The following is a 115,343-nucleotide window of genomic DNA, read 5'->3' as shown; positions in this document are numbered from 1 at the left end:
AATAATGCAGTAAAGGCCATTACATATAAATATGGTTCAAGTGGAAATGGAGTAGTTCGAATTCAAACAAAACTTAGAAATTGGGGATATTACAAAGGCAGTGTTGATGGAAAGTATGGATATTCAACTTATACTGCAGTTAAAAGTTTTCAGAGAAAAGTTGGAATTTCACCAGATGGTGTAGCTGGAAGTGCGACTCTTGCAGCACTAGGGCTTCCAAGTGGAACAGTAACTACTACAGGAACTAAATATTCAAATTATAGTCATGATTTAAATTTATTAGCAAGGCTCATAAATGGAGAGGCTAGAGGTGAGCCATATGCAGGTCAAGTTGCTGTTGGTGCTACAGTTATAAATAGAACAAGAAATCCTAAATTTCCATCAACCATAGCGGGAGTAATATACCAACCGGGAGCTTTTACTGCAATTGTAGATGGTCAAATTCATGCAAATATGGAGCAAAGTTCTATTAATGCAGCGAGAGATGCTTTAAATGGATGGGACCCTTCAGGAGGAGCTATTTACTACTTTAATCCAGCTACTGCCACAAGTGCTTGGATATGGTCAAGACCGCTTATAAAGATTATAGGTAAACATAGATTTTGTCGGTAAAAGTGTGTTGACAAAAGTTTAATAATGTATATAATATAAGTAGAATTAATTCTTAGTAAAATAGTAAAGAATACTTTGATAAAGTAAAGTAATACGATGGAAATTTTAAGAGAGGGAATGCAAGCTGCGAAATTCCTAAATGGAAGTTGTATGAAGTGCACTTTGGAGTACATCATTTGAAATTTAGTAGGATGATGCGGGAATACCCGTTACAGTATTAGAGCATTATATGTGCTTTAATTTAGAGTGGAATAGCGAGTAAGACTTCGTCTCTAGTGAGATGGAGTCTTTTATTTTTTTGTCAAATGCGGTTTTGATAAGGAGTGCTAGTATGTTTAAATCAATAAGATATGATATAAGAAGAGTTTTAGAAAATGATCCTGCAGCCAGAAATGGACTTGAAGTTTTTTTACTGTACCCTTGTGTACATGCTCTTATATGGTATAGAATGGGACATTTTTTTTATAAGCATAATATGTTTTTTATTGCTAGGTTATTTTCTCAAATTGGCAGAGGACTTACAGGAATAGAGATTCATCCAGGTGCAAAAATAGGCAAAGGGCTTTTCATTGATCATGGTATGGGTGTTGTAATAGGTGAGACTGCTGAAGTTGGTGACAATGTTATTATGTATCATGGTTCTACTCTTGGTGGAACAGGAAAAGAAAAAGGTAAAAGGCATCCAACTGTTGGAAACAATGTATTCATAGGTTCAGGAGCCAAAGTTTTAGGACCTATAAAACTTGGTGATGGATGCAAGGTAGGTGCAAATGCTGTTGTTCTTAAGGATGTACCACCTAACAGTACAGCTGTTGGAATTCCTGCTAGAATTATTCCTCCCAGTAGTAAGAAAGAAAAAATAATTGATTTCAATAATTATTGTAATGAAAAGGATCGCTAAAATTTTAGAAATTTAAAAAAATCGAAATGGTTTATGCCCTTTCGATTTTTAATATTTATACTGGAAATAATATTAACATTAGACTTTTTAGGAAAATTAAATTATAATAAATTTTGTTATATATAAAATTATTATATAGATTAATATTTTAAAGTGCTTTTGAAAGGTGGAAGTTGAATATGATTTCTCCTGTAGTAGCTAAAATTATTGAATTACTACCGGATACCGTAACAGGTTTTTTGAGCAGAAATATTTTAAAAATGTATTTAAAAAAATATGCTGACATACAAGTTAGGGGTATGGAAAATTTAAAGGGAATTAATACTCCCATTATGTTTATTGGCAATCATTTAAGCAATTCTGATGGATTAGTTCTTAATAAGGTATTGGAAGATTATGATGTCACATTTGTAGCAGGAGTTAAGTTAAATAAAGATGCAATTACAAAATTAGGTACTTATTGCGTAAAAACAACTCCAATAAAACCTAATACTGCAGATAAAGAAGGTATTTCTAGAATTATAAAGTTATTAAGAAATAAGAATAATATATTTGTATTTCCGGAAGGAACAAGAAGTAGAACTGGTGGGATGATAGAGGCTAAAAAGGGCCCATTACTTATAGCAAAAATGGGCAAAGCAGTTATAGTGCCAGTTGGAATTTGTGGAAGTGAAAAACTTATGCCTATTGATAAATCAGGCAATATGTATGATGAAAGTTTTCATTATGCAAAAGTCAAAGTGAATATAGGCAAACCTTTTTATTTTGGAAGTAGGAATAAGGATGAAAATAAGAAAGACTACGAAAAAAGGGTAATAGATGATGCAATGTATAAAATTGCAGAACTTATACCAGAAGAATACAGAGGGGTTTATTCGTATACGAAGAAGGTGGTTTAAATAGAACAGGAAGAGATACAAGATGTAGTTAAAATACTTTATGACTTATATCCAGAAGCTGGGTGTGCTTTGAATTTTAATAGTCCATTTGAACTTTTAATTTCTACTATACTAAGTGCACAATGTACTGATCAAAGGGTAAATTTAGTTACAGAGAAACTTTTTAAGGAATATAACACTCCTTACAAAATTATTGAACTTACAGAAGAGTCTCTTCAAGAAAAAATTAAAAGCTGTGGTCTTTATAAAAATAAAAGTAAAAGTATACTCGGTGCATGCAGAGAACTTATAGATAAATTTCATGGTGAAGTGCCGGCTACAATGGAAGAGTTAACCTCACTTCCTGGAGTTGGACGAAAAACAGCAAACGTAGTTATGGCAAATGCTTTTAAAATACCTACTATTGCTGTTGATACACATGTGTTTAGAGTTTCCAATAGAATAGGAATCGCACATAGTGAAAATGTGTATGATACTGAAAAGCAGCTCATGAAAAATATAAACCAAAAGGATTGGATTAAAATGCACCATTGTCTAATATGGCATGGTAGGCAGATATGTAAGGCTAGAAATCCTAAATGTCAAGAATGTGGGCTAAAGGAATTATGTGAATATGCGAAGTAACAGTATTTTAGAACATTAAATAAAACTCATAAGACTAAGCCTAAAATTATAAAAATACTAAGAAGTTTCAATAACTCGCTGAAAAGAAGCTCAGACAAATTGAAACATCTAAGTCTTTTTATAATTTTAGACAAAGTCTTATTGAGTTTTATTTAAATTGTTCTCAAAATACTGTTACTTCGCATAGGATAGGGCAAGGAAGATTTTCTTCCGCTCCGCTGCGGAAAATCTGGGTTAAAAATTTATTAGTGGCTAGATGTTTAATAACTCGCTGAAAAGAAGCTCAGACAAATTGAAACATCTAAGTCTTTTTATAATTTGAGGCAAAGTCTTATTGAGTTTTATTTAAATCGTTTACAAAATACTGCTATTTCACATAGAGGGTAAAGGCAAGGAAGATGTTTTTCGCTCCCATGCGAAAAACATTATAAAAGATTGCAATCGGTGCAGCTGAAGTAATGGTTATTAACATTGCTTTGCTTGTTAATAGGAGAGTTAGAGTCCTTTGATTTTGCCAAAGGAAAAATCTTTTATCTGCTGACGGGCGAAGCGATGTCAGCCTGCCACGTTGCAACAATAGAAACAAGCTCACTAGATAGTTATGCATACATAATGCTTTTATGATTTAAAGCTAAACTAACTTCACGCCCAAAATTCCGTAGGAACGGAGGAATTTTTTCCTTGCTTTACCCTCAAGGAGAAATAACAGTGTTGAAGGAACGATTTAAAAAAATTTTAATAAATCTTGATAAAAAATCGTAAAATACTTAGAGATTTCAATTTGTCTGAGCCTCTTTTCAGCGAGTTATTGAAATATCTTAGGATTTTACGATTTCTTTATCTTAGATTTATAGAATTTTTTTAACGTTCCTTCAATACTGTTATTTCTCCAAGCAATAATTTATTAAAAGATTTAAAGTTGCGATTATTCCATCCATATGAGTTCTCTCATACCCATGCGATGCATAAACTCCGGTTCCAATTAATGCAGTTTTTATATCATAACCACTTCTTAAGGCAGCAGAGGCATCTGATCCATAGTGTGGATAGGTATCTATTCTATATGGAATATTCTTGGATTTGCATATATTTACTAGCTTCTTTTTAAAATCATAATCATAAGGACCAGAAGAGTCTTTTGCACATATACAGGTAGTAAATTCTGAAGAATTCTGTCCTGTGCCGGGTGCACCCATATCAACAGAAAGAAATTCTACAGTTTTTTCTGATATGCTTGCAGCTGCACCATGGCCGATTTCTTCATAGGTACTTAAATAAAAATTTGTGGTATATGGAAGTTCTATATGGTTATCTACGATATGTTTTATGGCATACAGAATTATGGCTGCACTAGCTTTATCATCAAGATGCCTGCTTTTCACAAAACCGCTGTCTGTAAATGAGGTTCTTGGATCAAAACATATATAATCACCTACGTTAATGCCAAGAGCTTCGACATCTTCTTTTGAAGACACTCTCTCGTCAATTACTATTTCCATATTTTCTTGTGTCCTTTTTAAGTCCCTTGCATCTTCATGTATATGAATAGAAGGCTTTATTGTTTGCACTGTACCGGTATATATTTTTTCATTCATTGTTATTATTTTGCAATTTTCACCTTCAATTGAATTCATCATGTATCCACCAACAGGAGTTAAAGCAAGGGTACCATTTGATTTTATTTCTTTTACCATTGCGCCTAATGTATCTAAATGTGCAGATATAGTTCTTTCAAAATCAGTATTTTTTCCCTTTAAAGTTGCTATTATATTTCCTTTATTTGTGAGTTTATATGGTACTTCAAGTATATGAAATTCTTCCTTAACGTAATCAGTTATATTATGTGTATAACCTGAAGGACTGCTTATTTCAAGTAAGTTTTGTAAGTAATATTTTAATTTTTGCACGTTAAGCATTGTATCAACTCCTTATTGTATTTATTTTACACAATAGAGACGTAATTTTCAAATGATTTATGCTAAATAATAATAGAGTTATTATTATAAAAGATGTATACATAAATCAAAATTAATTGAAATCTAAGCTTTTAAGTGATATACTTATTTGTGTATTTTGCGGATATGGCGGAATTGGCAGACGCGCTAGTTTCAGGTATTAGTGGCTTAGCCGTGCAGGTTCGAATCCTGTTATCCGCACCAAATAAAGCTATTTTACGATAGCTTACAACTGAATATATTTATAAAATACACACTAGAATTTTTAATGATTTTTTCATTATTCTAGTGTGTATTTTTTTATTAGAATTAGCACCTTTCTTAAAAAATTATTTTGAAAGGTGTGTATAAAGTGAGAGAAAAAATAACGTTAATAAATAAAAGTTCTATAAAAACTATTGATAATTGTTTCGAAGAATTTGTTCTCAACATGAAGGTGAGAAATTTAAGACCTTCTACAATTAAATTTTATAAAGATTATTTTCATATATTTAATATGTTTATAGATTCTGAAACGCCAATTAATCAAGTTACAAAAGAGACAATAGATGAATATATATTATGGCTTAAAGAAAGAAAAACAGAAAAGGATAGTACAATAAATATTAATCTTAATGCTATACGTGCGTTTTGCAAGTATTGTCAGAGTTTAGGATATATGGAGCAATTTAAAATCAATAAAATAAAAGCGGATAAGGAAATTATTGATACTTATACAGATTTTGAATTGAACTTATTACTTAAGAAGCCGAACGTAAAGAGAGCTACTTTTAAAGAATTCTCTACATGGGCTATAGAAAATACGTTAATAGGGACAGGGATGCGTGCAGGAACATTAATTAATTTAAAAATAAAGGATATAGATTTTGATAACGACTTAATAACTTATCGTCACACAAAAAATAGAAGGCAAACGATTATTCCATTATCTTTAACTTTAAAACAAGTATTAGTGGAATATTTGAAATATAGAAAAGCTAACAATGAAGAAGATTATTTATTTTGTAATAGTTATGGTGGTTTTTTAAAAAGAAATCAATTGACCCATAATATTGCTAAATATAATAGAGACAGAGGTGTGAATAGGACTGGTGTACATAAATTCCGCCATACATTTGCGAAAAAATGGATTTTGAGCGGAGGAGATATATTCCGTTTACAGAAAATTTTATGTCATTCCTCGTTAGATATGGTACGTATTTACGTAGATATGTTTACTTCTGATTTACAGAAAGATTTTAGTACATTTAATCCACTAGACCAATTGAAACAAAAGAAATATATCTCTTTAAGAGGGGGTAAAAGATAATGGAAACTCCTTCTATACATGAAAGATTATTTAACTATTATAAGAAAAAACAATCTATAGAGATGCAAAAAGAAATTAAAAGTTATACTGCTATAGACATGGAACATACAAGAGTTGCAATTAAAGTTACTTTTAAAGATAACAACTGGCTTAGGGTATATCAAAAGACAAATGGCATTGTTGAATGGTATTAAGGGGGAGATAATGATGAACGGAAATTTTACTATAGTACAGAATAAAGATATTACCTCCGACCTTAGTAACGGAGCATTTAGATTATATATACTTCTACAATCCTATTGCTATGGAAATCAAAAGCACACTTGTTATCCTAGTCAAGCAACTTTAAGTAAGCAATTAAATCGTACTACACGAACAATACAACGTTATTTAAAAGAACTAGAGGATAAAGGATATATAGAAAAAAAAAGAAGAGGCAGCATAAGTAATATTTATAAAATGCTGAAGAAAGTTATACAACAGAAAGTAAATAAAGCAGTAAATAGTGCTAAAAATGCTTATAAAAAATATAAAAATAAGCTTGATAACTTTAATGACTATTCACAAAGAGAATACGATTATAATGATTTAGAAAAGAAACTTACTGCATGGCAAAGAGAATGAACGACAAATAAAAAGAACCTATAGAGTGACCATCTCCATAAGTTCCCAAAACTTAATAAAAAAAACTTAACACCTATTATTATAGCAAATTTTTCAAAAAATATAAACAGATAGGTGTATTTGTGCTGTAAAAAAATAAAATTATTTTTAAAAATCGAATGTATGTTCGCAAAAGGAATGAAAGAATATCTTTATAACTACGTAATAGTGTCGTTAAACTATGTAAAAATGTCGGTTGAATTTGTAATACGACATTCATTTAGTATCTTATGTGATAAGGATGTAATTATTGATATGACAGGGTTTCAGCATGAATAATATATTATAATAAGAATTATATTTAATATAAATTAACGACAATCTTACGTACATTGGTTATATATAGTAGAACTAATATAAGTGATTAAAAAGCTTATATTTTCATTAGGAAATCATTTAAGAGTAATAAAATCTATAATAAAAATGTTCTTATCAAGCTTTTTAATCACATTATCATTTGGTGGAAAATATAAATCTAGTAATATCAATGGATTGCAGATTTCAATTACGAAGAAATGGAGAAGTGTACGAATAAAAGTAACTCAATTACGAAGAAATGTAAGTCAATTACGAAAGAATGTAAAAGTGTACGAAAAGTATCAAGGTGACATCTGGGACTAAAAATTATAGTTACTTTTAAGTGAATAAAAGGTGAATTAAAAGACGCAGTAAAATTATATTTAGAATACGCAATCAAAGAAAATGTGGTGCTTTTATACGATAAACAAAATAATATTGATAAAAAATACTATAGTATTATCAATGATTGCGTTCAGTAATTCACTTTTTAGATTTATTGAGTATTCTAGTTCACTTATATATTAAAGAGTATTTTAGACCTAGATGTCAATGTCACTTCTTATGGTATTTAGATATCCACAAGCCATTTAATCACAATTTTAACTACGTATAAAAGTCGGTGAAGGTATGTAAAAATGTCGGTAAAGATGTGTAATAACAACTAATTTATTAGCATGAGAAACAAATATACGACAATGCTACGTAGTTTAAAAGCAAGTAATATCAATGACTACATTGTTTTTAAACTTGAATGTCGACGTGTTTATAACCGACAATCTTACACACTTTAACGACATTAATACATAGTTTAACTATATATTAAAAAAGATAGAGAATAAATTATTTCTCTACCTTTTGTCTTTTTTTAATTCAATTATATCGGCTATATCTGAATTAAGTACTTCACATATCTTTTCTAACACATCATAGCTTACAGCATTGGTTTTATGATTAGCAAAATTATAAAGAGTGCTATAACTAATGTTGCATTTTTTAGAAAGCCAATTTAAATTTCTTTCCTTTGCTTCTAATATTTCATTTAATTTAATTTTTATCACGATAGTCATACCTCCTAAAACATTATAGCATATACAATATAATAATTAAACTATAAATGATAAAAAATATTTAATTGCAATATAGTATTTATAGTGTTGACAATATAATATTTATAGTGTAATATAATACTTGTAAGGTAAATAAATGAAAAACATCTTTAGAAAATAAATTGATTAACTTTAGGAGGAATATTATATTATGGAAAATGTTATGAGTGTAGAGGAACAAACAAGGGAGAATAATAAATATATAGAGTATGTTGAGGATTTAAAGGATGTATTTATAAGAGAGAATGCAATATGTGACACAATAGAAACAATAGATTATGTACAATTATGCAAGTATAGAGATATATTACTTAGTAATAGGACAAGCAATAAAGAGTTTGATTTCAATGATTTTAGTTTAAAGAATATGCAGGATATGTTTTTACAGAATTTAGATGCTTTTGATGTAGAATGTATTAAGAATGCTATATACAATAAAGGTTGGACTTTAGAAAAATTATATGATGTTGTTTCAAAAGGTGTAACTATTGAAGGTATAAATAATCATACTTTTCATACCAATGTATTACAATTAACTGGTATTAAATATTCTGATTATGTTAAAAATCACAACTTAGAATAATGTATATTTCTATAATGATGGCACAAAATAGCCCCTAGAATTGCTTTTAATCGGAATAGAGTGTAATTATATTACTCATTTTGAAAGTGATTTTAGAGGTATTTTTGTTTCATATAGAACAAGCTAAAAAACAAGTTGGTTGAAATCCCCTGTTTTGTGGTCGTTTGAAACGTTCTCGAATATTAAAACATATCGTTTCAAACGACCTGTTTTTAACTGACTAAGTTTAACTTATGCAGTTCCACAATCTTCAAATTTGACGACGGTCACAAGGTTGAAAGCGTTGTCCATCAATGTGGATAATTGTCCACTAATAAATATATTTGCTATGCCAGAGTGGCAGAGCGGATTTTTCCGTTGTCCCTGAAAATGATAGCCATTATCACTTTTAATAATACTAGATTGAAAGAGGGATTTCCCACCGTGGGGAATTACACAAATGTGCAACGTGACACGATTGTGAGTACTCGCTATAAGTGCGACTACTAATTATGCGATACTCAGTGTGAAGACCACATAAGTTTTCCATTCTTCATTATGAAGAGTACAGTGCAAATGCAACGTAAAATATTTAATTTATTCGTGCCTTTGCCTACCCGTCACCTAGCTTACGACTACCCGTCTTTAATTGAGATTTTCCAAGCCCTTATTTCAAGCATATACAGGGTAACTATAATGTATAGGTAACTATATATAAACACTAGGTAACTATGCTATATGACTTTACTAGTTGATAATTTTAGTAAACCATTGAAAGGACATTACATGAGAATTTAGTTATCGGTTTTACCTACATCCGAAAGGGGGCGGTAAAACGTCGACACCTTTATCGCTGACCTAAGTTAAACTTATGATAAAATATTTTCGACGATAACTCTGCGAATTTCGACGATAGTGTCGAACTCTCGATACTTTCCACAGAAGTGTGGACACGTTCGTGAACAAAAATGTGCATGATACGATAGTGACATATTGTACCCAACGCTGGGAATTGAGATTTCCTCAATATTGGGGATAACCTATAGGGTGCCTCAAATTTGAGGCGGGGGTGATGAAATATTTAAGTAAGGGATGCGTTAAAATTTGAAGCAGGGGTATTAATACGTTTTGCCGTTACATTTTGTAACACTATTATTATTTGTAATAGTTAGTTTTGAAAATAAAAAATGCACAAAAAACGAAAAATAACCACCAAGCTAAAAACTCTACAGCCATTCATATGACTATATCATAGCGATTTTTTATATCAAAAATGTACTGTTCCTAATATGGGAGACAAAGATTGAACTTTTTTGTAAAATTGATGTACTCTAAAGTTAGTCATATCAACTGTTTGCAGGTTTAAGCTATTTAACCTATAAGGGGGGAAGACAAAATGCCTAAAAATGAGCAATTTTATACACACTCCATATTTTGGTAAATCTCTCAGGCGTTGATATATCTATGTTTGAGAGGTGTTATTTTTTCATCTGCCTCGGTTGTATAGGGAGGACATAAAAATGAAATTATTAAGCTATACGAAATTATCAATTTGTTAATGATTTTCAAATATTGTTGTTAAATTGATAAAACAGGGGCGTTTTTTGACCCCTAAAAAAGGCAAAAAATCGCAAATAGAAAAGTGATCTTAGACATAGAGCCATGAGGGTTTGAACCACTTTTAAAAAAAGTAGATTTTTGAAAAAATGACCTCTAGCCATTGGTATATAAAGGCATTAACAGTTTTTTGAGAATCGTCTATTAGGGGAGTATGTAATATTATTAATAAAATGGTGGATATAAAAAATGGTATAAAAATAGAAATTCTGTATAAGCAAGAAATCTCTACAGGATAGATATATCAATGGATAAGACCACATGAAAATAAAAACATACCCATTTCTATTATGTAATATATAATAATACTTATCTACCCTATTTTTCAAAAATTAAAAAACTGGTATAAACCCTACAGCCAAGCCACTTTACAATTGTCACCATAATAGCGGTATATGGTATATAATAGTGTCCAAAAAAAAGCCACTAATTAATCAGTTTTCACGTTTGGGGTCACAACTTTTTTGGAGTTGGCTTGTAGCAATGAATAGAGGGGTGTCCATCTTCCTTGTATATGATATATAAACAATCTTAAAAGTAGTTAAAATTTAATTACACATTGCGTACAGCTAGTAATATCAATGGTTGTATAAATGGAGAGTTTTAGAATTTGACCTACGTTAAACCTAGTAATATCAATGGTTATATAAAAAAATAAAACCTTGTATATGGTATATTAAAAATTGCAAGGCAAAAAAATTTTAATACCTTGCAATCCTTTGTATATCAATGGTTGTACGGAGAAGCTAATTCCTTGTATATGATATAAGAGCAATTTTAATATAAAATATAGGTTTCCATTCCTAAAATATTTTCAACACCACCCTAGCCCTTATGTATCAATGGTTGTAGGAAACCGCATCTTCCTTGTATATGATATATAAACGTATTGTTGTTGGTATTACGAAGAACCTAAAGAAGCTAATTGATTTAATAAAAGTAACCTTTTAAAGCAATAATTAAAAAATTAAATTAAAAAATGATAGAGAAATTCAACAAAAAAGATATAAAAAGAAGAAATTCTCGCAAAGCTGAAAATGCTGTATAGGTTGATATATCTATACTTGGAGTATATAAAAAAATGAAAATGTAAGTTTCCTAATATGAGGAGTAAAAAGAGTAATAATCAATTTGAGCCATCAATAAAATTTTGATGCCTGAAATGGGTTATTAACCTAACTTGAAAATTTAAATATTTTCTCATGTTATTTTGGTAAGTTTAGTTGCTTTGTAGCAGGTTCAAACCCTGTCGCCTCCAAGCAAATGTATAAGCAACTGTGCATGAGGAATAATGTCATGCAACTTTTTTTGGCAATATTAGAAAACTTTTTTTAGTTTCTTTATATAAATATCTCTCTCACAAAGTCCTTATTATTATAGGGACTTTTTATTATGTTTATAATTAAAAATTTATATATATATATTTTTTATTTCCAACAAAAATTGGTGTAAATAATTAGAAAAAAATAATTAAGGAGAAAGGAAAATGAATGATGAAGTAATACGTAAAAAAATAATTAATTACGTAAAGAACAAAGGTGTTAAATATACTTTCATAGCAATAAAAATTGGTGTACATAGGAGTACTCTATGCCATTTTCTTAAAAATGATAGAAAAGTAGCAGATAAAGTTAGTAAGAACTTACAAGAGTTTTTACTTAATAATAAATAAAAAAATTTAATAAGGGTTTTATATTGTAACTCATGCAGGGGCAATATAGAAAACTTGAAAGGAGATTTTATTAATATGGAAAATGAAATAAAAACAAATGAAACACAGGAAACTAAAGAGGAGGACATAAAGGTAAAAACTTTTACTGAAGAAGAGGTTAAAAATTTACTTAATGCAAAGGTACAGAGTGAAACTGATAAGGTGAGAACTGAATATTCTAAGAAATTAAAAACAACAGAAGATGAATTAAATAAGTACAAGCCAAAGGAAAAATCTCAGGCAGAGATTGAACTTGAAAATAGATTAAAAGTATTAGAGGACAAGGAAAAGGAAGTATCTAAGAAGGAAAGATTATTAAATATATCTGATGAACTTGAAAAACAGGGGCTTCCAAAACAACTAAATAAATACCTTTTAGAGGTTAAAGATACTGCAACTGAAATAAATAGTTTAAAGGAAATATTTAATAATGCTAAGTTAGACAATTCTTTTAAACCACAATCTCATGCAAGTACGAAAGATTCTATAACCAAAGAGCAATTTCTTAAAATGGGATATACAGATAGATTAAATCTATTCAAATCTAATAAAGATTTATATGATAGATTATCAAAATAATTAATAATTAAAAATTTAATAAATGTATGTAATTAGCAACTGGTCTGCAATTTATGGTCAGTTGCTTTTTTATATAAAAAAATAATTAAAAAATGAAAGGATGATGTTTATTATGGCATTTACAGGAAGTATGAGAGCAGATATGTTAATCCCCGAGGTGTATACCCCATTTATTGAACAAGCAATTTTAACAAATAGTGTTATGTTAGGTTTTGCTGATATAAATAATGACCTACAAGGACAGCCAGGAGATAGTATAACTATACCAAAATGGAGTTTAGGAAGTTCAGCAATAATATTAACTGAAGGAGATTCAATTCCTTACGACAAGTTAGTACACACAACACAAAAAATTGAACTACAACAGTTTGCAAAAGGTTTTCAAATAACAGATAGAGCATTACTTGCAAGTTACGGAGACCCAGTTGGTGAAATGGCTAAACAAATAGGACAATTAATTGCAGAAAAATTAGATGATACAGTTGTAAGTGTAGCAGGTACTACACCACTTGTTTCAAATTGTGCAAGTGCAACAACTATAACAGCAGCAGAAGTAGATACTGCATTAAATCTATACGGAGACAAACAAAATATAAGTGATTTTGAGGGTATAATTATCAATCCTAAATTAAAATCTGCATTTATTAATATGCCTGAATTTGTAAATAGTACAAATACTACTGTTACAAAAGATAACGGAATTATAAAGCAAAATATTATCGGAGATTTTAGAGGAATCAGTGTCATTTTAAGTTCGAAAGGAACATGGGATGCAACAAATAGTCAATGTGTAACATACATAATTAAGAAAGGTTCTTTATTAGTTCCATATAAGAGGCATTTAAATACAGAACAAGCAAGAGACATAGATACAAAATCAACTAAAATTAATGCGGATCTAATTGCAGGTGTTGGTCTAGTTAATGATGCAGGTATAGTAGCAATAAAAAGTAAATAGTTAATTGTGAGAGGTGGATTTCCACTTCTCTTTTTTTAAATTAACTTTTAAATAAGAAATGGAGGAATTTTAATGTTAGCAGGTAGACAAATCAAAACAGTTTTAATAATGAAGGATATTAAACAACAAGAGATTGCAGATTATTTGGGAGTAAGTAAAAATTATATTTCTATGCTAATGAATGAAAAGCAAACAATCCCCAAAAATAATTATGAAAAAATTATAAGTTATATAAATTTAACAGAAAATGAGAGAAAAAAGGTACAGGAATTATTTATTGCAAATAAAGAAGAAGTTAAAAAGAGGACAAATAAAACAACTAAAAAATAGGCATGTATATAGCGTTATTTAGCGTTCAAATTGAAATAGTGTAATTATATTATATTCCGCTTAAAACGCCTTATATGGCGAATAACGCTTATATTTATGTATATAAAATCATATAAGCAAAAATTAGAGAGGTAGGTGTAAATATGTCAAAAGTTTGATAACTTTCTTTAAAGTTAAGAAAGTAAATTGTAACTCAGAACAGTACGGGAAAGCGAGGGTTGTGTATGTATAAGAAATACAAAATTTAACGTTTTTTACAATGCAAATACTAGACATAAAAAAATTATGAACGAAGAAATTAAAAAAAGTTTTCCAACAGAATGGTTAGATAGCAGGACTAAATTATATATGTGCTTGACTGATGATGTAGATTCATTATTCAGTTGCTTATTATTAGAAAAAATTAAGGGATATGAAATTTCACATTTTTATTCATTCAGCAAATTGTATAGAGGAAATCAATTCAAAGGTAATATAAAACTTGTTGGTGTAGATATGGATTTAAATGTGGGAAGGTGTTGGGGCAATCACCCCACGCTAAATAATAATAAAAATAGTGCAAATTTAAATGTAATAAAAGGTATAAATCAAAATAATTATTTTCATAAGTATGCAGGTTCAACTTTACTGGAGATTATATCTTATTATGATGTAGATATTTCAATGTTAAATGAAGAGGCATTAATGGTTCTACTTGCAGTGGATACTACATTTAAACAGTATGCTTTTAACCCTGCATTAAGTAAATATTATTTAGTAGATGTATTAGAATTGCCACAACTATACGATTTATGTAAGGATCATAAGCAAAAAGAATTCTATGATTTAATAGACAAATATAAATTATACAAAAAAATAATAATGAATGAAGATAACATATTAAAAACTTCAATAGACCTTAATGGTTTATCAGAGTTATTTAATATGTCTTTTATTTTGCCTAAAAGTGAATTTAGATGCACACATACATACATAGACAAAGGATTAAATTTAAGTGCATTTAATAGATTTAAAGCAGATTTAGAAGCAAATGGTGGTGAAATTTTCACACAAGCATTAACTAATAGAAGTTTTATAAAATTTAGTTATCAGAAATAATTAAAATAAATTAAGGGGACGATATTCCGTCCTCTTTACAATTAAGAAAGTTGAGGTATATGTTTATGGAAAGAAAAGAATATACAACAGTAGACAATAAATATATAGCAGATGCAATAAATTGGGTAACTGGCATGAGATATTATATTTTTACGAACAACGAAGGTAAAATAGTGTATAGTTTTAAAAATAATGACCAGTTTCATGTTGCACTAGAAAAATTAATTGAAATTAAGAATTTTATGAATTTTAAATATAACAACAAAGAGAGGTAGGTTAAGATTTTATGAATTTAGGTGATTTAGAATTAAATAAAAAATATAAAAATTATAAAATAATATGTGGAGCACTAGAAGAACCAATTAAAACTGGTAAATCTAAGCAATTGCAACTTAAAGAATGGACAAGATATTTTAATTATATAAAAGAAGGAAATGGATTTCTAATAACTGAAATATATAATGTTCCTAAAGAAAAAATTGATAATAGAGGAAAAAGTGAAGGAAGTCATGCAAACAATAGCAAGTTTGCAAAATATATAGATTCATTATTAGAACAATTTTTATATAATCAAAAGAAAAATGATATAAATACTTTACATATAACTAATAATTGTTTAGCACAGATGATAAAAATGATAAATTTCAATTATAGGTGCTGTGAAGAAAATAGAGAAAAATTTCACAAATATATGGGAGATGAATATACTAATACACCCAAAATAGCAGAAAGAGATGTATTTTATCATGTAGGAAATAAAATCAGACCTGCAATATTAGGAAGTTTGAACAGATTACAAAAAGCAAATAAAATAAAATTTGAATTAACTTATTTAATATATAAAGATAATCAAGTATCAAAAATGAAGGAAAATGATATAGATTATGTAAAAGAAGTTGAAGAAAGTTTATTAAAAGAAGTGGATACAACAAAGCAAAAAATGATGTGTAAACATGATACAAAAGTAAAATTTTATAAAAAATTAAATGATATAGTCATGGAGCATTTTGAACTATTAAACAATAAGATAGATGGATTTTTTCAAGGATACGAAATAATTATAAAAAAAGTGTCTAGACAAAAAGATGTTAAAAAAAATGAAAAGGAATTAAATAAATTATTCATTGAAGATATAATAAAATCTATTGAAAAATCTAAAGAAAAAATAAGGAATAAATATAGAGATGTTACATGGGGAATTCCAAATTATAATAGCAAATGGGAAACTGAAAAAATGAGTTTGAAATATAGTATAGCTTATAAGCAAGTAATAAATATTGTACTTAGTTATACTGCAATTAATGTAATTCAAAAAATAAAACAGTACAAGACAAATGAAGAAATTGCAAGAGAATTTATGAATTTACAAAATTAAAAACCTTGTAACCATTGATATACAAGGAATATAAAATAAAAATATAAAAGTTGTCACTTTTCAAAACTCTATAGCGAGTAAATAATTATATATATTATTATAGAAGTTTGAGAAGTGACAACTTTTTTGTAATTAATAGAAATAAAATAAATCTATATTAATCTTTTTGAAAGGTTGCGGTCTTTTTCGCAAACTTGAGAAAAGATACCAATCAATTTATAGGGATAGTAGGAACGTAGTGACGTACTAGACCTAAATTGTGCGGTAGTTCTTCTAAAAATTAAAAAAATAAAAGGAGAGATATAATAATATGAAAATAAATTATGGAAGTTCAGATTTTACATTAAAACAAAAGGATACATTAGTAAATCAAGTACTAATACCATTAATACAGAGTGAAATTAAAAAAATAGGAATTACAAAGCAATTCTATGGAACTGTAAAGCAAGTAAATGGTGATAATACTGCTGATATAGATATTACATTTGGGGATAATACAACGACTATGGACAAGCTACACAATAAAAGTGGTGTAATACTAAATGTTGGAGATTTGGTTGTTTTAACCGCCCCAATGGGTGAATTAAATAATATGTACATAGACAAACGTTGTAAAAAGGACTTTGAAATAAATGCTTTAAATTTGTCAGGAGATTTAAGGTTAAATGGAATAAGAACTGATGAAGATGGACTGCATTTCAATAATAAAAATGTTGATGAAATAAATAGTTTACAATGTGATAATGTACAAATAAAAGACAATGGCAATATTTATTATGCTAATGCAATGACTAAAGAAACTCTATCTGATTGTGGGAATGCAAAGATAGAAAATGGTCAATGTATTATAGAAATTAATTCTGCATTACAAGAAAACATATATGTAAATAATTATATATTTAAGTTTTATCCTTATGAAAGTTGTAATTATACTATTACACGTAATACAAGTAATATAGTCATTTCAGCCGATAAAGATATAGAATTTGGATGGGAAATTATGGGAGTTAGAAAATAAGGGGGAATAATAATATGTTTATAAATAAAATAATTAAGAAAATATTAAAGAAGGATACTCGTACAAATAATACGAGTAAATATAAATTTGGTTGTATCAAAAGTGAGGAAGACGATAGGGACTATTTATATAGTGTAATACAATCATTGGACAAGGAACATCTACAGAAGTATTATAAGGATGTAAATTATAGAGTTCTAATCAATCAGATGTATAAGAATATGTAAAAAATAAATTATGTAGATAACTAAAAGGGGATACGGAAATTTTCTGGAAAATTGGAACAAAATCACACTTTTCTATTACTAACTGCAATCCTATATTACTCTTTCTTCTTATTTCTTATTGGTTTTAAAGAATGGCTATATCACTTATCTGTAGACGTTACTTTAACCCGTACATACCGTATAATCTATAGGACAATTAATAGTATAAGTTATAGAAATACAACTTAGTGACCGAAATAAATCCAATTGCTAAGTAAATAAAGATAACTAAAAGGGGTCAACTACGAAGGCGACCCTTATTTCCTTGCAGGGAAACTTAAAATGTTTTAAAAGTATTTTTAAAGTACTTTTAAAGTATTAACATTATCGTGATATTATCGTAACATAATCGTGTTATTATACATGCATTATCCATGTATAATCAATAGATAATATAGTGACAATCAATAAATAATCAGTAGATAATACAGTTATAATTGATAGATAATAACTCAATTATCAATGTAGTATCAAACTATAACAAAACTACTATCAACCTTATATAAAAGTAATATGAACTATAAAAAAAGTATGAAGTTCGTATAAGTTTTATATAAGGTTGATTATATTTTTGTATAAAGAATGCTATAGTTTCGTATAAACTTAGTCCACCAAAGTGGAACAAAATAAATAGAAGGGAGAGGATTAAATGAAATCTAGAACAACAAAAGAAACAATAATGGAAAAATTAGACGTTAATAGTAATAAAATATATCCTTTTATAAAATGGTATGTGGATACATCTAAAAAGGATAGGACTAAAGAAAATTTTAATAAGGATTGTAAGAGTTGTTGTGGATGTGAATTTGAAAATGCAATGCAAAACTGGTTAATTAGAGAAGATGTGCAAAGTGCTATTAAAGAATATATGAAACAAAAAAGATTTGTTAAAATTATAGAAATTTATAATGCAATGTGTACAAAAGCAATAGAAAAAGGAGATACTAATGCTGCTAAATGGGTGGTAGATTTTTCTAAAAGTGACTTCTTTGAAGATGGTGAGGATGAAATGGATGATTACTTAAGTAATATTGATATTCCTGCACTAAAGAAAAGTGGTGGTAAGTAATGGCTTTAAGTATTTCAAATGCTAAAAAGTTAAAATGGTTATGGCAAGATGGTCATGAAATTGAATGGATAGGTGCTTTTATTAAGATAGTAAATAAAGATACCAAAACAGTACCGTTTATTCTTACACCAGAGCAAAAGGAATTTGTAGAAGGATTAAGCAAATTTAATATAGTACTCAAATCAAGGCAATTGGGATTAAGTGTTTGCACAGTTGGACTAGCAATAAGACAATGTATTGTATATCCTAATTCGGCATGTTTACTGGTATCGCATGACCAAAAATCATGTAATACAATTTTTGATAAACTTAAACAACAATTTAATAGTTTACCTAGCTGGCTTAAACCTAAAACAATTGCAAACAATCGCCAGGAAATAAAGATGTGTAACGGAAGTAAAATCACTTGCAGTTGTGCAGGAAATAAGGATGTCGGAAGGGGTGACACATTACAATTAGTTCATTTAAGTGAGTTTTCTTTTTGGAAAATGCCAAAAAAACAATTAAATTCAATTACACAAGCACTTGCTCCAGAGGGTAAATTAATTATTGAGAGTACAGCAAACGGATTAAATGAATTTCATGATTTATATTTCCAAGCCCAAAATAATGAAAACTCGTATAAATCATTTTTCTTTAATTGGATAGGTGGAAGTACTCTTTTTAAAAAGGATTATGAAAAATCAGTCAAGATATATAAATCTAAACATAATAAATTACTTACAGTAGATGAACTTGATGATGAAGAAAACGAATTATTAAAACTGGGTGCTACTATGGAACAGTTGATGTGGAGAAGGTTAAAAGTTGCTAGTAGTGGATTAGATATGTTTCATCAAGAATATCCAGCTACACCCGTACAGGCGTTCATTGTGAGCGGATGCAATGTATTTGATAACAAACGAATTGATGAAGTAGAACGTGCAATTATCAATAATAAAACTACATATATAAAGAAAGAAAATATTATAGATTTGCCAATGATTTTAAGGAATCACTATGGCAGGTCTTTTTTTATATATAAAATCGCCAAGAGTGGCGAACGCTTTTATATTGGATGTGATCTATCTGAAGGAGTAGGACAAGATTATTCTGTGATAGAAGTTCTTAATAAAGATGGGGAACAAGTAGCAGAGTTTTATAATAACAAGTTAAAACCTTTCCAAATGGCTGAAATTATCAATGCTATTGGTATTTATTATAACAAAGCATTAATTACAGTTGAAAAAGCTAGTGGAGGTCATTCAGTAATTGAAAGATTGCGATATGAATTTAGATATATGAACATGACAAAATATAAATCATACGACCAATTTAATAAAATGCAATGGAATATTGGTTTTGATACAAACAATAAAACTAAATCAATTATAATTAACGATTTTGTAGAATTATTTGCAAAAGGGCAATTAAAAATTAATAGTAGAAGAGTACTTCAAGAGATGAAAGTTTTTGAAATTAATGATAATGGTTCAATGGCTGCTAGTGGTTCTAATCATGATGATAGTGTAATGGCTACAGCATTAGCAATAGTTAGCTTGAAAAATCCTTATTATTATACTTTTTAAGTAGGGGTTAATTTTATATAAAAGGAGAGAAGGAATAATGGAAAATAAAGATATATGGGATAAATTAAATAATCATGAACAAAGGATAACAAGTAGTGAGAAGGACATTAATGATATTAAGGTAGATACAGCGACACAACAAGTTACGGTGAAAAATCTTAATACATCTATGAAGCAATTAAATGAAACAATAGAAAAATTAAGTGATAAACTAGAAAATTTTATGATTGGTTCAGAAAATAAGGGTACGGATAACTGGAAATATATTATTAGCGTAATATTGATTCCAGTTATTTTTTATTTATTAACAATAATAAAGTAGAAGGGGCGATAATATGCAAACATTAGAGGATTATATTGCAGACAGATATGGCGGTGATAGTAATTGGTTTGAACAGGAAGTTGAACAGGGAAACCATTTAACTAGAATTAGTAATGTAGTAAATAATATAGAATATCTGCTAGGTAGGCATAAGATATCACAAAGAGAAGATACGAAATGGAAGGGACAAGAATATATAACTAAAAAATTAATATTAAATCAAGCAAAAACAATTCTTAATTTCCATAGTACATATTTGCTAGGAAAACCTTTATCGTTAACTGGTTCAGAAAATAAAGTTAAAGAATATCAAAATATATATAGGAGGGGTAATTATAATAATATTGATTTTAAGATACTGGATAATGTTATTAAATATGCAGATTCTTACGAGTATGTGTACATAGATAATAATAAAAACATTGTAAGTAAAATAATTCATTCTGAAGATGGATACCCAATATATTCAGAGGATACTGGTGAGTATATAGGATTCATTGAATACTATACGATGGATAGCAATAAGGTTAGTTATTATAATGTATATTACACAGATAAAGTAGAGCAATGGAACAATGAAGGCGGAGAACTGCAATTAATAGATACTAAAAGTAATATTAGTGGATTGCCTATACATTATTCAAATGATGAAGGTGAATATGACAATTTTGGTAGAAGCTTACTTGAAGATTTAAAACCTATTTTTGATGAATTTGAAGATATATTTAGTAAAATGTCTGATAGTATATATACATTAAGTTTAAATCCTATGCCAGTAAGTATTGGACAGAGAATTGAAGGAACAATCCCAAGTGATGCGTGTGGATATATGATAAACTTAGATGCAGGAAGTTTTGATTATAAAAATGCTACAATAGATAGTGCTACAGTAAAATTATATTTGGATAAGTTGCAACAACAATTAAATATAATTGCTCATATGCCAAGTGTGGCAACGGGTAATAGTAATGTGTCGAATGTATCAGAAGTTTCACTAAAACTTTTGTATAGTTTAAGTGATGTAATGGCAATGCTAAATGAAAAGTGGATGAGAAGAGGATTACAACAAAGGTTTGAATACTTTGATAAGTTGTTAGGATTATTGGGTGTTACATTCAGTGATAATGAATACATAGATGTAGAATTTAATTATAGTAGACCTGTTAATGGACAAGATTTATTAAATGAGATACAGACACAGTTTAATATGGGTGCAATAAGCAAGCAGAGCATAATTGAGAAATCTCCTTTAACAACAGATGTGAGTACAGAATTAGAGAGGTTGAAAAAGGAAAATAATACAGATGGTTCTACGGGAAATAATTCAGGAAATAATAGCAATAATGGTGTCGAGAATAAGGAACTTAATACAGATGGAATAAAGGATAACGAGGTTGAAAATAGTAATAAATAATTGTAAAACTAAGTAATAATGATTATTAATTAGTGCTATATATTTACGGTTAATCGTATGAATGAATACTCATATGTTATTTGATTTGAAATTTCTGCACTGTTACCATTTATAGTGGACTAAAAATATAAGTTAAAATTTTTAAAAAATTAAAATATTGTGATAATTAAATAAGTGAAGTGCAGATGTATAATTATATGATGTGGTGTATATTATACATAGATTAAATAATTATTATTAAAACGAATATGACACAATGTCATTATGTAATATAAGAAATGGCTTGAATAAATGGCTAACAGAATTTTTATAAAATACTTGATTTTGAATATGACATAATGTATAATATAAGTATATTAAGTAATATTGAGAAGAAGGTAATAATTATGAATACTGTTAGTCCAATTAGGGATAAAAAACAAATAGAATTGATGAAAGCATATTTGAAATCACATAGTTTAAGAGATTATTTAATGTTCATGGTAGGAATATCTAGTGCATTAAGAATAAGTGATATATTAAAGTTGAAAATATTAGATGTATGGAACGGTAAAAAACCAAAAGAGTTTATTGTATTACATGAGCAAAAGACAGGTAAGTATAAAAAATTTCCAATAACAAAGAACTTAGAGAAGGCAATAAAAGAATATTTGAACTCTTATGATTATGATATGAATGATTATTTAATACAAAGCAGAAAGACAAGTAAAGGTGAGAGTAAACCAATTACAAGACAACAGGCGGCGTTTATATTAAGTAATGCAGGAGAGGCAATAGGATTAAAAGAACCAATTTCAACACATTCTATGCGAAAAACATGGGGATACTGGGCGTATAAAAGTGGAGTATCACTTGCATTAATTATGGAAGCATTAAATCACTCTAGTATTGCAAATACAAAGAAATATTTAGGTATTACTCAAGATGATTTGAACGATGTATATATGAATTTGAACTTATAAAAGAAATATTTCTATAAATTAATAAAAAATTATGAAGAGGGTTTATAGTGACCTTCTTTTTTTATAAAAAATTATAAAAATACAATGGCAATTACCCCATTTTACAGTTCATTTCTATAGTTAATTAATTTTTTCCCCACAGAAAAATTTGAATTTTATAAAATATTCTATATATTAGGAGGATTTTGGATTTAGTTGTGGAATACTGGTAACAATAAATAAAATATTGGAGATGAAAGTTATGAAAATACAAGTAATATGTGAGCATTGTGGAAAAGTGGTCGAATTAACACCACAAGATATTGGAAAACATTCATATATATATGATAAATTAAATGACAATGATTTTTCTATAAGTGATATAGAAATTGACCATGATTTAAGTGGGGATTTAGATGATATTAATGATTTAGATGATATTGATGTAGATAAAACATTAAATGAAATAAGAGTTAATTGTAAGAATTGTGGTGATTATATTATTTTAAAGGGTTTTGAACAATTTTAAAAAAATTAAGTTGTGGAGGAAATAAGTATGGATTTTGATGATATTATAAAAAGAGAATCAAAGACAGATGAATTGAAAAAGAGATTTAATAAGTTACAATTGGAATTTGATGTATTAGAAAGTAATTATTATTCTGAAACTAAAATAAATGATTTAAAAGATAAAATGAAACAAAAATTGTTAGATGAGTTCAAAGAATATTTTAAATCTAAAGGGTTTAGTGTAAAATCAAGTTATGAGGAAAATAATTTTGTAGGGAATTTAGAAAATAGAACTGCAAGTATTGGAAATTATAAAATTATATTTTCTATTAGTATATCATTTAGAATATTTTTAGAAGTACAACATAAAAATGATTTTAAAAAAGAAGAGTATACATTATCGATGGATTTATCTTCTGAAAGTGCTTTCCACTCATGTATTGATAATGAATATCATAATATAACTGATATGATTAAATTATTAGAAAGTGATATATCTTCACTTCAAAAAATCAGTGAAGAAAATAAACCTTTAGAGGTAGTATGTAAGTTTGATGATGGTCTTAATATGGATATGGATAAAGAATATAAATCATTTAAAGACATAATTGAAGATATTCCAAATAAATAAGCAAAATAATATTGAATTTATAAAGATGTGCCTTAAATGGCACTTTTTTTATGCTCAAAATTAAATAAATAAGAAAGGAAGTATGATAATATGGCAATGATGACAGTGTTAGAACGTTTAAAAATAGAATTAAATAATAAAGATTATTTTGAAGATGATACATATACAATGTATTTATCAGAAAATAATTTAACCTCTACAGATAATTATGTTAAAGCCACAATGCAGAGAAATTTATTACTTACAGTAGTTGATGTTTTAGAAGCAGTTGCAAATGATGTAGATTTAATGAGAAAAGTTTCTGATGATACTACTGGACTTTCAACAAGTGAAGCATATAAAGTTTTGCAGAGCAGAATACAAGATATTAAAAGCAGAATAGCAACTATTCCTACCACAGATACAACAGAGGATTTTTCAAATGTTTCTTTATTGTTTACAAAGGGTAGGCGATAGTATGAATACTCAATTAAATCAATTTAATGCTTTACTTAAAAGAAGCGGTAAGAGTTGTATTTTAAATAATTCTACTACTAAAGTAAGTGGCATATTTAAGGAGATAGATGATAAGGCAAAGGAAATTGACACTAAATATTTTTATACTACTATGCCACTTAAGCAGGGTGATATGATTTCTTATAATAATATTACATATATTGTAATCACCTTGAATCAAAGCATAAATAATGTATATAGTATTTATGTTATAAGGGAATGTCCTTTTTATTTAAACTATTGGTGTGGAGATACATTAAAGGTTACTCCTATATTTGTAGACACAAAGGTATTTGATACTGCAAGTACAACGTATATGCAATTAGCAGATGGACAGGTGTACATTACAGTACAGAGTAATAATTATACTAATTTAATTAATTTAAATGATAGAATGATTAAGTTTGGATATGCTTGGAAGGTAATTGCAATAGATAGAACTATCACAGGAATATTGAAATTAAATTGTAAAGTAGATGGATTTATAAATGGTGATGATGAAAAGGGGGAAATTCCTATACATACGGTGGCAACTCATACTTATGTTGTAACTGTAACACCTTCTTCTATTCCTAATTTATCGGTAGGTAGTACACAACAATTAACTGCTAGTGTAACAGAAGATGGAACTGCTATAAATAATGCAACATTTACATACACTTCAAGTGATACTACTATTGCCACAATTTCTACAAGTGGACTTGTAACCGCTGTAAAGGCAGGTAGTGTAACAATAACAGTAGCATATAATAATCATACTGCAACAGTAAGTATAACTGTAATATCATCAACTCCAACAGCAAGTTATACATTGAACGGTTCTACGGTCTTAAAAGTAGGTAATACAGGCACATGGACAGTTTTAAATTCAGATGGAACAACTCCAACAGAAAGTTTTAATTTCACTGTAAGCGATACTAATAAAGCAACAAAACAAGGTACTACAAGTAATTCAGTAACTTTAAAAGGTGTAACATATGGACAAATAAAATTAACTGCAACAGATAGCAATGGGATAAGTTGTTGGAAAGTAATTAGTGTACAAAATGGATGGTAGGATTATTGACTTTCTTGAAACAAATATATACACTATAGATAAGTGTTAATTCTAATGTGTAATATTACGGATAATATTAGTGCAAGTCGCTAGAATAGGGACTCTATGATAGTATAATTAATATCTTAGTTTCAGGTATTAGTGGCTTAGCCGTGCAGGTTCGAATCCTGTTATCCGCACCAAATAATGAAGTTCTGTGTAGTTTTCATGGAAAAATAAAATTTAAAGCATTCACTAAAATTTTAAGTCGATTTTTATTATTTTAGTGGGTGCTTTTTTATATTTCAATTTTTATTTCAAAGTTTTTTGATATATCTAAAATATGAAGTATTTTTATAAAACTATTAACACTATATAAATTCAATGCTATAATAAGGTAAAAAAGGAATGTTACAGTAATTAAACAAAAGGGAGAATTTACATGGGAAGTTATGAAGTACTGCCTATTGGCAATAAAATTAAAAACTTAAGAAAAAAGTATAGTCTGAATCAAGAACAACTGGCAGGAAATGACATAACTAGAAATCTTATAAGTCAAATAGAGAATGGTAAGGCAAATCTCACCCAAAATGCTGCTAAAATTATGTTAAAGAATCTAAAAAAAATATGCCATAACAAGAACATAAAAGTTAATGAAAATATAGATTATTTAATGGAAAGTGAAGTTTCCCAAGCTAATAAAATAATTGATAGATACATTGAAGGACTTACAGATTTAAGTATATATAAAGATGGTACGTTTGAGCATAAACTTAGTGAAGCAGAAGAATTTTTGGCTAGTTGGGATATTAGAAATAAAAAAATCTTTATCTTTGATATAGCTGGAGATTATTATTGTAGTGCAAATGATTTTTATAATAGTGCAATATATTATGAAAAAGCTAAAGCTTTAATTGATACAACCACATGTAAAGAAAATCTTATATCTATTTTAAGAAAGTTATCAATGGTTTATTATTATATTGGAAAGTATGAAGAAGATATAAAGAACTGTGATTTTGCTTTAAACCATTTTACTAATATGAGCAAAAAATACTATTGCATTTTTACTTTTAATAGTGCTCTATGTTACTTTAAATTGAAAGAATATAATAAAACCTTATATGGATGCAAGAAAATTGAAAAAGCAATAAAAAAAATAGATACTAAAAAGTATTATGAGGTATTACTGCAAGAAGCTATTTGTTTAGTAGAACTTAATGAATATGAAAGAAGTTTAAAAATATTGATTAATTTAGCAGATAATATTGATAAAGATGATACCTCAAATTATGTAACAATATTGATTAACCTAGCAGAAAATTATTTACATATGGATAATATGGTGAAAACAAAAGAAACTTTAAATATCATAAATGCGAATATAAATAATTTGAATCAAGATAGTAAATGCTTATCAGAAATATATTTAAATCTAGGCGAACTATATGCAAAACTTCATAATACAACAAAAGCGGAAGAACTATATTCTAAAGCTCTAACATATGCAAAAAAGTTTAATTGTGATTGTTTAATAGAGGATATATTATCGAAGTTAATGGATATATATATTTCTTCCAAAGATAATAGGAAAGTATCGAAAATTAAAGACGAATATTTTATGATATCTTCAAGAGAAGAAAAAATAATTGTGCCTCTTGAGCGTAAGCTTATAGAATTCTATTTAGGTACAGAAAATGTACAGGCTCTTAAAGAACTATATAATCTTAATAAAAAACTATCATAAATTGGAGATGACAAGATTGAATAATTGTGTAAGCCATACTCAGAAAATAGAGAATATAAAATGGAAAGATCACAATTGTATACGTTTTATGTCAGGAGGATATGAGGCAGTAATTGTTCCGAAAGTTGGTGCAAATATAATACAATTAAAGTATAATCCTAAAGGAGTAGATTTACTTAGAACGCCAAAGGAAGACGTGAGTTTTGAGGAATTTAGAGGATTACCTCAGGTTTATGGGTTGCCTGTATTATTTCCTCCCAATAGAATAGAGGATGGTACTTTTAAATTTGAAAACAGGATATATAAGTTTCCCATAAATGAACCGGATAAGAATAATTATATACATGGATTTATAAAAAGTGATAGATGGAATGTAGTAAGGAAGGAGATATTACAAAATAAAGTTGTAATAACAGCTGAATTTGATTTTACTAAGAGTCATAAGTATTATAAATATTTTCCTCATGAATATTCATTTATAATAGAATATAAATTATCAGAATATGGACTAGAGCAGACTACAAGTATTACTAATTTAAGTGATGAAAATATACCTATATGTGTTGGATATCATACCGCTTTTAATATTCCATTTAAGAAAGATAGCAGCAAGGATGATTATAGACTGATAGCCTCTGTCAATAAAAAGTGGAGGTTAAATGAAAGAAGTTTGCCAACAGGTGAAAGCTGTAATCTTAATTCTGTGGAAAGTCATTATTTAAGTGATGGTATTAAACCCTTAGAGCAGCCAGTGGATGATATTTATTCTCTTGAAAATTCAAATATAGATGGAAAGAATTTTAGAGGAGCGATTATTGAAAATGTTAAAGAAAAGATAAGAGTTGTTTATGAAATGGGAGAAGAGTACAAATATATGATGTTGTGGAATGACATGGGTGATAAAGGTTATGCTTGTATTGAGCCACAATCATGTATAATAAATGCTCCAAATGTAAAATTGGATAATAGTGTGTCTGGATTCAAGAGCTTAAAGCCTAAAGAAAGCTGGAAAGCATCATGCGAAATAAAAGTATTTTAAAACATTAAATAGAACTTATAAGACTAAGCTCCAAATAATGAAAATACTAAGAAATTTTAATAACTCGCTGAAAAGAAGCTCAGACAAATTAAAATTACTAAGTATTTTCATTATTTAGAGCAAAGTCTTATTAAGTTCTATTTAAATCGTTTCTAAAATACTTTTATTTCGCATAGAGGATAAAGGCAAGGAAGATTTTCTTTCGCGTTGCTACCGAAAATCTGAATTGAAAGTTTATATAGAGCTAAACTTTCAATAACTCGCTGAAAAGAAGCTCAGACAAATTGAAACATCTAAGTCTTTTTATAATTTGAGGCAAAGGCTTATTGAGTTTTATTTAAATCGTTTCTAAAATACTGTTACTTCGCATAGGGGGTAAAGGCAAGGAAGATTTTCTTTCGCGTTGCTACCGAAAATCTGAATTGAAAGTTTATATAGGGCTAAACTTTTAATAATTCGCATATGATTCTATTTTTTTTGTTCACGTTTGCAAAAAGATGTTGATATTTTAAATATGTGAGACTATAATAATAATGTAATAACCTGACAACGTTAACAGGTTTATAAAATATTTATACGAGAAGGGGAAATTAGATGAAAAAGTTTATGGATGAAAAATTTATGCTGTCAAATAAAACAGCAGAAAAGCTCTATAATGATTATGCTAAAGATATGCCAATAATAGACTATCACTGTCATATAAGCCCTAAGGAAATATGCGAAAATAAGAAGTTTAAAAATATAACAGAAGTATGGCTTTATGGGGACCACTATAAGTGGAGACTTATGAGAAGCTGCGGAATAGATGAAAAATATATAACTGGTGATTCTTCTGATTATGAGAAGTTTTTAGCATTTGTTAAAGCTCTTGAAACAGCTATAGGAAATCCATTATATCACTGGTCTCATTTAGAGCTTCAAAAGTATTTTAATATACATGAAGTAATAAACCAGAAAAATGCTCCTGCAATATGGGAAAAGGCAAATAAAGTTTTAAATGATGGACTTACAGTAAGAGAAATCATTAAAAATTCTAATGTTAAAGCAGTATGTACAACAGATGATCCTATAGATTCTCTTGAATATCATTTAAAGCTTAAGGAAGATAAAAGTTTTGATGTAAAGGTACTTCCAGCATTTAGACCTGATAAAGCATTAAGAATTGAAAAAGAAGAATTCCCATCATGGGTTAAAAAATTAGCAAAGGTTTCAGGCAAGACTGTAGATAACTATAGTGAGTTTTTAGAAGCTCTTAAGAGCAGAATAGAATTTTTCCATTCAGTTGGAGGAAGAGTTTCTGATCATGCTTTAGATTATGTACCATATTTAGAAGCATCTGAAGAAGAAGTGGACAAGATATTTAAAAAAGGCTTAAAAGGTGAAAAAGTAAGTTTTGAAGATGAGACTAAATTTAAAACATATACTATGAAATTCTTAGGAAAAGAATATGCAAAACGTGGATGGGCAATGGAACTTCACATAAATGCACAGAGAGATAATAATGGTAGAATGTATGACAAAATGGGTCCAGATACAGGATTCGATTCTGTTAATGATTCTAGTGTTGCAGGACCTCTTTCAAATCTTCTTAATTCTCTTGAAAGGGAAGAAGCACTTCCTAAAACTATACTATATAGCTTGAATCCTAATGATAACTTTGTTCTTGGAACTTTACTTGGATGTTTCCAGGGAACTAAAGCTTTTGGAAAAATTCAATTAGGAGCCGCTTGGTGGTTTAATGATCATAGAGATGGAATGGTAGAACAAATGAAAACACTTGCTAATTTAGGAGCATTTAGTACATTTATTGGAATGCTTACAGATTCAAGAAGCTTCTTATCATATACAAGACATGACTATTTCAGAAGAATACTATGTGACTTAATTGGAAAATGGGTAGAAAATGGTGAATTCCCAGATGACATGGAGTTACTTGGAAAGATGGTTAAAGATATATGCTTTAACAATGCTAACAATTATTTTAATATGGGATTATAATTGTTTATGAGCCTAAAGTTATTTTTATAAATTAAGTTTACTGTGGGATTAATGTTTATTTTTGCTTGAAATGAGCCAACTATTTTAAGCAAATTAAACAATAGTCCCATTATAAAAAGATAATTATGCTGTTTATTATAGTATTAAAATCTTATTATGTAATAGGATTTTATTTTTTGACAATTTAAAAGGCGTATTTCTAGTTTTACAGGAAAGGCTTACATTTATGCAATAATAACAACATATATAATTAAAATGGGAGTGAAATTTGTGAAAAAATTAACCTTAAAAGAAAAGATATCATACGGGTTGGGCGACTTTGGCAATGGTTTTATGTTTGATTTGGGTCAGGCATATTTGCTACAATTTTATACGGATGTTGTTGGAATAGCATCAGCTGCAGCAGGAAGTATATTCTTAGTAACTAAACTATTTGATGCCATTATGGATCCAATAGCTGGAACTATAATAGATTCAAAAAAGCCAGGTAAAAATGGAAAATTTAAATCTACAATGTTTATATCCAGTATATTACTTGCTATAATGACAGTTATAACTTTTACTAACCCTGGTAAGACAGCTGGTTCTAAGTTAGCATTTGCATACGTAACATATATGCTATGGGGTGTATTATACTCATTTACTAACGTTCCATATGGTTCACTTGGTTCAGTTATTACTCAAGATGTACAAGATAGAACAGCTTTATCTACTTTCAGACAAATAGGTTCATCTGGTGCACTATTAATAACAGGTGTAGTATTTATGCCTCTTATAAGTTTATTTGGTAGTGGTAGAATTGCATATGTAATAGTTACTGCAGTTATGGGATGCATTGGAGTAGTATCATTTTATACTACTTATAAGAATACAACAGAAATTGTTGTTCATGATCCTAAAAAAGAAGAAAAGATAACAATTCATACAATTGTAAATGCTATATTTCATAATAGAGCGTTACTTGCCTTGATTCTTATGACATTGTTTTCGATATCAGCTTATAATATAAAAACACAAATAGTTGTATATTACTGCAAATATAATTTGAAAAATGCAAATTTGGTATCATACGTAAACTTTTTTACAATAGGATGTTCTGTCATTGGAGTTTCATTTCTTCCTAAATTAGTTAAAATATTTGGAAAAAAGAAAACAGCAGTTGTGGTATTTTTAATAAGTGCTGCTTCTGATGCTGTTAATTTCTTAATACCAGGACCACATTTTATTGCGTTTATAATACTTGCAACTATTTCCTTCATGTCATTAAGTATAGCAAATGGCGTTACATGGGCATTTGTTTCAGATACAATTGATTATGGTGAATGGAAAAATGGTGAAAGAAGAGAAGGTATTACTTATTCAGTATTCAACTTATCAAGAAAAATTGCTCAGGCTATAGCAGGAAGTACAGCTGGATTTGGTTTGACTTTAGTAGGTTATGTTGCAAATGCACATCAAAGCTCACATACTTTACTTGGAATAAAAGGATTATTACTTTTATATCCTGCATGTGCAGCTGGAGTAGCAGCAATTATGATAGGTCTTGTATATAATCTTTCAGATACTAAATTCTCTAAGATAATAGGTGAATTAAAGGCAAGGAACGCAAAAGCTTAATACTATATAATAAAATATCAATAGTTTCTGTTAACGTGAACAAAAACTATTGATATTTTATAAATACTGAGTTATAATGATATCATAAAGACTTGACAACGTTAACAAGACTTTATGCAGCTATATTGATTTTTAAAAATACTAAAAGAAAGTAGTTTATTTAGGGCTTATTGTGTTATTATGAAATTGTCAATATTGTTACTTGAAGGGTGTGTTAAAAAAATGAGTGTTACAATTAAGGATATTGCTAAGATAGCCAATGTTTCTCATACTACCGTTTCAAGGGCTTTGAACAATAGTCCTGTTATAAACGAAGATACAAAAAAGAGAATTTTGGAAATAGCAAAAAAATTTAATTATGTGCCAAATTATAATGCTAAAAGCTTAGTTCTAAATAAATCTTATAATATAGGACTCTTTTTTTCGAGTATTAGTAAAGGTACATCCCCGAGTTTCTTTCATGAAATTGTAGATGGGGTTAGCAGTGTAGTAGAACAAAATTATAATTTAGTTATAAAAGGAATTGATAATTGCGGTGATTTTAAATACATAACCAGAAAAAGATTTGATGGAATAATATTAGTAAGTCAAAGTGAAAGTGATAATCCCTTTATATATGATGTAATGAACAAGGAAATACCTTTGGTAGTTTTAAATAGAGAAATAGAAGAAAAAAATATTATAAATATAGTTTCTGCTGAAAAAGAGGGAGCATATGCTGCCACAGAATATTTGATCAAGAATGGACACAAGAAAATAGCAATTATAGAGGGTAAAGAAGGCTTTAAATCATCTGTACACAGAAAGTATGGTTTTATAAATGCTTTAGTAGATAATAAAATGCAAATTCAAAACAAATATTTTAAGAGTGGAAATTATGATGTTGAAAGTGGATTTTCAGCTATGAAAGAGTTACTTGAACTAGATGATAGACCTACTGCTGTTTTTTGTTCTAATGATGATATGGCTGTAGGTGCTATTAAGGCTGTTGCAATGAGTGGACTAAAAGTCCCAGATGATATTTCTCTTGTTGGATTTGATGGAAGTATATTTTGTGAATATGTGACACCTGCGCTTACAACAATAAGGAAACAATCAATGCAAATTGGTATAGTTGGAGCTAATAAAATGTTTGAGCTTATAAAAGATTCCGAATTTGAAGCAAAGAAAATTTACATAGGTACAGAACTTATTATAAGAGATTCTGTAAAAAAAATAGAGAGCTAATGCGTTAAAAATACTGCTTATAATATTTATACATATTGATATTACTTAATAAACTCAAGTGTTATAAAGCCGGTATTTAACGATTTAATATGCATTTGATTTTAGGTGAAAGTTTTTAAACTTCACCTGAAACTCAGAATGTAGCTTTTAAAATGAGTATGAGTAATAAAATTAAAGTCTTTTTATAAAATTTGATGTTTACGTGTTCGAAATGTTATATCAAAGTAATCAATACATTTTTACTATAAATTAGAATTATTGACGTTAGAATGCCATCTCATATTTCGAACACGTTAACAATATAGAATATAAGGTGGAGGAAGAAGTTATGAAATTAAATAGGAGTAATTTTAAAGGATATAAAAAATATCCAGAAAGAGTTATACAATTTGGAGAAGGAAATTTTTTAAGAGCATTTGTAGATTGGCAAATAAATAAAATGAATAAAGAAGCTGGTTTTAACAGTAGTGTAGTAATAGTTCAACCTTTAGCTGGAGGATTAGTAGATAAACTTAATGAACAAGATGGACTTTATACACTATATTTACAGGGAGTAAAAGACGGAAAACCTATTAAAGAGCATGAAGTAATTGAAAGTGTAAGTAGAGGTATAAATCCATATTCAAATTATGATGAATACTTAAAGCTTGCAGAAAATCCAGAAATGAGATTTGTTGTTTCAAATACTACTGAAGCAGGAATAGCTTTTGATGAAAATGATAAGCTTGATGATAGTAAATGTCCAAGCAGTTATCCAGCTAAATTAACAACATTATTATATAGAAGATTCAAGTTCTTTAAAGGTGATAAAAACAAAGGATTTATTATCATCCCATGTGAACTTATTGATAGAAATGGTGAAAAACTTGAAAAAATTATATTCAAGTATGCAGAACTTTGGAACCTTGGCTTAGAATTTACTACTTGGTTAAAGGAAGCAAATACTTTCTGCTGTTCATTAGTAGATAGAATTGTTCCAGGATATCCAAGAGATACTATAGATGAAGTACTTAAAGAATTAGGATATGAAGACAATTTAGTTGATGTAGGAGAGTACTTCCACTTATGGGTAATCGAAGGACCAGCATGGATAGGAAATGAACTTCCATTTGAAAAAGCAGGATTAAATGTAAAAATCGTTAAGGATGTTACACCATATAGAACTAGAAAAGTTAGAATATTAAATGGTGCACATACATCACTTGTTCCAGTAGCTTATCTTTATGGATTGGATACAGTTGGAGAATCAGTTGCAGATAAGGTAATGGGAAAATACTTACATGAAACAGTATATGATGAAATAATACCAACACTAGATTTACCAGAAGATGAACTTAAATACTTTGCAGGAGCTGTACTTGAAAGATTTACAAACCCATTTGTAAAACATTATCTTATGAGCATAGCATTAAATTCTATGTCAAAGTTTGAAACTAGAGATTTACCATCATTATTAGAGTACAAAAAGAGAAAGGGAGTACTTCCAAAGAAACTTGTATTCTCATTAGCAGCTTTAATAGAGTTCTATAAAGGTAAAAGAGGAAATGAAGACATTAAATTATCAGATAATCAGGATGTATTAGATTTATATAAAGAATTATGGTCAAAATTTGATGGTAGTGATGCAGGATACGAAAATATAGTTAAGACTGTATTAGGATATGAAAAGAACTGGAAAATGGATTTAAATAAAGTAGAAGGATTAACAGAAGCAGTAACTAAAAACTTAAAGAATATTGATAAACTTGGAATAAAGGAAGCTGTAAAAACAGTTATGTAACTTTTGAGGTAATAAAATTAGTCTTAGGCATCTTTTTTTAGATGCCTTACGTTATGATGAGTGTGGAGATGAAAAGTTTGAATCAAAATTCATATATAAAAGAAATTTCTTGGAAAAACAATTGGGCTGTAAAGTTTTCAGCAGGAGGGTATGAAGCTATTATTGTGCCTGATGTAGGTGGAAATGTAGTAGAGCTTAAAAATATTGATAAAAAAGTCAGTATATTAAGAACTCCTTTAGAAGATTTAAGTCTTACAGATTTCAGAAAAAGACCTCAAGTATATGGACTTCCAGTATTGTTTCCTCCAAATAGAATAGAGGATGGTACTTTTAAATTAGGCGAAAAAGTATATAAGTTTCCAATAAATGAGCCTAAAAATAATAATTATTTACATGGTTTTATCAAGAGCGAAAAATGGGAATTAACTAAAAAGCAAATTTTTGATGATAAAGTAGTAGTAGAAGTTGAGTTTGCATTTACTGAAAAACATAAATTTTATAAATACTTTAATCATAAGTTTCTATTCAAATTGTCATATGAGCTTTCTAAGAATGGTTTAAAGCAGATAACAAGTGTTAAAAATTTGAGCAGTGAGGAAATGCCAGTATCAGTTGGATACCATACTCCTTTTAATGTTCCATTTTGTGAGGATGGAAAAGTAGGGGACTATAGGCTTAAGGTATCTGTGGATAAATATTGGCCTCAAGACGGAAGAAAACTTCCTACAGAAGAAAGTTTAGAACTTAATGATGAACAGAGAAAATATGTAGAAGATGGTATTGTGCCATCATGTCATCCAATAGAATCACTTTATTCTTTGAAAAATATTAAGGTTAACGGAAAAGACTTTAAGGGTGCCTTTATTGAGGATGTTTCAAAGAAGTTAAGAGTAGTTTATAAAATGGGTGATAGCTATAAATATCTTGTAGTATGGAATGATATGGGGGATAAAAAATATGTATGTATAGAACCTCAATCATCGATTATAAACTCTCCAAACGTAAAAATGGACAAGAGCATCTCTGGTTTTACCACAATCAAGCCAGGTGAAATGTGGAGTGAAGAGTGTAACATATTTGTAGAAGATATAAAGTAAATCAAAACCTAAATTGTTCAGCTAATGCTAACTGTGCAATTTAGGCTTTTTATTTAGGCAATTATGGTATTGCATAAGAAGGCTTTATAATAATTAGAGGAAAAGGTATATATAGTTTGATCTAAAAATTAGAGAGTAAAAGCATTGATTTAGAATTAACTTAAATCAATGCTTTTGTTTTAATAATCTCCAAAGGGTGGTTTATCTGTAGAGTAAAAGTATTAGAGGAAGTAGTAAATACGGGATGCATTAAAGAATAATTTCAAAGCTTTGTAAATATACTTTACAGAAAATTTATTTAAAACTAAGGAGTTAGTATATGATAGGAATATCTAAACTTTTATGTTCAAGTGAGAGTTACGGAGATAAATTAAGATATGTAAAAGAAGCAAAAAATCAGAAAAATGGAACTACAAGTAATTTAGGACCTGTTGTGGTTTTTAATTGTACAAAAACTTGTAATTTAAGATGTAAGCATTGTTATGCTGGTTCTGATGGAAAAAACTATAAGGATGAACTTTCAACAGAGGATGCATATAGCTTAATTGCAGACTTAAGTGAGTTTAAAGTTCCTGTAATAATATTTTCAGGAGGAGAACCCTTAATAAGAAAGGATATATTTGAACTTATAGAATTTGCAAAAAAAAATAATATAAGAAGCACGCTTTCAACAAATGGAACACTTATAGATAAGGAAACTGCTAAAAAAATAAAAAAAGTTGGTGTAAGTTATGTTGGCATAAGTATTGATGGCATAGGAGAAAAAAATGATAGCTTTAGAGGGAAAAATGGAGCTTATGAAAAAGCAATTGAAGGAATTAGAAATTGCAAAGATGTGGGACAAAAGGTTGGATTAAGATTTACTATAAGTCAATATAATTACGAAGAAATTGCAAAAATATTTAAATTAATTAAAGAAGAAAAAATTGATAGGGTGTGTTTTTATCATCTTGTATATTCAGGAAGAGGAAGTTTAATGATTAATAAAGACATATCTAATAAAGAAGCCAGAGCAGCGATGGATTTAATTATGGACAAAACTCTTGAGCTCGGAAATAAAGTAGAAATATTGACAGTGGATAATCACGCAGATGCTGTTTATCTTTACTTAAAAGCAAAGGATAAATTTAAGGGTAAAGAAAATGATATTCTTAAGCTTCTTGAAATAAATGGAGGAAATCGTTCTGGCATAGCTATTGCAAATGTTGATTATAGAGGAAATGTACATCCTGATCAATTTACACCAAACCACACCTTTGGAAATGTTAAAGATAAGAAATTCAAAGATATTTGGACTGATTATTCAAATTCCATTCTTAAAGGACTTAAAAATAGGAAGAAACTATTAAGAGGAAGATGTGGAAAGTGCAAATGGCTTTCTATATGCAATGGGAATTTTAGAGCAAGAGCAGAAGCTGTTACAGGGGATTTTTGGGCGTCAGATCCAGCGTGCTATTTAACAAATAATGAAATAGGTGTTTTTGAAAATGAAGGATTGATTTGAGGTGATTTAGTATGATTATATCTTGGAATACTACTAATAAGTGTAATATGCATTGTGAGCATTGTTATAGAGATTCTGGAAAGATGGCAGAGGGAGAACTTAGTACAACTGAGGGAAAAAAGCTTATAGATGATATATCAAAGGCAGGATTTAAAATAATGATTTTCTCTGGAGGAGAACCTTTACTTAGAGAGGATATTTACGAATTGATAGGCTATGCGTCAAAAATTGGCTTAAGATGTGTTATAGGTAGCAATGGAACTCTCATAACATTAGAGGCAGCACAGAAGCTAAAAAAAGCAGGAGTTATGCGTGCAGGGATAAGCCTAGATAGTCTAAAGGCAAAAAAGCATGATAGTTTTAGAAATTATTCTGGAGCGTGGGAAAATACTATTATAGGAATAGAAAATTTGAAAAAGGCTGGTATTTCATTTCAAATAAACACAACAGTAATGAAATGGAATAAAGATGAAGTAAAAGATATAACTGATTTTGGAGTGAATTTAGGAGCTTCAGCTCATCATGTGTTTTTTTTAGTGCCAACGGGTAGAGGAGCAAATCTTGAAGAGCAAATTTTAAGCAAGGATGATTATGAAAATCTAATTAAGGATATAATGTTAAAGCAAACACAGGGAAATATAGAAATAAAGCCTACTTGTGCTCCTCAATTTGTAAGAATTGCAGAGCAAAATAATATTGAGACTAGGTTTAAGAAGGGATGTCTTGCAGGAATAAAATATTGTATTATTAGCCCTACAGGAAATGTTCAGCCTTGTGCATATTTGAATTTTTCTGCTGGAAATGTAAAGCAGAAATCGTTTGGAGAAATATGGAGGAAAAGCCCTATTTTAAAAAAGCTTAGAACAATGGAGTATGGAGGAAAGTGTGGCACTTGTAAATATAAAAATAAATGTGGTGGTTGTAGAGCGCGTGCAGCTTTTTATAGTAATGGAGATATTATGGCTTCTGACACATGGTGTATTTATAATGAGTATGAGGAGAACAAAATTAATGGATGAAAAAAAAGTTCGAATTTTAAATATGCTTCAAACTGAATTTCCTCTAACTGAGAGACCGTTTTTAGAAATTGGAAAGAAACTTAATATAACTGAAGAAACAGTGATACAGATTCTTAAAGAGCTTAAGAACAATGGTCTTATAAGAAGAATAGGAGGAATATTTGATTCTAAAAAATTAGGATATCATACTGTATTGTGTGCACTAAGAGTTTTAGAGGAAAATTTAGATGAAGTTGTTAAAATTATAAATAGATATGAAGGAGTTACTCACAATTATGAACGCGATAACTATTATAATGTTTGGTTTACTATAACAGCAAAATCAGAAAAAAAAATTGAAGAATTTTTAGAAGAACTTAAGGCCACTCTTAAAATTGAGGAAATACTAAAATTACCAGCAGAGAAAGTATTTAAAATAAATGCGGTTTTTAAAGTGAGGGAGTGAAGATATGCTTAGTACTTTAGAAATAAAAATTGTAAAGAGGCTTCAGGAAGATATTCCTATAGTTGAAGAACCATATAAACAAATTGCTTCAGAGATTGGAATTTCTGAAAAAGAATTAATGAATAAGATAGATGAGTTTTTTAAAAAGGGTGTTCTACGCAGATTTGGAGCTATAGTTAGACATACAAATGTAGGATTTAAATCAAATGTTCTTGTGGTATGGAAAGTTCCAGAGGATAAAATAGAGCAAGTGGTTAAAATTATGACAAGCTTTAAGGAAATAAGCCATTGTTATAAAAGAAAGTCATGTAGGAAGTGGCAATATAATATATATACTATGATTCATGGAGAAAATAAAGCCTGTTGTGAAAATACTATATATAATATTGTAAAGTTAAGTGGTGTAAAGGAATTTGAAGCCTTATATACTCTAAGAGAATTAAAGAAAAAAAGTATGAAATATTTTGTCTAAAATATACAATGTAAGTTTTCTAATAAGATACTTAGATTGTTTTTATTGTCATTCATCAAAAACACCTGCTTAGGGAAGTTGTAAGGTAAAAGTAGACATTGGATTTAACTACCAATTGTCTACTTTTTTAATATAAAGTATATAAGAGAAGGATGTGATATTTATGGGAATACTTAAAGGAACAAAAAAACAAAATCGACTTTTGAAGAAAAATTAATAATTGTAAATAGATATTTTTATGAACATTTAGGGGGAAGAAGTGGATTTCAATAATGGTGGTTTTTATAGTTGGCTAATTTAGTTTGACAACTTTATTGTGAAGGTGCTTTCAGAATAGCTTAAGCAATGAACAAAAGAGATAGGAAAAATATTAAAGCATCTTTGTGAATGGAAAGGTGTTGGAATAATAGTGGTAAATGCATGAGAAGATCATATACATATAAGTTATGAATTTTAGATAATGTAATTTATAAATTGTTATCAATAAAAAAAGTGTGGTAGAATGTAGACATATGCAGTACAAATGAAGGAGAGATTATATGAGTTATAAGTTAATATGTGTTGACATGGATGGTACTGTGCTTGATGATGAGAAAAAGATAAGTGAAGAAAATAAACATGCAATGAAAAGAGCACATGCAGCAGGAGTAAAAATAGCAGTTTGTACAGGAAGACTTTTTACAAGTGCAGTAATTTATGCAGATATGTTAGGTATTAAAGCTCCAGTAATAGCATCAAATGGAGGATATATAAGGGAAAAGGATAGAGATGATGTTATTTACGAGTTGCCTCTAAAAAAGGAAGATTCAAAAGAAATATATAAAATAGTTAGTAAATATGATGCATCGATGTTCTTTAATACTTATGATATGGTTATAGCAAATAAGGAATTTGAAGATAATTATACATATACTAGATTAAATAAAGATCTTCCAGAAGACCGAAGAATAAAACTTGTTTATCCTAAAAACATGTTGGATTTTATAGAAGAAAAAGGGAGCGGAATATTAAAATGTTTATGTAACTCAAAAGATTTAGATAAACTTAATAAGTTAAGAAAAGAAATAGAAGCGTTAAATAAATTTGAAGTTGCAAGCTCAGGAAAAGACAATTTTGAAGTTATGCCTAAAGGCGTATGTAAAGGGAAAGCAGTAAAAGTACTTGGAGAATTCTATAATATAGACAGAAAAGATATAATTTGTATTGGTGACAATGAAAATGATTTATCAATGTTAGAATATGCAGGATTAGGAATAGCTATGGGAAATGCAGAAGATAAGATAAAAAAAGTTGTAGGATATGTAACGGATACAAATAATAATTCAGGAGTTGCTAAAGCAATAAATAAGTTTATATTTGGTGAAAATTAATTTAGTATATTAATAGGATTTTAGTTAATACTATCGCAAAGAGGTCATGGTATATAATGTATGAAATAAAAAAATTTTTATTAATAATGTAAGTTTTTCTTTTAATAATACAGTAATTAAGTATATAATTTAAATATCGTCGTATTTTATATGTTTAAGAGCTAACTTGTGTTTGGGTTTGTTAAGAGATTAGGCAAACTTTAAATAACACAGGTTTTATTCTTTTAAATTATGTTACTGGAATAAGTTATTGCAGTAATATATAATTACTTATAGGGGGAATTCCATGATATTAGGACAAGAAAATTTAAATATAGTATTATTTCAGCCAGAAATTCCGCAGAATACAGGTAATATAGCAAGAACGTGCGTACTTACTAATTCTAAACTTCATTTAATTAAACCGCTTGGATTTAGTCTGGATGAAAAACATTTAAAAAGAGCAGGACTTGATTACTGGAAATATTTAGATATAACTTTATATGATTCCTATGAAGAATTAAGGGAAAAATATAAGGATGCTTCATTTTATTTTTCCACAACTCATGGTCAGGTGTATTATGATGATATTAAATTTAAAAAAGGCGATTTTATTATTTTTGGAAGAGAATCTTGTGGACTTCCTGATTATATAAGGGAAAGTGATCCAGAAAAGTGTATAAGAGTTCCTATGATTAAAACTACTACAAGATCCCTTAACTTATCGAATACTGTTGCAATAGTTGCTTATGAGGCTATAAGACAGGTTGGCTTTCCGAATATGAAATAGAATGGGAGGAGAATGTGTGGAAAAAGTAAAGATAATAACAGATAGTACTTGCGATCTGCCACAATATGTAGCAAGTAAAAATGATATTGAAGTTTTGCCTCTTATGGTTAATGTAAATGGAAAATCGTATTTTGATATGAAAGACATAAACTTTAAGCAGCTTTCGAAAATCATGGATGAAGAAAATATTTTTCCTTCTACATCTCAAATAACACCTCAGAGATTTGTTGAGTGTTTTTCTAAATATCTTGATGAAGGTTACAAAATTATTTGTATAAATTTATCTTCAAAAATGAGTGGAACCTATCAATCAGCCTGTATAGCAAAAGACATGCTTGAAACGGAGGATATAGCTGTTATTGATAGTCTTAATGTTACATCAGGTCTTGGCGTATTAGTTTTAAAAGCCTGTAGATTAAGAGATGATGGTAAATCTTTTGAAGAAATAGAAAGCGAAATAGTAGAGACTATTCCTCATGTCAAAAGTGCCTTAGCCTTTGAAAAACTTGATAATTTAATTAAAGGTGGAAGATTATCTAAAACGGCAGGTACAATAGGAAATTTGCTTGGAATAAAACTAATACTTGAGGTTAAGGACGGAGAAATGGCAGTTAGAAGCAAAGTCAGAGGAAACAAAAAAGCTGCGAGAGTGGTTTTAGACTATTTAAACGATGGTAATATGGATAAAAAAGAAACAAATATATTACTTGACGCAGAAAATGAAGATATTTTACCAATACTTAGACAAAGACTTATAGAAAACCAAAATAAATTTATTGAATGTGAGGTTGGCTGTGTTGTTGGAACTCATTCAGGAACACAAGCTTGTGGAGTATTTTTTATTGAGGAATATTAAACAAAGGGACTTATTTTTTATTAATTATTTTGTTAGATAATTAAATTGTAGAGGATTTTATGTGTTTTACAATTTTTAATTATATTATTCTTGTTTTGCAATATTTTAGTTTGAATTTAACTCATTTATATGACGTTTATCTATGCCATATAAATGAGTTTTTGATTTATGCAAATATATGCAATATATATTTTATTTAATTGCAGTGTATAAATGAAAGTTAAATATGATATAATTAAACTATTAAGTTATATAATGAGTTTAGGTGAAAAAAATGAATTTAAATTTTGAATTGAATTTAACTCAACAACAGAAACTTGTAATGACACAGCAAATGCAAATGTCAATTAAACTTCTTCAGATGTCAAATTTAGAACTAAATGACTATATAAAAAAGGAAATTGAAGAAAATCCGCTTTTAGAGGGAAAGGAAAACGACAAAATTACAGATTATGAGAAGGAAGCAAGTAAGGTAGATTATAAAGAACTTGTTAAATATCTTGATTTTGATAATTATACTCATGGAGGTTCCTCTTATAACAATGATGAAGAAGAAGTATCACCATTTAATTTCATAAGTGGTAAGGAGTCGTTTACAGAATATTTGTTAAACCAGCTTGGAGAAACAAGGATAGATGATGATATCAAGGAAATATGTGTATATATAATAGAAAATCTTAATAGTACCGGATATTTACCTGATAGGCTAGAAGATATAGCAAGTGAGCTTAATGTTAATTTAAAAAGTGTACAAAATGCACTTGATATAGTTCAATCATTAGAACCATGTGGAGTTGGTGCAAGAAATCTTATTGAATGCCTGAAGTTACAGGTGTATAACAAGAATGTAAACGATAAGAATTTAATTGAAATAATAGATAAGCATTTAGTTGATATTGCAGAAAATAAATACAACGCTATAGCTAGTGAACTTAACATAACGCCGCAGAAAGCTCAAGAGTATGGTGATTTTATAAAAAAACTTGAGCCTAAACCGTCTAGGGGATTTTATACAGGTGAAGATGTTAAATATGTAATTCCAGATGCTTTTATAAGAAAAATAGACAATAAGTTTTATGTTATCATGAATGATAATTCTGTTCCTAAGTTATCTATAAATAACACTTATAAAAATATAATTAATAGTGGTAACAATAAAGAAGATACTGATTATGTAAAAGAAAAACTCAACAGTGCTTTATTTTTACTTAAAAGTATAGAACAGAGAAAAAGTACATTGTATGATGTTTTGAATGAAATTCTTGAAAGCCAAAAGAAGTATTTTCAAGGCAAGTCTAATTATTTAGAGCCAATGACCCTTAAGGATATTTCAGAAAAGCTAGATGTACACGAGTCAACTATAAGCAGAGCTATAAGGGAAAAATACGTTTATATTGATACAAAAGGTCTTATTAAAATAAGGGATTTGTTTACTACAGGAATATCTAAGGCTGGAGCTTCAGATGAAAAAGATTTATCAACTCAGAAAATAAAGAATGACATAAAGGCTTTAATAGACGGGGAGGATAAACATAGTCCGTTATCAGATCAGAAGATTTGTGAGCTCTTAAAGGAAAAAGGAACGAATATTTCAAGAAGAACTGTAGCAAAATATAGAGAGGAAATGGATATAAAATCATCAGCAAAGAGAAAAAGATATTAGAAAACTGTTAATTAAGATAGTATTTATGAAAAAAATATATTTTTTTCATAAATACTATTTAAAAATTTTTTCTTTTACCTTATAATATTAGTGGGACATGATTTATGATGCTGGGACTATATATGTCCAGCGGGGTGGTTTAATGCATGAAATTTTAAAATTACAACAAAAGATTGTTCCTGAACTTATGGAGCTTTTACAAAAAAGATATGATATTTTAAGAACTATTAAGTATAATGAGCCTGTAGGTAGAAGAATACTTGCGAGTAAGATTGGAATAGGCGAGAGAGTCGTTAGGACTGAAATAAGTTTTTTAAAGAAGCAGAATCTTATAAGTGTAAATAATCCAGGAATGTCAGTTACTAAAGATGGCGAAGAGATAATTGATAAGCTTAAGAATTTTATAAGGGAATTTAAGGGCTTAACAGATGTTGAAGAGTTTATAGAACAAAAACTTAATATAAAAAAGGTTATAATAGTGCCAGGGAATATCGATGAAGATAGTACAGTTATGAATGAACTTGGAAGAACGGCAGCAAAGTTTATGGAAAACATAATTTTAGACGGAGATATTGTTGCGATTACTGGTGGTACGACTATGAAAAATGTAGTTGATAACTATGAGTCATCACCTACATATCAAAAAGCAGTAGTTGTTCCAGCAAGAGGTGGCATGGAAAGAAATTTAGAAACAGAGGCCAACACTTTAGCAGCCAATCTTGCCAATAAATTGGGTGCTAGTTATAAATTGATACATGTTCCAGATAATTTAAGTAATGAAGCTTTAAGTACGATAATTAACGAGAAGAGCATAAAAAATGCAATTGATACTATACGTAAAGCTGATATAATTATCTATGGAGTCGGTAGGGCTGATGAAATGAGCAAAAGGCGAGGATTAAGTGATGATGAAATATCAAATATTCTTGAAAATGGCTCTGTCGCAGAAGCATTTGGCTATTTTTTTGACAAAGATGGTAAAGTAGTATATCATACTCCATCACTTGGGCTTAAAATCGAAGATATTAAAAATGCAAAAAATATCATAGCTGTTGCAGGAAGTAAATTAAAAGCAGAAGCTATTATTGCAACACAGATACATGGCAAAAAAAATGTTCTCATCACTGATGAAGGAGCTGCCAGAGAAATGGTGAGAATACTTAAAAATGTTGACTAGATGATATTTTTAAGTATTAATATTATGTGCTGCATTTAAATATGGCAATATTATGTTTTAGCTAATAATTATATTTTAGATATAATTTTAGAATATTAAAAAAATTTTGGAGGTAGTTAGAATGGCAAAGATAGCTATTAACGGTTTTGGAAGAATAGGAAGATTAGCTTTAAGAAGAATTCTTGAAGTTCCTGGATTAGAGGTTGTTGCAATAAACGACTTAACTGATGCAAAAATGTTAGCACACTTATTCAAATATGATTCATCACAAGGAAGATTCAAAGGTGAAATTGAAGTTAAAGAAGATGCTTTCATAGTTAATGGAAAAGAAATTAAAGTTTTCGCTGAAAAAGATCCTGAGAAATTACCTTGGGGAAAATTAGGAATAGATGTTGTTCTTGAATGTACTGGTTTCTTCACAAAGAAAGAAAAAGCAGAAGCTCATGTTAGAGCAGGTGCTAAAAAAGTTGTTATTTCAGCTCCAGCTGGAAATGACTTAAAGACAATAGTATTTAATGTTAATAATGACACTCTTGATGGAACTGAAACAGTTGTATCAGGTGCATCATGCACAACTAACTGCTTAGCTCCAATGGCTAAAGTATTAAATGATAATTTTGGAATAGAAAAAGGATTTATGACTACAATCCATGCTTATACTAATGATCAGAACACATTAGATGGTCCACACAGAAAAGGTGATTTAAGAAGAGCTAGAGCTGCTGCTGTAAGTATCATCCCTAACTCAACTGGTGCTGCTAAAGCAATAGCACAAGTTATCCCTGATTTAAAAGGAAAATTAGACGGAAATGCTCAGAGAGTTCCAGTTCCAACTGGTTCAATCACTGAACTTGTTTCAGTTCTTAAGAAAAATGTTACAGTTGAAGAAGTTAATGCTGCAATGAAAGCTGCTGCTAATGAATCATTTGGATACACTGAAGATCCAATAGTTTCAGCTGATGTTGTTGGAATGAACTTCGGATCATTATTTGATGCAACTTTAACTAAGATTGTTGATGTTAACGGATCACAATTAGTTAAAACAGCTGCTTGGTATGATAATGAAATGTCATACACTTCACAATTAGTTAGAACTTTAGAGTACTTTGCAAAAATTGCAAAATAGTTTAAAAGCTCATAGTTAATTAATTTGAATATTTTAAAGTAGAACATAGTAAAAAGGTCTGGTTTTATAGTTGAAGGCTATGAGGCTGGGCCTTTTGTAAAATATTTGTAAAATAAATGATAGGAGTGAATATAATGCAGTTTAACAAGAAGACTATTGAAGATGTAGATGTTAAAGGCAAAAAAGTATTAGTTAGATGTGATTTTAATGTTCCTCTAAAAGATGGAGTAATAACTGATGAAAACAGACTTAATGGAGCACTTCCAACTATAAAATACTTATCAGAACATGGTGCAAAAGTTATACTTTGCTCACACCTTGGAAAACCAAAGGGAGTAGATAAGGCTTTCACACTTGCTCCAGTTGCTAAAAGATTAGGTGAGATGCTTGGACGTGAAGTTAAATTTGCTCCAGATGATACAGTTGTTGGAGAAAATGCTAAAAAAGCAGCTTCTGAATTAAAAGATGGAGACGTTATGCTTCTTGAAAATACAAGATTCAGAAAAGAAGAAAAGAAAAATGAAGATGAATTCTCTAAAGAATTAGCTTCACTTGCAGAAGTATATGTAAATGATGCATTTGGTACTGCTCATAGAGCTCACTGCTCAACAGTTGGAGTAACTAAATTCATAAAGACTGCTGTATGTGGATACTTAATCCAAAAAGAATTAAAATTCTTAGGATCAGCTGTTGAAACTCCAGTTAGACCTTTCGTTGCAATCTTAGGAGGAGCTAAAGTTTCTGATAAAATTAATGTTATAAACAATTTACTTGAAAAAGTAGATACATTAATAATCGGAGGCGGAATGGCTTACACTTTCTTAAAAGCACAAGGCTATACAATAGGAACTTCACTTCTTGAAGCAGACAAAGTTGACTATGCTAAAGAAATGATGCAAAAAGCTAAGGATAAGGGAGTAAAGCTTCTTCTTCCAGTAGATAACATTGTTGGAGCTGAATTTAAAGCAGATACAAAACCAGTTACAACTGATGATGCTAATATACCAGATGGTTACATGGGATTAGATATAGGACCAAAGACTCAAAAACTTTATGCTGATGCAGTTAAAGAAGCTAAGACAGTTGTTTGGAACGGACCTATGGGAGTATTTGAATTTGAAAACTTCGCTAAAGGAACAAAGGACGTTGCAAAAGCTATGGCTGAATCAGATGCAACTACAGTTATAGGAGGAGGAGATAGTGCTGCTGCTGTTAATCAGTTAGGATATGGAGATAAGATGACTCATATTTCAACTGGTGGTGGAGCTTCGCTTGAATTCTTAGAAGGAAAAGAACTTCCGGGAATAGTTGCATTAAACGATAAATAATTAATAATTATTATTAACAAATACAAATTATTGTGATACAATGTATACGAAATAAAAATTAAGGAGTGTATTTAATTGAGAACACCAATAATAGCAGGAAATTGGAAAATGAATAAAACTCCATCTGAAGCAGTAGCTTTAATTGAAGAATTAAAACCACTTGTTAAGGATGCTAAAGTAGACGTAGTTGTTTGCCCTACATTTGTATGTTTAGATGCAGTATTAAAAGCAACAAAGGGAACTAACATAAAAGTTGGAGCACAAAACATGTATTTTGAAGAAAGTGGTGCTTTTACTGGAGAAATAGCACCAAATATGCTTGAAGAAATGGGCGTAGACTTCGTAGTACTTGGTCACAGCGAAAGAAGACAGAACTTTAATGAAACTGATGCAGCAATAAACTTAAAAGTAAAAGCTGCTTTTGCACATAAATTAAATCCTATAGTTTGCTGCGGTGAAACTCTTGAAGAAAGAGAAGCAAATGTAACAAATGAAGTTGTAGGAAAACAAATCAAATTAGATTTAGCAGGATTAACTAAAGAGCAGGCAGAAAAAGTTGTTATAGCTTATGAACCAATTTGGGCTATAGGAACAGGAAAAACTGCTACAGATGATCAGGCTAATGAAACAATAGGAGCAATCAGAAAAGCTGTAGAAGCTGTTTATGGAAAAGAAGTTGCTGAAAAAGTAAGAATCCAATATGGTGGTTCTGTTAAACCAAAGACAATTAAAGCTCAAATGGCTAAGCCAGAAATAGATGGAGCTTTAGTTGGAGGAGCAAGCCTTAAAGCAGAAGATTTTTCACAGATTGTTAACTTCTAATTTTATAAAATTTAGTAGTTTTAGAGTATAACTATATATGATATGTATTATGCTTTAAATATCATAATACATATCATATAAATTAAAGTGATTAAAAAATGTGTTGTTATTTAAGATTATCTTATGAAGTTATAATTAGTAATTGAGAATTGATAATAGAATAGTGTCTGTTGTCAATTGCTAATTAAGGTTAATTAGATGGCAATGTGAAAAATCAGTTTGAAGCCTAAGTGCTAAATTGTTTTTCGTAATAAAGAATGGAGGAATAGTGTTATGGCAAAGAAACCTGTAATGTTAATGATATTAGATGGATTTGGAATTTCAGACAAAATCGAAGGAAATGCAGTAAGGGAAGCCAAAAAACCTAATTTTGATAAATTGTATAGTGAATATCCACACACAAAACTTGGTGCTAGTGGATTAAGTGTAGGACTTCCAGATGGACAAATGGGAAATTCAGAAGTTGGACATTTAAATATAGGAGCAGGAAGGGTTGTATATCAATCTTTAACTAAAATAACAAAGGCAATAGATGATGGAGATTTCTTTGAAAATCCTGCATTAAATAAAGCCGCAGACAATGTACTTAGAAATGATTCAACACTACATTTAATGGGACTTTTATCACCAGGAGGAGTTCATGCACACACAGATCATTTAAAGGGACTTTTAAAGCTTGCAAAGAATAAAGGTATTAAAAAAGTGTTTGTACATGCTTTTCTTGATGGAAGAGATGAACCACCAGCTTCAGCAAAGGAATTTATAAATGATATTGAAGCTTACATGAAAGAATTAGGTGTTGGAGAAATAGCTACACTTTCAGGAAGATACTACGCAATGGATAGAGATAATAGATGGGAAAGAGAAGAACTTGCATATAATGCTATGGTTCTTGGAAAAGGAGAAACAGCAGAAAGTGCAGTTGCAGCTATTGAGGCATCTTACCATGACAATAAGACAGATGAATTTGTACTTCCAACAGTTATAGTTAAAGATGGAAAACCACGTGCAACTATAAAGGATAAGGATTCTGTTATATTCTTTAACTTCAGACCTGATAGAGCAAGACAGATAACTAGGGCAATAGTTGAAGATGATTTTGATGGCTTTAAGAGAGAAAAACTTAACATTGAATTTGTAACAATGACTGAATATGATGCAAAATTCAAGAATGTTGATGTTGCTTTCGGCCCAGAGACAATTGTTAATACACTTGGACAATATGTAAGTAGTAAAGGCTTAAATCAACTTAGAATTGCAGAAACTGAAAAATATGCTCATGTAACATTCTTCTTTAATGGTGGAGTTGAAACTCCAAATAAAAATGAAGATAGAGCGCTTATACCATCACCAAAGGTTGCAACTTATGATTTACAGCCAGAAATGAGTGCATATAAAGTTACAGATGAGCTTTTAAATAGATTAAATCAGGATAAATACGATATGGTTATATTGAATTTTGCAAATCCTGATATGGTTGGACATACTGGAATTCTTGAAGCAGCAGAGAAAGCTGTAGAAGCAGTAGATGAATGCCTTGGAAAAATAGTTAAAAAAGTTCTTGAATTAGATGGAACTGTATTTATAACAGCAGATCATGGAAATTCAGAGCAGATGGTTGATTATTCTACTGGAAATCCTATGACAGCACATACAACTAATCCAGTACCATTTGTTTATGTAAGTAATCATTCTAAAGGTAAGAAATTAGATGAAGGAGTTTTAGCAGATATAGCTCCTACAATGCTTAAAGAAATGGGACTTGATAAACCAGCAGAAATGACTGGAAAGAGTTTAATAGACTAATAAGCAAATTTAAAATATAAGGGAAGAGGTTATCGCATAAATAATTAAGAATAAATAATTAAAAATTAAGAATGAATGTAACTTTTTCTCTGTTACAGTATGAAAAATTTTAAAACTTATGTGCTTCTACTCCTAGTTGCGGAAATGATTTTTTATAAAATGTAGATTTTCCGGAGCAAAGAGGCAGAAAATCATCATTCATTCTTAATTCTTAACTCTTAATTCTTAATTAATTTTATTAATGCGATAACCCCTTTTTTATTTATTGAAGCATAAAAAATAAGAATAATAATGTTGCTTTTAGACCAAAATAGGAAGAGTTAGAATTTTTGTTTAAAATTAAAAAAAGAGGTGTTGTAATATGAAATCTTACGTTGAAATTGTTGATGTATTAGCAAGGCAAATATTAGATTCAAGAGCAAACCCTACTGTTGAAGTTGAAGTAACTCTTGAAGATGGAACGGTTGGTAGAGCATCTGTGCCGTCAGGAGCTTCTACAGGACAGTTTGAAGCTGTTGAATTAAGAGATAATGATAAGTCAAAGTATTTGGGAAAAGGTGTACTCAAGGCAGTTGACAATATAAATGAAACAATAGCTTCAGAACTAATAGGTATGAATGTATTTGATCAAACTTTAATTGATAAAACAATGTTAGAGATTGATGGAACTGAAAATAAATCAAAACTTGGAGCAAATGCAACTCTTGGTGTGTCACTTGCAGTAGCTAGGGCAGCAGCTGGATATCTTGGTATAAGCCTATACCAGTATCTTGGAGGTGTTAATGCTAAAGTTCTTCCTGTTCCAATGATGAACATATTGAATGGAGGAAAGCATGCCGATAATAATGTAGACTTTCAGGAATTCATGATAATGCCTGCAGGAGCACCAAGTTTTAGTGAAGCACTCAGGATGTGCGCAGAAGTATATCACACTTTAAAGGATATTTTAAAATCAAAGGGACTTGATACAGCAGTTGGAGACGAAGGTGGCTTTGCACCAAATCTTAACAGCAATGAAGAGGCAATACAAATTATTCTTGAAGCTGTAACTAAAGCTGGTTATACACCTGGAAAAGATATGTTTATAGCAATGGATCCAGCTTCAACGGAATTTTATGAGAATGGAAAGTATAATCTTAAAGGTGAAGGAAAAGTTTATACATCACAGGAAATGGTTGATGTGTACGCAACTTTAGCTGAAAAATATCCTATAATATCACTTGAAGATGGTATGGCAGAAGAGGATTGGGACGGCTGGAAGCTATTAACTGAGAGAATAGGAGATAAGGTTCAGCTTGTAGGAGACGATTTATTTGTTACAAATACTAAAAGGCTTGAGAAGGGCATAAAGCTTGGAGTTGCAAATTCCATACTTATTAAATTAAACCAAATAGGAACACTTACGGAAACATTAAATGCCATAGAAATGGCTCAAAGGGCAGGATATACGGCTGTAGTATCACATAGGTCTGGTGAGACAGAAGATACTACAATAGCAGATCTTGTCGTAGCTGTAAATGCAGGACAAATAAAAACAGGTGCACCAGCAAGGACTGAAAGAGTTGCAAAATATAATCAGCTTTTAAGAATAGAGGAAGAACTTGACGAAGTTGCTGAATATAGAGGACTTAAAGCTTTTTACAATATAAAAAAATAGTCAGTGAATGGGGAAATTTAATTTGATAAATTTCCCTTATTTTCTATTGTAATATAGTAATGTTTATGATAAAATTAAGTATATACTGGATATGAGCAGGAAATTTATAGGAGGTTTGACATGCATACTTTTTTGATAGTTGCACAAGTTATATTGGCTGTTATTATAATAGTATCTGTCCTTGTACAGCCGGGTAAAATGGATGGTTTTATGAATCCAATATCAGGTACAAATGAGACATTTTTTGCTAAAAATAAGTCTAAAACAAAAGAAGCATTTCTTGCAAGAATTACAATTGTGACTTCAATACTATTTGCACTAATTCTTATTTTTTTGAATCTAAAACAATTTAAGTAGATAATGTCATAAAGATATGATTCATTTTATATTTTGAATTGTATCTTTTTTATTTTAGTAATTTTGTGTTGAATAATATCAGTAATAATTGATAAGAATTATAATGAGGTGATATAAATGAGCGTACAGGAAAGTATACTTGAATTTATGCGTAAACAGGCATACAAACCTATGAATATAAAAGAATTATCTGAAGCTTTTGACGTAAAAAAAGCTGATTATAAAATATTTAAGAAATTACTTAAGGATATGTCGAAGGAAGGACTTATAATAAAAAACAGAACAGATCATTATGGTGTGCCAGAAAAGATGGGTCTTATAACAGGAACTCTTCAAGGAAATGCTAAGGGTTTTGGTTTTGTTATAGCAGATGAAGAAAGACCTGACATATATGTGCCTTCTCCATATATGAATGGAGCGCTAAATGGTGATAAAGTTGTTGCAAAAATATTAAAAGAAAATGAGAATGGTAAAAAGTGTGAAGGCGAAATAATAAGAATTCTTGAGAGAGCCAATAAAACAATAGTTGGAACTTATGAGGATAGTAAAAATTTTGGCTTTGTTGTTGCAGATGATGTAAGAATAGCTCAAGATGTATTTATACCTAAGGGTAGTGCAAAGGGAGCAAAACATGGTGATGTAGTAGTTGCTGAAATAACTCAGTGGCCTAAGAAAAAAAGAAATCCAGAAGGAAAGGTAATTGAGATACTAGGCAATAAAGGGGACAAAGGAGTAGACATACTTACCATAATAAAAAAGCATAAACTTCCAGAAAAATTCCCTGCAAAAGTAGAGAATTTTGCAGCTAGTATACCACAAGAAATACCAGAGAGTGAGTACAAAAGGCGTAGAGATCTTAGAGATATAAAGATGGTTACTATTGATGGTGAAGACGCAAAGGATCTTGATGATGCAGTATCTTTAGAAGTGCTTCCTAATGGTAATTTTAAACTTGGAGTACATATAGCTGATGTTTCAAATTATGTAAGAGAAAATAATCCACTGGATCAAGAGGCTCTTAAAAGGGGAAATTCAGTTTACTTAATAGATAGGGTTATTCCAATGCTGCCTAAAAAGCTTTCAAATGGAATATGCAGTCTTAATCCAAGACAGGATAGACTTGCTATGACCTGCATGATGGAAATAGATCATACAGGTAAGGTTCTAAAACATGATATATTTGAAAGTGTAATAAGCACCAATGAGAGAATGACATATACAGATGTAACCAAGATATTACGTGATAAAGACGAAGAAACTATAAAAAGGTATGATTATCTTTATGAAGATTTCAAGGCTATGGAAGAATTAGCTTCAATACTATATAAAAAGAGAATTGCAAGAGGGGCAATAGACTTTGAGTTTGAGGAAAGTAAGATAACTCTTAATGAACTCGGGAAACCAGTACAAATAGGGCCATACGAAAGAGCTGTTGCTAATAGAATAATAGAGGAATTTATGCTAGTTTGTAATGAAACTGTAGCTGAACACTTTTTCTGGGCTAATATTCCTTTTGTCTACAGAGTTCATGAGGACCCGGATAGTGAAAAGCTTGAAAGATTCAATGAATTTGTTCATAATATTGGATATGCAGTAAAATGGGGAGCAGAGGTTCATCCAAAGCAGCTCCAAGATGTAATTGAAAAAATAAAGGGAACAAAAGAGGAAACAGTTGTCAGCACACTTCTTCTCCGTTCATTAAAACAGGCAAGATATTCTCCAGAATGTTCAGGACATTTTGGTTTGGCTGCAAGGTATTACTGTCACTTTACTTCTCCAATAAGAAGATATCCTGATCTAATGATACACAGGGTCATAAAGGAATATATAAACGGACAGATGGATGAGAAGAGGTCAAAGAAGCTTATAGGAACAGTTGACTATGCAGCAATACAATCTTCTCAAATGGAGAGAGTTGCTCAGGAAGCAGAGAGAGAAGTAGATTCTCTAAAGAAAGCAGAATACATGGCAGATAGAATAGGCGAAGAATATGATGGAATAATATCTTCAGTAACAAACTTCGGTATATTTGTTCAGCTTCCTAATACTATTGAAGGTCTTGTGCACATAAGTGAGCTTACGGATGATTATTATGTATATGATGAAAAGTATTTGAGTCTAGTAGGTGAGAGAACTAAGAAAATATATAAATTAGGTGATGAAGTTAGGATAAGAGTTGAAAAGGTAGATCTTGATTCACATGAAATATATTTTAAATTAACTGACAGTTCAGATGAAGATAGTGAAACGGAAGAAGACGTAGAGGAATAAATTGATTAACTTATGTTTCTAGGTATGATATAATTTATGTGAGGTTTAGTGTAAGGTGAAACCTCACATAAATTAAACGAAAATACAAGTAGGTGACACTATGGCTAAAAAAAATGCAGAAAATAACACTTTAGCTGATAATAGAAAGGCATGGCATGACTATTTCATTGAAGAAACTTATGAATGTGGAATAGAACTTGTTGGTACAGAAGTAAAATCCATAAGAAACGGCAGAGCAAACCTTAAGGATAGCTATGCTGAAATACGAAATGGAGAGGTATTTGTATGCAATGTTCATGTCAGTCCATATAAGCAGGGAAATATATTTAACGTAGATCCCCTGAGAAAGAGGAAACTTCTTCTTCACAAGAGCGAAATTACTAGACTTTTAGGATATACTGCTCAAAAGGGATATACATTAGTTCCAATTGCAATGTATTTAAAGAATAGAAGAGTAAAAGTAAAGCTTGCTGTTGCTCAAGGTAAGAAGAGCTACGATAAGAGAGAAGCTATGAAGGAAAAAGCAGCTAAAAGGGACATAGATAGAGCAATGAAAAACAACAGATAATAGAAGTAGGGGAAAAAAACTCTACTTGAAATTATCATTTCATAGGAGTATTATAGTATTCGTTGTAGGTGATAAATTTACTTGCAAATAAATTTAAATGTGATATAATCATTATTACTGATTAAGAATCACAAAATTTATCAACGTTATCCACACGAAACACTGTGTTTTATTCACAGGTTTGTGCCTTTTAATTTTAAATTTGTGCATAACTTTGAGGTTTAAAATTAAATAATAATATGGGGGCGCTTTTGGTTTCGACGGGGATGATGTGTCGTCTAGGAAGCGAGTCGAGGGAACCTGTGGACCCGCGTTAAAAAACTATGGGCCTAAAAATAAAGGATAACGAAAATAATTTAGCTTTAGCTGCGTAGTCAGCTAACGTCAGCCTGAGAGTCCCGCGACTCAGGATCTGGCGTCGAAAGCGGGGAACCGAGCCTTACAAAGCTTTGAGTAAGGAACGGAATTTATGAAGCTACTGAAGTGAGGAGCCTGTTCGTAGGCGCCTCATGGAGGGAATGTTAAAATGCGAACTGCACTCGGAGATGCTTAGGTGGTACCATTTTCGGACAGGGGTTCGATTCATTCAGAGTCGCCTTATGAAGTGATTCATAAGTGATAATCCGGCTTTATCGGTGAAACCGCAGCGTAAAGACGGCGGCAATACCGAGTGGTATGGGAGGAAACTCACCAGCCGTGTATCGACTTATAGACTTCTAAGTTCACAGATGTGAATATGAAGCACTAGGATAGAAGATTAAAACTAAATTATGCTTCTATAATACGCCGGGAGGCTGCTAGCAATAGCATGTCTAAAATATAGTCAGTACTATTTCGAAAGAGTAGATAATTACGTCCCCTCGCCTCCACCAATAATAAACCCCATGACATAATGTCGTGGGGTTTTACCTATATAATTAAATTAGTTATGTTTATAAAAATCACGTTGAGATAATATTTGGTATAGTCCTCTATTTTATTCTTCTAAATTCTTCATAAAACTCAGTTTTCAATTTTAACATTTTGTTTGAATATCTCCCATTCCTAGGAGTTAACTTTTTATATTTTTCCAATATCAATTTAGCCCTCTGCTTTTTCGAGGAAATCACTAGATAATCAGATATTTCTTCCAATAAATTTATAGCATCATTATACCTTAAGTAATAAGTGTATGAGTCTTTATGTTTTTTTGTGTTATAATTTTTCTTCTTTATTATAGTGCCAGCATTTATTTTGTTTTTTATCCAAGTAAGCAATTCTAAAGTTGTAGAAGCTATAGATATACAAGGAGCAGGAAATTGATTATTGTGAAACTTTATAAGCATAACACTGCCTTCACCATCAATTATTCCCGCAATGTAAGCTGTTTCTTCAGAAGTCATAATATCACCTTTTACATAAATAATATTTATTATCTGCATAAATCAGTAAAAATATAAGCGTTATAAATAATTAGCAAAGGAACAATTTGGTGCTGGAATAAAAATAGTACAAGGGAAGAAAACAACAGAAATTAACTAAAGCATAGAAATAGAGTAGAGTGACGGTTGATTTGCCTTCACTCTACTCTATAATTTAATAGGATGAACTTAGCATTAGCAATTTTAAACTTTCATAGTAGCTATACTAATAGTGACAACCTGTTTGGTTCACCACGCATTTGCATAGACATTGCCATCATGCTTGCATATACTTGTGCACAAGCCTGTCTATATGAAGTTGATTCTCGTGCCATATCTGCATCCTTATAATTTGAATATGCAGATTGCATGTTAGAAGAAGCTTGATTAGCATTTGATGCACTATAGTCAAGTCTATTTGTCATTGCACCCACATTAGCACGTGAAGAAGAAAGATTACTAATTGCTTTATCAATGCTGTCCAATGTTTTTAGAGCATCCGATTGTGTTGAAACATTACCGGTTACGCCTAACCCTTTGCTGGACATATCTCCAATAGAAGTAGAAACAGTTCCGTCACTATCTGTTCCAGTTTGTGTTGCGAAATTTTTTAACGTACCATTATTAGTATAAATTCCATTGAATTGTGTGGCATTAGCATTTGAGTCTAACTGTTCTTTCAATTGATTCATTTCAGCTTGAATATCAGCACGATTTGAATCATTTAGAGTACCATTAGAAGCCTGCAGGGACAATTCTCGCATACGTTGAAGAACGTCTTCGCTGTTGTTCATTCCACCTTCAGCAGTATTTAATAGGTCTTGAGTCTGTGAAATATTATTAGAGGCTTGATTTAAACCGTTATATTGACTTTTGAGATTCTCTGAAATTGCTAATCCAGCAGCATCATCTTTGGCACTATTAATTCTATTAGCTGTGCTTATGCGTAGCATTGCCATTTGTTGATTTTGAAGTGCATTGTTGTAGTATGAATTTATTTGCATTTTTATCACCTCCTCCATATAATATATACAATGTGAAACTTGAAAATTATTTGCTTATATATAAATTTTTATCGTCATTGGACATATAAACTTTACATGGAAGGCTGTTCTATTTATATAAATTAAAAAAAGAATTTACATAAGCTTTGGTACTTGTGTTTTTGTTAATGTATTATAATCTAAAATTTTAAATGATAGTTCTAATTTGAATAAGTTATTATTGTACCTTAATGATATACCAAGTAAACTTTCGATTTTATGAAAACGGTAAAAGAATGTGCTTCGATGTATATTTAGTTGTCTAGATGTATCGTTGGCATTTCTGTTGTTTTTTAGATAAGTCTTTAGAGTTTTAAATAATTCTGTTTTATGTTGATCATCAAATTTAATGAGTTTTTTAATCCAAGGGTGGACTAAAGTTAATAAATTTATTTTATATAAATCATTGGTTGTACGCATAGACATATTAAATAAATAATACTCTATATAATCTTCAAAATAATTTATAGTATTATATATTTTCATACATGATGATAACTCTAAGGCGTATATAGATTGATAAAAAAAATCTTGTATATCTAATAAATTTTCAAAAACAATACTAATTCCGCAGCGTAAATTATTTAATTTCAAAAATTCTAAAAGAGTTTCTTTAAGGGAATCATTAATAACCTCTTTATGTTCATTACTTATAAGAAAAATAATTGTATCTTTATAATATGTTGAAATGCAATTTCTTAGTATATTTTTAAAATTCTTTATTAATTCCTTTAATCCGAAATTATCTCTATAATCATTATATTTTTGTTTAAATGGTATTGAAAGTATAATTAAGTTTTTTGATAAATTAAAATTTATATAGTGCAGTCGTTCGGTCATATATTCAATATTATCTATCCTATTTATTAATAAATCTGTTAAATAATATTCTTCAGCCAATCCAGAAGTACTGATAAATATATTTTCTTTCTGAAGTTGAATGGAAAAGACCCTAGATAGGATATTAGTCAATTCTAAATCTTCCTCCTGAAATTTTCTTTTACTTTGTAAAACAGATATATACCCAACAGTAATATTGTTAATTCTGATAGAACAAAAAATTAAAGTTTTGTCTGAGTTATAAAAAAAAGCGTTATCTGAATTATATATGTTATCAATACATTTATTTCTTTTCATTAATTGAATAATATCTAGTAAAAGGTAATTTTCTCCGTTATGAGTTTCTATACTTGAGTTATCAAGTTTTGCCAGATTTGAGCGAGTGATAATGCGATAACTGGTATCTAAAATAAAAATAGGATTACTTAAAAAGTTTTCGCCTATGTTAAGAATTCCATCTATACTGTTTTGAGTAAATAAACTATTGTAAAGTTCGTATTTCTTTTTATATAAATCATTTTTTTTCTGCATAAGTTTCTCCTTATTGTATTCGAATTAGAAAAGTGTCTAACAAATAAACAATTTAAAGCATCATTTTAATACTTATTTTGGATGAATTGTACTTCTTTACATGTTATATTATAACAAATGACTTAATTTTGTAAGTGGAAATTTATAGCTTATAAAAAAGGCAAAACATAAAATCATAAAACGACTTAAGAAAAATATTAAGATTGTCAAAAGGAGAGTATATTATGGCTTTTACAGTATTAGGTATCACCGCAGGAAGAAAGAATTCAAATTCTGAAATTCTATTAAAGGAAGCATTATTAGCTTGTGAGGAACAAGGCGCAGAAGTTAAAATGATTAATTTAAGAGATTACAACATTATTGAATGTACAGGATGCACAGCTTGCACACAGGGTATGAGTAAGGGAAAAAATGTTGGGTGTACATTAAGTAAAAAAGATGATAAACAGGCAATAATGGATGTTATGTTAAATGTAGATGCTTTAATTGCATCAGCACCAACATATGATCTAATGCCAACAGCGACATTTACAAAATTTATGCATAGAAATCTTGCATATGAATCAGCGTTTTTAGAATCAATTGGAGCAATCGAGCATAAAGATAGAGTCGCAGGATTAATTGCAGTTGGAGGATCTACTCGTTCATGGCAATCAATGGCTTTAGAAGGCATGCAAGCTACATGTTTTACAAATGACTTTAAAGTAGTGGATATGTATCTAGCAACAAGAGTACCAGCACCAAAACAATGTTTATTACATGATGATATGATTGAACGTGCTCATAAGGTGGGTGAAAATATCATGAAATCATTAAACACACCAGTAGTAGAAAGAGGCTGGCTTGGTGATGAAGGTATGGGATGGTGTCCAAATTGTCATTCAAATGCATTAATTTTAGGGGAACCACAATGGGATGGATTATGTTTTCCAGTTGAATGTCAAGTTTGTGGTGCAGGCGGAAATTTAGAAAAGACAGAAGAAGGTAAATGGAAGTTTGTAATTCAAGAAGATGGATTAAGTCGTGACCGTACAGATACTGAAGGAAGAAAGGAGCATTGTAAGGAAATTATTCATACACAAGGTGGCTTTTATACAGAAGAAAATTTAAGAATTGTCAATGAAAAATTTGCTAAATATAAGGATTTAAAATTTCCCACAATTGAAATAAATAAATAATAGATATGAAATTTTTATAAATCTCCAAACTGATGTAATATAAAATTACTTAGGTTTGGAGATTTTTTAATCACGTACCCTTTGTCATGATTGATATACATAAAAGATAGTAAAATTATTTGAGTAATTCCATGATTGATGATAGTATATAATGGAAAATGCAATTGTAAAGTTTAAGATACTATTATATTAAGGTGAAGGGGATAAGGTATGTTAGAGGTTATAATCTGTGAGGATAACTCAGTACATAGGAAAAAAATAAAAGAAATTATTGAAAATACTATATTGCGCGAAGAAATGAATTTAAAAATAACGCTTTGTACAGGCAGCCCGCAGGAAGTAATTGAGTATGTAGAAAAAAATAATACAATAGGAATATATTTTTTAGATGTAGATTTAAAATGCAGCATGAATGGTATAAGGCTTGGAGAAAAAATAAGGGAGCTGGATACAAGAGGATTCATAGTATTTACTACAACTCATTTGGAAATGAGCTATCTTGCCTTTAAGTACAAAGTTGAAGCTATGGAGTATGTTATTAAAGATGATGATGACTTTAAGGAGAGACTCAATAGTTGTATTATAAAAGCATATAACGTTTATTATAATGACAAAAACAAAGATGAGTATATTTCAATTAATACAGATGCAAGAACTATAAAGGTTAAGCTTAGTGATATTCTGTTTGTCGAAACTGCAGAGGTAGCACATAAAATACGAATTCACGAAGAAAATAGTCAGATTGAGTTTTATGGAAAACTTAGTGATATACAAGAGAAGCTAGGCTCCAACTTTTATAGATGTCATAAATCTTATATAGTAAATAAGGACAAGATTGAAGAAGTGGACAGAAAAAACAATAAAATAATAATGATAAATGGGGAGGAATGCTATGTTTCTGTCAGATATAAAAGGGGACTTTTATCATGATGTATTTTGCTCAGTTATTAGTTAAGTTCACTTTAATTCCAGCTTTTCTTCCTGCTGTTTTGTGCTGCATTTCTGTATGTCTTTTTTATAGAAATATAATAAATATGAAGGAGTTAGGAAAATTTTTTTTCATTTCTTATATAATTAATATAGTATTGCTGACGGGCTCATATCTTATAATACTTCCAATACTAACTGCAATATCTATAGTTAAGCTGAGAGATGACAAAGATAAAAACAAAATAAAAATATTGATGGCTATTTATAGTACATGCGTTATTAGTATATTGACAAATATTTTTGTACTCTTAGTTTCACATGAAAAAGTAGAAGAGTACAATGTTAATTTATCCAAGTATCAAATCATGAGTTGTATCATAAGCTTAATTATTATATTTTTGGTATGGGGTATTACTAGGGTAATCGGAAAAAAGATGAAAGTTAAGCAAAATAAATCTCTAGAAAAAGTAAGACTTAGAATGATTGTTAGTATAAGTATACCCATTGCCATAGTCATATTCTTAATTTTCTTTCTAACATATAGGAGTAAGCTTCAAGATTTTGCTATGTCAAATTTCGTACCTCAAATGCTGCCGCTCATATCTATTATTCTTATTATCTCAATAATATATAATTATGATAAAACTGTTGAAAGCTCAGTAGAACTAAAAAGGGAAGTTGAGGAGAAGAAGCAGATAGAAGAATATTCCCATGTAATTGAGGGCATGTATAGTGATACTAGAAGATTTAAGCATGATTATATGAATATGCTCTCACCTCTTAAAGGATATATAGACAGTAATGATATGGATGGGCTTAAAGAGTTCTTTTATGGAAATGTTATAGATATGGACAAGGATATACAATGGAATAATACCAACATAGATAAGTTAAAATATATTAATATTACAGGCTTAAAAGCTATACTATCAACAAAACTTATAAAAGCTGTATCTATGAATGTAGATATAAAGGTAGAGATATTAGAGGATATTAATGGGGTATCTATGAATATCATGGATTTATGTAGGATAATAGGTATACTTTTTGATAATGCAATTGAAGCCTCAACAGAATGTGAATATCCGAAGCTTTCCATTTGTATTGTTAATAAAGATGGTTATGTGCTTATAGCAATTCAAAACAATTTCTTTGGAGAAAAACCTGCAATTTATAAAATATATAAGGAGGGATTTTCAACAAAGGGCAAAGGCAGAGGACTTGGATTATATACAGTTAAACATATTATAGATACAAAATACGATAATGCATTTCTTAATACATCTATTGAAAATAACATGTTTATTCAAGAACTATGGATTAAGAATAAATAGGAAGCATTCAGGCAGATGAATGCTTCTTTTGCGTTCCTGACCGTAAGTTTTTTATTCTTAACCGTAATGAAAGGTACTACTTAGGAAGATATATATCTTATTTAAGATATGATGCGTAGATAAGCTGAGCTACTGTGATAACATATGTTCATTAAATGAAAACGAGGAGCTGAATTGTATGAAAGTTAAATGCTTATTGGAAACGCAGAATTTATCTAAAGAGTACGGTGGTAAAAAAGCCATAGATAATCTTAATATCACAGTGAATGAAGGGGATGTATACGGATTTTTGGGTCCAAACGGAGCAGGAAAAAGTACAACAATAAAAAGTATGTTAGGACTTATAAAGCCCACTTCAGGTAAAGTAATAATTAATGGATATAATGTAGAAGAGGATAGGGAAAAAGCCATAGAAAAAATAGGGGCTATGGTAGAGGCTCCAAGCTTTTATACAGGACTTTCAGGATATAAAAATCTACTGTTAACAGCTAATCTATGTGGCGTTCCATATAAAAGAATTGATGAAGTGTTAGAAATGGTGGGTATGATTGAGGCAAAACATAAGAAAGTATCTAAATATTCACTAGGAATGAAGCAAAGGTTAGGTATAGCTAGAGCATTTTTAAATAATCCTAATATAGTTATTTTAGATGAGCCCACAAATGGAGTAGATCCACAAGGAATAAAAGAAATAAGACAGCTTATACAGGAGTTATCTATAAAATATAAAGTGACATTTATAATTTCTTCTCATATATTAAGTGAAATTCAGGCAGTTTGCAATAGAATAGGAATCATTGAAAAAGGAAAGTTAAAGGTTCAGGGATATGTTGATGAGCTTTTAAATACTGATGAAGAAATAATAGAGATTCATACTAAAGAAAAGGAAAAATCAGTACGTATCTTAAAAGAAAATAAAATAAGCTTTAAGATAGATAATTTTGATAAAGGGTTGAAGCTTAGAGTAAAAAAGGGCAATTTTCAAAATATTAATAAACTTTTGGTGAATAGTGATATTGATATAGAGCAAATATCCTGCAGTGAGACATCATTAGAGGATTATTTCTTGAATGTAATGGAAGGGGATAGAAAGTATGTTTAAAGTATTAAAAAATGAAATTGTAAAAACTCTGGGCGGTAAAAAAGTATATATATTAACAGGTGCTATTATCGTATCCATAATTCTTATGGCTGTTATGGGTAAAACCAATATGGATTTTAAAATGACAGCACATAATTTTGTAATTGAGACCTTAGGCGGAATGATAATGAAACCGCTAATTCCAATATTTATGGTATTAGTAGTTTCAGAAGCTTTTACAGAAGATTATGCAAATGGAACAATGAAGTTTTCTTTGATGACTCCGATAAAAAGGAAAGAACTTGTTATTGGAAAATTTCTATTTATTGCTGTATATGCTGCAGCACTTATGATTATAAGTTTTATATTCAGCTATATTGTAGGAATATTTGCATTTGGAGACATCTCTGAATTTGTAAAAACCATGCCTTATAACATAGAATGTTACACTATTGTTATGCTGCCTATTTTAGCATTTTCAGCAGTATTAAGCTTTTTATCTTTATTTGTTAATAATAATGGTGCAATGATAGGTGCGGGAATTAGTATTTACTTCATTATGGTTATAGTAAATCAGGTATTAAAAAATGCAATTTACTTTACATTTTCAGGTGGAATGCTTGCCTATGATTTAGTTGGGAAGGCTGGAACTTATAATATAATGTTAATTCCTGCTGCGGCATGTTTATATATTGTTTTATTTTTAGTGTTAAGCATAGCTGCAATTAATAAAAAGGATATAGTGTTATAAAAAGCAAAAGTGTATAATATATGTATATCACCTTATAGGGGGGAAAAGGTAATGTCGAAGATTTTAAGATTATATGATCCTATGATGATATTAGCTGATTATAAAAATCCGGAGGTACATAAACATCTTGCTTCACATATTATTATTTCCTTAGGTGGGGAGATGGTGCTGAAGATTGAAAATAAAGAATTAAAATGCAGAGGAATTTGTATTGCCCCCAATATATTACATACAGGTGCAATGACAGAAGGCGGTTCAATTGTTTTTATATTTACTGAAATAAGTAGATATGCTGCTTCAATAAATAAAAAATATCTTAAGGGAAAGCCTTATGCCATTATAACTGATGATGTTGTTGATAAAATGCTTATGGAATATATGAAGCATCAAGTTGATCAAGAAACATTGGATGCAAGGTTACTCAGGCAGTGTGAAATTTATAATTTACATAAACATGAATATGATGAGAGAATAAAAGAAGTTCTGTTATACATTAACGGATTAGAGACAATTGAACATTCAATTATTGATGATTTATCTAATAGAATATATTTATCCAAAAGCCGATTATCTCACTTATTTAGAGAACAGACAGGAATGACATTACATAGTTATCTTGCATTCCAAAAGATCAATAAAACCTTTCATTACATTTATAATGGGAGAAACATTACTGAAGCTTGCATAAAGGCAGGGTTTGACAGCTCATCGCATTGTGCAGCAACCTGCAAAAGAATGTTTGGAATATCTTTAAGTGATGTATATAAAACACTAGAATAATAGCAGCTAAATGAAAGCAATTATACCTCCATTTCTTTTAAAATAAATATAGGAAATGGAGGTACTTTTATATGGTTAAATTTGAGGTAGGAAGCTATAAATTAAATGAAAATTCCAATTTCAACTTTCAGCTAAATCGTGTAATTATGTGGGATGGTGGAAGACTGGAAGATGTGAAGAAGGTATCGCAAGATATTCATTCTAGCAGTGATTGGAAAAAGAGTATGATAGCCATAGGAGATGAGGCACTTAGCGAAGGAAGAGAGAAAAATGCTATTGCTTATTATAGAATGAGTGAATTTTTCATGTATGATGGTGATCCAGATAAGAAAAAGTATTATGTTTTGGCAACAAAAATTTTTTATGAATATTATTCGGACTATTTTAAAAACGGAAAAGTAAAACAATATAAAGTTCCTTATGAAGATGTAGTACTTCCTGTAATGTTCACAAAAGCTGAAAAGGAGAAGAAAGGAACAATACTTCTTCATGGTGGAAATGATTCATATATGGAAGAATTCTTTTTTTCTATGCTTTATTTTGCAGAAATGGGATATGATACTTACCTGTTTGAAGGACCTGGACAGGGTGGTGTTATGCGTGTTCAAGGAAAACATTTTACATACAAGTGGGAAAAACCAGTAAAAGCAGTACTTGACTACCTTAAGTTAGATGGAGTTACTATAATTGGAGCATCCCTTGGAGGTATGCTTGCGCCGCGTGCAGCCGCTTTTGAGAGCAGAATTAAGAATGTTATTGCATGGTCAGTATTTACTAATTTTGCAGATGTACTGATTGGAAAACGCCCTAAAAAAGTACAGAAAGTAACTAATTTTTGTATGAAGCACAATTTAGATTTTGTATTGAATAATATTATAAAAATGAAAATGAAAAAGGGTAATGAACTTGTAAAATGGGGATTTCTCCATGGAATGTATGCTTACGAAGCAAAGACACCATTTGAATATCTCAAAAAAATGAATGAGTATCAGATTTATAATATAGCTGATAAGATTAAGCAGGATGTTTTAATTATTGGGGCAAAAAAAGATCATTTTATTGATTACCGTACAGTTGGATTAGAAATTAATGCTTTAACTAATGCAAAGTCCATTGCAGTTAGAATTTTTACGGAACAAGAGCATGGTGAAGCACATTGCAATTTAGGAAATTTAAAACTTTGTTTTGATACGATGATTGACTGGATTGAACTTATGAAAAGTAAGGAATAAAGTTTATTTTTTATAATTTAAAATAAAAAGTTTTTTAGTTTGATTATATAAATATTTTATAAGTAATGGAGGATTAGATTAATATGAAGGTTACATTAATAAACGGATATGATAAAAAGAATGATCTTTATGAGAAATGCATTGAAAATATAAATAGATGTTTAGATAAAAGAGGGGATACTTTTAACATAAATGATTTAAGTAAGTTAAATATAAAAAATTGCATGGGGTGTGATTCCTGTCAAAGTATAAAACCAGGTTTATGTGCTATTAATGATGGTGTTAATGAAATTTTAAAGGAGTATATAAACAGCGATATTGCTATTATAATTACACCTATTAGGTTTGGTACGTGCAATTCAATTACTAAAAAATTCATTGATAGAACCGAACCTCTTTTTTTACCATATCAGACTTCAAAAAAAGGAAGAACTGTTATGAAAAATAGATATGATAGATATCCTTATGTTATTGTCATTGGTATTGCGGATAATACTAATGAAAGTTCTATTAAAGCTTTCAGAAATACATTTATGAATTGCAACTTGTTTGTTCAAGGCAGTGAAATAAAAATTGAAATAATTGAGAACGAACTAGATTTAGATAAAATTAATTTTTTAGAGTAGAGGAGGAAGAGATATGAATAAGAATATATTGATTGTAATAGGAAGCCCTAGATGTGAGCGTAGTAGTTCTGATATTATTAGCAATAATTTAGAGAGTAAATTGAGAGACTCCAATATGAACTGCTCTAAAATTTATTTGGAAAAAATGATAAATAAAAAAACTGCAATTATTGAGAAAGTTGACAAATCAGATGTGATAATATTGATATCACCAATATATGAAAATTCGCTTCCAGGTACTGTGTTAGAATTTTTGGAAACAATTAATGAAGATAAAAATAAATTGACTAATAAAGATAGGAAAATGTTTGTTATAACTAATAGTGGTTTTCCTGAAGTTGAAGCAAGTAAAAGTGCAATTACTACATGCAGTTTATTTGCAAGGGATATGAATTTTAAATGGTTAGGTGGAATTGGGGTAACGCCAGGAACACTTATGGAAAACGGCGAATTAGGGAAAACATATAAAAAACTTGATGCATCATTAAATCTTATAGCAAAGGATATCCGTGATGATAAAGAAATCTCTAAAGAGGCTTTTGAATTAGTGTCAAAAACATTTATAAGTCCATTAATATATCGCTTTGGTGGAAGAATACTTCAAAATAAAACTATTAAAAATATAGGTAAAGATTGCTTCTTTGCAAAGCCATTTGAAATATAAAGTACTAGATAATAAAGTACATATAGAATATAATGAATTTATAATAATTAAATGGATGAGAGGCATAAGAGATAGATGTCGGCTAAAATGGATAATGAACATAAAAAAATAACAATGGAACTTGAAAAATATTATAATAAATTCTGTGAGGACAAAAGATTAACCACAAGGTATGGTCAGGTTGAATACATTACTTCTATGAAATATATTCATGAGTATTTACAAGATAGCAAGACTGCAAAAATTTTAGATGTAGGTGCAGGGACAGGAAGATACTCTGTTAAACTTGCAAATGAAGGATATGATGTTACTGCAATTGAACTTGTAAAACATAATTTAGGTACTTTAAAGGCCAAAGGAAGTTCAGTAAATGCATATCAGGGATCAGCCTTAGATTTATCAAGATTTTCAGAAAATACTTTTGATATGACCTTAGTGTTTGGACCGATGTATCATTTGTATACTTTTGAAGATAAAGTTCAAGCATTGAAGGAAGCAAAAAGAGTAACTAAAACCAATGGTACTATATTAGTTGCATATTGTATGAATGAATATAGCGTAATAACTTATGGTTTTAAGGAAAATAATATTTTAAGGTGTGTTAATGCTGGCAAACTTACTCATGATTTCCATACTGTATCACAGCCAGAGGATTTATATGATTATGTAAGACTTGAAGATATTAATAAGTTAAATGAAGAGGTAAAATTAGAAAGAATAAAAATAATTGCAGCAGATGGGCCAGCTGATTACATGAGACCTACTTTGAATGCTATGGATGAAGAAACCTTTAAGCTTTTCATGAAGTATCATTTTTCTACGTGTGAAAGACCAGAACTTCTTGGTGCAAGTGCACATACTGTTGATATTTTGATGAAGAAATAAATGCAAGTTCTAATAAAGCTTAAGTGAACCATATAAGGAGGTGATTTGCATGGTAGAACTATCAAAATATATTGTGAAACAAAGCTCCGTGCAAAGACTACATGAAAATAAAAGATAGATCTTGTTCGGAGCTTAGTTTGGAATAATATAAGCTAAAATATTTTTGTGTGGTCTTTGCTTTATATTTACAAATTAAATGTAGATAGGAGCATGATCATATGAATACAAATTTTCATACTATTGACATGGAGACATGGCCAAGGGTACAAACATATAAATATTTTACAGAAACAGTATCAACCGTTATTTATTCAATTAACGTAACAATAAATGTTACAAAACTTACGAATACATTAAAAAGTAAAGGTATAAAGTTCTTTCTTGCATATTTATACCTAATAACTAGAGCTATGGGAAGACATCGTGAGTTCCTTATGGCTATTCAAGATAATGTATTAGGCTACTTTGATTATAGAACTCCTTTTTATCCAGTATTCCACGATGATGATAAAACAATAACATTTCTTTGGACAGAATATAATGATGATTTTGAGGCTTTTTATAAAAATTATATTTCAGATATAAAACAATATGGAAAAAGTCACGGCAGTATGTTGCCCAAAGGAGCACCTCCTTCTAATAATTATATTGTATCTTGTATTCCGTGGGTCGCTTTTAATGGTATGTCGATGCAGCTTCAAAATGCAAAGAATTATTATGCACCGATTTTTGAATCAGGTAAATTTACTAAAACGGAGGGCACAATTACAATGCCTTTGTCTATTACAGTTAATCATGCTGCAATAGATGGTTATCATATAAAGATGTTTTTAGATGATTTACAATGGCTGATAGATCATACTGAAGAGTGGATTAAGGATGTAAAATAGTAAATTGGAACAGAGTACAGATGACTAAGTACAGAATCTGTTAAAAAATGTGTGATGAATGATCTTGGAATTTCTTTTATGCTTTATTACGCAATTAGAAATGAGTTGGTGGAAGGAATCCTAAAGGTGATAGGTATAGAGAAAAAGAAAATGAGGATATGATTGGGGATAGATATGATTCGCCTCTACCAGTGCCACTTAGACTAATTTAATTAGTTTTGTTTTTTTATATGCATAAGTTTAGGATTATTTAGAGTGAACCGTATCATAAATAAGTAATGTTTTTACTGAAATTGGATAATTAATTAGCGATAAATAGGAGCTAGATTAGTTTAAGTATCTAGAAAAATAATGCTTATTACATTATGAGTTAATTTATGCAAAGTAAACATAAAAAAAGAGAGATTACTCTTATTTATTTAAATATATCTCCCTAATTTAATTATAGCATGTATAAAATGAAAATATAAGTCTATATTTATTATTATATATATATTAAGATAATGTAACTATAGTAATAAGAAAAGAGGATACTAAATGAGCAATAAATTTAATCCGAAAAACAAAATTATAAGACTATGCATGTTGGGAATGGGGATGGAAGACCAAGGTAACTCTGAAGAAGCAAGTGAGCTATTTCTTCAAGCTTGGAATGAAGCAGTAAATGACTTTGAAAGATTTATTGCAGCTTATCATATAGCTAAACATGAAAAAGATGTTTTGGATAGATTAAAATGGATGGAAACATCTTTACAGTATGCCATAAAATCAAATGATGATAGTGTTAAGAGTGCTTTTCCAGCAATATATTTAAGTATCTCAAAATGCTATGAAGAATTAGGTGATTCTAATAAGGCAAAAACAAATTATGAATTATCAAATTCATATAATACTAAACCTTATGATAAAGGACCTTTTTACCATGGGACTAGAGCAGATTTACAGATTGGTGATTTGCTTGTAGCAGGTCGAAACTCAAATTATAATGATGAACTTAAGATGAATCATATTTATTTCACATCAAATCTTAATGGGGCAGGACTTGCTGCTGCATTAGCAAAAGGAACAGGTAGAGAACGCGTCTATATTGTAGAACCAACAGGACCATTTGAAAATGACCCCAATGTAACTGATAAGAAATTTCCAGGAAACTTGACATGTTCTTATCGTTCGAAAGATCCTTTAAGAATTGTAGGTGAAAAAGTAGACTGTATGAAACAGACAGATGAAGAACTTAGCCAATGGCGTGAAAAACTAGCTAATAATAAAGGGAAAATTATTAATTAAGGGTATATTTAATTATTCTTAAATGAAATACTTTAGGTTAAGTGATTGCAGGATTGAATCAATTTAAGAGATATATTAAATAAATAGTTTACTTATAAGAAACTTCTATGTGTAATTATATTGCATATAGAAGTTTTTATATTTTAGGGAGGATTAATGATGAAGAAGATTTATAAAGAAAGTCAATTACTAGAGATGAATAATATACCATCAGAAGTAATTTAATGAACTTGAGAAAAAATAGTGCTTAGATGACGAATATGACGTATTACTTGAAAAGCATAATAAAGATGTATCAATACATGCATGTAAGATTGAAGAAAATTATATTATTAGTGAATTTATAAAGGAAAAAGGATGGGAGAAGGTGTTCTTACAAGAGGATATAGGTGAATCAGAGATTAAATAATTAAATATTATAAAGTTGAAATAGTATCTTAAAAATCGAAAGGTATGATATTAAGTTTTTTTACAATGAAATTCAAAAAAATGCGTATGTAGATAAGCATTTTAAAACCTCGCTTAATACTGATACGGTGAACTGTATCATAAATGATGTAGTTTTCGGTAAAAATAGATTGAACCAAAGGTTTAAATAGGAGAAGTATCTGACTATAGGTGTAATTAATTCTATTATTAAATAGTTTATCTATATTAACTAACATATCTATATATGATACAATGTATTGATTGGTATTTAGAAAAAAGGAGGATTTAAATGCAAAATTATAAGATGATGATAGCCTATGATGGTAGAAAATATATGGGGTATAATAAATCCAAAGGTAACTTAGAAAAGAGTATTCAAGGTAAGTTAGAATTGATATTATCAAAACTCTATGAAAAAGAGGTAGAGGTTATTGGTGCGGTTAATACTGATGCAGGGGTACATGCTAAAGGACAAATTGTTAATTTTATAGCACCAGATAGTAGGTTAGACGGAAAAGGACTTTTTGATTATTTCGAAAAATATTTAACTGATGATATCATTATATTATCAGTAGAACCTGTTGATGAAAGATTTCACAGTAGATATTTAATGAAAAGTGTAACTTACGAATATCGTTTATGGAAGAAAGATGCTCCTAATCGTCCTTTGTTTGAAAGACAGTATGTTAATTTAATGAATCAAACAGTAGATGTAGCTAAAATTAAAGAAGCTGCAAAAGAGCTTGTAGGTGAAAATGATTTCTTGGCTTTTACTACTAATAAGAAAACAAGGAAATCAATTAAAAAAATACTCTCTCTTGATGTAAGGGAAACTAGTCATGAGATTATTATTACTATGACAGCAAATGGATTTTTATTAAATATGGAAAGAGTAATAGTAGGTACATTAATTGAGGTGGGACTTGGTCAATTACCTATGAATATAATTCAGAAAGCTTTTAAGTCTAGGGATATGAAAGATGTAGGTCATAAAGCTAGTGCAGATGCACTTTGTTTATTAAGTATTGAATACTAAATCGAAGTAACAATGCTTCGTAACATTAAAAAAATCCTATGAATCTTATCATAACTGGGGTTTGGGCTTTGCCCATTATCCTTCTGTATAAAATATAGGCTATTTTAATCTAATTAAAAATCACAAAATCCTAAGATGTTTCAATAACTCGCTGAAAAAAGTGCTCAGACAATTGAAATATCTAAGTATTTTGTGATTTTTTTACAAAGGTTTATTAGGATTTTTTTAAACTGTTCCTTCAGCATTGTTACTTCAATCCCACTGTAGTGCAAGGAAAAAATTCCTCCGTATCTACGGAATTTTAGACATGAATCTTTGGAATTAATTAAATTTTTATATTATACATGTTATCATTAAATTCTATTGATTTACTATGTTTACAGTGCATTTTTCGTAGAGAAACGGAGAAAAATTTTCCTTGCATTTCCAGTTTAGCGAAGTAACAGTATTGAAGAGATGATTTAAATAAAAGCTAATAAATCTTAGGTGATGATTGTTAAAAGGCTTAGAAGTTTCAATCTGTTTGAGCAAAGCGAGTTATTGGAACTTCTAAGCCTTTTAGCAATCATCATCTTAGATTTATAGTTTTCATTTAACATCTCAAAATATTGTTACTTCGCATTTTCATCTATTTCAGGATAATAATCCTTCATCTTTGGAACGGAATTAATGCCTTTAAGCAATTGGTCAATCATTTTTGGCAACTTTAGTGGGTTCATAGCTGGAAGTTCATCCTTTGTAATTGTTTCTACACCTAACATTTTCTTTAAGCAGGCAACTATGATACGGATATCATGATTTGCTTCAAAAAGTGGCATAATAGGCTTATCAAGCTGCAGCGTACGGTAAACTGCAATCATGGCAGTACGTACGGAAGTTTCAACTGTGAATACAACATCCCCCTCAAGTTCTACAAATTGACCTATAAATGCTAGGTTTGTACATCCTTTGGGTATAATTTGTGGACGATCATGCAGACCACGAGGCATAAACTGGCTTGTGATATATGGCATCATAGTTGTAATTATCTTAGCATGAGGTAGCATTTCCTCGTATTTGTCAATGTAATCAAGATGATATAATAGTTCCTGTAAAATTTCTTCGCCTGTACACTCTTTCATAGGCTTTTTGATGTAATCACCAACTTCATTACCTTTTAGACCATATCCCCAGAATACCTGAACATTTTCTGGTTGGTCTGGGAATACTGGTTGAGGCGGCATATTAATGGATTGGAACCATGCTGAATCAACCAATGTAATTGCACCAGCTGTACCTGTAACGTTAGTTGTCCTTTTTTCCACATATTCAAAAAATTTTGGATAATCTTTAATGGTAACAGTGTAACTTATAAAGTGAGACTTATCAGGTGCTGAAATGAATTTCTCAGGTTTACCGAATACAGGGCTTACTTTAGCAAGCTTTTCCCATACTGAGAAACAACCTCTATATTCTAAATCTCTGTCCATAACAGCAACTTTTTTATTGTCTCCATGAGAGCTGTTTTGAGTCATGCTGCCATTTGTAAAATAAACAAGGTCATTAGCTGAAACAGGAACATGAGTACATTTACAATTCTTAGTTATCCCTAGATACGTAACAGTTTTCTTTTCACCATTAATTTCTACATGAATTTCATCTACAGTTGTATCTGTAATGAAATTTACACCTTTATCCTCAAGCCATTTATGCAAAGGTTTAATAAGGCTATTATACTGATCATATTTTGTTCTAAGGATACCTTTTAGATTCTCAACACCATCTAAGTGCTGCATAAAGCGTACGGTATAACGTTTCATTTCTATGAGACTGTGATATGGTTGAAATGCAAGCATACTTGACCAATAATACCATAGGTTGCTTTTAAAGAAATCTTTGGTATACCATTGTTCAATAGTAACATCCTCAATTTCATTTTCTGGAGTAGACATCATTTTCATCATATTATCTATATCGGCTTTTGTAATTCCAAGGGAGGATATATCTCTCCCGTTAAACTGGTTTTCAAATAAGCGCTTCTTTGCATAGATTGGTAAATTTTTATTACACTCACGGGTTTCATCGAGAACAGTGCGTCCATCTTCTTCGAGTGAGGGTACCATACCAAAGAGATACCATAAACATTCCATGTAAGGTTCAAGTTCACGCTCACCACGACTCACATATCCATCTATAGCGTTTCCAGAGCCATCCATAGATCCACCTACTACAGGAAGTTGCTCGTAAATTGTGATATTTCTGCCTGGCATATAGCCGTCTTCAGCTAGAAAAGCAGCTGCGGAAAGTCCTGCAATACCGCCACCTACAATAAATGCATGTCTATTTTCGATTCCTTCAGGTTTTCTTGCATGAATTCTGTCATAATTTTTCATAATAATCTTCCTTTCTATAATTATATGATTTATCAAAATTGTACACGTGTTTACTTTTACTTGTACTTATATTATAATAACCTTGAATATATGAAACAATCATCAGATTTTTTCTATATGTATAAAATCCAACAAAGGGAACATAGCTTATTGGATTTTAAACAAATTTTTTTAAAGGAGCGTACTCATGGGAAAAAAAGCAGAATATAAAAGTTCCATACGTTCAAAACGATTGATACGAGAAGCATTTATTAGTTTAATGCAGGAAAAGGATCTAGACAAAATTACAGTTACAGACATTGTTACACGTGCGGACATCAACCGAGGTACTTTTTATGCCCACTATCAAGACATAAGGGCAGTTATTGAACAAATAGAAAATGAGATACTTAAGAAAATGCTGGAATTTTTAGGTGAATTTAAATACAAAAGTTTTTTTGAAAATCCATTACCTCTTCTTTTGAAAACTTCAAGGTGGGTGGAGGAGGATCTGGAATTTTATCGCACACTTATTAATTCTCATGGTGCTGAACAATTCCTTGAAAAACTTAAACATATCTTTGTCAATTATTTAGAGAATGATAGTGATGCACCTGATCATGTAAAGAGGTCATCTGAATTTTTTATTCGAATTAATTTCTTTGTTGGAGGTATTATTAATCTTTATCAAGTATGGTTCAGAGGTGAGATGGATTGCTCACTTAATGAAATTTCCCTAGAAATTAGTAAACTTATTATTAGCAATTCTCCGTTATTTTGCGAATAATGGGGATGCAGCACTAAAAAGCAGAGTATAAAGTACAGATAGCAGAGTACAATGAAGGCTGATTTATAAATGATACTATTTTGATATAAGGATTTAGATATAATGGAATACACAAGTTTATGCCTAAAATTCCGTAGATACGGAGGAATTTTATCCTTGCACTACTGTTTGAGAGAAGTAACAATGCTGAAGGAACGATTTAAAAAAATCCTAATAAATCTTTGTTACAAAATCACAAAATACTTAGTTATTTCAATTGTCTTGTACTATAAGTGTAGACACTTAATCTCATTTGATTAAGTACCTACACTTATTTTAATATAATAAGAAATGGGCTGATGATTCAATTGTTGGAATTTTGCTTCCGTGGCTCAAACTATCACCCATTCCTTGTTACGTATATTCGATTAAGCAGGTTGGAACTATAATTAGCTTCCGTGTAACGAACAAAAATGAGTAGTAATAAGTGGATGGACAAAATTTTTAGCAAAGGAGTCGATATTATGATTAGTGTTGGCATAGACGTTTCAAAAAACAAAAGTACAGTTTGTATTCGCAAATTATATGGTGAAATTTTAGAGAAACCTTTTGAAGTTAAACATACTTTAGAAGAACTAAAAAAGCTGGCTGATAAGATTATAAGTTTTGACGAAGAAAGTAAAGTAATTTTGGAAGCAACAGGACATTATCATATTCCAGTAGTATCTTATCTACAGGAAAGAGGAATTTGGGTTTCTGTTGTTAATCCCATGCTTATGAAAAAGTATGCAAGTATATCTATTAGAAAAGGTAAAACAGATAAATTAGACTCAAAAACAATCTCGAAATTTGGCTTAGACAATTGGCATGAACTAAGTAATTATAAAATAGAAGAAGATATATATTATGAACTTAAAGCTCTTTCAAGAGAATATTTTCAGTTTATGTCCTTAAGAATAAAACTTAAAGTAATTCTTTCAAACCTTTTAGATGAAACAATGCCAGGAATTGCAGGACTTCTAGCTTCAAATTCACCTAACTTTGCAAAAGATAAGTTATCAGATTTTGTTCAAAAATACTGGCATTATGACAATATTATTAAATTAAGCCAAAATAAATTTACTGAAAACTATAAGAAGTGGACAAAAAAAGAAGGATACCAATTTAGCGAGAATAAAGCTCATGAAATATATATTCTCGCTAAAAATAGTATCACAACTATGCCTTCTAAGATGTCAAGTACAAAAATGATCATCTTAGAAACTATAAAGGGCATCCATTCGACTGGAATAACCTTAAATAAAATATTATCACGAATGAAGGAACTTGCCAAGCTATTACCAGAATATGATGTTGTTTTGAATATGAACGGTGTAGGAGAAAGACTGGCACCAAGAATTATTGCGGAAATAGGTGATGTAAGAAAGTATTACAGTGCAAAGGCTCTTGTGGCTTATTCAGGAATAGATGCACCACCTTATCAATCGGGAAACTTTAATGGAAACAACCGAAAAATATCAAAACGAGGATCTCGATATCTTAGAAAAACAGGTTATGAGATAATGAAAAGCATAAAATGTAGAGTCCCCACTAAAGATACAGCAGTGTATGACTATATAATAAAAAAAGAATCAGAGGGTAAGGCAAAGAAGCAGGCTAAAATAGCAGGATTAAATAAATTTTTGAGAATATATTATGCTAGAGTTTCAGAAATTTTGAAAAACTAAAAAAATAAAAATAGAGCATTTTAAAAAAATCTTCTGTAAGAAGGTTCTTTTAAAGTTGCCCTATTTTACTGAAAAATTTCTTTGAAATTTTTTAATAAAAACACTTGACTTTACTTAGCAGGTTTGGGCATTTTTTCAGCGAGTTATTGAAATATCTTAGGATTTTGTGATTTTGTAACATTAGATTTATAGGATTTTTTTAATGTTACAAAGCATTGTTACTTCTCACTTTTTATAAATTTAGTTTCTTTAATGTATCATTCATTTCTTTTGTGCAGCTATTAAGCTTATCAGCAGTGTTTCTCATTTTTTCAAAAATATCTAATTGAGTTTGAGTTGTTGATGCTAGTTCTTCAGTAGATGCAGCTGTTTGTTCTGTTACAGCGGAAATACTTCCTATTTCAGATATTACAGAATCCTTATCATTATTAATTTGTATTACAGCGTTATTAACATTATTGATTTTAGTTACGATTGAATCAATGCTTTTGGATATTTTATCTAAGGAGATATTAGTTGCACTTACAGCTTCCTTTTGCTGTATAGAAATAGCTTTCATTAAATTCATATCCTCAGTTGTATTTTTTGTACTTTGCTTAATATTGTTCAATAAACTATTAATTTCTTCTACAGATTGCCTGCTTTGTTCTGCCAATTTTCTAACTTCATCAGCGACTACTGAAAAACCTTTTCCTTGCTCACCTGCACGAGCAGCTTCTATGCTTGCATTAAGTGCAAGAAGATTTGTTTGCTCAGCGATATTTGTTATAGATTCAGCAAATAAGCCTATTTTATTTAATGCATTTATTAGGTCTTCAATTGAAGCAAATATTCTTTGAGATGAAACATCGTATTCAGAAGATTTCATATTAAGAATATTTGTTGTTTCAAAACATTCTTTATTTAATTTATCAATAATTTCACTCTCATTGATAGCATAACTACAGCTATTAAATACAACATCAATCTGTTTGGATAAGTTTTCAACTAAAGCAGCTCCCGTCTGAGCTTCGGATGCTTGCTCTGTTGCTCCATTAGCAATTTCTTCTATTGTTTCAGATAGAGCTTCAACTATTTTTGTAGCCTCATTTGCAGAAGAATTAATATCATCAGAATATTGTATAATTGGTTTACTTAAACCATAGGTACCCTCTATAATTCCATGGAATTCGTCTAATAAAGATTGTATTGGCTCTGCAAACGTTCCTAGACTTTTAGCTTCATCATCACTTAGAGTAAAAGAAAAGTTTCCTTTTTGGAGACCTTGGAATCTATTAGATAATTTATTACTTATATTTTTAATAATTTTTGATACAGCAACAAAAACTATTAAACTTAATATTATATTCATAGCTAAGCATACTGGTATCATTATAAGATTTGAATTATATGCTTTTATAATCTTTTCAAATTCTTGGAATGTAACTCCTTCAAAGATGGATAATGCCACCAATATGAGTATGCCTATAAATAAAGTATTTTTTAAAATAGAATTTACCTCTTTAATATTAAATATTTTTTTTAGTTTTTCCATTTTTAACACTCCTTAATTATAAATTTATCTAATCATAGAATAAAATTATACATTTTTATAAAGTTAAACAAGTGTTCAATTTTTATATATATTATAATAGACCCATATATGCAAAGCAATCATCACATTTGTGATGATTGTCCAAAATCAAACAAAGCGGATACATTTTATCGTATTTTGAATAAACTTTTTTAAGGAGTGATACTCATAAGTAAACTTTTCTATGTTTTATCAATCAGCTTATTAGGATTATTAAGTATAACTGTAACTATTAAAAAAAGCTGTCGCACTAAATATATTAAGTCATAATTATAAAAATCATGATTTAATAATTTCTGGTGTGACAGCCCAACTTTATATAATTTTATTAAAGTGAAGTGCTAACACCATTTACATTAGCTTGTTCATTATCATCAATAGGAATAACAATACATTTCTTTCCGTCAATTATTTGAGACTTTATCTGATCTACTTTCTCAGGTTTTACATGAACTACAACATCATAGTTTGGAGCAGTAGATTCCTCAGTTGTAGTACTATCTTCCATGGATTCTGTTTCAGAGTCAGAAGTTTGATCTAAAGCAGAATCAGAATTTATTTCTACTGTAGAATCATTTTCTACTTCTAGAGCTGATTCTTTTTCTGGTTCTAGTACATCATTTTGCTTGCTTTTCTGGAGTTCTTCTTCCAGTGCTGCTACTTTCTTTTGAAGTCTTATTTCTTTATTACGCTGTTTGTTTGCAGCAATGACTTTTTTATCAATTAGATGTTCAGCATTTGGAGGGGTATCACCAAATTCTTCTGTGTATGATTTTTGTATTTTCGTAGTTACTTCTTCCGGAATTCCACTTTCAGCTAGGATGTCTTGAATATTATCATTAGTTAAATTTAAAGGCTCATTATCATCATCACTCATAGCACTGTGTTCATCTACCGCGTTGCTTATAGTTTCTTGAATTTCTCCAAATAAATGCTCAGCTTTTTCTTCATCATTTCCAACAGCTTCATGAACAATGGCATGGAATGTTTCTTTTTGTTCTGTCGCAGTCTTTTTTGAACTGCAGCCTAAAACCTCTTCCATAAATTCTGGATGTGGGTCTTTTGCATTTTTTGTATAGTATATGACAGAATCAATATCCGCACTTCGGTCTATAAAGGCTGGAAAAGTAAATCCAAGATCAGGTGAACCAACTATCCAATCCCTAATACGTGCTCCGATTCTATTTTCATCTTCAATGTATCCAAGAGCTGGCTTTGCAAGTGTTACTGGACACACTGCACATAAAATGTATTCATATACTTCTTCAGATTCATCTAATTTTGCGTTATCAGTAGTTTTTGTCATGACGTCATAGGCATCGTGAAAAACAAGGATTAAAAAATTACCTGCATATTCATAGTTATCTATAATTAATTTATAGAAACTGTCCAGCATTGATTCATCTTTTAATTGACTCATTTTTAATGACATTAATGAATATTGTCTGCCGCCTTCCTTTTCTTCATCAAGGGGAAAGTTAAGTTCTAGAAGGTTATTTCCTACTGTTCCTGATAATGTTTTTTTTGCAATCTCTAAATATTTAAAGAACTCTTCTTCTTCTAGATTTAAAAAAGTTTCATTAAGTTTTAATATAATATTTTTTTCTGAATTTACATAGCAACCGCACATTTTTGTAAATGTACACTCGTTTTTCTTTAGACGTTTTTTTAATTCTAATATATCTTTCTTTCTCATATATGACCCTCTCATTTCATGAGTTTTTATTAATATACAATGTAAAAAATATGTTATCTAAATTATAGTATAGTGTTCAATTAGTAGCTCTGCAAGTGGTTAAATGAATTATATTTTTATTGGGCAGTTAGTGCTTTTTATAAAAACAAATTTCTTTAGAAAGAATACATAGAGAATAAATCATAAAATAAAAAAATAGATCAATCAACGACGATAGAGGAATAAAAGATTACATAAAAAATATATTTTGAGAATTTTTATGAAATTTACAGGAAATGTTGATTAAATGTCTAATTAATAATTATTGCAATTAAAAAGGAGGATAAGATAATATGAAGTTTTTTTTAGATACAGCAAATGTAAATGAAATAAGAGAAATAAATGATATGGGTGTAATATGTGGGGTTACAACTAATCCATCGCTCATTGCAAGGGAAGGAAGAGATTTTAAAGAAACAGTAGAGGAAATAGCTTCTATTGTGGATGGACCTATAAGTGGAGAGGTAAGTGCTGATATAAGTGATGATGCCGAAAAGATGATTGCAGAGGCGAGAGAAATAGCAAAAATCCACAAAAACATGGTTGTAAAAATACCTATGACAGCGGCAGGTCTTAAAACTGTAAATGTTATCTCAAAAGAAGGGATAAAAACAAATGTAACTCTTATATTTTCAGCAGCGCAGGCACTTCTTGCAGCAAACGCAGGAGCTAATTATGTAAGTCCATTTTTGGGAAGATTAGATGACATATCGATGGAAGGAATGCAGCTTGTACGTGATATTGCAGAAATATTTAAGATATACAGTATAAAGACGGAAATAATTGCGGCAAGCGTAAGAGGACCAATGCATGTTATTGAGGCAGCTAAAGCCGGCTCAGACATAGCAACAGTACCTTATAAGGTTATTATGCAGATGATAAAACATCCGTTAACTGACCAAGGAATAGAAAAATTCAAGGAGGATTCACAAAAAGCCTTCAATAAATAGTAAAGGTGAGTATTAAGGTTTATATTGATAATTAAGTTTTTTATTAGTCGGGTTTTGGTTTACATTACAAAACCCGATTTTTTGTGATTGGCGGTTTTTTCAAAGCGCCAGTAGTGTTGCCACTATCATGCCTTTATAGGGATTAATCAAGCCACCAACTTAGCTGTGGCACATGACTTAAATGATTTTTTAGTAAACATATTGACAAAGTATGTTTTATAATATATGATTAAAGACAAAACAAGAAGAAAATAGGCTGAAATTAGCAAAAAATATAATAAATTATTACAAATAATTAATGAAATTAAAAGGAAGTGATGAAATGATTGAGGTTAAGAATATTCATAAATCTTTTGGTAAAAATGAGGTACTAAAAGGAGCCAGTATAAAAGTAGAGAAGGGCGAAGTTGTTGTAATTTTAGGTCCAAGTGGATCAGGAAAAACTACACTGCTTAGATGCATTAACTTTTTAGAAAAAGCAGATGATGGAGAATTAACTCTAGCGGATATAAAGGTTAATTTTAAAAATGCTAAAAAAAATGAAATATTAAGAGTAAGAAGGAAAACAGCTATGGTTTTTCAATCTTATAACCTTTTTCAGAATAAAACTGCAGTTCAAAATGTAATGGAAGGATTAGTTGTTGCAAGAAAAGTGTCTAAAAGTGAGGCAGAAGAAACTAGCAAAAAACTTTTAGATAAGGTTGGTCTTAAGGGCAAATATGATTTTTATCCAGTTCAACTTTCAGGTGGACAACAACAGCGCGTTGGTATTGCTAGAGCATTAGCACTTAATCCTGAAGTTATATTGTTTGATGAACCAACTTCTGCTTTAGATCCAGAGCTTGTTGGTGAAGTACTTTCAGTTATGAAACAAGTTGCGGAGGAAGGAATAACTATGATAGTTGTTACACATGAAATGTCTTTTGCACATGATATAGCAAATAAAGTCATTTTTATGGAAGATGGAATTGTAGTTGAAGAAGGCACTCCAGCAGAAATATTTACGAAACCTAAAGAGGAAAGAACAAAACAGTTTTTAAAGCGAATACTACATTAAGGGGGAAGAAATATGAATAATAAAATATTTGATATTACATATGTATTTCATTCAATCCCCATTATTTTACAAACATTGCCGTTAACACTTTATATTATGATAATATCATTAATTTTGGGATTTATTCTTGGATTAATAGTTACAACAATGAAATTAAGTAAAAGCAGAATAATTAAGATCATAGCTAATGCTTACACTGCATTTATTAGGGGAACACCACCGCTGCTTCAACTTCTCTTGATCTATTATGGACTTCCTCCAGTATTGTCTTTGATTGGTATAGATATAAATAATATAGACAAGTCCATTTTTGCTGTAATAGCATTTGCGTTAAATAGTGCTGCATTTATGTCAGAAGTTATGAGATCTGCTTATTTAGCTGTGGATAAAGGTCAATGTGAAGCGGCATTAAGTGTTGGAATGACAAATTTTCAGATGGTTAGAAGGATTGTTTTTCCACAGGCATTTGCAATTGCTGTGCCAAGCTTTGGAAATATAACTATAAGTCTTTTAAAGGAAACTTCTTATGTATTTGCCATAGGAGTTATTGATATTCTTGGTAAGGCAAAACTTATTGGATCATATGGTTATGGGGTAAGACAATTAGAAGCATTTATTGCAGTTGCATTAATATATTGGGCAGTAAGTATTTTAATTGAAAAGAGTATTAAGTTATACGAATATATGCATAATAATAAATTTCACAAAAAAGTGGCTAGAGGTGATTTTTAACAAGGAAGGGGTGAAAGTGTATGCTTTTTGATACTAAATTTGCAATGGACTCATTTCCTAAGATTTTAGCAGGAGTTCCTATGACACTATTTATCACAATATTCGCAATAATGATTGGCTTGGTTGTTGGACTTGTAATATCAATTGTAAAAATAAAAAAAGTTCCAGTTTTAAGTCAAATAGCGGGAATATATATATCTTTTGTTAGGGGAACACCGATACTTGTACAGTTATATGTTGTTTTTTATGGAATCCCAGAATTACTTACTTATATTAATAGAAGTGGTATACATGTGTCCCAGAAGGGAATTCCTAATTTAGCAATATCCTTAATAGCATTTACCTTAAATGCATCAGCATATTTATCGGAAAATATAAGATCAGCATTAAATTCTGTAGATAAAGGTCAGTATGAGGCTGCATATTCAGTTGGAATGACAGAACTTCAATGCTTGAAGAGGATTGTAATACCTCAAGCATTAGTAGTAGCTGTGCCTAATTTTAGTAATGTTTTTTTAGAAATAACAAAAGATACATCTCTGGCATTTACGGTTATGGTAACAGAAATAATGGCAAAAGCATCAATACAGGCATCTAATGGATACAAATATTTAGAAGTTTATGTAGATGCGGCAATAATATATTTTATTGTTTGTTTTATTTTTGGAAAATTATTTGACTTTGTTGAAAATCGACTTAAAAAATATAAAACAGTTATTGCTTGATTAAAAGGTTAACTAATAAAAAATATATATTATTATTTTGGAGGGAATATTTATGAAGAAAAAATTTTTGGCATTGGTTCTAGTATCAGGAATATTACTAGGAGCAGTTGGATGCTCAAGTAAAAGCAGTACGGCATCAAGCAGCAAAGTTAAAGTAATAAAAGTAGCAGGAGTAAATGATGCAAAACCATTTACATACATTGATGAAAATGGAAATCTTTCTGGATATGATGGTGATGTTCTTCAGGCATTAAACAAGAAACTTCCACAGTACAAATTTGAATATAGTGGGATGGATCAGGGGGCAATGTTACTTGGAGTTCAAACAGGAAAATATGATTTAGGAACATGCCATTTGTATAAAAATGCAGATCGTGAACAAAAATTTCTTTTCCCAGATGAGCCATTTGGATTAAGTGATTTAAAATTAGTTGTTAAAAAAGGACGTACTGATATTAATACTTTAGATGATATGGTAGGCAAGAAGTTAGTTCCAATTCCAGCAAATGATGCAAGATACACTATAGTACAGGAATATAATAAAGAACATCCAGATAAACAGGTTAAACTTGAAACTATCGACTCTTTAAATGCAGCTGATACATTTAAAATGGTAGCATCAGGACAATATGATGCAGCGATATACCCAGCTCCAGCTTATGAGCCAGTTGAGAAAGAATTGAATCTAGATATAAAGCTAGCTGGAACAGTTACTAAAGTACCAACATATTTTGTCTTAAATAAAAAGGATACTCAACTTAAGAAAGATATAGATAAGGCTCTTAAAGAATTAAAGGCTGATGGAACTTTATCAAAGTTATCAGTAAAATGGTATGGCGAAGACGTTTATAAAAAGTAAATTCTTGTGGACAAGCTAAAATATTAATAAATAGTGGAAGGTGAAATTTATGGCATTTGAAAATAATAAACCATCGATTGTGAATCCAGCAGTTAACGGAATGAGAGATGTTAGTGCAAGAAGAGCCGCTACAATAAGTAATATGATAGATGAGGCAAAAAAACGTGGACTTGATGATACATTTGCGCGTGAAGCAATTGCAAAATATGGTGCAGACAATGGAAAAGAACTGTATGACAGCATGAAGGATCCATCGGATTTTAAAGAGTTTGCATCAAGTTTTGGAGTAGATCACAATAAAGACATATATGAAATGGAAACAGTAGAAAAAACTGATGAAAAGTTATCGATTGATTTTCATTACTGCCCGTATGTAACAGAATGGTCAAGGCAGGGAAAGACAGCTGAAGAAATTTCTAAATTGTGTGAAATTACTATGGAGGGCGATCACGCATTTGCTAAACAATTTGATAATTTGGAATTTAAATTAGATGGAACTATTGCGGATGGACTGCCGGTTTGCAGATTAAGATTTAAAAAGAAATAATTGATAAAACCTTTAAGTATGTCCACTATACTTAAAGGTTTTACTGTATACTAATAAATATAGTAAGGATAGGAGTGATAAAAATGGGTGAAAATTATAATGTTAGTTGCTCTATTGAGCATCATGCAGTACTATTTGCATTCTTTGCAAAGTACACTATAGAAAGATTTCAGGAAAATGGCAAAGATATAATTTATAAGTGCGTTGAAAACTATGGACGTGAACGTGGAAAAAGAATGGCAGAAAGAACAATTTCAAATGGTGATTCTTTAGATTTTGTAAATAGTCAGGCTTATGGTGAGTGGACTGACGAAAAGGGAAAAATGAAATTTGGAGTTTCTGCAACTGAACCTGAGTATGTGACTAATGTTACAAAATGTGAATGGTGTGCAAGCTGGAAGAAGCATAAGCTTTTGGATTATGGAAAATATTATTGCATTAATATAGATTCGGCTCTTTTTAATGGTTATAATGAAAAATTTAACATGAAGGCAACAAGTAATCTTAGCTTTGGGGCAGATCATTGTGAATTCCATTGGGGAAATGCCATGACTAATGAGGATGCTGCAAAGCTTGCTAAGAAGAAGGAAGAATTAGGCAGCAGCTGTATTAGAAATTTTAATTTTCATACAGCACATCTTTTACATTCAATGAGTAAAACTTTAAAAAATGAACTTGGCTTAGAAGCAAAACCAATTGTTGATAGAGTATTAGAAAAATATGTTGAAACATTTGGAGAAGAATATTTATATGTATTACAGGGACAGTATGAAGAGGAATAATAATATAAAATAAGATTTGGAGGAGTATTTATGTTAGATAAGAAGATTGCTTTTATTGGAGGAGGAAATATGGCAGAGGGCATCATTGGAGGGATTATATCCGATGAAAGTTTTGAGCCTAAAAATGTTATAGTTTATGATATACTAGATGAGAGAAAAAAATATCTTAGCAGCACATATGGAATTGCTACTGCAGAGAATGCAGTGTCTGTTGTTAAAGAAGCGGATATTGTTGTGATTGCAGTACTTCCACAGGATGTTAAAAAGGCTTCAGAAGATATAAAAGATAAAATATCTGAAAATGCTATTATTATATCTATATGTGCAGGAATAAATATAGATAAGCTTCAAAATATATTTGGAGAAAAGCATAAGATTGTGCGCATTATACCTAATACTATGATTGAAGCAAAACATGGCTATAGTGCTGCAAGTTTAAATGGAAAAATTACAGATAGTGATAAGAAAGTTATTGAAACAATTCTAAACAGCATTGGAAAGACTATGTTTATTGATGAAAAATTTATTAATGCATTTACAGCATATAGCTGTGCAGGGCCTGCTTATGTTATGTATTTTATTTCAGCATTAATTGATGCAGGTGTAGAATCAGGACTTTCACGTAAGGATTCAACGGCAATAGCATTAGAAAATTTGATTGCATCTGCACTAACCATTGAAAAAACAGGAAAGCATCCTTATGAAGTTACGGATAGAATGAATTCACCAGCTGGAATTACAATCAGTGCAACTCATGTGTTTTTTGAAACCGGATTTCATGGAATTGTTATGTCTGCTGTAAAAAAAGCTTTAGAAAGAACAAACGAATTAGGAAAGTCTATATCTTAGTTTTTATAATGGCTATTTTGTTAAAACTTCCATAACTACTATGTGTACATTAAAAGTAGAGAATTTTAAACATAGGTTAATCCACAATAGAAATGTTGTGGATTTTTTTCTATAATAGATAGAAGGAAAGATATAAAATAAATAATCGAGGGGATATTAAATGAACTATTATTTAGCACCAATGGAAGGCATTACGGGATATGTGTATAGGAATTGCTATAAGAAATTTTTTGACAATATTGATAAATACTTTACACCTTTCATTGTGCCAAACAAAAGTGTAAGCCTTAAAACTAAAGAATTAAGAGATCTTTTGCCCGAGAACAACAAAGGAATAAACGTGGTGCCTCAAATACTTACTAACGATTCGGAAGGCTTTATTGCTACTTGTACAAAATTGCAGCAATTAGGTTATAATGAGGTTAATTTAAATCTAGGATGTCCTTCTGGAACTGTTGTTTCGAAAAATAGGGGCTCAGGGTTTTTAGCAAAGAGAGAGGAACTGGACGTATTTTTAAATGATATATTTAAAATAAATCATATGAAAATTTCTATAAAAACTAGAATAGGAAAAGATGGTCCCGAGGAATTTTATGAATTAATAAAGATTTTCAATAAATATCCTGTAGAGGAATTGATTATTCACCCTAGAACACAAAAAGATTTTTATAAAAACAAACCTAATTTAGACGTATTTAAAGATGCATTAGCGTTAAGTACTAATTCGGTATGCTATAATGGCGATATTTTCACTGTTAATGATTATGATAAATTAATAAAAACTTTTCCAGAACTAAAAAAGGTTATGATTGGAAGAGGCATATTAGCTAATCCTGGGTTAGTAAATTCTATAAAAAATAATACAAATATAGATAAAAAAGTATTAAAAGTTTTTCATGATGAGATTTTAAATGCATATATAGAAGTATATAATGAAAATAGAAATGCAATGCTTAGAATGAAAGAACTGTGGGGATATATGATTTACATATTTTCTGATAATAAAAAGTATGCTAAAAAAATTAAGAAGGCACAAAATTTAAATAATTATAATGCTGCTGTTTCAAGCCTATTTAGCGAATGTGAGATTATAGATGGCGCAGGATTGTTTTATAATGAATTAGATAAATAAATATATAAGTATTATAGTATTGCATTAATTTTGGTAAAAAGCAAAATTAATGCAATGATAGATTATAAATATTAATGGGGCTAAATTGATAAGTTAATAATTGCAAACAGCTATTAATTACAAATGAATAAAAAAACAGAAAAAAAGAATAAATATAAAAAACTTGACAGAAAAATAATGACATGATAATGTAATGCTATATGTGATAATTTTAGAATTAAAGTTTATAGTTAGTAGTATAGATTTATAATGACACTATTTATATATGATCAATGGAGGAAATAACATGATTTATTCACAAGGTTCAGGAAAAGAGTACCATATTAATGTGGGAGAAGGTGAAGTGGGAAAATATGTTATATTGCCAGGGGATCCAAAAAGATGTGCTAAGATAGCTGAGCACTTTGATAATCCTAAATTTGTAGCAGATAATAGAGAATTTGTTACCTATACTGGGTACTTAGATGGTGTTAAAGTAAGCGTTACGTCAACGGGTATAGGCGGTCCATCTGCGGCTATAGCATTGGAAGAATTAGTTAATTGCGGAGCTAATACTTTTATAAGAGTTGGCACATGTGGTGGAATGGATATAGATGTTAAGGGCGGAGATGTGGTTGTGGCTACAGGAGCTATTAGAGCTGAAGGCACAAGCAAAGAATATGCTCCAATTGAGTTTCCTGCTGTGGCAAATTTCGATGTGGTAAATTCATTAGTAGAAGCGTGTAAATCTTTAAATAAGGCTTATCACGTTGGAATTGTTCAATGTAAGGATTCATTTTATGGTCAGCATTCTCCAGAAACTAAACCAGTTGGTTATGAATTACTTAATAAGTGGGATGCTTGGTTAAAATGTGGAACATTAGCTTCTGAAATGGAATCAGCTGCATTGTTTGTTGTTGGAAGTTATTTAAAAGTAAGAGTTGGATCAGTATTTTTAGCAATTGCTAACCAGGAACGCCAAAAAGCTGGATTAGAAAATATACAGGTTCACGATACGGAAACATCAATAGAAGTTGCAATTGAGGGAATTAGAAATTTGATAAAAGCTGATAAGGAAAAAATGACTAAATAGGATAGGATGATATATATGGAAGATATAGCTAAGTATAAAGATATAATAGATATAGCTTTTAAAACATGTGAAAATGCATATGCACCTTATTCAAAATATAAGGTTGGAGCTTGTGTTTTGACTAAAGATGGTAAGCATTTTATAGGTGCAAATGTTGAGAATGCATCTTATGGATTAACAAATTGTGCTGAAAGAAATGCAATTTTTCAAACTTATTCAAATGGTTATCGTAAAAATGATATAGAAGCAATAGCTATAGTAAGCAATGGTAAGACTTTGGCAACACCATGCGGAGCTTGTCGTCAAGTTTTAGTAGAATTGTTAGAAGAAAATACTCCAATAGTACTATCTAATCATAAAATAGAGAAGATAACTAATATTGGAGAACTATTGCCAATGTCATTTACTGAAAAAGATTTATAATTTTAATGAAAATTAATTCTATAAGAAGGATGAGATATGAATAAGTATAACAGAATTTTTACAATAGTAATAGATTCACTCGGTATTGGAGAAATGAGTGATTCAAAAGAATATGGAGACGTTGGTGTTGATACGCTAGGTCATATAGCAGAATCTGTAGAAAGTTTTAATATTCCTAATCTACAAAAATTAGGACTTGCTAATTTACATTCTATAAAACATGTAAATGCAGTTAAAAAACCATTGGCTCATTTTATGAAAATGAAAGAAGCAAGTTTAGGCAAAGATACAATGACAGGACATTGGGAAATGATGGGCCTAAAGATTAATACTCCTTTTAAAACATTTACAGATACGGGGTTTCCGGATGAACTTTTAGAGGAACTTAAAAAAAGAACCGGTCACAATATTGTGGGAAATAAAAGTGCTAGTGGTACAGTAATATTAGACGAACTTGGTGAACATCAAATGAAAACAGGAGATATGATTGTTTATACATCAGCAGATTCTGTATTGCAAATTTGTGGTCATGAAGAAACCTTTGGACTAGAAGAACTCTATAGATGTTGTGAGATTGCAAGAGAACTAACTCTTAAAGATGAATGGAAGGTTGGAAGGGTTATAGCTAGACCATATGTTGGACCAAGAAAAGGTGAATTTAAACGCACAAGTAATAGACATGATTATGCTTTAAAGCCATATGGAAAAACTGTGTTAAATGTATTGGAAGATAATGGTTTAGATGTAATATCTGTCGGTAAAATAAGAGATATTTTTGATGGTGAAGGTATAACAGAGGCACATAGATCAAAAAGTTCTGTTCATGGTATGGAGCAAACATTAGAGTTGATGGATAAAGATTTTAAAGGATTGTGTTTTGTAAATTTGGTTGATTTTGATGCACTCTGGGGACATAGAAGAAATCCAATTGGTTATGCTGAGGAACTAGAAAAATTTGATGTTAATCTGGGTAATGTATTAAAAAAATTAAAAAAAGATGATTTATTAATAGTTACAGCAGATCATGGAAATGATCCTACGTATAAAGGAACTGATCATACGAGAGAATTTGCCCCATTCTTGGCATATTCGCCATCTATGATTGAAGATGGATTAATGGAAACAAGTAATAGTTTTGCAGCTATAGGAGCCACTATAGCGGATAATTTTGAAATAAAAATGCCTGAAAATACAATTGGTGAATCAGTGTTAGAAAAACTTCTCTAAAGATAATAAAAAGTATGAATTAGAGAATAATACAAATAATAACTTGAGTATAGTAGTCATAAGGTTTTAATTAATCTTATGTAAAGCATGAATTGCTTTCAGCAGAAGAGAGACAGGTAGGCTTTACAGATATGATGAAGATTGCGCTTGAAATATCAAAATAATATATTAATTACTATTTCTTGAGGAGGAAAAATTATGAAAAAAGTTATTGCTTTAGTAATGTCAGCCACTCTTATAATGGGCTCATTAGTAGGATGTGGAAGTAGTCAAAGTACTACTGATAAGAAGGACACAGCTAAAAACTACAAAGCTGCAATGGTAACAGATACAGGTGGTATAAGTGATCAGTCTTTTAATCAATCTTCATGGGAAGGCTTACAACAATTTTCTAAGAGTACAGGAGCAAAAGTTAGTTATTTGGAATCAAAACAAGAATCAGATTATGTTACTAACCTAGATAAACTTGTTGATAGTAATAACAAATTAATTTGGGGCGTTGGATTTGCAATGTCAGATGCAGTGTTAAATGCTGCAAAAACTAATAAAGATGTTAACTATGCTATAATAGATAATTCTTATGGAGATAAGACACCAAGCAATGTAACAGGTGTTACTTTTAGAGCACAAGAATCATCATTTATAGTAGGATACATAGCTGGAAAGACAACTAAAACTAATAAAGTTGGATTTGTTGGTGGTATAAAAAGCCCAGTAATTGATCAATTCCAGTTTGGATATCAAGCAGGTGTAGATTATGCATCAAAAGAATTAGGAAAACCTATCACTGTAGATGTTCAATATGCTGAAAGTTTCTCAGATGCTTCAAAGGGAAAAGCAATTGCTCAAAAGATGTTCTCTTCTGGAGATGACATTGTTTTCCACGCAGCTGGTGGTACAGGTGTAGGAGTAATTGATGCAGCTAAAGAAGCTAATAAGTATGTAATTGGTGTTGATCGTGACCAATCATATCTTGCTCCTAACAATGTTTTAACTTCATCTTTAAAATTAGTAAATGTTGCTGTTGCTAAAGTTTCTAAGGATGCTATGGATGGTAAGAAAATCGGAGGAAAAACTTATACTTATGGATTGAAAGATGGAGCTGTTGGAATTCCAACTAAAAACAAAAACTTAAGTCCAGAAGTATATGATGCAGCTATGAAATTAGAAAATAAAATTAAAGATGGTTCAATAGTTGTTCCATATGACCAAAAGAGTTATGACAAGTATAACAAAAAATAATAAATATTGAAGCAAAAGCACTTCCAAATTTAAATAAACTAAAGTTTGGAAGTGTTTATCTAGGTTAAAGAATAGTTTGATTATATGTAAATTTAATAGAAGGAGGTTTTGATATGGAAATCAGCGAACAATATGCAGTTCAAATGCATGATATTACAAAAACATTTGGTACATTCTGCGCTTTAGATAATATCAATCTTAACGTTAAAAAAGGTACAATTCATGCACTACTTGGCGAAAATGGTGCGGGAAAGAGTACACTTATGAATATACTTTATGGATTGTATAAAGCTGATAAAGGTGAAGTTTATCTTAATGGAAAAAAGGTAAATATAAAGAATCCAAGTGTAGCAATTGAACATGGTATTGGAATGGTTCATCAGCATTTTATGTTAGTTGATAATTTTACGGTAACAGAAAATATTGTTTTAGGTAGCGAAGTAACTAGTAAATTTGGCATAACAGATATGAAAAAAGCACGTCAAGAAATACTTAATATTGTTAAAAAGTATGGCCTTGAAGTAGATCCTGATGCAAAGATTGAGGATATTTCTGTTGGTATGCAGCAGCGTGTTGAAATATTAAAAGCTCTATATCGTGGAGCTGATTTATTAATTTTAGATGAACCAACAGCAGTATTAACACCGCAAGAAATACAGGATTTAATAAAAATTATGCGTAACCTTATAGCAGCAGGGAAAACTATTATAATAATTACACATAAATTAAAGGAAATAAAGGAATCATCTGATGTTTGTACTATTATTCGTAGGGGTGAATATGTAGATACAGTTAAAGTAAGTGAGGTTAGCCAAGAAAATCTTGCTACTATGATGGTAGGTCATAAAGTTAACTTGGTTGTTAATAAAACTCACGCAAATCCAAAGGAAACTATATTTGAAATTAATAATTTAGTAGTCAAGGATGAGAGAAAACTGGATGCTATTAAAAATTTGTCTCTTAAAGTACGTAAGGGAGAGATTTTTGGTATTGCCGGTGTTGATGGTAATGGACAAAAAGAATTAGTTGAAGCAATTACATGTCTTACAAAATGTGAAAGTGGTACGATTAAGATAGGTGGAGAAGAAATACAAAATACAACACCTGAAAATGTAATTAAGCATAAGATTTCAACAATACATGAAGATAGACAAAAACGTGGACTTGTATTAGATTTTACTGTTGCTGAAAATATGGTTATTGAAAAACATAATAGTGAACCATATTGTAAAAAAGGATTTTTAAATAGATATAAAATTGTGGAACATACTAAAAAGCTTATAAAAGAATATGATGTTAGACCTGATAACTGTGAATTATCTCAAGTTAGAGGTTTGTCAGGAGGAAATCAGCAAAAAGTTATAATAGCAAGAGAGATAGCTAATGACCCTGATTTACTTATTGCTGTACAGCCAACCCGTGGTATGGATGTAGGAGCAATTGAATATGTACATAAGACTTTAATTAATGAAAGAGATAAAGGAAAGGCAGTTCTTTTAATTTCTTTGGAGCTTGATGAAGTTATGAATGTTTCAGATACTATAGCTGTAATTTATAATGGAACTATTGTAAAAACTTTTAAGCAGGGTGAAGTAGATGAAAATACAATAGGTTTACTAATGGCAGGAGGTAAGCATAATGAAAACAGTAGTAAAAATGCTTAAAAAACCATTTACATCAACAGTAATTGCTATATTTTTGGGCTTCATTGTTGCAGCAATAGTACTTAGTATTGCAAAGTATAATCCGGCTAGTGCATTTAGTGCACTTTTTCAGGGTGTCTTTTCAAAACCTAAATACATATCGAATACTATTATAAAATCTACACCAATTATATTAACCGGATTAAGTGTAGCATTTGCTTTTAAAACAGGACTATTTAATATAGGAGCTGAGGGACAATATATTATAGGAACAATTGCAGCTACAATGGTTGGTATTAAATTGAACCTGCCAGCATTTTTAGAAATTCCTATTTTAATTTTTGTAGGCTTAGCAGCAGGAGGAGTGTATGGAGGAATTGTAGGATTTTTGAAGGCTAAATTTGAAATACATGAAGTTATAACGAGTATAATGTTAAACTGGATTGCTTTGTATTTATGTAATTTTGTAGTTGGGTTAAAGGGATTTCATCAGCCTAGTTCAACAAGTACTTATCCAATAAACAAATCTGGTTTTACAACAATACTTGGAAGTTGGAAAAATACTGATGCAGGAATAGCTGCATTATCAAAAAATAAGTTCATTTCTGACGTTGTACTTAAAACTGATCTTAATATTGGTATTATAGTAGCGATTATAATGGCTGTAGCAATATGGTTTTTGTTATATAAAACATCTAAAGGATATGAACTCCGTGCAGTTGGTTTTAATAAATATGCTGCAGAATTTGCTGGTATAGATGTTAATAAGAATATTATTCAATCAATGGTTATATCAGGAGCACTATCAGGACTTGCGGGAGCATTAATTATCACAGGAATTCAGCCTCACTGTATATCAACTTTAGCTGCTTTTGAGAACAATGGATTTAATGGGTTATCAGTTGCTTTAATAGCAGGTAGTTCACCTGTAGGATGTATCTTTGCAGGATTACTTTTTGGAGGATTGATTTATGGAGGAGGAGCTATACAATCTACAATAGGAGCTCCATCGGAAATTATTGATATTATGATAGGTACTATTGTATTTTTCGTAGCGTTAACTAAAATTGTACCTGTTTTAGCTGATAAACTTTTAAAAAGAGGTGAGATTGATGTTAAGTAGCATTGGGCTATTGATAGGAATAACTTTAATGTATTCTGCACCATTAATTTTTGGAGCTTTAGGGGGCGTAATTTCAGAGCGCTCTGGGGTTGTAAATATTGGAATTGAGGGTATGATGGTAATAGGAGCTTTTACAGGTGCATCAGTTGGATATTATTCTAATAATCCATGGATTGGTTTTCTTGCAGCAGGTATTGCCGGGGGAATAATTGCGCTTCTTCATGCAATAGCATCTGTAACTTTTAATGCAGATCAAACTATTTCTGGTATTGCTATAAATTTGATTGGACCAGGTGTTGCAGTGTTTTTATGTAGATTATTTTTTAAAGGAGCAGCTATGACACCTCCAGTTAAAAATCAATTGCCTAAGATATTCGATGGTTTAGATAGTACAGTTGTTTTAGCTTTGGCTTTAACAATAATTTTATGGTTTGTTCTTTATAAGACAAAATGGGGGCTACATATACGTGCAGTTGGTGAAAATCCGGCAGCTGCAGATACTATGGGAATTAACGTAACCAAGACCAGATATATTTGTGTAATAGTATCAGGTATTTTATCAGGTTTTGGTGGTGCAGCAATGACACTGGCTATTATTAATCAATTTACGCAAACGGCTATTAGTGGTCAGGGATTTATAGCTTTAGCGGCAGTCATATTTGGAAAGTGGAAGCCACATGGAGCTTATGGAGCTTGTTTGTTATTTGGATTTTCGGAGGCTTTAACAGTTATTTTAGGTGGAGGACATTTTGCTGTTCCATCAGAAATTCTTGCTATGCTTCCGTACATTTTAACAATTATAGTTTTAATTCTTTTTGTTGGAAAATCAGTTGCTCCTAAGTCTGATGGTTTACCATATGAAAAAGGAGCTCGTTAGTAATTAAGGAGGATATAAATGAATATAGCAAAATATATAGATCATACAATTTTAAAACCTCAAGCTACTATAGATGAGGTAAAGAAAGTTTGCAAGGAAGCTAAAGAATACAAATTTGCATCTGTTTGTGTAAATGGATGTCATGCGAAGCTGGTAAGTAATGAGCTTGCTGGAACCGATGTTAAAACTTGTGTAGTAATTGGATTTCCACTAGGCGCAGCGACTAAAGAAGCTAAGGAATTTGAAGCTGCTGATGCTATAAAAAATGGTGCAGATGAAGTGGATATGGTTATAAATATTGGAGCATTAAAAGATAAAAACTATTCTTTAGTTAAAGAAGATATAGAGGGCGTAGTTAATGCAGCTAAGGGAAAGGCTTTAGTCAAAGTAATTATAGAAACATGTTTATTAACTGATGAAGAAAAAATAAAGGCATGTGAAATAACTAAAGAAGCTAAAGCTAATTTTGTTAAAACATCAACAGGTTTTTCTACTGGTGGAGCTAAAAAAGAGGATGTAAGTCTTATGAGAAAAACTGTAGGTGAAGATTTAGGTGTAAAAGCTTCAGGTGGAATCAGAGACTATAAAACTGCTATGGATATGATTAATGCTGGAGCAAGTAGAATAGGAGCTAGCAGTGGTATTGCTATTGTTAGAGAAGGTAATAATATAAAATAGTGTATTATTAATTTGCTTTTGTTTACTAGGGATATTTATACAACATTGAGATTATAAAATTAAGGATACTATGTATTGATTGAATTATTAATACATAGTATTTTTGCTTTTACAGCTAAATAATACAATAATTAAACAATATAACTCAAAAAAGCTGAAAATGTATCTTTTAACTTTAATTTTCTGCATTTTAATTATATAATTGAAATATAGTTTTAAGGATATAGAAAGGGTAAAAGGTATAACCATGAAAAGCTTAAGGTTAAAAATTTTAGCTATTATAATTCCTATTCTTATTATTGCACTTGTTACACTTGGCAGTATGAACTATATGCAAGCAAAAAAACTAATACAGGAAGATAATAAATCTGAATTAATTAAAACTGCTGAAGATGAAAGCAATTCCGTAAAATTGTGGTTTGATGTTTACAGGCAGCAAATAACAACTTATGCTAGATCGCCAATAATAGTTTCTGGTACTCATGAAGAAATAATGGATTATCTTCGTAAGGAAATTAAAAACAATCCTCTTTATGCCAATATACTTTGTTCAGATACAAAAGGTAATGCGTATAGTGCTCTTGGTATAAGTGTAAATATTGCAAATCGTGATTATTTTGAGCAAGCTTTAAAGGGAAAAACCGTTATATCTGATCCTATTATATCTTTATATACAGGCAAACGTGTAGTAGAAATTGCGGCACCTATTATAAAGGATGGAAATATTAAGGGTGTAATTGCTGCTTCTATTACTGTTGATGATATAGTTAAGCACATATTATCAATAAGAATCGAGAAAACTGGTTATGCATTTTTAGTAAGAAAAGATGGATTAGTAGTTATTCATCCTGATAAGAAGGTAGCAAATACATTAAATATATTTACAAGTAAAAATATTGATACTTCATTAAAGACTTTTGGAAGAAATATGTTAAAAAGTACATCAGGATCTGGAAAGTTTATATCAAATGGTGTTTCTCAGTATGCAGCTTATTCTAGAGTTCCTAAAACTGATTGGTATTTAGTAATTCAGGTTCCTAAGCAAGAAATAAATGTGAAACTAATTGGGTTTGCTAAGATTTTGTTAGCCACTATATTAATAGTGATGCTTATTGTAATTGAGGCTATTATATTAATGGCATCACATATTACTAAACCAATAGAACTTTTAGAAGTAGAAGCAAATCGTATTTCATTAGGAGAATATACTGTGAATTCCGTAAATATTAATTTAAAAGATGAGATTGGCCGATTATCAAGAACTTTCGAAAAGATGGTAGGAAACCTTAAAAACAATTATGAAGAGTTAATGAATACTTATGAAGCGTTAGAAATATCAAATCAAGAAATTATTGCATCTGATGAGGAGCTTAAAGAGTATAATGCCGAGCTTCATAAAAGTAAGGAAGCTTTACGCATAAGTGAGGAACGCTTTAGGTTAGCTACAGAAGGTTCTAATATTGATATTTGGGATAGTGATATGGATAGTAATATGGTTTCTTTTTATAGAGCGCCCGATAGTACAGGAGTTTACAATCCAATAGATGAAATTAGTAAAATTCATAGTAGGATTCATCCTGATGATAGAGAATATGTTAGAAAACTATTTAAAGATAGTATTACTAAAAAATCTCCATATGTTGAATGTGAATTTCGCGAAAAGGATAAATATGGAGAGTACCGATGGGTTTTATGTAAGGGTAAAATCAGTTGGAATGATGATGGAAAAACTATTCGGATATCTGGTTCTAACATGGACATTACAGAGAGGAAAAAAATTGAGGAAAAAATAAATTATATGGCACACTATGATGCTTTAACTGGTTTGTCAAATAGAACTTTATTATACGATAGTTTTTCAGCAGCACTTTATGAAGCAAATACTAATAATAAAAGGTTGGCACTATTATATATTGATCTTGATAATTTTAAAAATGTTAATGATTTGTTAGGTCATAATTATGGTAATGAATTGCTAAAGAATGTGAGTGAAAAACTCCTTGCGTGTGTTAGTAAAGTAGATATTGTTTCTCGTCTTGGTGGTGATGAATTTGCAATATTGCTACCCTTTATAAAAGATAATAATGAAATAAATAAAGTTTTAAATAAAATAATGGATATGTTTAAAGTTCCATTTGTTTTAAATGGACAGGAGTTTTATATTTCATCTAGTATTGGGGTAGCAATTTATCCTAAAGATGGACAAGATATAACTACAATAATGAAAAATTCGGATACTGCTATGTACAGTGCAAAGAATTCTGGTAAAAATAAATATGCATTTTTTAATACATCAATGAATGATAAAGTAATTTCAAGGCTTAAGCTTGAGAATAGTATAAGACGGGCATTAGAAAAAAGTGAGTTTGTAGTGTATTATCAACCACAAATGAATTTAAAAACAGAAACCATATCTGGAGTTGAAGCCTTGATACGATGGGAAAGTCCTTCAAAGGGTATTATATCTCCAATAGACTTTATACCAATTGCTGAAGAAACCGGACTAATTGTTCCAATAGGTGAATTTGTATTAAAAACTGCTTGTAAGCAAATACGAAAATGGAATGACTTAGGCTATAAAAATTTAAACATGGCTGTAAATTTTTCAGCAAGACAATTTAAGCAAAACGATCTTGTAAATAGTATTAATAATATAATTTCAGAAGAGGGTGTTGACCCTAAACATTTAGAATTTGAAATAACTGAAACTATGGTTATGGAGGATATAGACAATACAGTAGAAATTCTAAAAGCTATAAAGAAAAGTGGTATTAAAATATCCTTAGATGATTTTGGTATAGGTTATTCATCATTAAATTATCTAAAGGAACTTCCAATTGATGTTTTGAAAATGGATAAGGAATTTGTTTTAGATATATGTGAAAATAAAAAACAAGCTGAAATTGCAAGGACTATAATTTCATTAGCACACAATCTTGATATTGAAGTGGTTGCTGAGGGAGTAGAAAATGTAAAAATATTAGATTTACTTAAAGAGTATGGCTGCGACAAGGCACAGGGCTATCTTTTTAGTAAACCTGTAAAACCTGAATCTATAGAAAAGATGTTCAGTAGCAGTAGTTTAAAACGTTAAATAAAGTTCATAAGACTAAGCATAACTGAGGCTTGGGTCAAAGACCCATTATCATTCTTAATTAGTAATAGGTATTTTCTATAGTAACACTCTAACAACTTCATATTAGCATTTTATAATTAACAAAAGCCTCATATAATTTAGAGAGTGCCTATATTGGATTAAGAAGGATAATGGGCTTCGCCCAAACCTCGTGTATGATAATATTCAAACATCTAAGTCTTTTTATAATTTGGGGCAAAGTCTTATTGAGCTTTATTTAAATCGTTTCCAAACTACTGTTACTGAACATAAAAGGTAAAAGCAAGGAAGATTTTCTTCCGCTTTGCTGCCGAAAATCTGAAATTAAAGCTTGCATAAAACTAAGCTTTAGTTTGAAATTTATTTTTCTGTAAAGTTCTAAAATTCCGTAGGGACGGAGGAATTTTTTCCTTGAAACACTGTTTGGATGAAACAATAATATTGCAGGGCAGTTTAAATAAAGGTCAATAAATCTTGGAGACTAATTGTTAAAAGACTTAGAAGTTCCAATTTGTCTGAGCATTTTTTCAGCGAGTTATTGAAACTTCTTAGTCTTTTAATAATTAGTCTCTTAGATTTATGACCTTTATTTACTGACATGCAATATTATTGTTTCATCTATTTTTATTAAATTTGGGAAAGCTATAATTATATAAAAATAATAAAATTATAAAGTTGAAATTCTAAAATATTTACAATTTACAAGGAGGAAAAAAGATGTTCAATGAGTGGGAAGGATTTAAGGAAGGAACATGGCAAGATGGAATAGATGTAAGAAACTTCATACAAAAAAATTATAAATTATATGAGGGAGATGGAAGTTTTTTAGAGGGCAAAACGGAAAAAACAAGTAAAGTATGGGATAAGGCTTATGCATTAATTGTTGAGGAGGTTAAAAAGGGAATAATTGATGTTGCAACAGACAGAGTGTCTGGAATAGATAGTTACGATGCAGGATATATAGATAAAGACAATGAGGTCATAGTTGGTCTTCAAACAGATGCACCGCTTAAAAGAATAGTAAATCCATTTGGTGGAATGAGAATGGTTCAAAGTTCATTAAAAGAATATGGTTATAAGCTTGATCCAGATATTGAAAAGCATTTTTCAAAATATAGAAAAACTCATAATGAAGGAGTATTTGATGCATATACAAAGGAAATAAGAGCAGCTAGAAGTGCAGGACTTTTAACAGGTCTTCCAGATGCCTATGGGAGGGGAAGAATAATAGGCGACTATAGAAGAGTTGCACTTTATGGAATAGATTATCTTATAGAAGAAAAGAAAAAAGATTTAGATAAGCTTCAAGGTGATATGCTGGATGAATTAGTAAGAAAAAGAGAAGAAGTGTCAATGCAAATAAGGGCTTTAGGTGAAATGAAATCTATGGCATTAAAGTATGGAATTGATATATCAAAGCCAGCTGCAAATGCAAAGGAAGCGGCTCAAAATTTATATTTTGGATATTTAGCAGGAGTAAAAGAAAACAATGGAGCAGCAACTTCGTTTGGGAGAACTTCGACTTTTCTAGATATCTACATTGAAAGGGATCTAGAGAAAGGTTTAATTACAGAAAAAGAAGCTCAGGAAATTGTAGACCAATTGATAATCAAATTGAGATTAGTTAGACATTTAAGAACACCAGAATATAATGAATTATTTGGCGGTGATCCAACCTGGGTAACTGAATCAATTGGTGGCATGGGTATTAATGGTAGACCACTTGTTACGAAGAATTCTTTTAGATATCTTCATACATTAATTAATCTTGGAACATCTGCAGAACCAAACTTAACAGTTTTATGGTCAGACAAGTTACCCCAAAACTTTAAGAAATACTGTGCGGATATTTCAATAAAGACGGATTCTATTCAATATGAAAATGATGAAATTATGAGACCAATTTATGGAGATGATTATGCTATAGCCTGCTGTGTATCAGCTATGAAACTTGGCAAGCAAATGCAGTTTTTTGGAGCTAGGTGCAATTTGGCTAAATCATTATTATATGCTATTAATGGCGGTATAGATGAAATAAAAGAAATAAAGGTAGTTCCAGAAATAGAAAAAATGAATGATGAGATTCTTGATTTTAAAAAGGTAAAAGAAAATTACTTTAAAGTTTTAGAATATGTTGCAAAAATATATGTTGATACAATGAATATAATACACTTTATGCATGATAAATATGCTTATGAGGCAGGGCAAATGGCGCTTCATGATACAGCAGTTGAAAGATTAATGGCTTTTGGAGTAGCAGGTCTTTCAGTTGCAATAGATTCGTTATCTGCAATTAAATATGCAAAAGTTAAACCAATTAGGAATGAAGCAGGGATAGCGGTAGACTTTGAAGTGAATGGGGATTTCCCTAAGTACGGTAATGATGATGATAGAGCAGATGATTTAGGAGTAGAATTAGTTATTAAATTTTCAAGTGAACTTAAGAAACATCCTCTTTATAGAAATGCTAAACATACATTATCGGCACTTACAATAACATCGAATGTCATGTATGGTAAAAAGACTGGAACAACGCCAGATGGAAGAAAGAAAGGTGAACCACTAGCACCAGGAGCAAATCCAATGCACGGAAGAGATATAAATGGAGCCTTAGCATCACTTAATTCAGTAGCTAAAATACCGTATAATGCCATTTGCCAGGATGGAGTTTCAAATACTTTTTCTATTGTTCCAGATGCGCTTGGAAAGGATAAAAATCAAAGAATTAACAACTTAGTTTCTATACTAGATGGCTATTTTGTTCAAGGAGCACATCATTTGAATGTTAATGTTCTTAAAAGAGAGACGCTGATTGATGCTATGAAAAATCCTGATAAATACCCAACATTAACAATAAGGGTTTCAGGATATGCGGTTAATTTCAGCCGTTTATCAAGGGAGCAGCAATTAGAAGTTATAAAGAGAACATTCCATGAAAGTATGTAGTATAGGATTTTAGTAGTAAATTATATTATAGATTAGTGGTAAGCCCAAAACTATTAGATTGGTGCTTGCCACTTTTAAATTTTGTTACAATTATAATTTGATTAGCAGCGTATGCATTATTATAATGAATTAGAATGTTGTAATGTTATGGAGGAAAAAATGAATTTTATAGCTATAGATTTTGAAACTGCAAATGAAAAAAGAAGTAGTCCATGCTCAATCGGTATTGTTGTTATAAAAAATGGACATGTTGTAGAAAAAGTATATCATTTAATAAGACCTAAGGAAATGAGGTTCATGCCAATTAATATTGGAATTCATGGAATAAGACCAGCCGTGGTTGAAAATGAGCCAGAATTTGATGAGATATGGGAGAAAATTAAACATTATTTTAATGGAAGTTTAGTAATAGCACATAATGCTTCATTTGATATATCGGTTTTAAGAAAAACTGCAGAGCTTTATGATATAGAGCTTCCTGAATTTAAGTATATTTGTACTATGAAGCTTGCCAGAAACTTTTATTTAGGAATTGATAATGCAAAATTAAATACAGTAAATGATTTTTTGGGATATGAGTTTAAGCACCATGATGCACTTTATGATGCACTTGCATGTGGTAACATACTCCTTAATATATCAAAAGAATTAAAGTGTGATGATGTTAATGAAATATCTAAATTAGTAGGAGTGACTATTGGAAATGTAGATAGTACAGGATATAAGCCATCACGCACTAAAGGAATAGCAATAAAAACTTCTAATAGAATATATGCTCATAAAAAATCAAGAATATTTGAAAGATTAAAAGATGATGAATTTAAAAATCAAGTGGTGGTGTTTACAGGAAGGCTTGACTCTATGTCAAGAGATGAAGCAATGAGATTAGTTAGAAGATTAGGTGGAAATACAGGAAGTTCTGTTACGAAAAAGACAACAATTTTAGTAACTAATATGAAAGATATTATAAAAGATTTACGAATGGAGGAGATGAGCAATAAGCTTAAAAGAGCAATGGATTTAAAAGCAAGAGGGCAGAATATAAAATTTTTAAACGAAGAGGAGTTTTTGAGTATAATTAAGTAAGTCACAGTTATGAAATTCTTGATGATGCTTAATCTACAATGTTTAGGTGAATTAGAGTAAATATTTTATAAAATAAATTATTAACAAAGTTTCCATCTTTATATGGAATTTTGGCTTAAAATAAAAAATGTATAGTGATATTGATAATTAATATTGTTAAATAATTATTTTTTCTTGAAAAAAATTATTATTTGTGTACAATAAAAGTATGTACTAAAAATAATTTTTAGAAAAGAGGATTATTATGAATATTAATTTGGATAAAAAATATAAATTGTTTATTAATGGAGAATGGAAGGATTCTTCAGATAAAGCTACAATAAAAACTTACAATCCAGCCAATGGTGAATTATTAGCTGAAATTGCGGATGCTTCTAAAAAAGATGTAGATGACGCTGTCAATGCTGGAAGAAAGGCTTTTCTTACATGGAGTAAAAGTAGTCCAGCAGAAAGAGCACAAATATTAAATAAAATCGCTGATATAATTGATGAAAATAAAGAGTATTTAGCAACGGTAGAGACAATGGATAACGGAAAACCTATTAGAGAGACGTTAGGTGCTGATATACCGCTAGCTGCAGATCACTTTAGATACTTTGCTGGTGTTGTTCGTTCAGATGAAGGAAATGCATCAATGCTGGATGAAAATACGTTGAATATAATATTAAGAGAGCCAGTTGGAGTTGTTGGACAAATAGTTCCATGGAACTTCCCATTTTTAATGGCGGCATGGAAATTAGCTCCAGCATTAGCGGCTGGTGATGTTTCGGTTTTTAAGCCATCAAGTACAACTTCTTTAAGTGTGCTGGAGCTTGTAAAATTAATACAAAATGTTGTTCCTAAGGGTGTAATTAATCTCATAACAGGAAAAGGATCAAAAAGTGGTGAATATTTGCAAAATAATAAGGGCATTGATAAATTGGCTTTTACAGGATCAACAGCAGTTGGAAGACAAATAGGATTATCTGCGGCTGAACGTATTATTCCTGCTACCTTAGAGCTTGGCGGAAAGTCAGCTAATATTTTCTTTAGTGATGCAAATATGAAGCTTGCTTTAGAAGGTGTTCAACTTGGAATTTTATTTAATCAAGGACAAGTTTGCGCAGCAGGTTCTAGAATATTTGTACAAGAAGATTTTTATGATGAATTTATGGAAAAGGCAATAGCTGCATTTAAAAAAGTTAAAGTTGGAAATCCTTTAGATCCTGATACGCAAATGGGGGCACAGGTTAGTGAAGCTCAACTCAAAAAAATTCTTAAATATATAAAAATAGGCGAAGAAGAAGGAGCCAAAGTGGCTGTTGGAGGAGAAAGATTTGTTGAAGGCGATGCTAAAAATGGATACTTTATGAAACCAACTTTACTTACAGAAGTTACAAATGATATGAGGGTAGCAAGAGATGAAATATTTGGACCGGTTGGTGTTGTAATAAAATTTAAAACAGAAAAAGAAGTTATTGATTTGGCAAATGATAGTAATTACGGACTAGCAGGGGGAGTGTTTACAACTAATTTAAATAGAGCAATAAGAGTAGCCAGGGGAATAAGGACTGGACGTGTGTGGGTTAATACTTATAATACTTTTCCAGCCGGAGCACCATTTGGAGGATATAAAGAATCAGGTATAGGTAGAGAAACTCATAAAGTTATATTAGAAGCCTATACTCAGAAGAAAAATATCATAGTGAATTTATCAGAAACTCCTGGCGGAATGTACGTAAAATAATTAAATAAGAAATATTACGAAGTAATAGTATTTTGAAACATTAAATAAAAATCATAAGACTAAGCTCCAAATTATAAAAATACTAAGAAATTTTAATAACTCGCTGAAAGAAAGCTCAGACAAATTAAAATTTCTAAGTCTTTTTATAATTTGAAGCAAGTCTTATTGAATTTTATTTAAATTGTTCCCAAAATACTATTACTTTGCTTAAGATAAAAGCAAGGTAAATTTTTCTTCGCTTCACTGCGAAAAAATAATATATTAACTTATTGAAAGTTTACTTGTTTAATTAGTGATTTACTAATTTAATCTATGTAATTTATGCCTAAAATTCCGTAGGCACGGAGGAATTTTTTCCTTTCAATGTTAATTTGCCCAAACCTCAGGTATGATACTTGACAAAATATAAAAATGAAAGTATGATATATGTAATATAAAACAGTTTGACTCAATTAGATTTCGTTAAATTATAAGGGGTATATTATGAATAAATACGACAAAATAAAATTAGAAAATCAATTATGTTTTCCACTTTATGCGTTATCAAGAGAAATAATAAAATTGTATAAACCACTTCTTGATAAATTTAATCTTACTTATACACAATATATTACAATGCTTGTTATGTGGGAAGATGAAAAAATAACGTTTAAAAAATTGGGAAAAAGACTTTATTTAGACTCGGGGACACTTACTCCTGTTTTAAAAAGATTAGAATCTATGGGGTTAATAACAAAGTATAGGACAGAAGAAGATGACAGGGTTGTTGCCATTGAATTAACGGAAAAGGGAAGAACGTTAAAAGATGATATTGTTGAAGTCCCAGAAAAAATGTTCTGTAAGTCTAAATTGACTAAAGAAGAGGCAATTGATTTAAAAGTTAAATTAGATACCATGCTTAAGAGATTCAGATAGTATGAAAATTAAAGTAACTGTTTTTTACACTAATAGATTGAGCAAAATTTAATTTTTATAAATTTAAAACAACAAAATCGATATTAGAAGGGAAGCGTATGGCCGTGAAATTTTATGATTTTAGTGCAAGGAAGATGAATGGAAAAGAAATAAATATGAATGAGTACAAGGGCAAGGTTATTTTAGTTGTCAATACAGCAAGTAAATGTGGATTTACACCACAGTTAAAGGGTTTAGAAGACTTATATGCGGGGTATAAGGATAAGGGTTTTGAAATACTTGGATTTCCGTGTAATCAATTTGCAAACCAAGATCCAGGTACAAATAAAGAAATTAGTGAATTTTGTTTAGTGAATTATGGAGTAACTTTTACTATGTTCGAAAAAATAGATGTTAATGGGAAAAATGCACATCCAATATATAAATTTTTAAAGGAAAAAGCAAAGGGGATATTAGGAAGTGCAATTAAGTGGAATTTTACTAAATTTCTTATAGATAGGGACGGAAATGTTATAAGAAGATATGCGCCTACAGTAGTTCCAGAGAAAATAAAAAATGATATAGAAAAATTATTATAAATAGTGGAGGAAAAAATATGAGTATATATGATTATAAATTTAAAGATATATATGGAAAAGAAGTGGCTATTAAAGATTATAAAAATAAAGTAATATTAATTATCAACATAGCAAGTAAATGTGGATTTACACCGCAGTTAGAAGATTTAGAAAAAATATATAAGAAGTATAGCAATGAAGAATTTGAGATTATTGGATTCCCATGTAATCAATTTGCAAGCCAGGCTCCGGGAAGTAACAGTGACTTAAATAAATTTTGTAAATTAAATTATGGAGTAACTTTTAAGCTTTCACAAAAAATAGATGTCAGAGGTACTAATTCGGATCCAATATTTGATTATTTAACTAGTAAATGTCCTTTTGAGGGATTTAATAAAGATAATATTTCGGATAGAATGCTGTATTCATTTTTAGGAGAAAACTTTCCAGAGTACTTAGTAGGCGATACTATAAAATGGAATTTTACTAAATTTTTAATTGATAGAAAAGGTAATCCCGTAAAAAGATTTGAGCCAAGTATAGAACCTATGGATATGTTAGATGATATAAAAAGGGCAATAAAAATGAACGTGTAAAAAGTGTAAGATGGCAATCACAATATTAAAAACCCGTACTAAAGAAATTTGGTATGGGTTTTTAATATTGTTTTTTACTGATTAAATCGCTGGTTTATTTATTATATTGTTTACTTATATAAAAAAGTTAAATTTTTGTTAAGTCTATATGAAATTGAACAAGCATATAATAAATTTTGAAATAGATAGAGACTTCGTAGATCATTGATAAATGCTATATTGTAATGAATTCATAGGCTTTTGTGTATTCGTTTTGACTAATTAAATTTTTGAGTTTAGTATAATTAATTTTTAGTTTGACACAAGTATCTATCTACTTTATAATTTATTAAGAAATTGGAAAAGCAAGGAAGCGAAATAAAGATGATGAATATTATTAAAACCGCAATTGTTACTATAATAATATCAATTATATCAGGACTATTAGTAGAGCGTTTTAAAAATTTAGCACCTAGGATATTATGTAATATAGGAAGATGTACACCTATAAAATTAAATAATAAAAAAGTTTATGCATACAAAGTTACTGTTAGCAACTTATCGAAGAAAATAGTTCATGAGTTAAGTTTAAACATACAAAGTGCACAAAGCAGCATAAGGATTGCAGATGCCAAAATAACAAAGGGGTTAAAGTTTGATTCTTCAGCAAAAGATAAGATGATAGATATTTTTATACCTTTTTTAGGTAAGGATGATAAATTTTCAGTTACAGTTTATATGGAAAATTATAAGCAGCCTACTATTGTACTGCATTCACCTGAAAATTTCAGGGAGATAGATTCTGTAGAAAAACATAGTGGTCTATCTTCAATGTTACATAGTCCTAAAAATACGAATGGATCAACTTCAAATATAGTGAAAAAAGTTCAAGCAATATTTGGTAATAAGAAAGCAATAATAGCGGCTGTATCAATTGTTTTAGTTGTTATTGTTGGAATTTTAGTGAAGTCTTATTTTAACAGTACATCGCCTAGTACTACTCAAACTTCCAGCACAGGCACTGATGCTAACAAGAGTAATGCTGATACACAGAAGCCATCAGGTGGAACTAATAAAGGTTACGGTACTGGAACTTCAGCAGGTAGCACAAACAGAAATGCGAGAAGAGGATCTTCAACAGGAGGGACGAGTACGAATGGTGAAAATACTCCAACAAAGGGCACAGGTGGAAATACTGGTACCAAGGATTCAACAGGAGGAACAAGTACAAACCCTAATTCAAATTCATCAACAGGGGGAGCAGGTAAAAATACAAATACTAACAGTACGACAGATGGTTCGGGTTCGGCAAGTGGAGGTAATGACACAAAATCTTTAACAAATGGAAGTACAAATACTAAGACCTCAACAGATGGTTCAGCCGGGAATGCAAATACTACTACAGGTGGAACAAATAATAATACAAGTAAATAATTTTAATATTATAAATAAGAGTCAAGCAGGCAACTTGGCTTTTATTTTAATCTTATAATACTTAGAATATACTAAATTTAATAATTATTGATTATTGTTAATAAAAAATTAGTACTAAGATACTTTCATAGTACTATAAGAAAGTATATAATAGAGAGAGGAACGACTATTCAAATGATAATATTTACGAAAAACATTTGAATAAATTAAGGGGGAGATTTTTAGAAAGCGATTTGTGAAAAAGTAATTTAGTAATAAATATTGATTACATGGAATCTTTCAGTTTAAGTAATATTGAATGATTCAGCATGTCCACCTTCTTATATTTAAAGATTAAGTTGTATAGTAGGATATATTAGATATTCATTTTATGGCTTTTAGAAATGAAATATTAATAAAATATAGTGGACAATCTATGTGAGAAAATCAGAAATTTATTTATTAAAATGTGGTAAACTGATTAGTGGTAGAAAGTATTTCATATTTTAAAGAGGAAAAAATATCATATGGAATTGGAATCAGAATACATGAAGAGCAGAATTAAAAAGTTTTTTTAGGAAAAAATAAAAGAAAAATGGGAAACCTAAGTATGCAGAGCACTTTTTAAGAGAATTAATTTATTAAATAATTAATAAAAGTTGCTATTATATTGTTTTAAGAAGGAGTGTCCCCACATAATATATAAATATATGTGTTAATTTATTAAACTAAAAAAAGTAAATACAAAATTAAAATTATTATTGTAGTTATAAAAGGGGATGGATATTACGGAAATGGAAAAAGATAAAAGCAAATCCAATAAAGTTGCTAAAGGTATTATAATTTCTTTTTGTGCTTTAATTGTTATTTATATTGGAGTAGCACAATATTTTCAAAGCCATTTTTATTTTGGTTCCAAGATTAATGGAATTAGTGTCTCAGGAAAAACTGTAGGTGAAACAAAGACTAAGATGGCATCTGCACTACAGAGTTATGCATTAACTATAAAAGAAAGAGATGGAAAAACTGAGACTATAAAATCACAGGATATTAATGTGAAATATAGTTCTGGTAGTGAATATCAAAAACTTAAAAATAGTCAAAATCCTTATAAATGGATTTTAGGAGTATTTAGTTCAGGTAACTCAAAAATGACAGATGGAGTTTCATATGATTCTAATTTATTAAAACAAAAGATAGATAAACTTTCCTGTGTTGCTGGGAGTAAAGTAGTTGAACCTAAAAGTCCTAGTTTTAAGTATACAGATAAAGGTTATGTAGTTGTAAATGAAGTAATGGGAAATAAGGTCAATAAAGATGCTTTGTATAAGGCTGCAGAAAAGGCAGTATTAGATCAACAATCTACAATAGACATGGAGACTAGTGGCTGTTATGTTAGTCCTAAGTATACTTCAAAATCTCCAAAAGTTAATACAACTAAGGAACTCCTCAATAAATATGTGGCTACAAAGGTTACTTATGAATTTGGAAATCAAAAAGAAAGCGTAGATGGTTCTGAAATAAATAAGTGGCTTAATGTCAATGATAATCTTGACGTTACAATTGATCAAAATCAAGAAAAAACATATTTAAAAGGAATCTTCGGTAAGTATAATACAGTTGGAAAAACAAGAAGCTTTACTACATCTTCAGGAAATACTGTAAGTGTCAGTGGTGGTGACTATGGTTGGCTTGTTAATACTAATAAGGAAATGCAGAATTTGAATGATGCTATAAAAAAAGGACAGACTATAACAGAACAGCCAACATACAGTCAAAAAGCCGCATCGCATGATGCCAATGATATTGGAAATACTTATGTAGAAGTTGATTTGTCAAAACAGCATGTGTGGTTTTATAAAAATGGTTCATTGGTAACTCAGGGAGATGTTGTTACAGGAAATGTAAGTCTTAATGATGCAACTCCACCAGGTGTTTACAGCGTAAAATATAAAGAAAGAAATGCTACTTTGAAGGGCCAGGGCTATGCTTCACCTGTTAGCTATTGGATGCCATTTAATGGCGGAATCGGACTTCATGATGCACCTTGGAGACAAGGACAGTTTGGTGGAAGCATATATCTTAATGGTGGATCTCATGGATGTGTAAATTGTCCACCTGAATTAGCAGAGACTATCTTTAATAATATAGATGCAGGCACTCCAGTTGTTTGTTTTTAGTGTAATTTTTTAATGTTAAAGTATATTGAAAATCTTGCTATTGAAGCAGGGTTTTCTTTTTTTATAAAAAGTTATATTAGTAGTATACAAAAATTATGATATAATATTAAAAACGTTAATAGATGAGGGGATAAAATGAAACGAAAGATAATTTTTATGGATGTAGATGGAACACTTGTTAATGACAATGATATTGTTCCAGATTCAGCTGCGGCAGCTATTAAAAAAGCAAGAAAGAATGGGCATTATATATTTTTGTGTACAGGCCGTTCAAAGGCAGAACTATTTGATCATATAATTGAGATTGGGTTTGATGGAATTATAGCTGCATCTGGAGGATACATTGAATTTGATAATAAAGTAATAATGCATAAAAAAGTGCAGAATGAGGATGTTAAGCATTTGGTTAAATATTTTAATGAAAATAATATTGATTTTTATTTAGAATCCAATGGAGGGTTATTTGCAAGTCAAAATTGCAAGAATCATTTAAGAAAAATCATATATGGAGATAATAATTTGGATTCTAAAAAAAGAGCTGAATTAGACAAAGGGATGAATCCATTTATCGAATGCTTAATTGAGGGTGAGAATTTGATAAGAGACGATATAAATAAAGTGTCATTTTTAGGATCACCTATACCAATTGAAACTATAAAAGAGGAATTTGAAGGAAAGTTTAATGTAATTCCAAGTACAGTACCGGCGTTTGGAAAAAATAGCGGGGAATTATCAATTCCAGGGATTCATAAAGCACTAGCAATTGAAACATTATTAAAGTATTTAAATTTGCAAAGAGAAGATACTTTTGCGTATGGAGATGGAATTAATGATGCTGAAATGATACAGTATGTAAATACTGGTATTGCAATGGGAAATGCTAAGGAAGAGTTAAAAAATGTGGCTGATGATGTTACAGATACTCATGATGAAGGCGGAATTTATAATAGTTTTAAAAAATATAAGTTAATTTAATGTGGAGTTAAAAGGAAGTTCGTATTGCGGAGGAAAATATGAGTATAAGTAATCTTTTTTTTTACATTCATTATTGTGGCAGAAGGCAGCCTAATGAAGAATGGAAGTATAAGCCTAAAATTACAAGGACACTTGAACACCATGAACTAATTCTTATTACCGGAGGAAATGGTAATATTATTATACAAAATAGAAAATATAAAGCTAGAGAAGGTGTGATATTTTATATTCCTGCGGATACTCTTCAGTCTATAGAATCAGATTTTAAAAATCATTTGTATTTTATATCTATTCATTTTAGTTTTGTAAATGTGTTATTCAGCAATAATAAGTGGGATATTAAAAATAGAACTAAGATATTACCATTAAGTTCAATGCAGGAAGTAAAAGATTGCTATGAAATAAATTATTTATTTAGAAGGCTAACTGATAGTTGGAATGAAAAATTACCTAGTTATGAGTTTGTTACAAAGGTATTACTCGAGCAATTGATTTTTCAAATTTATCAAAATGAAAAAAAAGAAAATCATAATTATTCAGTAACGTTAAAAGTTGAAAATATTATTAAATATATGCGTGAAAATATGAAAAATAAATTAACGTTAACTGAATTAGCAGACAGAGTTAAGTTGTCACCAGCTTACTTATCAAGAGCTTTTAAAAGTAGCACGGGATATACTGTAATTGGTCTTTTTAATAAGATAAAAATTGATAAAGCTAAAGAACTTATGATTGAAGGAAATAAAAAGGTGAAGGATATAGCACATGAGGTTGGATTTAATGATGAATTTTATTTTAGTAGAATATTTAAAAAAGTGGAGGGAATAAGTCCATCTGAATTTTACAGCAAAAATATCCATGGCGTTTAATATAGTGCATGGTATAAAGCCTATTCTTAATATAAAATTAAGATGTTATTGTTAAGCTTTTTACAATAATTGAAGTATAAAAGAAGGAAGGCTTATATGCATGAAGTTATGGAAAAGAAATTTAATAGTTTGCTGGTTTGGAGTGTTTGTAACAAGTATAGGAATGAGTCAGATTGCTCCGATACTGCCTCTTTATATAAGACATCTTGGAGTTCAAAATACTGCGATGATTGAGAGATTTTCAGGAATTGCTTTTGGTATTAATTTTATAACTTTAGCAATTTTTTCTCCAGTATGGGGGCGTGCAGCTGATAAATACGGTAGAAAACCTATGCTCCTTAGGTCAAGTTTTGGTATGTCAATAGTTATTTGTAGTATGGGATTTGTACGAAATGTGTATCAGCTTATAGGATTAAGGGGGCTGCAGGGAGTTATAGCTGGTTATACAACGGCTTGCACCACATTAATTGCAACTCAAACAGATAAAGAGCATGCAGGATGGGCTTTAGGCTGTCTCTCGACGGCATCTATTTCTGGGACACTATTTGGTCCTATGATTGGTGGTTATATAGAAGAAAACTTTGGAGTGCAAAATGTATTTTTTATAACAGGGGCACTTATGGTTATTGCATTTTTTACAAGCGTATTTTTTGTAAAGGAATCATTTAATAGAGAAGATAAGAAAGTTCTTAGTACTAAGGAAGTATGGAGAATTATTCCAAACAGAAAATTAATTATAATAATGTTTGTAACAGCTTTTATATTAAATTTGGCATTATATTCTATAGAACCTATTATAACAGTGTACGTTACTCAGTTATCTAGGAGCAGTCATGTGGCGTTAATAGCAGGAATGGCATTTTCAGCATCAGGTCTTGCAAGTATAATTGCGGCTCCAAGGCTGGGAAAACTTTCTGATAAGATTGGCGCACATAAGGTTATGCTGTGTGCACTTTTATGGGCAGGCATAATTTTTATACCACAGGCATTTGTAAAAAATCCATGGCAGTTAATGGGACTTCGATTCTTATTAGGATTAGCAACAGCAGGACTTGTACCTTCAGTTAATACATTAATTAAGAGGCTTACACCTGATTCTCTTACAGGTAGAATCTTTGGTTTCAGTATGTCGGCTCAATACTTAGGCGTATTTGGAGGTTCTATTTTAGGAGGACAAGTATCTGCCTACTTAGGCATACGGTATGTATTTTTTGTTACAAGTTCATTATTGCTTATAAATGCTGCATGGGTTTATTTTTCAGTTTATAAAAGATTAAATGCAAAACAAACTAAAAAAATGGCTCAGGTTGTAAAATAATATTCATTATGCTATACTAGTTTTATTATTTTAGCAATTAACGTGCGTGTATTAATAATAATGATAGCAGATTTTATCTAAGTGATTTTATGAGAAATACATTTAATTATAGGAGGCTAAATTCTCCCATAATTTCTCATTGATGTAACTGTAAAATTTGCTATTTCTTTGTGAAGTTTTTTTGATATTTGAAAAAATAGTCTTAAAAAACAGGATAAATAGTAAAGGTAGTGTGAATATGAAATTATTATCAGTAGTAGTTCCCTGCTACAATTCTGAGCAATATATGAGACATTGTATAGAGTCTATCTTGCAAGGTGGCGATGACGTAGAACTTATAATAGTAGATGATGGATCAACAGATAAAACAGCAGAAATTGCAGATGAATATGCAAAAACATATCCATCTATAATAAAAGCTGTACATCAAGAAAATGGTGGACATGGTGAAGCTGTAAATACTGGTATAAAAAATGCATCTGGCTTGTATTTTAAAGTAGTGGACAGTGATGATTGGGTAGATACTAGTGCATACAAAAAGATATTAAATACAATTAAAGACTTTACTGATAGTGAAGAACTTCTTGATATGTTTATTAGTAATTTTGTATATGAAAAAAAAGGTGCAAGATATAAGAAAGTTATGAAATACGAAAATGTACTTCCCGTGGGAAGAGTTTTTACATGGGATGATGTTAAGCATTTTCGCAAAGGTCAGTATATATTAATGCATTCTGTTATATATAGAACACAGCTTTTGAGGGATTGCAAATTAGAATTGCCTAAGCATACTTTTTATGTGGACAATCTATTTGTATATGTACCACTTGAATATGTAAAGAAGATGTTTTATATAAATGTTGATTTTTATAGATACTTTATTGGGCGAGAAGATCAATCAGTTCACGAGAGTGTCATGATAAAGAGAATTGATCAGCAGATAAAAGTAAATAAGCTTATGATGGAAGAAGTAAATCTTAGTAGTATTGAAAATTTAAAGCTTCAACATTATATGTTCAATTACCTGGAAATTATTACAGTAATATCGTCTATCTTATTGATACGTTCAGGTACTGAAGAAAATTTGAAAAAAGAAA

104 protein-coding genes, 1 tRNA gene, 1 other RNA gene, 2 pseudogenes and 1 other annotated feature (2 of these 109 only partly in view) are annotated in these 115,343 nt (G+C 30.0%); of the genes and pseudogenes, 100 read left to right on the top strand and 8 right to left on the bottom strand.

Annotation, left to right across the window (positions count from 1 at the left end; translation table 11 throughout):
- From sleB to nth, 4 genes are all read left to right on the top strand, one after another.
- Positions 1–612, top strand: the 3' portion of a protein-coding gene (gene sleB, locus BEE63_RS06300; RefSeq protein WP_066020571.1) for a spore cortex-lytic enzyme. Its footprint begins 93 nt before the window's first position; only the last 612 of its 705 coding nucleotides appear in the window; its start codon lies off the left edge, out of view; it ends in the stop codon at positions 610–612.
- 66 nt (positions 613–678) lie between these two features.
- Positions 679–889: a binding site (T-box leader), on the top strand.
- A 54-nt stretch (positions 890–943) separates the two neighbouring features.
- On the top strand, positions 944–1,513 hold the full coding sequence (gene epsC / locus BEE63_RS06295) for a serine O-acetyltransferase EpsC (RefSeq protein WP_066020570.1): 570 nt from the start codon (positions 944–946) through the stop codon (positions 1,511–1,513).
- A 179-nt stretch (positions 1,514–1,692) separates the two neighbouring features.
- Positions 1,693–2,412, top strand: a complete 720-nt coding sequence (locus tag BEE63_RS06290; protein WP_066020569.1) for a lysophospholipid acyltransferase family protein — start codon at positions 1,693–1,695, stop codon at positions 2,410–2,412.
- A complete protein-coding gene (gene nth / locus BEE63_RS06285) occupies positions 2,413–3,036 on the top strand; it encodes an endonuclease III (protein ID WP_066020568.1) in 624 nt (207 codons plus the stop codon). It abuts the gene before it with no gap.
- 881 nt (positions 3,037–3,917) lie between these two features.
- On the opposite strand, the gene BEE63_RS06280 is transcribed toward nth, so the two are convergent.
- Entirely contained in the window at positions 3,918–4,952 is a 1,035-nt protein-coding gene (locus tag BEE63_RS06280; RefSeq protein WP_066020567.1) for a M42 family metallopeptidase, read from the bottom strand.
- A 159-nt stretch (positions 4,953–5,111) separates the two neighbouring features.
- Here BEE63_RS06280 and BEE63_RS06275 point away from each other — a divergent pair.
- The 6 genes from BEE63_RS06275 (at position 5,112) to BEE63_RS21610 (ending at position 7,584) form a co-directional block, all read left to right on the top strand.
- A tRNA-Leu gene (locus tag BEE63_RS06275) sits at positions 5,112–5,195 on the top strand.
- Positions 5,196–5,343: 148 nt separating this feature from the next.
- Positions 5,344–6,300: a tyrosine-type recombinase/integrase gene (locus tag BEE63_RS06270; RefSeq protein WP_066020566.1), complete on the top strand. Its 957-nt coding sequence runs from the start codon at positions 5,344–5,346 to the stop codon at positions 6,298–6,300.
- Entirely contained in the window at positions 6,300–6,494 is a 195-nt protein-coding gene (locus tag BEE63_RS06265) for a hypothetical protein (RefSeq protein ID WP_066020565.1), read from the top strand. Before BEE63_RS06270 ends, BEE63_RS06265 begins: the two co-directional genes overlap by 1 nt.
- Positions 6,495–6,504: 10 nt before the next feature.
- Complete coding sequence (locus BEE63_RS06260) at positions 6,505–6,924, top strand: helix-turn-helix domain-containing protein (RefSeq protein ID WP_242874706.1); 420 nt, start codon at positions 6,505–6,507, stop codon at positions 6,922–6,924.
- Positions 6,925–7,086: 162 nt separating this feature from the next.
- A complete protein-coding gene (locus BEE63_RS21615) occupies positions 7,087–7,242 on the top strand; it encodes a hypothetical protein (protein WP_207646931.1) in 156 nt (51 codons plus the stop codon).
- Between the two features lie 81 nt (positions 7,243–7,323).
- Positions 7,324–7,584, top strand: a complete 261-nt coding sequence (locus BEE63_RS21610; protein WP_175400832.1) for a hypothetical protein — start codon at positions 7,324–7,326, stop codon at positions 7,582–7,584.
- Between the two features lie 527 nt (positions 7,585–8,111).
- Here the strand turns inward: BEE63_RS21610 and BEE63_RS06255 are convergent.
- Entirely contained in the window at positions 8,112–8,321 is a 210-nt protein-coding gene (locus tag BEE63_RS06255; RefSeq protein WP_066020563.1) for a helix-turn-helix domain-containing protein, read from the bottom strand.
- Positions 8,322–8,520: 199 nt separating this feature from the next.
- Between BEE63_RS06255 and BEE63_RS06250 the strand changes: the two genes are divergently transcribed.
- The 45 genes and pseudogenes from BEE63_RS06250 to ssrA all read left to right on the top strand — a co-directional run bounded on the left by BEE63_RS06250 (position 8,521) and on the right by ssrA (position 56,169).
- Positions 8,521–8,952 (top strand): hypothetical protein, encoded by a 432-nt coding sequence (locus BEE63_RS06250; RefSeq protein ID WP_066020562.1) that lies wholly within the window; start codon positions 8,521–8,523, stop codon positions 8,950–8,952.
- 3,082 nt (positions 8,953–12,034) lie between these two features.
- Positions 12,035–12,220 (top strand): hypothetical protein, encoded by a 186-nt coding sequence (locus BEE63_RS06245; RefSeq protein WP_066020561.1) that lies wholly within the window; start codon positions 12,035–12,037, stop codon positions 12,218–12,220.
- Between the two features lie 75 nt (positions 12,221–12,295).
- Entirely contained in the window at positions 12,296–12,838 is a 543-nt protein-coding gene (locus tag BEE63_RS06240; protein WP_066020560.1) for a hypothetical protein, read from the top strand.
- Between the two features lie 112 nt (positions 12,839–12,950).
- Positions 12,951–13,796: a hypothetical protein gene (locus tag BEE63_RS06235; protein ID WP_066020559.1), complete on the top strand. Its 846-nt coding sequence runs from the start codon at positions 12,951–12,953 to the stop codon at positions 13,794–13,796.
- A 72-nt stretch (positions 13,797–13,868) separates the two neighbouring features.
- Positions 13,869–14,126, top strand: a complete 258-nt coding sequence (locus BEE63_RS06230) for a helix-turn-helix domain-containing protein (protein ID WP_066020558.1) — start codon at positions 13,869–13,871, stop codon at positions 14,124–14,126.
- Positions 14,127–14,411: 285 nt separating this feature from the next.
- Entirely contained in the window at positions 14,412–15,224 is an 813-nt protein-coding gene (locus tag BEE63_RS06225) for a hypothetical protein (RefSeq protein WP_139111556.1), read from the top strand.
- Between the two features lie 65 nt (positions 15,225–15,289).
- The gene (locus BEE63_RS06220) at positions 15,290–15,499 is read left to right on the top strand and encodes a hypothetical protein (protein WP_066020556.1); all 210 of its coding nucleotides are present in this window, start codon (positions 15,290–15,292) and stop codon (positions 15,497–15,499) included.
- A gap of 11 nt (positions 15,500–15,510) precedes the next feature.
- The gene (locus BEE63_RS06215) at positions 15,511–16,599 is read left to right on the top strand and encodes a hypothetical protein (protein ID WP_066020555.1); all 1,089 of its coding nucleotides are present in this window, start codon (positions 15,511–15,513) and stop codon (positions 16,597–16,599) included.
- Between the two features lie 310 nt (positions 16,600–16,909).
- Positions 16,910–17,617, top strand: a complete 708-nt coding sequence (locus BEE63_RS06210) for a hypothetical protein (protein ID WP_066020554.1) — start codon at positions 16,910–16,912, stop codon at positions 17,615–17,617.
- A gap of 14 nt (positions 17,618–17,631) precedes the next feature.
- The gene (locus tag BEE63_RS06205) at positions 17,632–17,844 is read left to right on the top strand and encodes a hypothetical protein (RefSeq protein WP_066020553.1); all 213 of its coding nucleotides are present in this window, start codon (positions 17,632–17,634) and stop codon (positions 17,842–17,844) included.
- A gap of 688 nt (positions 17,845–18,532) precedes the next feature.
- Positions 18,533–18,952, top strand: coding sequence for a hypothetical protein (locus BEE63_RS06200; protein ID WP_066020552.1), 420 nt, complete (start codon positions 18,533–18,535; stop codon positions 18,950–18,952).
- The gene (locus BEE63_RS06195) at positions 18,952–20,520 is read left to right on the top strand and encodes a terminase large subunit domain-containing protein (RefSeq protein ID WP_066020551.1); all 1,569 of its coding nucleotides are present in this window, start codon (positions 18,952–18,954) and stop codon (positions 20,518–20,520) included. Before BEE63_RS06200 ends, BEE63_RS06195 begins: the two co-directional genes overlap by 1 nt.
- Before the next feature lie 37 nt (positions 20,521–20,557).
- Positions 20,558–20,842: a heavy-metal-associated domain-containing protein gene (locus BEE63_RS06190; RefSeq protein ID WP_066020550.1), complete on the top strand. Its 285-nt coding sequence runs from the start codon at positions 20,558–20,560 to the stop codon at positions 20,840–20,842.
- Positions 20,843–20,855: 13 nt separating this feature from the next.
- Positions 20,856–22,256, top strand: coding sequence for a phage portal protein (locus BEE63_RS06185; RefSeq protein WP_066020549.1), 1,401 nt, complete (start codon positions 20,856–20,858; stop codon positions 22,254–22,256).
- 386 nt (positions 22,257–22,642) lie between these two features.
- Positions 22,643–23,218, top strand: coding sequence for a site-specific integrase (locus BEE63_RS06180; RefSeq protein WP_066020548.1), 576 nt, complete (start codon positions 22,643–22,645; stop codon positions 23,216–23,218).
- Positions 23,219–23,459: 241 nt separating this feature from the next.
- Positions 23,460–23,726: a hypothetical protein gene (locus BEE63_RS06175; protein WP_066020547.1), complete on the top strand. Its 267-nt coding sequence runs from the start codon at positions 23,460–23,462 to the stop codon at positions 23,724–23,726.
- A gap of 27 nt (positions 23,727–23,753) precedes the next feature.
- Positions 23,754–24,338: a hypothetical protein gene (locus tag BEE63_RS06170; protein WP_066020546.1), complete on the top strand. Its 585-nt coding sequence runs from the start codon at positions 23,754–23,756 to the stop codon at positions 24,336–24,338.
- A gap of 90 nt (positions 24,339–24,428) precedes the next feature.
- Positions 24,429–24,794: a hypothetical protein gene (locus BEE63_RS06165; RefSeq protein WP_242874704.1), complete on the top strand. Its 366-nt coding sequence runs from the start codon at positions 24,429–24,431 to the stop codon at positions 24,792–24,794.
- A gap of 1 nt (position 24,795) precedes the next feature.
- Positions 24,796–25,890, top strand: coding sequence for an Ig-like domain-containing protein (locus BEE63_RS06160; protein WP_066020545.1), 1,095 nt, complete (start codon positions 24,796–24,798; stop codon positions 25,888–25,890).
- Between the two features lie 421 nt (positions 25,891–26,311).
- Positions 26,312–27,616, top strand: a complete 1,305-nt coding sequence (locus tag BEE63_RS06155) for a helix-turn-helix domain-containing protein (RefSeq protein WP_066020544.1) — start codon at positions 26,312–26,314, stop codon at positions 27,614–27,616.
- Positions 27,617–27,623: 7 nt separating this feature from the next.
- A complete protein-coding gene (locus BEE63_RS06150; RefSeq protein WP_066023180.1) occupies positions 27,624–28,655 on the top strand; it encodes an aldose 1-epimerase in 1,032 nt (343 codons plus the stop codon).
- A gap of 594 nt (positions 28,656–29,249) precedes the next feature.
- Positions 29,250–30,653 (top strand): glucuronate isomerase, encoded by a 1,404-nt coding sequence (gene uxaC / locus BEE63_RS06145; RefSeq protein WP_066020543.1) that lies wholly within the window; start codon positions 29,250–29,252, stop codon positions 30,651–30,653.
- 270 nt (positions 30,654–30,923) lie between these two features.
- Complete coding sequence (locus BEE63_RS06140) at positions 30,924–32,270, top strand: glycoside-pentoside-hexuronide (GPH):cation symporter (protein ID WP_081312478.1); 1,347 nt, start codon at positions 30,924–30,926, stop codon at positions 32,268–32,270.
- A 222-nt stretch (positions 32,271–32,492) separates the two neighbouring features.
- Positions 32,493–33,497, top strand: a complete 1,005-nt coding sequence (locus BEE63_RS06135) for a LacI family DNA-binding transcriptional regulator (RefSeq protein ID WP_066020541.1) — start codon at positions 32,493–32,495, stop codon at positions 33,495–33,497.
- Between the two features lie 328 nt (positions 33,498–33,825).
- On the top strand, positions 33,826–35,277 hold the full coding sequence (locus BEE63_RS06130) for a tagaturonate reductase (protein WP_066020540.1): 1,452 nt from the start codon (positions 33,826–33,828) through the stop codon (positions 35,275–35,277).
- A 68-nt stretch (positions 35,278–35,345) separates the two neighbouring features.
- The gene (locus BEE63_RS06125; RefSeq protein WP_066020539.1) at positions 35,346–36,374 is read left to right on the top strand and encodes an aldose 1-epimerase; all 1,029 of its coding nucleotides are present in this window, start codon (positions 35,346–35,348) and stop codon (positions 36,372–36,374) included.
- A 319-nt stretch (positions 36,375–36,693) separates the two neighbouring features.
- A complete protein-coding gene (gene nirJ1 / locus BEE63_RS06120) occupies positions 36,694–37,878 on the top strand; it encodes a putative heme d1 biosynthesis radical SAM protein NirJ1 (RefSeq protein ID WP_066020538.1) in 1,185 nt (394 codons plus the stop codon).
- Positions 37,879–37,889: 11 nt separating this feature from the next.
- The gene (gene nirJ2 / locus BEE63_RS06115) at positions 37,890–38,897 is read left to right on the top strand and encodes a putative heme d1 biosynthesis radical SAM protein NirJ2 (protein WP_066020537.1); all 1,008 of its coding nucleotides are present in this window, start codon (positions 37,890–37,892) and stop codon (positions 38,895–38,897) included.
- Positions 38,890–39,342 carry a siroheme decarboxylase subunit alpha gene (gene ahbA, locus BEE63_RS06110; RefSeq protein ID WP_066020536.1) on the top strand — a complete coding sequence of 151 codons (453 nt, stop codon included), beginning with the start codon at positions 38,890–38,892 and terminating at the stop codon, positions 39,340–39,342. The genes nirJ2 and ahbA overlap by 8 nt, the downstream gene beginning before the upstream one ends.
- Positions 39,343–39,346: 4 nt before the next feature.
- Positions 39,347–39,814: a siroheme decarboxylase subunit beta gene (ahbB, locus tag BEE63_RS06105; RefSeq protein ID WP_066020535.1), complete on the top strand. Its 468-nt coding sequence runs from the start codon at positions 39,347–39,349 to the stop codon at positions 39,812–39,814.
- 355 nt (positions 39,815–40,169) lie between these two features.
- A pseudogene (locus BEE63_RS22545) lies at positions 40,170–40,235 on the top strand (IS200/IS605 family transposase); the annotation flags it as partial.
- Positions 40,236–40,353: 118 nt separating this feature from the next.
- Complete coding sequence (locus BEE63_RS06100; protein WP_066020534.1) at positions 40,354–41,184, top strand: Cof-type HAD-IIB family hydrolase; 831 nt, start codon at positions 40,354–40,356, stop codon at positions 41,182–41,184.
- 286 nt (positions 41,185–41,470) lie between these two features.
- Positions 41,471–41,953: a tRNA (cytidine(34)-2'-O)-methyltransferase gene (locus BEE63_RS06095; RefSeq protein ID WP_066020533.1), complete on the top strand. Its 483-nt coding sequence runs from the start codon at positions 41,471–41,473 to the stop codon at positions 41,951–41,953.
- A gap of 16 nt (positions 41,954–41,969) precedes the next feature.
- Positions 41,970–42,809 (top strand): DegV family protein, encoded by an 840-nt coding sequence (locus tag BEE63_RS06090; protein WP_066020532.1) that lies wholly within the window; start codon positions 41,970–41,972, stop codon positions 42,807–42,809.
- Between the two features lie 274 nt (positions 42,810–43,083).
- Positions 43,084–44,472, top strand: coding sequence for an RNA polymerase factor sigma-54 (gene rpoN / locus BEE63_RS06085; protein ID WP_066020531.1), 1,389 nt, complete (start codon positions 43,084–43,086; stop codon positions 44,470–44,472).
- Positions 44,473–44,614: 142 nt separating this feature from the next.
- A complete protein-coding gene (locus BEE63_RS06080) occupies positions 44,615–45,649 on the top strand; it encodes a sugar-binding transcriptional regulator (RefSeq protein ID WP_066020530.1) in 1,035 nt (344 codons plus the stop codon).
- Positions 45,650–45,770: 121 nt separating this feature from the next.
- A complete protein-coding gene (gene gap, locus BEE63_RS06075; protein WP_066020529.1) occupies positions 45,771–46,775 on the top strand; it encodes a type I glyceraldehyde-3-phosphate dehydrogenase in 1,005 nt (334 codons plus the stop codon).
- Positions 46,776–46,909: 134 nt separating this feature from the next.
- Positions 46,910–48,103: a phosphoglycerate kinase gene (locus tag BEE63_RS06070; RefSeq protein ID WP_066020528.1), complete on the top strand. Its 1,194-nt coding sequence runs from the start codon at positions 46,910–46,912 to the stop codon at positions 48,101–48,103.
- 75 nt (positions 48,104–48,178) lie between these two features.
- Positions 48,179–48,925 carry a triose-phosphate isomerase gene (gene tpiA / locus BEE63_RS06065; RefSeq protein WP_066020527.1) on the top strand — a complete coding sequence of 249 codons (747 nt, stop codon included), beginning with the start codon at positions 48,179–48,181 and terminating at the stop codon, positions 48,923–48,925.
- 273 nt (positions 48,926–49,198) lie between these two features.
- Entirely contained in the window at positions 49,199–50,731 is a 1,533-nt protein-coding gene (gene gpmI / locus BEE63_RS06060; protein ID WP_066020526.1) for a 2,3-bisphosphoglycerate-independent phosphoglycerate mutase, read from the top strand.
- A 361-nt stretch (positions 50,732–51,092) separates the two neighbouring features.
- The gene (eno, locus tag BEE63_RS06055) at positions 51,093–52,388 is read left to right on the top strand and encodes a phosphopyruvate hydratase (RefSeq protein ID WP_066020525.1); all 1,296 of its coding nucleotides are present in this window, start codon (positions 51,093–51,095) and stop codon (positions 52,386–52,388) included.
- 120 nt (positions 52,389–52,508) lie between these two features.
- On the top strand, positions 52,509–52,745 hold the full coding sequence (secG, locus tag BEE63_RS06050) for a preprotein translocase subunit SecG (protein WP_066020524.1): 237 nt from the start codon (positions 52,509–52,511) through the stop codon (positions 52,743–52,745).
- 117 nt (positions 52,746–52,862) lie between these two features.
- Positions 52,863–55,016 carry a ribonuclease R gene (rnr, locus tag BEE63_RS06045; RefSeq protein ID WP_066020523.1) on the top strand — a complete coding sequence of 718 codons (2,154 nt, stop codon included), beginning with the start codon at positions 52,863–52,865 and terminating at the stop codon, positions 55,014–55,016.
- 100 nt (positions 55,017–55,116) lie between these two features.
- Positions 55,117–55,584 (top strand): SsrA-binding protein SmpB, encoded by a 468-nt coding sequence (gene smpB, locus BEE63_RS06040; protein ID WP_066020522.1) that lies wholly within the window; start codon positions 55,117–55,119, stop codon positions 55,582–55,584.
- A gap of 250 nt (positions 55,585–55,834) precedes the next feature.
- Positions 55,835–56,169, top strand: a transfer-messenger RNA (tmRNA) gene (ssrA, locus tag BEE63_RS06035).
- Between the two features lie 386 nt (positions 56,170–56,555).
- Here the strand turns inward: ssrA and BEE63_RS06030 are convergent.
- The 3 genes from BEE63_RS06030 to BEE63_RS06020 form a co-directional block, all read right to left on the bottom strand.
- Positions 56,556–56,966: an LAGLIDADG family homing endonuclease gene (locus tag BEE63_RS06030; RefSeq protein ID WP_066020521.1), complete on the bottom strand. Its 411-nt coding sequence runs from the start codon at positions 56,964–56,966 to the stop codon at positions 56,556–56,558.
- A gap of 239 nt (positions 56,967–57,205) precedes the next feature.
- Complete coding sequence (locus BEE63_RS06025) at positions 57,206–57,988, bottom strand: flagellin (protein WP_175400831.1); 783 nt, start codon at positions 57,986–57,988, stop codon at positions 57,206–57,208.
- 135 nt (positions 57,989–58,123) lie between these two features.
- On the bottom strand, positions 58,124–59,398 hold the full coding sequence (locus BEE63_RS06020) for a PucR family transcriptional regulator (protein WP_066020519.1): 1,275 nt from the start codon (positions 59,396–59,398) through the stop codon (positions 58,124–58,126).
- A 224-nt stretch (positions 59,399–59,622) separates the two neighbouring features.
- Between BEE63_RS06020 and BEE63_RS06015 the strand changes: the two genes are divergently transcribed.
- The 13 genes and pseudogenes from BEE63_RS06015 (at position 59,623) to truA (ending at position 72,501) form a co-directional block, all read left to right on the top strand.
- Positions 59,623–60,576: a flavodoxin family protein gene (locus tag BEE63_RS06015; protein ID WP_066020518.1), complete on the top strand. Its 954-nt coding sequence runs from the start codon at positions 59,623–59,625 to the stop codon at positions 60,574–60,576.
- A gap of 210 nt (positions 60,577–60,786) precedes the next feature.
- The gene (locus BEE63_RS06010; RefSeq protein ID WP_066020517.1) at positions 60,787–61,506 is read left to right on the top strand and encodes a LytR/AlgR family response regulator transcription factor; all 720 of its coding nucleotides are present in this window, start codon (positions 60,787–60,789) and stop codon (positions 61,504–61,506) included.
- On the top strand, positions 61,503–62,840 hold the full coding sequence (locus tag BEE63_RS06005; protein ID WP_139111555.1) for a sensor histidine kinase: 1,338 nt from the start codon (positions 61,503–61,505) through the stop codon (positions 62,838–62,840). The genes BEE63_RS06010 and BEE63_RS06005 overlap by 4 nt, the downstream gene beginning before the upstream one ends.
- Positions 62,841–63,018: 178 nt before the next feature.
- Positions 63,019–63,942 carry an ABC transporter ATP-binding protein gene (locus tag BEE63_RS06000; RefSeq protein WP_066020516.1) on the top strand — a complete coding sequence of 308 codons (924 nt, stop codon included), beginning with the start codon at positions 63,019–63,021 and terminating at the stop codon, positions 63,940–63,942.
- Positions 63,935–64,672: an ABC transporter permease gene (locus BEE63_RS05995; RefSeq protein WP_066020515.1), complete on the top strand. Its 738-nt coding sequence runs from the start codon at positions 63,935–63,937 to the stop codon at positions 64,670–64,672. Before BEE63_RS06000 ends, BEE63_RS05995 begins: the two co-directional genes overlap by 8 nt.
- A gap of 51 nt (positions 64,673–64,723) precedes the next feature.
- Positions 64,724–65,452, top strand: a complete 729-nt coding sequence (locus BEE63_RS05990) for a helix-turn-helix domain-containing protein (protein WP_066020514.1) — start codon at positions 64,724–64,726, stop codon at positions 65,450–65,452.
- 71 nt (positions 65,453–65,523) lie between these two features.
- Positions 65,524–66,684 carry an alpha/beta hydrolase family protein gene (locus BEE63_RS05985; RefSeq protein ID WP_066020513.1) on the top strand — a complete coding sequence of 387 codons (1,161 nt, stop codon included), beginning with the start codon at positions 65,524–65,526 and terminating at the stop codon, positions 66,682–66,684.
- A gap of 83 nt (positions 66,685–66,767) precedes the next feature.
- Positions 66,768–67,310: a flavodoxin family protein gene (locus BEE63_RS05980; RefSeq protein ID WP_066020512.1), complete on the top strand. Its 543-nt coding sequence runs from the start codon at positions 66,768–66,770 to the stop codon at positions 67,308–67,310.
- Between the two features lie 13 nt (positions 67,311–67,323).
- Positions 67,324–67,974, top strand: a complete 651-nt coding sequence (locus BEE63_RS05975) for an NAD(P)H-dependent oxidoreductase (protein ID WP_066020511.1) — start codon at positions 67,324–67,326, stop codon at positions 67,972–67,974.
- A gap of 108 nt (positions 67,975–68,082) precedes the next feature.
- Positions 68,083–68,859 (top strand): class I SAM-dependent methyltransferase, encoded by a 777-nt coding sequence (locus BEE63_RS05970; RefSeq protein ID WP_066023178.1) that lies wholly within the window; start codon positions 68,083–68,085, stop codon positions 68,857–68,859.
- A gap of 218 nt (positions 68,860–69,077) precedes the next feature.
- The gene (locus tag BEE63_RS05965; protein ID WP_066020510.1) at positions 69,078–69,749 is read left to right on the top strand and encodes a CatA-like O-acetyltransferase; all 672 of its coding nucleotides are present in this window, start codon (positions 69,078–69,080) and stop codon (positions 69,747–69,749) included.
- Between the two features lie 915 nt (positions 69,750–70,664).
- Positions 70,665–71,036 (top strand): annotated as a pseudogene (arr, locus tag BEE63_RS22540) (NAD(+)--rifampin ADP-ribosyltransferase); the annotation flags it as partial.
- A gap of 718 nt (positions 71,037–71,754) precedes the next feature.
- Positions 71,755–72,501 (top strand): tRNA pseudouridine(38-40) synthase TruA, encoded by a 747-nt coding sequence (gene truA, locus BEE63_RS05955; protein ID WP_066020508.1) that lies wholly within the window; start codon positions 71,755–71,757, stop codon positions 72,499–72,501.
- A 611-nt stretch (positions 72,502–73,112) separates the two neighbouring features.
- On the opposite strand, the gene BEE63_RS05950 is transcribed toward truA, so the two are convergent.
- Entirely contained in the window at positions 73,113–74,873 is a 1,761-nt protein-coding gene (locus BEE63_RS05950; RefSeq protein WP_066020507.1) for an oleate hydratase, read from the bottom strand.
- A gap of 187 nt (positions 74,874–75,060) precedes the next feature.
- Between BEE63_RS05950 and BEE63_RS05945 the strand changes: the two genes are divergently transcribed.
- Positions 75,061–75,639, top strand: coding sequence for a TetR/AcrR family transcriptional regulator (locus BEE63_RS05945; RefSeq protein ID WP_066020506.1), 579 nt, complete (start codon positions 75,061–75,063; stop codon positions 75,637–75,639).
- 503 nt (positions 75,640–76,142) lie between these two features.
- Entirely contained in the window at positions 76,143–77,345 is a 1,203-nt protein-coding gene (locus tag BEE63_RS05940) for an IS110 family transposase (RefSeq protein WP_066020505.1), read from the top strand.
- 232 nt (positions 77,346–77,577) lie between these two features.
- On the opposite strand, the gene BEE63_RS05935 is transcribed toward BEE63_RS05940, so the two are convergent.
- The gene (locus tag BEE63_RS05935; protein ID WP_066020504.1) at positions 77,578–78,879 is read right to left on the bottom strand and encodes a methyl-accepting chemotaxis protein; all 1,302 of its coding nucleotides are present in this window, start codon (positions 78,877–78,879) and stop codon (positions 77,578–77,580) included.
- A gap of 367 nt (positions 78,880–79,246) precedes the next feature.
- Positions 79,247–80,614 carry a DUF4317 domain-containing protein gene (locus BEE63_RS05930; RefSeq protein WP_066020503.1) on the bottom strand — a complete coding sequence of 456 codons (1,368 nt, stop codon included), beginning with the start codon at positions 80,612–80,614 and terminating at the stop codon, positions 79,247–79,249.
- A gap of 332 nt (positions 80,615–80,946) precedes the next feature.
- Between BEE63_RS05930 and fsa the strand changes: the two genes are divergently transcribed.
- The 30 genes from fsa to BEE63_RS05780 form a co-directional block, all read left to right on the top strand.
- Entirely contained in the window at positions 80,947–81,603 is a 657-nt protein-coding gene (gene fsa, locus BEE63_RS05925) for a fructose-6-phosphate aldolase (RefSeq protein WP_066020502.1), read from the top strand.
- Between the two features lie 322 nt (positions 81,604–81,925).
- Positions 81,926–82,660: an amino acid ABC transporter ATP-binding protein gene (locus BEE63_RS05920; RefSeq protein WP_066020501.1), complete on the top strand. Its 735-nt coding sequence runs from the start codon at positions 81,926–81,928 to the stop codon at positions 82,658–82,660.
- Between the two features lie 12 nt (positions 82,661–82,672).
- Positions 82,673–83,392 (top strand): amino acid ABC transporter permease, encoded by a 720-nt coding sequence (locus BEE63_RS05915; RefSeq protein WP_066020500.1) that lies wholly within the window; start codon positions 82,673–82,675, stop codon positions 83,390–83,392.
- Between the two features lie 20 nt (positions 83,393–83,412).
- Complete coding sequence (locus tag BEE63_RS05910) at positions 83,413–84,117, top strand: amino acid ABC transporter permease (protein ID WP_066020499.1); 705 nt, start codon at positions 83,413–83,415, stop codon at positions 84,115–84,117.
- 52 nt (positions 84,118–84,169) lie between these two features.
- Positions 84,170–84,976, top strand: coding sequence for a transporter substrate-binding domain-containing protein (locus BEE63_RS05905; protein WP_066020498.1), 807 nt, complete (start codon positions 84,170–84,172; stop codon positions 84,974–84,976).
- Positions 84,977–85,025: 49 nt separating this feature from the next.
- On the top strand, positions 85,026–85,523 hold the full coding sequence (locus BEE63_RS05900) for an L-2-amino-thiazoline-4-carboxylic acid hydrolase (protein WP_066020497.1): 498 nt from the start codon (positions 85,026–85,028) through the stop codon (positions 85,521–85,523).
- Positions 85,524–85,606: 83 nt separating this feature from the next.
- Positions 85,607–86,305: an L-2-amino-thiazoline-4-carboxylic acid hydrolase gene (locus BEE63_RS05895; RefSeq protein ID WP_066020496.1), complete on the top strand. Its 699-nt coding sequence runs from the start codon at positions 85,607–85,609 to the stop codon at positions 86,303–86,305.
- A gap of 30 nt (positions 86,306–86,335) precedes the next feature.
- Positions 86,336–87,154 carry a pyrroline-5-carboxylate reductase gene (proC, locus tag BEE63_RS05890; protein WP_066020495.1) on the top strand — a complete coding sequence of 273 codons (819 nt, stop codon included), beginning with the start codon at positions 86,336–86,338 and terminating at the stop codon, positions 87,152–87,154.
- Between the two features lie 160 nt (positions 87,155–87,314).
- Positions 87,315–88,286 (top strand): tRNA dihydrouridine synthase, encoded by a 972-nt coding sequence (locus tag BEE63_RS05885; RefSeq protein WP_066020494.1) that lies wholly within the window; start codon positions 87,315–87,317, stop codon positions 88,284–88,286.
- Between the two features lie 286 nt (positions 88,287–88,572).
- Positions 88,573–89,358 carry a uridine phosphorylase gene (gene udp, locus BEE63_RS05880; RefSeq protein WP_066020493.1) on the top strand — a complete coding sequence of 262 codons (786 nt, stop codon included), beginning with the start codon at positions 88,573–88,575 and terminating at the stop codon, positions 89,356–89,358.
- A 15-nt stretch (positions 89,359–89,373) separates the two neighbouring features.
- Entirely contained in the window at positions 89,374–89,781 is a 408-nt protein-coding gene (gene cdd, locus BEE63_RS05875; RefSeq protein ID WP_431732477.1) for a cytidine deaminase, read from the top strand.
- A 36-nt stretch (positions 89,782–89,817) separates the two neighbouring features.
- Positions 89,818–91,008 carry a phosphopentomutase gene (locus tag BEE63_RS05870; RefSeq protein ID WP_066020492.1) on the top strand — a complete coding sequence of 397 codons (1,191 nt, stop codon included), beginning with the start codon at positions 89,818–89,820 and terminating at the stop codon, positions 91,006–91,008.
- A 198-nt stretch (positions 91,009–91,206) separates the two neighbouring features.
- A complete protein-coding gene (locus BEE63_RS05865; RefSeq protein WP_066020491.1) occupies positions 91,207–92,250 on the top strand; it encodes a BMP family lipoprotein in 1,044 nt (347 codons plus the stop codon).
- A 113-nt stretch (positions 92,251–92,363) separates the two neighbouring features.
- Positions 92,364–93,914 (top strand): ABC transporter ATP-binding protein, encoded by a 1,551-nt coding sequence (locus tag BEE63_RS05860; RefSeq protein ID WP_066020490.1) that lies wholly within the window; start codon positions 92,364–92,366, stop codon positions 93,912–93,914.
- Positions 93,889–95,016, top strand: coding sequence for an ABC transporter permease (locus BEE63_RS05855; protein ID WP_066020489.1), 1,128 nt, complete (start codon positions 93,889–93,891; stop codon positions 95,014–95,016). Before BEE63_RS05860 ends, BEE63_RS05855 begins: the two co-directional genes overlap by 26 nt.
- Positions 95,006–95,893, top strand: coding sequence for an ABC transporter permease (locus BEE63_RS05850; RefSeq protein ID WP_066020488.1), 888 nt, complete (start codon positions 95,006–95,008; stop codon positions 95,891–95,893). The genes BEE63_RS05855 and BEE63_RS05850 overlap by 11 nt, the downstream gene beginning before the upstream one ends.
- Before the next feature lie 18 nt (positions 95,894–95,911).
- On the top strand, positions 95,912–96,571 hold the full coding sequence (gene deoC / locus BEE63_RS05845; protein ID WP_066020487.1) for a deoxyribose-phosphate aldolase: 660 nt from the start codon (positions 95,912–95,914) through the stop codon (positions 96,569–96,571).
- A 247-nt stretch (positions 96,572–96,818) separates the two neighbouring features.
- A complete protein-coding gene (locus BEE63_RS05840; RefSeq protein ID WP_066020486.1) occupies positions 96,819–99,665 on the top strand; it encodes a bifunctional diguanylate cyclase/phosphodiesterase in 2,847 nt (948 codons plus the stop codon).
- 738 nt (positions 99,666–100,403) lie between these two features.
- A complete protein-coding gene (gene pflB, locus BEE63_RS05835) occupies positions 100,404–102,632 on the top strand; it encodes a formate C-acetyltransferase (protein WP_066020485.1) in 2,229 nt (742 codons plus the stop codon).
- Between the two features lie 159 nt (positions 102,633–102,791).
- On the top strand, positions 102,792–103,718 hold the full coding sequence (locus BEE63_RS05830) for an exonuclease domain-containing protein (RefSeq protein ID WP_066020484.1): 927 nt from the start codon (positions 102,792–102,794) through the stop codon (positions 103,716–103,718).
- A 244-nt stretch (positions 103,719–103,962) separates the two neighbouring features.
- Positions 103,963–105,444 carry an aldehyde dehydrogenase family protein gene (locus BEE63_RS05825; RefSeq protein WP_066020483.1) on the top strand — a complete coding sequence of 494 codons (1,482 nt, stop codon included), beginning with the start codon at positions 103,963–103,965 and terminating at the stop codon, positions 105,442–105,444.
- Positions 105,445–105,927: 483 nt separating this feature from the next.
- Entirely contained in the window at positions 105,928–106,359 is a 432-nt protein-coding gene (locus BEE63_RS05820; protein ID WP_066020482.1) for a MarR family winged helix-turn-helix transcriptional regulator, read from the top strand.
- A 104-nt stretch (positions 106,360–106,463) separates the two neighbouring features.
- A complete protein-coding gene (locus BEE63_RS05815) occupies positions 106,464–106,937 on the top strand; it encodes a glutathione peroxidase (protein ID WP_066023176.1) in 474 nt (157 codons plus the stop codon).
- A gap of 17 nt (positions 106,938–106,954) precedes the next feature.
- Positions 106,955–107,512, top strand: a complete 558-nt coding sequence (locus BEE63_RS05810; protein ID WP_066020481.1) for a glutathione peroxidase — start codon at positions 106,955–106,957, stop codon at positions 107,510–107,512.
- A gap of 336 nt (positions 107,513–107,848) precedes the next feature.
- Positions 107,849–108,925, top strand: a complete 1,077-nt coding sequence (locus BEE63_RS05805; protein ID WP_175400829.1) for a hypothetical protein — start codon at positions 107,849–107,851, stop codon at positions 108,923–108,925.
- Positions 108,926–109,698: 773 nt separating this feature from the next.
- Positions 109,699–111,084 (top strand): L,D-transpeptidase family protein, encoded by a 1,386-nt coding sequence (locus BEE63_RS05800; RefSeq protein ID WP_242874700.1) that lies wholly within the window; start codon positions 109,699–109,701, stop codon positions 111,082–111,084.
- A 135-nt stretch (positions 111,085–111,219) separates the two neighbouring features.
- On the top strand, positions 111,220–112,059 hold the full coding sequence (locus BEE63_RS05795; RefSeq protein WP_066020478.1) for a Cof-type HAD-IIB family hydrolase: 840 nt from the start codon (positions 111,220–111,222) through the stop codon (positions 112,057–112,059).
- A 38-nt stretch (positions 112,060–112,097) separates the two neighbouring features.
- On the top strand, positions 112,098–112,928 hold the full coding sequence (locus tag BEE63_RS05790) for an AraC family transcriptional regulator (RefSeq protein WP_066020477.1): 831 nt from the start codon (positions 112,098–112,100) through the stop codon (positions 112,926–112,928).
- 100 nt (positions 112,929–113,028) lie between these two features.
- Entirely contained in the window at positions 113,029–114,246 is a 1,218-nt protein-coding gene (locus tag BEE63_RS05785) for a multidrug efflux MFS transporter (protein WP_066020476.1), read from the top strand.
- Positions 114,247–114,484: 238 nt separating this feature from the next.
- Positions 114,485–115,343 carry the 5' portion of a glycosyltransferase family 2 protein gene (locus BEE63_RS05780; RefSeq protein ID WP_066020475.1) on the top strand. The gene runs 158 nt beyond the window's last position, so the window shows 859 of its 1,017 coding nt (coding positions 1–859); its start codon is at positions 114,485–114,487; the stop codon falls past the right edge of the window.

Origin of the sequence: Clostridium pasteurianum (assembly GCF_001705235.1) — a bacterium.
Taxonomy (GTDB): domain Bacteria; phylum Bacillota; class Clostridia; order Clostridiales; family Clostridiaceae; genus Clostridium_S; species Clostridium_S pasteurianum_A.
The sequence above is the reverse complement of the archived record's forward strand: the minus strand, read 5'-3'. Positions and strand labels throughout refer to the sequence as shown.

Bases quoted from the DNA above. Each gene is read 5' to 3' on its own strand.
- epsC (WP_066020570.1), top strand. From the start codon at position 944: ATGTTTAAATCAATAAGATATGATATAAGAAGAGTTTTAGAAAATGAT.
- BEE63_RS06290 (WP_066020569.1), top strand. From the start codon at position 1,693: ATGATTTCTCCTGTAGTAGCTAAAATTATTGAATTACTACCGGATACC.
- BEE63_RS06280 (WP_066020567.1), bottom strand. From the start codon at position 4,952: ATGCTTAACGTGCAAAAATTAAAATATTACTTACAAAACTTACTTGAA.
- BEE63_RS06265 (WP_066020565.1), top strand. From the start codon at position 6,300: ATGGAAACTCCTTCTATACATGAAAGATTATTTAACTATTATAAGAAA.
- BEE63_RS06260 (WP_242874706.1), top strand. From the start codon at position 6,505: ATGATGAACGGAAATTTTACTATAGTACAGAATAAAGATATTACCTCC.
- BEE63_RS21615 (WP_207646931.1), top strand. From the start codon at position 7,087: ATGTTCGCAAAAGGAATGAAAGAATATCTTTATAACTACGTAATAGTG.
- BEE63_RS06250 (WP_066020562.1), top strand. From the start codon at position 8,521: ATGGAAAATGTTATGAGTGTAGAGGAACAAACAAGGGAGAATAATAAA.
- BEE63_RS06245 (WP_066020561.1), top strand. From the start codon at position 12,035: ATGAATGATGAAGTAATACGTAAAAAAATAATTAATTACGTAAAGAAC.
- BEE63_RS06240 (WP_066020560.1), top strand. From the start codon at position 12,296: ATGGAAAATGAAATAAAAACAAATGAAACACAGGAAACTAAAGAGGAG.
- BEE63_RS06235 (WP_066020559.1), top strand. From the start codon at position 12,951: ATGGCATTTACAGGAAGTATGAGAGCAGATATGTTAATCCCCGAGGTG.
- BEE63_RS06230 (WP_066020558.1), top strand. From the start codon at position 13,869: ATGTTAGCAGGTAGACAAATCAAAACAGTTTTAATAATGAAGGATATT.
- BEE63_RS06225 (WP_139111556.1), top strand. From the start codon at position 14,412: ATGAACGAAGAAATTAAAAAAAGTTTTCCAACAGAATGGTTAGATAGC.
- BEE63_RS06220 (WP_066020556.1), top strand. From the start codon at position 15,290: ATGGAAAGAAAAGAATATACAACAGTAGACAATAAATATATAGCAGAT.
- BEE63_RS06215 (WP_066020555.1), top strand. From the start codon at position 15,511: ATGAATTTAGGTGATTTAGAATTAAATAAAAAATATAAAAATTATAAA.
- BEE63_RS06210 (WP_066020554.1), top strand. From the start codon at position 16,910: ATGAAAATAAATTATGGAAGTTCAGATTTTACATTAAAACAAAAGGAT.
- BEE63_RS06205 (WP_066020553.1), top strand. From the start codon at position 17,632: ATGTTTATAAATAAAATAATTAAGAAAATATTAAAGAAGGATACTCGT.
- BEE63_RS06200 (WP_066020552.1), top strand. From the start codon at position 18,533: ATGAAATCTAGAACAACAAAAGAAACAATAATGGAAAAATTAGACGTT.
- BEE63_RS06195 (WP_066020551.1), top strand. From the start codon at position 18,952: ATGGCTTTAAGTATTTCAAATGCTAAAAAGTTAAAATGGTTATGGCAA.
- BEE63_RS06190 (WP_066020550.1), top strand. From the start codon at position 20,558: ATGGAAAATAAAGATATATGGGATAAATTAAATAATCATGAACAAAGG.
- BEE63_RS06185 (WP_066020549.1), top strand. From the start codon at position 20,856: ATGCAAACATTAGAGGATTATATTGCAGACAGATATGGCGGTGATAGT.
- BEE63_RS06180 (WP_066020548.1), top strand. From the start codon at position 22,643: ATGAATACTGTTAGTCCAATTAGGGATAAAAAACAAATAGAATTGATG.
- BEE63_RS06175 (WP_066020547.1), top strand. From the start codon at position 23,460: ATGAAAATACAAGTAATATGTGAGCATTGTGGAAAAGTGGTCGAATTA.
- BEE63_RS06170 (WP_066020546.1), top strand. From the start codon at position 23,754: ATGGATTTTGATGATATTATAAAAAGAGAATCAAAGACAGATGAATTG.
- BEE63_RS06165 (WP_242874704.1), top strand. From the start codon at position 24,429: ATGGCAATGATGACAGTGTTAGAACGTTTAAAAATAGAATTAAATAAT.
- BEE63_RS06160 (WP_066020545.1), top strand. From the start codon at position 24,796: ATGAATACTCAATTAAATCAATTTAATGCTTTACTTAAAAGAAGCGGT.
- BEE63_RS06155 (WP_066020544.1), top strand. From the start codon at position 26,312: ATGGGAAGTTATGAAGTACTGCCTATTGGCAATAAAATTAAAAACTTA.
- BEE63_RS06150 (WP_066023180.1), top strand. From the start codon at position 27,624: ATGACAAGATTGAATAATTGTGTAAGCCATACTCAGAAAATAGAGAAT.
- uxaC (WP_066020543.1), top strand. From the start codon at position 29,250: ATGAAAAAGTTTATGGATGAAAAATTTATGCTGTCAAATAAAACAGCA.
- BEE63_RS06135 (WP_066020541.1), top strand. From the start codon at position 32,493: ATGAGTGTTACAATTAAGGATATTGCTAAGATAGCCAATGTTTCTCAT.
- BEE63_RS06130 (WP_066020540.1), top strand. From the start codon at position 33,826: ATGAAATTAAATAGGAGTAATTTTAAAGGATATAAAAAATATCCAGAA.
- BEE63_RS06125 (WP_066020539.1), top strand. From the start codon at position 35,346: ATGAAAAGTTTGAATCAAAATTCATATATAAAAGAAATTTCTTGGAAA.
- nirJ1 (WP_066020538.1), top strand. From the start codon at position 36,694: ATGATAGGAATATCTAAACTTTTATGTTCAAGTGAGAGTTACGGAGAT.
- nirJ2 (WP_066020537.1), top strand. From the start codon at position 37,890: ATGATTATATCTTGGAATACTACTAATAAGTGTAATATGCATTGTGAG.
- ahbA (WP_066020536.1), top strand. From the start codon at position 38,890: ATGGATGAAAAAAAAGTTCGAATTTTAAATATGCTTCAAACTGAATTT.
- ahbB (WP_066020535.1), top strand. From the start codon at position 39,347: ATGCTTAGTACTTTAGAAATAAAAATTGTAAAGAGGCTTCAGGAAGAT.
- BEE63_RS06100 (WP_066020534.1), top strand. From the start codon at position 40,354: ATGAGTTATAAGTTAATATGTGTTGACATGGATGGTACTGTGCTTGAT.
- BEE63_RS06095 (WP_066020533.1), top strand. From the start codon at position 41,471: ATGATATTAGGACAAGAAAATTTAAATATAGTATTATTTCAGCCAGAA.
- rpoN (WP_066020531.1), top strand. From the start codon at position 43,084: ATGAATTTAAATTTTGAATTGAATTTAACTCAACAACAGAAACTTGTA.
- BEE63_RS06080 (WP_066020530.1), top strand. From the start codon at position 44,615: ATGCATGAAATTTTAAAATTACAACAAAAGATTGTTCCTGAACTTATG.
- gap (WP_066020529.1), top strand. From the start codon at position 45,771: ATGGCAAAGATAGCTATTAACGGTTTTGGAAGAATAGGAAGATTAGCT.
- BEE63_RS06070 (WP_066020528.1), top strand. From the start codon at position 46,910: ATGCAGTTTAACAAGAAGACTATTGAAGATGTAGATGTTAAAGGCAAA.
- gpmI (WP_066020526.1), top strand. From the start codon at position 49,199: ATGGCAAAGAAACCTGTAATGTTAATGATATTAGATGGATTTGGAATT.
- eno (WP_066020525.1), top strand. From the start codon at position 51,093: ATGAAATCTTACGTTGAAATTGTTGATGTATTAGCAAGGCAAATATTA.
- secG (WP_066020524.1), top strand. From the start codon at position 52,509: ATGCATACTTTTTTGATAGTTGCACAAGTTATATTGGCTGTTATTATA.
- rnr (WP_066020523.1), top strand. From the start codon at position 52,863: ATGAGCGTACAGGAAAGTATACTTGAATTTATGCGTAAACAGGCATAC.
- smpB (WP_066020522.1), top strand. From the start codon at position 55,117: ATGGCTAAAAAAAATGCAGAAAATAACACTTTAGCTGATAATAGAAAG.
- BEE63_RS06030 (WP_066020521.1), bottom strand. From the start codon at position 56,966: ATGACTTCTGAAGAAACAGCTTACATTGCGGGAATAATTGATGGTGAA.
- BEE63_RS06025 (WP_175400831.1), bottom strand. From the start codon at position 57,988: ATGCAAATAAATTCATACTACAACAATGCACTTCAAAATCAACAAATG.
- BEE63_RS06020 (WP_066020519.1), bottom strand. From the start codon at position 59,398: ATGCAGAAAAAAAATGATTTATATAAAAAGAAATACGAACTTTACAAT.
- BEE63_RS06015 (WP_066020518.1), top strand. From the start codon at position 59,623: ATGGCTTTTACAGTATTAGGTATCACCGCAGGAAGAAAGAATTCAAAT.
- BEE63_RS06010 (WP_066020517.1), top strand. From the start codon at position 60,787: ATGTTAGAGGTTATAATCTGTGAGGATAACTCAGTACATAGGAAAAAA.
- BEE63_RS06005 (WP_139111555.1), top strand. From the start codon at position 61,503: ATGATGTATTTTGCTCAGTTATTAGTTAAGTTCACTTTAATTCCAGCT.
- BEE63_RS06000 (WP_066020516.1), top strand. From the start codon at position 63,019: ATGAAAGTTAAATGCTTATTGGAAACGCAGAATTTATCTAAAGAGTAC.
- BEE63_RS05995 (WP_066020515.1), top strand. From the start codon at position 63,935: ATGTTTAAAGTATTAAAAAATGAAATTGTAAAAACTCTGGGCGGTAAA.
- BEE63_RS05990 (WP_066020514.1), top strand. From the start codon at position 64,724: ATGTCGAAGATTTTAAGATTATATGATCCTATGATGATATTAGCTGAT.
- BEE63_RS05985 (WP_066020513.1), top strand. From the start codon at position 65,524: ATGGTTAAATTTGAGGTAGGAAGCTATAAATTAAATGAAAATTCCAAT.
- BEE63_RS05980 (WP_066020512.1), top strand. From the start codon at position 66,768: ATGAAGGTTACATTAATAAACGGATATGATAAAAAGAATGATCTTTAT.
- BEE63_RS05975 (WP_066020511.1), top strand. From the start codon at position 67,324: ATGAATAAGAATATATTGATTGTAATAGGAAGCCCTAGATGTGAGCGT.
- BEE63_RS05965 (WP_066020510.1), top strand. From the start codon at position 69,078: ATGAATACAAATTTTCATACTATTGACATGGAGACATGGCCAAGGGTA.
- truA (WP_066020508.1), top strand. From the start codon at position 71,755: ATGCAAAATTATAAGATGATGATAGCCTATGATGGTAGAAAATATATG.
- BEE63_RS05950 (WP_066020507.1), bottom strand. From the start codon at position 74,873: ATGAAAAATTATGACAGAATTCATGCAAGAAAACCTGAAGGAATCGAA.
- BEE63_RS05945 (WP_066020506.1), top strand. From the start codon at position 75,061: ATGGGAAAAAAAGCAGAATATAAAAGTTCCATACGTTCAAAACGATTG.
- BEE63_RS05940 (WP_066020505.1), top strand. From the start codon at position 76,143: ATGATTAGTGTTGGCATAGACGTTTCAAAAAACAAAAGTACAGTTTGT.
- BEE63_RS05935 (WP_066020504.1), bottom strand. From the start codon at position 78,879: ATGGAAAAACTAAAAAAAATATTTAATATTAAAGAGGTAAATTCTATT.
- BEE63_RS05930 (WP_066020503.1), bottom strand. From the start codon at position 80,614: ATGAGAAAGAAAGATATATTAGAATTAAAAAAACGTCTAAAGAAAAAC.
- fsa (WP_066020502.1), top strand. From the start codon at position 80,947: ATGAAGTTTTTTTTAGATACAGCAAATGTAAATGAAATAAGAGAAATA.
- BEE63_RS05920 (WP_066020501.1), top strand. From the start codon at position 81,926: ATGATTGAGGTTAAGAATATTCATAAATCTTTTGGTAAAAATGAGGTA.
- BEE63_RS05915 (WP_066020500.1), top strand. From the start codon at position 82,673: ATGAATAATAAAATATTTGATATTACATATGTATTTCATTCAATCCCC.
- BEE63_RS05910 (WP_066020499.1), top strand. From the start codon at position 83,413: ATGCTTTTTGATACTAAATTTGCAATGGACTCATTTCCTAAGATTTTA.
- BEE63_RS05905 (WP_066020498.1), top strand. From the start codon at position 84,170: ATGAAGAAAAAATTTTTGGCATTGGTTCTAGTATCAGGAATATTACTA.
- BEE63_RS05900 (WP_066020497.1), top strand. From the start codon at position 85,026: ATGGCATTTGAAAATAATAAACCATCGATTGTGAATCCAGCAGTTAAC.
- BEE63_RS05895 (WP_066020496.1), top strand. From the start codon at position 85,607: ATGGGTGAAAATTATAATGTTAGTTGCTCTATTGAGCATCATGCAGTA.
- proC (WP_066020495.1), top strand. From the start codon at position 86,336: ATGTTAGATAAGAAGATTGCTTTTATTGGAGGAGGAAATATGGCAGAG.
- BEE63_RS05885 (WP_066020494.1), top strand. From the start codon at position 87,315: ATGAACTATTATTTAGCACCAATGGAAGGCATTACGGGATATGTGTAT.
- udp (WP_066020493.1), top strand. From the start codon at position 88,573: ATGATTTATTCACAAGGTTCAGGAAAAGAGTACCATATTAATGTGGGA.
- cdd (WP_431732477.1), top strand. From the start codon at position 89,374: ATGGAAGATATAGCTAAGTATAAAGATATAATAGATATAGCTTTTAAA.
- BEE63_RS05870 (WP_066020492.1), top strand. From the start codon at position 89,818: ATGAATAAGTATAACAGAATTTTTACAATAGTAATAGATTCACTCGGT.
- BEE63_RS05865 (WP_066020491.1), top strand. From the start codon at position 91,207: ATGAAAAAAGTTATTGCTTTAGTAATGTCAGCCACTCTTATAATGGGC.
- BEE63_RS05860 (WP_066020490.1), top strand. From the start codon at position 92,364: ATGGAAATCAGCGAACAATATGCAGTTCAAATGCATGATATTACAAAA.
- BEE63_RS05855 (WP_066020489.1), top strand. From the start codon at position 93,889: ATGAAAACAGTAGTAAAAATGCTTAAAAAACCATTTACATCAACAGTA.
- BEE63_RS05850 (WP_066020488.1), top strand. From the start codon at position 95,006: ATGTTAAGTAGCATTGGGCTATTGATAGGAATAACTTTAATGTATTCT.
- deoC (WP_066020487.1), top strand. From the start codon at position 95,912: ATGAATATAGCAAAATATATAGATCATACAATTTTAAAACCTCAAGCT.
- BEE63_RS05840 (WP_066020486.1), top strand. From the start codon at position 96,819: ATGAAAAGCTTAAGGTTAAAAATTTTAGCTATTATAATTCCTATTCTT.
- pflB (WP_066020485.1), top strand. From the start codon at position 100,404: ATGTTCAATGAGTGGGAAGGATTTAAGGAAGGAACATGGCAAGATGGA.
- BEE63_RS05830 (WP_066020484.1), top strand. From the start codon at position 102,792: ATGAATTTTATAGCTATAGATTTTGAAACTGCAAATGAAAAAAGAAGT.
- BEE63_RS05825 (WP_066020483.1), top strand. From the start codon at position 103,963: ATGAATATTAATTTGGATAAAAAATATAAATTGTTTATTAATGGAGAA.
- BEE63_RS05820 (WP_066020482.1), top strand. From the start codon at position 105,928: ATGAATAAATACGACAAAATAAAATTAGAAAATCAATTATGTTTTCCA.
- BEE63_RS05810 (WP_066020481.1), top strand. From the start codon at position 106,955: ATGAGTATATATGATTATAAATTTAAAGATATATATGGAAAAGAAGTG.
- BEE63_RS05800 (WP_242874700.1), top strand. From the start codon at position 109,699: ATGGAAAAAGATAAAAGCAAATCCAATAAAGTTGCTAAAGGTATTATA.
- BEE63_RS05795 (WP_066020478.1), top strand. From the start codon at position 111,220: ATGAAACGAAAGATAATTTTTATGGATGTAGATGGAACACTTGTTAAT.
- BEE63_RS05790 (WP_066020477.1), top strand. From the start codon at position 112,098: ATGAGTATAAGTAATCTTTTTTTTTACATTCATTATTGTGGCAGAAGG.
- BEE63_RS05785 (WP_066020476.1), top strand. From the start codon at position 113,029: ATGAAGTTATGGAAAAGAAATTTAATAGTTTGCTGGTTTGGAGTGTTT.